The 111,432-nt window shown below is 63.7% G+C and carries 114 protein-coding genes, 3 tRNA genes and 3 rRNA genes (2 of these 120 only partly in view); 64 read left to right on the plus strand and 56 right to left on the minus strand.

What is annotated here, in order from left to right:
- Window positions 1-680, plus strand: partial view of a chromosome segregation protein SMC gene (gene smc, locus SynWH8101_RS11910; protein WP_130129938.1) — the 3' portion only. Its footprint begins 2,932 nt before the window's first position; only the last 680 of its 3,612 coding nucleotides appear in the window; its start codon lies off the left edge, out of view; the stop codon is at window positions 678-680.
- Window positions 681-742: 62 nt separating this feature from the next.
- The gene (locus SynWH8101_RS11915) at window positions 743-1,795 is read left to right on the plus strand and encodes a PRC-barrel domain-containing protein (protein WP_130129939.1); all 1,053 of its coding nucleotides are present in this window, start codon (window positions 743-745) and stop codon (window positions 1,793-1,795) included.
- 3 nt (window positions 1,796-1,798) lie between these two features.
- Here SynWH8101_RS11915 and msrB read toward each other — a convergent pair whose 3' ends face one another.
- The 3 genes from msrB to SynWH8101_RS11930 form a co-directional block, all read right to left on the minus strand.
- Complete coding sequence (msrB, locus tag SynWH8101_RS11920) at window positions 1,799-2,203, minus strand: peptide-methionine (R)-S-oxide reductase MsrB (protein WP_130129940.1); 405 nt, start codon at window positions 2,201-2,203, stop codon at window positions 1,799-1,801.
- Between the two features lie 28 nt (window positions 2,204-2,231).
- Complete coding sequence (locus SynWH8101_RS11925; RefSeq protein WP_174719558.1) at window positions 2,232-3,491, minus strand: glycosyl transferase; 1,260 nt, start codon at window positions 3,489-3,491, stop codon at window positions 2,232-2,234.
- A 65-nt stretch (window positions 3,492-3,556) separates the two neighbouring features.
- Window positions 3,557-3,638 (minus strand) — tRNA-Leu (locus SynWH8101_RS11930).
- Between the two features lie 110 nt (window positions 3,639-3,748).
- Between SynWH8101_RS11930 and accC the strand changes: the two genes are divergently transcribed.
- Complete coding sequence (accC, locus tag SynWH8101_RS11935) at window positions 3,749-5,092, plus strand: acetyl-CoA carboxylase biotin carboxylase subunit (protein ID WP_130129942.1); 1,344 nt, start codon at window positions 3,749-3,751, stop codon at window positions 5,090-5,092.
- Between the two features lie 12 nt (window positions 5,093-5,104).
- On the opposite strand, the gene SynWH8101_RS11940 is transcribed toward accC, so the two are convergent.
- Window positions 5,105-5,452 carry a YggT family protein gene (locus tag SynWH8101_RS11940; protein WP_165380989.1) on the minus strand — a complete coding sequence of 116 codons (348 nt, stop codon included), beginning with the start codon at window positions 5,450-5,452 and terminating at the stop codon, window positions 5,105-5,107.
- A 60-nt stretch (window positions 5,453-5,512) separates the two neighbouring features.
- Here SynWH8101_RS11940 and psbX point away from each other — a divergent pair, with 60 nt between their 5' ends.
- The 4 genes from psbX (at window position 5,513) to SynWH8101_RS11960 (ending at window position 7,725) form a co-directional block, all read left to right on the plus strand.
- Window positions 5,513-5,635 carry a photosystem II reaction center X protein gene (psbX, locus tag SynWH8101_RS11945; protein ID WP_130129943.1) on the plus strand — a complete coding sequence of 41 codons (123 nt, stop codon included), beginning with the start codon at window positions 5,513-5,515 and terminating at the stop codon, window positions 5,633-5,635.
- A gap of 81 nt (window positions 5,636-5,716) precedes the next feature.
- Window positions 5,717-6,655, plus strand: a complete 939-nt coding sequence (locus SynWH8101_RS11950; protein WP_130129944.1) for a Ycf66 family protein — start codon at window positions 5,717-5,719, stop codon at window positions 6,653-6,655.
- Window positions 6,656-6,694: 39 nt separating this feature from the next.
- Complete coding sequence (locus SynWH8101_RS11955) at window positions 6,695-7,240, plus strand: TolB family protein (RefSeq protein ID WP_370587032.1); 546 nt, start codon at window positions 6,695-6,697, stop codon at window positions 7,238-7,240.
- Window positions 7,237-7,725 carry a hypothetical protein gene (locus SynWH8101_RS11960; protein ID WP_130129945.1) on the plus strand — a complete coding sequence of 163 codons (489 nt, stop codon included), beginning with the start codon at window positions 7,237-7,239 and terminating at the stop codon, window positions 7,723-7,725. Before SynWH8101_RS11955 ends, SynWH8101_RS11960 begins: the two co-directional genes overlap by 4 nt.
- Before the next feature lie 30 nt (window positions 7,726-7,755).
- Here the strand turns inward: SynWH8101_RS11960 and SynWH8101_RS11965 are convergent, their stop codons facing one another.
- Genes SynWH8101_RS11965 through SynWH8101_RS11975 form a run of 3 tightly spaced genes read right to left on the minus strand, consistent with a single transcriptional unit; the run spans window position 7,756 to window position 10,321 of the window.
- Window positions 7,756-7,953 (minus strand): chlorophyll a/b-binding protein, encoded by a 198-nt coding sequence (locus SynWH8101_RS11965; protein ID WP_130129946.1) that lies wholly within the window; start codon window positions 7,951-7,953, stop codon window positions 7,756-7,758.
- A 9-nt stretch (window positions 7,954-7,962) separates the two neighbouring features.
- Window positions 7,963-9,954, minus strand: coding sequence for an ABC transporter ATP-binding protein/permease (locus SynWH8101_RS11970; protein WP_130129947.1), 1,992 nt, complete (start codon window positions 9,952-9,954; stop codon window positions 7,963-7,965).
- A gap of 25 nt (window positions 9,955-9,979) precedes the next feature.
- Complete coding sequence (locus SynWH8101_RS11975) at window positions 9,980-10,321, minus strand: histidine triad nucleotide-binding protein (RefSeq protein ID WP_130129948.1); 342 nt, start codon at window positions 10,319-10,321, stop codon at window positions 9,980-9,982.
- An 85-nt stretch (window positions 10,322-10,406) separates the two neighbouring features.
- Here SynWH8101_RS11975 and SynWH8101_RS11980 point away from each other — a divergent pair, with 85 nt between their 5' ends.
- Window positions 10,407-11,942: a YifB family Mg chelatase-like AAA ATPase gene (locus tag SynWH8101_RS11980; protein WP_130129949.1), complete on the plus strand. Its 1,536-nt coding sequence runs from the start codon at window positions 10,407-10,409 to the stop codon at window positions 11,940-11,942.
- A 4-nt stretch (window positions 11,943-11,946) separates the two neighbouring features.
- On the opposite strand, the gene SynWH8101_RS14220 is transcribed toward SynWH8101_RS11980, so the two are convergent.
- From SynWH8101_RS14220 to def, 5 genes are all read right to left on the minus strand, one after another.
- Window positions 11,947-12,084 (minus strand): hypothetical protein, encoded by a 138-nt coding sequence (locus tag SynWH8101_RS14220; protein WP_162858315.1) that lies wholly within the window; start codon window positions 12,082-12,084, stop codon window positions 11,947-11,949.
- A gap of 128 nt (window positions 12,085-12,212) precedes the next feature.
- Window positions 12,213-12,383, minus strand: coding sequence for a 30S ribosomal protein S21 (gene rpsU, locus SynWH8101_RS11985; RefSeq protein ID WP_006043142.1), 171 nt, complete (start codon window positions 12,381-12,383; stop codon window positions 12,213-12,215).
- Between the two features lie 49 nt (window positions 12,384-12,432).
- Window positions 12,433-13,050, minus strand: coding sequence for a DUF3747 domain-containing protein (locus SynWH8101_RS11990; protein WP_130129950.1), 618 nt, complete (start codon window positions 13,048-13,050; stop codon window positions 12,433-12,435).
- Window positions 13,051-13,111: 61 nt separating this feature from the next.
- Complete coding sequence (locus tag SynWH8101_RS11995) at window positions 13,112-13,309, minus strand: hypothetical protein (protein WP_130129951.1); 198 nt, start codon at window positions 13,307-13,309, stop codon at window positions 13,112-13,114.
- A gap of 3 nt (window positions 13,310-13,312) precedes the next feature.
- The gene (def, locus tag SynWH8101_RS12000; RefSeq protein WP_130129952.1) at window positions 13,313-13,918 is read right to left on the minus strand and encodes a peptide deformylase; all 606 of its coding nucleotides are present in this window, start codon (window positions 13,916-13,918) and stop codon (window positions 13,313-13,315) included.
- A 92-nt stretch (window positions 13,919-14,010) separates the two neighbouring features.
- Between def and SynWH8101_RS12005 the strand changes: the two genes are divergently transcribed.
- A complete protein-coding gene (locus SynWH8101_RS12005) occupies window positions 14,011-15,987 on the plus strand; it encodes a prolyl oligopeptidase family serine peptidase (protein WP_130129953.1) in 1,977 nt (658 codons plus the stop codon).
- On the opposite strand, the gene SynWH8101_RS12010 is transcribed toward SynWH8101_RS12005, so the two are convergent.
- Window positions 15,911-16,576 (minus strand): class II aldolase/adducin family protein, encoded by a 666-nt coding sequence (locus tag SynWH8101_RS12010; RefSeq protein WP_130129954.1) that lies wholly within the window; start codon window positions 16,574-16,576, stop codon window positions 15,911-15,913. The two genes, SynWH8101_RS12005 and SynWH8101_RS12010, sit on opposite strands and share 77 nt — an antisense overlap.
- 11 nt (window positions 16,577-16,587) lie before the next feature.
- Window positions 16,588-17,694 carry an S-methyl-5-thioribose-1-phosphate isomerase gene (gene mtnA, locus SynWH8101_RS12015; protein ID WP_130129955.1) on the minus strand — a complete coding sequence of 369 codons (1,107 nt, stop codon included), beginning with the start codon at window positions 17,692-17,694 and terminating at the stop codon, window positions 16,588-16,590.
- Window positions 17,695-17,759: 65 nt separating this feature from the next.
- Here mtnA and SynWH8101_RS12020 point away from each other — a divergent pair, with 65 nt between their 5' ends.
- Window positions 17,760-18,779: a metallophosphoesterase gene (locus SynWH8101_RS12020; RefSeq protein WP_130129956.1), complete on the plus strand. Its 1,020-nt coding sequence runs from the start codon at window positions 17,760-17,762 to the stop codon at window positions 18,777-18,779.
- Here the strand turns inward: SynWH8101_RS12020 and SynWH8101_RS12025 are convergent.
- Window positions 18,755-19,306 (minus strand): DUF1543 domain-containing protein, encoded by a 552-nt coding sequence (locus SynWH8101_RS12025; protein ID WP_130129957.1) that lies wholly within the window; start codon window positions 19,304-19,306, stop codon window positions 18,755-18,757. The genes SynWH8101_RS12020 and SynWH8101_RS12025 overlap by 25 nt on opposite strands.
- Window positions 19,307-19,330: 24 nt before the next feature.
- Here SynWH8101_RS12025 and SynWH8101_RS12030 point away from each other — a divergent pair, with 24 nt between their 5' ends.
- The 3 genes from SynWH8101_RS12030 to SynWH8101_RS12035 are packed head-to-tail and all read left to right on the plus strand — an operon-like array spanning window position 19,331 to window position 21,608.
- Complete coding sequence (locus SynWH8101_RS12030; RefSeq protein ID WP_130129958.1) at window positions 19,331-20,761, plus strand: FAD-dependent oxidoreductase; 1,431 nt, start codon at window positions 19,331-19,333, stop codon at window positions 20,759-20,761.
- Entirely contained in the window at window positions 20,758-20,889 is a 132-nt protein-coding gene (locus SynWH8101_RS14310; RefSeq protein WP_217350135.1) for a class I SAM-dependent methyltransferase, read from the plus strand. Before SynWH8101_RS12030 ends, SynWH8101_RS14310 begins: the two co-directional genes overlap by 4 nt.
- A gap of 5 nt (window positions 20,890-20,894) precedes the next feature.
- Entirely contained in the window at window positions 20,895-21,608 is a 714-nt protein-coding gene (locus tag SynWH8101_RS12035; RefSeq protein ID WP_130129959.1) for a trans-aconitate 2-methyltransferase, read from the plus strand.
- Between the two features lie 3 nt (window positions 21,609-21,611).
- On the opposite strand, the gene SynWH8101_RS12040 is transcribed toward SynWH8101_RS12035, so the two are convergent.
- The 5 genes from SynWH8101_RS12040 to SynWH8101_RS12060 all read right to left on the minus strand — a co-directional run bounded on the left by SynWH8101_RS12040 (window position 21,612) and on the right by SynWH8101_RS12060 (window position 26,756).
- A complete protein-coding gene (locus SynWH8101_RS12040) occupies window positions 21,612-22,913 on the minus strand; it encodes a SufS family cysteine desulfurase (RefSeq protein WP_130129960.1) in 1,302 nt (433 codons plus the stop codon).
- Window positions 22,910-24,088, minus strand: coding sequence for a SufD family Fe-S cluster assembly protein (locus SynWH8101_RS12045; protein WP_130129961.1), 1,179 nt, complete (start codon window positions 24,086-24,088; stop codon window positions 22,910-22,912). Before SynWH8101_RS12045 ends, SynWH8101_RS12040 begins: the two co-directional genes overlap by 4 nt.
- A 2-nt stretch (window positions 24,089-24,090) precedes the next feature.
- Window positions 24,091-24,879 (minus strand): Fe-S cluster assembly ATPase SufC, encoded by a 789-nt coding sequence (sufC, locus tag SynWH8101_RS12050; RefSeq protein WP_130129962.1) that lies wholly within the window; start codon window positions 24,877-24,879, stop codon window positions 24,091-24,093.
- Window positions 24,880-24,948: 69 nt separating this feature from the next.
- Complete coding sequence (gene sufB / locus SynWH8101_RS12055) at window positions 24,949-26,391, minus strand: Fe-S cluster assembly protein SufB (RefSeq protein WP_130129963.1); 1,443 nt, start codon at window positions 26,389-26,391, stop codon at window positions 24,949-24,951.
- A 5-nt stretch (window positions 26,392-26,396) separates the two neighbouring features.
- Window positions 26,397-26,756, minus strand: a complete 360-nt coding sequence (locus SynWH8101_RS12060; RefSeq protein WP_007101519.1) for a ferredoxin-thioredoxin reductase catalytic domain-containing protein — start codon at window positions 26,754-26,756, stop codon at window positions 26,397-26,399.
- A gap of 234 nt (window positions 26,757-26,990) precedes the next feature.
- Here SynWH8101_RS12060 and SynWH8101_RS12065 point away from each other — a divergent pair, with 234 nt between their 5' ends.
- The 8 genes from SynWH8101_RS12065 (at window position 26,991) to SynWH8101_RS12100 (ending at window position 33,578) form a co-directional block, all read left to right on the plus strand.
- Entirely contained in the window at window positions 26,991-28,064 is a 1,074-nt protein-coding gene (locus SynWH8101_RS12065; protein ID WP_130129964.1) for a class I fructose-bisphosphate aldolase, read from the plus strand.
- A 67-nt stretch (window positions 28,065-28,131) separates the two neighbouring features.
- On the plus strand, window positions 28,132-28,773 hold the full coding sequence (gene sufR, locus SynWH8101_RS12070; RefSeq protein ID WP_130129965.1) for an iron-sulfur cluster biosynthesis transcriptional regulator SufR: 642 nt from the start codon (window positions 28,132-28,134) through the stop codon (window positions 28,771-28,773).
- On the plus strand, window positions 28,766-29,140 hold the full coding sequence (locus tag SynWH8101_RS12075; RefSeq protein ID WP_130129966.1) for a hypothetical protein: 375 nt from the start codon (window positions 28,766-28,768) through the stop codon (window positions 29,138-29,140). Before sufR ends, SynWH8101_RS12075 begins: the two co-directional genes overlap by 8 nt.
- A gap of 29 nt (window positions 29,141-29,169) precedes the next feature.
- Window positions 29,170-29,790, plus strand: coding sequence for a phycobiliprotein lyase (locus SynWH8101_RS12080; RefSeq protein WP_130129967.1), 621 nt, complete (start codon window positions 29,170-29,172; stop codon window positions 29,788-29,790).
- Window positions 29,791-29,904: 114 nt separating this feature from the next.
- A complete protein-coding gene (locus SynWH8101_RS12085; protein ID WP_130129968.1) occupies window positions 29,905-30,666 on the plus strand; it encodes a phycobilisome rod-core linker polypeptide in 762 nt (253 codons plus the stop codon).
- Window positions 30,667-30,827: 161 nt separating this feature from the next.
- Window positions 30,828-31,898, plus strand: a complete 1,071-nt coding sequence (locus tag SynWH8101_RS12090) for a DUF4912 domain-containing protein (RefSeq protein ID WP_130129969.1) — start codon at window positions 30,828-30,830, stop codon at window positions 31,896-31,898.
- Window positions 31,899-31,908: 10 nt separating this feature from the next.
- On the plus strand, window positions 31,909-32,094 hold the full coding sequence (locus SynWH8101_RS12095; RefSeq protein ID WP_007101512.1) for a hypothetical protein: 186 nt from the start codon (window positions 31,909-31,911) through the stop codon (window positions 32,092-32,094).
- Between the two features lie 89 nt (window positions 32,095-32,183).
- Window positions 32,184-33,578, plus strand: coding sequence for a phosphatidylserine/phosphatidylglycerophosphate/cardiolipin synthase family protein (locus SynWH8101_RS12100; RefSeq protein ID WP_254427964.1), 1,395 nt, complete (start codon window positions 32,184-32,186; stop codon window positions 33,576-33,578).
- Between the two features lie 37 nt (window positions 33,579-33,615).
- Here SynWH8101_RS12100 and SynWH8101_RS12105 read toward each other — a convergent pair whose 3' ends face one another.
- Together SynWH8101_RS12105 and SynWH8101_RS12110 are read right to left on the minus strand one after the other, a co-directional pair.
- Window positions 33,616-34,290 (minus strand): LytTR family DNA-binding domain-containing protein, encoded by a 675-nt coding sequence (locus SynWH8101_RS12105; protein ID WP_254427965.1) that lies wholly within the window; start codon window positions 34,288-34,290, stop codon window positions 33,616-33,618.
- Between the two features lie 34 nt (window positions 34,291-34,324).
- A complete protein-coding gene (locus SynWH8101_RS12110; protein ID WP_130129971.1) occupies window positions 34,325-35,404 on the minus strand; it encodes a sensor histidine kinase in 1,080 nt (359 codons plus the stop codon).
- Between the two features lie 114 nt (window positions 35,405-35,518).
- On the opposite strand from SynWH8101_RS12110, the gene SynWH8101_RS12115 reads away from it, so the two are divergent.
- The 5 genes from SynWH8101_RS12115 (at window position 35,519) to SynWH8101_RS12140 (ending at window position 42,130) form a co-directional block, all read left to right on the plus strand.
- Window positions 35,519-36,679 carry an ELWxxDGT repeat protein gene (locus SynWH8101_RS12115; protein ID WP_130129972.1) on the plus strand — a complete coding sequence of 387 codons (1,161 nt, stop codon included), beginning with the start codon at window positions 35,519-35,521 and terminating at the stop codon, window positions 36,677-36,679.
- A 246-nt stretch (window positions 36,680-36,925) separates the two neighbouring features.
- Complete coding sequence (locus SynWH8101_RS12125) at window positions 36,926-37,381, plus strand: Ig-like domain-containing protein (protein WP_130129973.1); 456 nt, start codon at window positions 36,926-36,928, stop codon at window positions 37,379-37,381.
- A complete protein-coding gene (locus tag SynWH8101_RS12130; RefSeq protein WP_130129974.1) occupies window positions 37,378-39,831 on the plus strand; it encodes a leucine-rich repeat protein in 2,454 nt (817 codons plus the stop codon). The genes SynWH8101_RS12125 and SynWH8101_RS12130 overlap by 4 nt, the downstream gene beginning before the upstream one ends.
- A gap of 50 nt (window positions 39,832-39,881) precedes the next feature.
- Window positions 39,882-41,702 carry a sulfotransferase gene (locus SynWH8101_RS12135; protein ID WP_130129975.1) on the plus strand — a complete coding sequence of 607 codons (1,821 nt, stop codon included), beginning with the start codon at window positions 39,882-39,884 and terminating at the stop codon, window positions 41,700-41,702.
- Window positions 41,703-41,722: 20 nt separating this feature from the next.
- A complete protein-coding gene (locus tag SynWH8101_RS12140) occupies window positions 41,723-42,130 on the plus strand; it encodes a hypothetical protein (protein WP_254427966.1) in 408 nt (135 codons plus the stop codon).
- Here the strand turns inward: SynWH8101_RS12140 and SynWH8101_RS12145 are convergent.
- Window positions 42,111-42,350: a hypothetical protein gene (locus tag SynWH8101_RS12145; RefSeq protein ID WP_007101498.1), complete on the minus strand. Its 240-nt coding sequence runs from the start codon at window positions 42,348-42,350 to the stop codon at window positions 42,111-42,113. The genes SynWH8101_RS12140 and SynWH8101_RS12145 overlap by 20 nt on opposite strands.
- A 112-nt stretch (window positions 42,351-42,462) precedes the next feature.
- Here SynWH8101_RS12145 and SynWH8101_RS12150 point away from each other — a divergent pair, with 112 nt between their 5' ends.
- Window positions 42,463-44,121, plus strand: a complete 1,659-nt coding sequence (locus SynWH8101_RS12150; protein WP_130129977.1) for an alpha-D-glucose phosphate-specific phosphoglucomutase — start codon at window positions 42,463-42,465, stop codon at window positions 44,119-44,121.
- A 19-nt stretch (window positions 44,122-44,140) separates the two neighbouring features.
- Here the strand turns inward: SynWH8101_RS12150 and SynWH8101_RS12155 are convergent, their stop codons facing one another.
- From SynWH8101_RS12155 to SynWH8101_RS12165, 3 genes are read right to left on the minus strand one after another with little or no spacing between them, the layout of a single operon-like run.
- Window positions 44,141-44,407: a hypothetical protein gene (locus SynWH8101_RS12155; protein WP_130129978.1), complete on the minus strand. Its 267-nt coding sequence runs from the start codon at window positions 44,405-44,407 to the stop codon at window positions 44,141-44,143.
- The gene (locus tag SynWH8101_RS12160; protein ID WP_130129979.1) at window positions 44,404-47,808 is read right to left on the minus strand and encodes an efflux RND transporter permease subunit; all 3,405 of its coding nucleotides are present in this window, start codon (window positions 47,806-47,808) and stop codon (window positions 44,404-44,406) included. Before SynWH8101_RS12160 ends, SynWH8101_RS12155 begins: the two co-directional genes overlap by 4 nt.
- A gap of 9 nt (window positions 47,809-47,817) precedes the next feature.
- Window positions 47,818-48,894, minus strand: a complete 1,077-nt coding sequence (locus SynWH8101_RS12165; protein ID WP_130130523.1) for an efflux RND transporter periplasmic adaptor subunit — start codon at window positions 48,892-48,894, stop codon at window positions 47,818-47,820.
- A 116-nt stretch (window positions 48,895-49,010) separates the two neighbouring features.
- Between SynWH8101_RS12165 and SynWH8101_RS12170 the strand changes: the two genes are divergently transcribed.
- Window positions 49,011-51,227: an AAA family ATPase gene (locus tag SynWH8101_RS12170; protein ID WP_130129980.1), complete on the plus strand. Its 2,217-nt coding sequence runs from the start codon at window positions 49,011-49,013 to the stop codon at window positions 51,225-51,227.
- Between the two features lie 69 nt (window positions 51,228-51,296).
- On the opposite strand, the gene SynWH8101_RS12175 is transcribed toward SynWH8101_RS12170, so the two are convergent.
- The 3 genes from SynWH8101_RS12175 to SynWH8101_RS12185 form a co-directional block, all read right to left on the minus strand.
- Window positions 51,297-51,926, minus strand: a complete 630-nt coding sequence (locus tag SynWH8101_RS12175; protein WP_130129981.1) for an alpha/beta hydrolase — start codon at window positions 51,924-51,926, stop codon at window positions 51,297-51,299.
- Between the two features lie 167 nt (window positions 51,927-52,093).
- Window positions 52,094-52,606 carry a thymidylate synthase gene (locus SynWH8101_RS12180; protein WP_130129982.1) on the minus strand — a complete coding sequence of 171 codons (513 nt, stop codon included), beginning with the start codon at window positions 52,604-52,606 and terminating at the stop codon, window positions 52,094-52,096.
- Window positions 52,607-52,630: 24 nt separating this feature from the next.
- On the minus strand, window positions 52,631-53,275 hold the full coding sequence (locus tag SynWH8101_RS12185; protein WP_254427967.1) for a 4'-phosphopantetheinyl transferase superfamily protein: 645 nt from the start codon (window positions 53,273-53,275) through the stop codon (window positions 52,631-52,633).
- 47 nt (window positions 53,276-53,322) lie between these two features.
- On the opposite strand from SynWH8101_RS12185, the gene bcp reads away from it, so the two are divergent.
- Window positions 53,323-53,790, plus strand: a complete 468-nt coding sequence (gene bcp / locus SynWH8101_RS12190; RefSeq protein ID WP_130129983.1) for a thioredoxin-dependent thiol peroxidase — start codon at window positions 53,323-53,325, stop codon at window positions 53,788-53,790.
- Here bcp and SynWH8101_RS12195 read toward each other — a convergent pair.
- Window positions 53,777-54,508: a type III pantothenate kinase gene (locus tag SynWH8101_RS12195; protein WP_130129984.1), complete on the minus strand. Its 732-nt coding sequence runs from the start codon at window positions 54,506-54,508 to the stop codon at window positions 53,777-53,779. The genes bcp and SynWH8101_RS12195 overlap by 14 nt on opposite strands.
- The gene (locus SynWH8101_RS12200) at window positions 54,508-55,230 is read right to left on the minus strand and encodes a phosphoadenylyl-sulfate reductase (RefSeq protein ID WP_254427968.1); all 723 of its coding nucleotides are present in this window, start codon (window positions 55,228-55,230) and stop codon (window positions 54,508-54,510) included. Before SynWH8101_RS12200 ends, SynWH8101_RS12195 begins: the two co-directional genes overlap by 1 nt.
- A gap of 118 nt (window positions 55,231-55,348) precedes the next feature.
- Here SynWH8101_RS12200 and SynWH8101_RS12205 point away from each other — a divergent pair, with 118 nt between their 5' ends.
- From SynWH8101_RS12205 to SynWH8101_RS12230, 6 genes are read left to right on the plus strand one after another with little or no spacing between them, the layout of a single operon-like run.
- Window positions 55,349-56,488, plus strand: a complete 1,140-nt coding sequence (locus tag SynWH8101_RS12205; protein WP_130129985.1) for an NAD(P)/FAD-dependent oxidoreductase — start codon at window positions 55,349-55,351, stop codon at window positions 56,486-56,488.
- Window positions 56,485-58,206, plus strand: coding sequence for a GTPase HflX (gene hflX, locus SynWH8101_RS12210; RefSeq protein ID WP_130129986.1), 1,722 nt, complete (start codon window positions 56,485-56,487; stop codon window positions 58,204-58,206). Before SynWH8101_RS12205 ends, hflX begins: the two co-directional genes overlap by 4 nt.
- The gene (locus SynWH8101_RS12215) at window positions 58,194-59,996 is read left to right on the plus strand and encodes an SLC13 family permease (RefSeq protein ID WP_130129987.1); all 1,803 of its coding nucleotides are present in this window, start codon (window positions 58,194-58,196) and stop codon (window positions 59,994-59,996) included. Before hflX ends, SynWH8101_RS12215 begins: the two co-directional genes overlap by 13 nt.
- Before the next feature lie 2 nt (window positions 59,997-59,998).
- The gene (locus tag SynWH8101_RS12220; RefSeq protein WP_130129988.1) at window positions 59,999-61,402 is read left to right on the plus strand and encodes a TrkH family potassium uptake protein; all 1,404 of its coding nucleotides are present in this window, start codon (window positions 59,999-60,001) and stop codon (window positions 61,400-61,402) included.
- Window positions 61,395-62,102 (plus strand): TrkA family potassium uptake protein, encoded by a 708-nt coding sequence (locus SynWH8101_RS12225; protein WP_007101482.1) that lies wholly within the window; start codon window positions 61,395-61,397, stop codon window positions 62,100-62,102. The genes SynWH8101_RS12220 and SynWH8101_RS12225 overlap by 8 nt, the downstream gene beginning before the upstream one ends.
- 4 nt (window positions 62,103-62,106) lie before the next feature.
- On the plus strand, window positions 62,107-63,261 hold the full coding sequence (locus SynWH8101_RS12230; protein ID WP_130129989.1) for an anhydro-N-acetylmuramic acid kinase: 1,155 nt from the start codon (window positions 62,107-62,109) through the stop codon (window positions 63,259-63,261).
- A gap of 30 nt (window positions 63,262-63,291) precedes the next feature.
- Here SynWH8101_RS12230 and SynWH8101_RS12235 read toward each other — a convergent pair whose 3' ends face one another.
- Entirely contained in the window at window positions 63,292-63,600 is a 309-nt protein-coding gene (locus tag SynWH8101_RS12235) for a hypothetical protein (protein WP_130129990.1), read from the minus strand.
- Between the two features lie 206 nt (window positions 63,601-63,806).
- Between SynWH8101_RS12235 and SynWH8101_RS12240 the strand changes: the two genes are divergently transcribed.
- Both SynWH8101_RS12240 and SynWH8101_RS12245 read left to right on the plus strand, forming a co-directional pair.
- Complete coding sequence (locus tag SynWH8101_RS12240; protein ID WP_254427969.1) at window positions 63,807-64,103, plus strand: hypothetical protein; 297 nt, start codon at window positions 63,807-63,809, stop codon at window positions 64,101-64,103.
- A gap of 52 nt (window positions 64,104-64,155) precedes the next feature.
- Window positions 64,156-64,383 carry a hypothetical protein gene (locus tag SynWH8101_RS12245; protein WP_130129992.1) on the plus strand — a complete coding sequence of 76 codons (228 nt, stop codon included), beginning with the start codon at window positions 64,156-64,158 and terminating at the stop codon, window positions 64,381-64,383.
- Here the strand turns inward: SynWH8101_RS12245 and SynWH8101_RS14465 are convergent.
- Window positions 64,361-64,564, minus strand: a complete 204-nt coding sequence (locus tag SynWH8101_RS14465; protein ID WP_130129993.1) for a hypothetical protein — start codon at window positions 64,562-64,564, stop codon at window positions 64,361-64,363. The genes SynWH8101_RS12245 and SynWH8101_RS14465 overlap by 23 nt on opposite strands.
- A 79-nt stretch (window positions 64,565-64,643) precedes the next feature.
- Between SynWH8101_RS14465 and SynWH8101_RS12255 the strand changes: the two genes are divergently transcribed.
- The 3 genes from SynWH8101_RS12255 (at window position 64,644) to SynWH8101_RS12265 (ending at window position 67,743) form a co-directional block, all read left to right on the plus strand.
- Entirely contained in the window at window positions 64,644-66,368 is a 1,725-nt protein-coding gene (locus SynWH8101_RS12255) for an ABC-F family ATP-binding cassette domain-containing protein (RefSeq protein ID WP_130129994.1), read from the plus strand.
- A gap of 116 nt (window positions 66,369-66,484) precedes the next feature.
- On the plus strand, window positions 66,485-66,670 hold the full coding sequence (locus SynWH8101_RS12260) for a hypothetical protein (protein WP_007101475.1): 186 nt from the start codon (window positions 66,485-66,487) through the stop codon (window positions 66,668-66,670).
- Window positions 66,671-66,738: 68 nt separating this feature from the next.
- Window positions 66,739-67,743, plus strand: a complete 1,005-nt coding sequence (locus tag SynWH8101_RS12265) for an IS5 family transposase (protein ID WP_130129433.1) — start codon at window positions 66,739-66,741, stop codon at window positions 67,741-67,743.
- A 168-nt stretch (window positions 67,744-67,911) separates the two neighbouring features.
- Here the strand turns inward: SynWH8101_RS12265 and SynWH8101_RS12270 are convergent, their stop codons facing one another.
- Window positions 67,912-69,048, minus strand: a complete 1,137-nt coding sequence (locus tag SynWH8101_RS12270; RefSeq protein WP_254427970.1) for a trypsin-like peptidase domain-containing protein — start codon at window positions 69,046-69,048, stop codon at window positions 67,912-67,914.
- Between the two features lie 144 nt (window positions 69,049-69,192).
- Here SynWH8101_RS12270 and SynWH8101_RS12275 point away from each other — a divergent pair, with 144 nt between their 5' ends.
- From SynWH8101_RS12275 to SynWH8101_RS12305, 8 genes are all read left to right on the plus strand, one after another.
- Entirely contained in the window at window positions 69,193-69,438 is a 246-nt protein-coding gene (locus SynWH8101_RS12275; RefSeq protein ID WP_130129995.1) for a DUF2973 domain-containing protein, read from the plus strand.
- Between the two features lie 61 nt (window positions 69,439-69,499).
- The gene (locus SynWH8101_RS12280) at window positions 69,500-69,883 is read left to right on the plus strand and encodes a hypothetical protein (RefSeq protein WP_130130527.1); all 384 of its coding nucleotides are present in this window, start codon (window positions 69,500-69,502) and stop codon (window positions 69,881-69,883) included.
- A 229-nt stretch (window positions 69,884-70,112) separates the two neighbouring features.
- Window positions 70,113-72,695, plus strand: a complete 2,583-nt coding sequence (hrpB, locus tag SynWH8101_RS12285) for an ATP-dependent helicase HrpB (RefSeq protein ID WP_130129996.1) — start codon at window positions 70,113-70,115, stop codon at window positions 72,693-72,695.
- A 105-nt stretch (window positions 72,696-72,800) separates the two neighbouring features.
- Window positions 72,801-72,947, plus strand: coding sequence for a chlorophyll a/b-binding protein (locus SynWH8101_RS12290; protein WP_007101469.1), 147 nt, complete (start codon window positions 72,801-72,803; stop codon window positions 72,945-72,947).
- A gap of 101 nt (window positions 72,948-73,048) precedes the next feature.
- Window positions 73,049-73,225: a hypothetical protein gene (locus SynWH8101_RS14225; RefSeq protein ID WP_165380990.1), complete on the plus strand. Its 177-nt coding sequence runs from the start codon at window positions 73,049-73,051 to the stop codon at window positions 73,223-73,225.
- Window positions 73,215-74,372, plus strand: coding sequence for an exodeoxyribonuclease VII large subunit (xseA, locus tag SynWH8101_RS12295; RefSeq protein WP_130129997.1), 1,158 nt, complete (start codon window positions 73,215-73,217; stop codon window positions 74,370-74,372). The genes SynWH8101_RS14225 and xseA overlap by 11 nt, the downstream gene beginning before the upstream one ends.
- Before the next feature lie 5 nt (window positions 74,373-74,377).
- Entirely contained in the window at window positions 74,378-74,683 is a 306-nt protein-coding gene (xseB, locus tag SynWH8101_RS12300; RefSeq protein ID WP_130129998.1) for an exodeoxyribonuclease VII small subunit, read from the plus strand.
- On the plus strand, window positions 74,680-75,048 hold the full coding sequence (locus SynWH8101_RS12305) for a DUF2834 domain-containing protein (RefSeq protein WP_130129999.1): 369 nt from the start codon (window positions 74,680-74,682) through the stop codon (window positions 75,046-75,048). Before xseB ends, SynWH8101_RS12305 begins: the two co-directional genes overlap by 4 nt.
- Before the next feature lie 32 nt (window positions 75,049-75,080).
- Here SynWH8101_RS12305 and SynWH8101_RS12310 read toward each other — a convergent pair whose 3' ends face one another.
- From SynWH8101_RS12310 to SynWH8101_RS12360, 11 genes are all read right to left on the minus strand, one after another.
- Entirely contained in the window at window positions 75,081-75,413 is a 333-nt protein-coding gene (locus SynWH8101_RS12310) for a hypothetical protein (RefSeq protein ID WP_130130000.1), read from the minus strand.
- 33 nt (window positions 75,414-75,446) lie between these two features.
- Window positions 75,447-76,352 (minus strand): YihY/virulence factor BrkB family protein, encoded by a 906-nt coding sequence (locus SynWH8101_RS12315; protein ID WP_130130001.1) that lies wholly within the window; start codon window positions 76,350-76,352, stop codon window positions 75,447-75,449.
- A gap of 137 nt (window positions 76,353-76,489) precedes the next feature.
- A 5S ribosomal RNA gene (gene rrf / locus SynWH8101_RS12320) occupies window positions 76,490-76,606 on the minus strand.
- Between the two features lie 110 nt (window positions 76,607-76,716).
- Window positions 76,717-79,582, minus strand: a 23S ribosomal RNA gene (locus SynWH8101_RS12325).
- 443 nt (window positions 79,583-80,025) lie between these two features.
- Window positions 80,026-80,098: transfer RNA gene (locus tag SynWH8101_RS12330), tRNA-Ala, on the minus strand.
- A gap of 9 nt (window positions 80,099-80,107) precedes the next feature.
- Window positions 80,108-80,181, minus strand: a tRNA-Ile gene (locus SynWH8101_RS12335).
- 185 nt (window positions 80,182-80,366) lie between these two features.
- A 16S ribosomal RNA gene (locus SynWH8101_RS12340) occupies window positions 80,367-81,851 on the minus strand.
- The 16S, 23S and 5S rRNA genes sit together here with 2 tRNA genes alongside, the layout of an rRNA operon.
- A gap of 633 nt (window positions 81,852-82,484) precedes the next feature.
- Complete coding sequence (locus tag SynWH8101_RS12345) at window positions 82,485-83,288, minus strand: inositol monophosphatase family protein (RefSeq protein ID WP_130130002.1); 804 nt, start codon at window positions 83,286-83,288, stop codon at window positions 82,485-82,487.
- Between the two features lie 6 nt (window positions 83,289-83,294).
- The gene (locus SynWH8101_RS12350) at window positions 83,295-85,022 is read right to left on the minus strand and encodes a TolC family protein (protein WP_130130003.1); all 1,728 of its coding nucleotides are present in this window, start codon (window positions 85,020-85,022) and stop codon (window positions 83,295-83,297) included.
- 24 nt (window positions 85,023-85,046) lie between these two features.
- Entirely contained in the window at window positions 85,047-86,444 is a 1,398-nt protein-coding gene (locus SynWH8101_RS12355) for a TIGR03279 family radical SAM protein (protein WP_130130004.1), read from the minus strand.
- A gap of 19 nt (window positions 86,445-86,463) precedes the next feature.
- Window positions 86,464-87,324 (minus strand): undecaprenyl-diphosphate phosphatase, encoded by an 861-nt coding sequence (locus tag SynWH8101_RS12360; protein WP_130130005.1) that lies wholly within the window; start codon window positions 87,322-87,324, stop codon window positions 86,464-86,466.
- Between the two features lie 111 nt (window positions 87,325-87,435).
- On the opposite strand from SynWH8101_RS12360, the gene SynWH8101_RS12365 reads away from it, so the two are divergent.
- From SynWH8101_RS12365 to nadB, 3 genes are all read left to right on the plus strand, one after another.
- Entirely contained in the window at window positions 87,436-88,194 is a 759-nt protein-coding gene (locus SynWH8101_RS12365; protein ID WP_130130006.1) for a DUF3120 domain-containing protein, read from the plus strand.
- 112 nt (window positions 88,195-88,306) lie between these two features.
- On the plus strand, window positions 88,307-88,684 hold the full coding sequence (gene psbU / locus SynWH8101_RS12370; protein ID WP_130130007.1) for a photosystem II complex extrinsic protein PsbU: 378 nt from the start codon (window positions 88,307-88,309) through the stop codon (window positions 88,682-88,684).
- An 81-nt stretch (window positions 88,685-88,765) separates the two neighbouring features.
- A complete protein-coding gene (nadB, locus tag SynWH8101_RS12375) occupies window positions 88,766-90,448 on the plus strand; it encodes an L-aspartate oxidase (protein ID WP_130130008.1) in 1,683 nt (560 codons plus the stop codon).
- 15 nt (window positions 90,449-90,463) lie between these two features.
- Here nadB and SynWH8101_RS12380 read toward each other — a convergent pair whose 3' ends face one another.
- Window positions 90,464-91,405: a vitamin K epoxide reductase family protein gene (locus SynWH8101_RS12380; protein ID WP_130130009.1), complete on the minus strand. Its 942-nt coding sequence runs from the start codon at window positions 91,403-91,405 to the stop codon at window positions 90,464-90,466.
- Window positions 91,406-91,427: 22 nt separating this feature from the next.
- Entirely contained in the window at window positions 91,428-93,293 is a 1,866-nt protein-coding gene (locus tag SynWH8101_RS12385) for a mechanosensitive ion channel family protein (RefSeq protein ID WP_130130010.1), read from the minus strand.
- Window positions 93,294-93,388: 95 nt separating this feature from the next.
- On the opposite strand from SynWH8101_RS12385, the gene rimO reads away from it, so the two are divergent.
- The 3 genes from rimO (at window position 93,389) to SynWH8101_RS12405 (ending at window position 97,844) form a co-directional block, all read left to right on the plus strand.
- Window positions 93,389-94,765, plus strand: coding sequence for a 30S ribosomal protein S12 methylthiotransferase RimO (gene rimO, locus SynWH8101_RS12390; RefSeq protein ID WP_130130011.1), 1,377 nt, complete (start codon window positions 93,389-93,391; stop codon window positions 94,763-94,765).
- A complete protein-coding gene (locus SynWH8101_RS12395) occupies window positions 94,762-96,000 on the plus strand; it encodes an MFS transporter (protein ID WP_130130012.1) in 1,239 nt (412 codons plus the stop codon). Before rimO ends, SynWH8101_RS12395 begins: the two co-directional genes overlap by 4 nt.
- Window positions 96,001-96,269: 269 nt before the next feature.
- A complete protein-coding gene (locus SynWH8101_RS12405) occupies window positions 96,270-97,844 on the plus strand; it encodes a B12-binding domain-containing radical SAM protein (RefSeq protein ID WP_130130013.1) in 1,575 nt (524 codons plus the stop codon).
- A 1-nt stretch (window position 97,845) separates the two neighbouring features.
- Here SynWH8101_RS12405 and SynWH8101_RS12410 read toward each other — a convergent pair whose 3' ends face one another.
- On the minus strand, window positions 97,846-98,265 hold the full coding sequence (locus tag SynWH8101_RS12410) for a DUF4346 domain-containing protein (protein ID WP_165380991.1): 420 nt from the start codon (window positions 98,263-98,265) through the stop codon (window positions 97,846-97,848).
- Between the two features lie 9 nt (window positions 98,266-98,274).
- A complete protein-coding gene (locus SynWH8101_RS12415; RefSeq protein ID WP_130130014.1) occupies window positions 98,275-99,471 on the minus strand; it encodes a GNAT family N-acetyltransferase in 1,197 nt (398 codons plus the stop codon).
- A 96-nt stretch (window positions 99,472-99,567) separates the two neighbouring features.
- Between SynWH8101_RS12415 and SynWH8101_RS12420 the strand changes: the two genes are divergently transcribed.
- Complete coding sequence (locus tag SynWH8101_RS12420) at window positions 99,568-100,008, plus strand: hypothetical protein (RefSeq protein WP_254427971.1); 441 nt, start codon at window positions 99,568-99,570, stop codon at window positions 100,006-100,008.
- Here SynWH8101_RS12420 and SynWH8101_RS12425 read toward each other — a convergent pair.
- A complete protein-coding gene (locus SynWH8101_RS12425) occupies window positions 99,978-100,670 on the minus strand; it encodes a dihydrofolate reductase family protein (protein WP_254427972.1) in 693 nt (230 codons plus the stop codon). The two genes, SynWH8101_RS12420 and SynWH8101_RS12425, sit on opposite strands and share 31 nt — an antisense overlap.
- Before the next feature lie 11 nt (window positions 100,671-100,681).
- Window positions 100,682-101,608 (minus strand): 6-carboxytetrahydropterin synthase, encoded by a 927-nt coding sequence (locus tag SynWH8101_RS12430; protein ID WP_174719522.1) that lies wholly within the window; start codon window positions 101,606-101,608, stop codon window positions 100,682-100,684.
- 72 nt (window positions 101,609-101,680) lie between these two features.
- Between SynWH8101_RS12430 and SynWH8101_RS12435 the strand changes: the two genes are divergently transcribed.
- Entirely contained in the window at window positions 101,681-102,286 is a 606-nt protein-coding gene (locus tag SynWH8101_RS12435) for a shikimate kinase (protein ID WP_130130016.1), read from the plus strand.
- Here SynWH8101_RS12435 and SynWH8101_RS12440 read toward each other — a convergent pair.
- Window positions 102,237-102,503: a chlororespiratory reduction protein 7 gene (locus tag SynWH8101_RS12440; protein WP_130130017.1), complete on the minus strand. Its 267-nt coding sequence runs from the start codon at window positions 102,501-102,503 to the stop codon at window positions 102,237-102,239. The genes SynWH8101_RS12435 and SynWH8101_RS12440 overlap by 50 nt on opposite strands.
- On the opposite strand from SynWH8101_RS12440, the gene SynWH8101_RS12445 reads away from it, so the two are divergent.
- Window positions 102,502-103,272 carry a DUF6816 family protein gene (locus tag SynWH8101_RS12445; RefSeq protein ID WP_130130018.1) on the plus strand — a complete coding sequence of 257 codons (771 nt, stop codon included), beginning with the start codon at window positions 102,502-102,504 and terminating at the stop codon, window positions 103,270-103,272. The two genes, SynWH8101_RS12440 and SynWH8101_RS12445, sit on opposite strands and share 2 nt — an antisense overlap.
- Here the strand turns inward: SynWH8101_RS12445 and SynWH8101_RS12450 are convergent.
- Window positions 103,184-103,909: a glutathione S-transferase family protein gene (locus SynWH8101_RS12450; protein ID WP_130130531.1), complete on the minus strand. Its 726-nt coding sequence runs from the start codon at window positions 103,907-103,909 to the stop codon at window positions 103,184-103,186. The two genes, SynWH8101_RS12445 and SynWH8101_RS12450, sit on opposite strands and share 89 nt — an antisense overlap.
- A 58-nt stretch (window positions 103,910-103,967) precedes the next feature.
- On the opposite strand from SynWH8101_RS12450, the gene SynWH8101_RS12455 reads away from it, so the two are divergent.
- The 5 genes from SynWH8101_RS12455 to SynWH8101_RS12475 are packed head-to-tail and all read left to right on the plus strand — an operon-like array spanning window position 103,968 to window position 108,340.
- Complete coding sequence (locus SynWH8101_RS12455; protein WP_130130019.1) at window positions 103,968-104,174, plus strand: DUF751 family protein; 207 nt, start codon at window positions 103,968-103,970, stop codon at window positions 104,172-104,174.
- Between the two features lie 6 nt (window positions 104,175-104,180).
- Window positions 104,181-104,606, plus strand: a complete 426-nt coding sequence (gene rbfA, locus SynWH8101_RS12460; protein WP_130130020.1) for a 30S ribosome-binding factor RbfA — start codon at window positions 104,181-104,183, stop codon at window positions 104,604-104,606.
- On the plus strand, window positions 104,603-106,261 hold the full coding sequence (locus SynWH8101_RS12465; protein ID WP_130130021.1) for a glycoside hydrolase family 3 N-terminal domain-containing protein: 1,659 nt from the start codon (window positions 104,603-104,605) through the stop codon (window positions 106,259-106,261). Before rbfA ends, SynWH8101_RS12465 begins: the two co-directional genes overlap by 4 nt.
- A 43-nt stretch (window positions 106,262-106,304) precedes the next feature.
- The gene (locus tag SynWH8101_RS12470) at window positions 106,305-107,534 is read left to right on the plus strand and encodes a glycosyltransferase (protein WP_130130022.1); all 1,230 of its coding nucleotides are present in this window, start codon (window positions 106,305-106,307) and stop codon (window positions 107,532-107,534) included.
- Entirely contained in the window at window positions 107,531-108,340 is an 810-nt protein-coding gene (locus tag SynWH8101_RS12475) for a uroporphyrinogen-III synthase (RefSeq protein ID WP_130130023.1), read from the plus strand. Before SynWH8101_RS12470 ends, SynWH8101_RS12475 begins: the two co-directional genes overlap by 4 nt.
- Here SynWH8101_RS12475 and SynWH8101_RS12480 read toward each other — a convergent pair.
- The 3 genes from SynWH8101_RS12480 to zds are packed head-to-tail and all read right to left on the minus strand — an operon-like array spanning window position 108,316 to window position 110,784.
- Entirely contained in the window at window positions 108,316-108,918 is a 603-nt protein-coding gene (locus SynWH8101_RS12480) for a hypothetical protein (protein WP_130130024.1), read from the minus strand. The genes SynWH8101_RS12475 and SynWH8101_RS12480 overlap by 25 nt on opposite strands.
- Window positions 108,869-109,318 carry an SRPBCC family protein gene (locus tag SynWH8101_RS12485; RefSeq protein ID WP_130130025.1) on the minus strand — a complete coding sequence of 150 codons (450 nt, stop codon included), beginning with the start codon at window positions 109,316-109,318 and terminating at the stop codon, window positions 108,869-108,871. Before SynWH8101_RS12485 ends, SynWH8101_RS12480 begins: the two co-directional genes overlap by 50 nt.
- 5 nt (window positions 109,319-109,323) lie before the next feature.
- Window positions 109,324-110,784 (minus strand): 9,9'-di-cis-zeta-carotene desaturase, encoded by a 1,461-nt coding sequence (gene zds / locus SynWH8101_RS12490; RefSeq protein ID WP_130130026.1) that lies wholly within the window; start codon window positions 110,782-110,784, stop codon window positions 109,324-109,326.
- Between the two features lie 91 nt (window positions 110,785-110,875).
- On the opposite strand from zds, the gene SynWH8101_RS12495 reads away from it, so the two are divergent.
- Together SynWH8101_RS12495 and SynWH8101_RS12500 are read left to right on the plus strand one after the other, a co-directional pair.
- Complete coding sequence (locus SynWH8101_RS12495; protein ID WP_130130027.1) at window positions 110,876-111,289, plus strand: iron-sulfur cluster assembly accessory protein; 414 nt, start codon at window positions 110,876-110,878, stop codon at window positions 111,287-111,289.
- Between the two features lie 45 nt (window positions 111,290-111,334).
- Window positions 111,335-111,432: the start of a M48 family metallopeptidase gene (locus tag SynWH8101_RS12500; RefSeq protein ID WP_130130028.1), read on the plus strand. Its footprint extends 322 nt past the window's final position; 98 of the gene's 420 nt are visible here — the first part of the coding sequence; it begins with the start codon at window positions 111,335-111,337; its stop codon lies beyond the right edge, outside the window.

Consider the following 111,432-nt stretch of genomic DNA (forward strand, 5'->3'; position numbering starts at 1 on the left):
GGCCCGAGATCCCCGATGCGCTGCGCGCAGCCGGACTGGAGGCGCTTCAGGCCAGCCTGCAGCAGCTCCAACAGCGCATGGAAGCGCTCGAGCCGGTCAACATGCTTGCGCTGGAGGAGCTCGCCGAGCTGGAGCAACGCCTCGGCGATCTGGGGGAACGGTTGGATGTGCTCAGCCAGGAGCGGGAAGAACTGCTGTTGCGGATCGAAACCGTCACCACCTTGCGACAGGAGGCCTTCATGGAAGCGTTCACCGCCGTGGACGGTCATTTCCGTGAGATTTTCGCCAGCCTCTCTGATGGCGATGGCCACCTGCAGCTCGACAACCACGAAGATCCGCTCGAGGGAGGCCTGACCCTTGTGGCCCACCCGAAGGGCAAGGCGGTGCGGCGCCTGGCGGCGATGTCGGGGGGAGAAAAATCCCTCACCGCCCTCAGCTTCCTGTTCGCACTGCAACGATTTCGGCCGTCACCCTTTTATGCCCTTGATGAGGTCGACAGTTTTCTCGATGGTGTGAACGTGGAACGGCTCGCCACCCTGATCGCTCGCCAGGCGGAACAGGCGCAGTTTCTGGTGGTCAGCCACCGCCGACCGATGATCGGCGCCTCCCAGCGCACGATTGGTGTGACCCAGGCCCGCGGTGCCCACACCCAGGTGGTGGGTTTGCCGGACGCGGCCTGAACACCTGCAAGCGGCGCCTTGCGTCAAAATGGTTGGATTGCAAGCCACGGCTGGGCCAGGATTTGAGCGCGTCCCCATCCCCAAACGACCCCCTGGCCACGGTGCCGAGCGACAGGCTGTGGCTCCGCTCGGAGCTGATGGGCACCCAGGTGATCACCCGCGACACGGGCCGTCGCCTCGGCGTGGTGGGCGAAGTGATCGTCGACATTGACGGGCGGGAAGTGGTGGCGCTCGGCCTGCGCGACAACCCCTTAACCCGCTTCCTACCGGGGCTTCCCCGTTGGATGCTGCTCGATCGGATCCGCCAGGTGGGCGACGTGATCCTGGTGGATTCCGTCGATTCGTTGAGTGAATCCTTCAACCCGGAGCGCTACAGCCGCGTGATCAACTGCCAGGTGATCACGGAGTCCGGTCAGCAACTGGGCCGCGTGCTCGGATTTTCCTTCGATATCGAAACCGGCGAACTCACCACCCTGGTGATGGGCGCCCTGGGGGTCCCCCTGCTGGGAGAAGGCGTGCTCAGCACCTGGGAGATTCCCGTTGATGAAATCGTCAGCAGCGGCGCTGATCGAATCATCGTGTATGAGGGCGCCGAGGAGAAGCTCAAACAACTCAACAGCGGCTTCCTGGAAAAGCTTGGCGTCGGCGGACCCAGCTGGGAAGAGCAGGAGCGAGAGCGCTATCGGGTCAACGTGGTGCCGGTGGAAAATCAACTCACCTCCGGGCAGCCAAGCGAACAGGAACAACGCCGGCTTCAGGCCTCCACGGCCGAACCTCTGGCCATGGAAGAGGAACTGGACTATGTGGAGCTGGAGGAGCGCCGCGTTGAACGGGCTCCTCGCCAGCGCTATCTCGACGACCTTCCGGAGCCGTTCCCCGAGCAGCCCGCTGCCCGTTTTGATGACCGCCCCGATCCCTACGACGATCGCCGCTGGGATCGGGATGAACGGCTGCGATCGCTGGAGCGGGAGCCCGAACGGCGATCTGAGCTGGAGCCGGATCGCTTCTCAGCGCGCCCCCGACCTGCGGCACGGCGGCCGGTGGAACCAGTGGGCGATCCCCTCGATGTGGAACCGCTGGATGACACCAGGGAGACTCTCGACGATCCCTGGTGACGATCAGGCGCGATCCCTGAACTGCAACGAGGCACTGTTGACGCAATAGCGCTGCCCGGTGGGAGCAGGGCCATCACTGAAGACATGGCCGAGATGGGCGTCACAGCGGGCGCAGTTGATTTCGGTGCGCACCATGCCGTGACTGCGGTCTTCGCGGGTGGTGATCGCCCCGGCACTCACCCCATCCCAGAAGCTGGGCCAGCCGGTGCCGGAATCAAATTTGGTCTCGGAACTGAACAACGGCGCGTCACAGCAGATGCAGTGATAGAAGCCATCGCCTTTGTGATTCCAGTAGGCGCCGGTGAAGGCCCGCTCCGTTCCTCCCAGGCGCGCCACCTGAAACTGCTCTGGCGTCAGCTGGGACTGCCACTCTTCCGGTTGACGTTCCACACGATCTTCCGCTGGCATCGAGTCTGGATCGGCTGTGGCCCGGACCCTAGTCGGAAAGGGCGCGCGGCAGCAGCTGTCGGATTTCACCGGCCAGAGCGGCGACCGCTCCGGGTTGGCCGCGCAAACTCCGCAGGTCATCGCGCATCCCCTGAAGGCGGTCGGGAGCCGACAACCAGGCCTCGGCTTCGGTGGCGATCGCCTCAGGTGTGATCGCCCCCACGCGCTCGGGCACCACCATCCGCCCGGCTGAGATGTTGGGCCAGGCCAGAAAACCGTGATGGCGCAGCCGCCAGGCGCTCAGCAACACGCCGATGCACCAGCGCAAGCCAGGCAGTCGGGCGATCAACCCCAGCCAGCCATCCCAGGCCTGCATCACCCCGAGGTGCTGGGTCGGCACCAACACAATCATCGGGACCCCCAGAGCCCCGAGCTCCGCCGTGTTGGCGCCCACCGTCGTGAGCGCCAGGGCGCACTGACTCAGGGCCCCGTGGGCCGGTGGATCTTCCTGCAGTTCGATCACGGTGCCAGCCCGCGTGATCAGGCGTCGACCGCAGCCGTCAACTGCAGGAGCTGCCAGGGCGTCCACCGCAGCTTGATACCCCGCCGCGATCGGATTGGCACGGCCGGCATAGCGCACCAATTCATCGGCGCTGGTGGTGGGCGCCACGGGCAGGAGAAACCGGCACTCGGGGCGCCGCGCCGCCAAACGATCGGCCGTCTCCAGAAGGAAAGGCACCCCGACACAGAGCTTGGCCCGCTTCGAGCCCGGCAGCAACGCCACCCATTCCCCCTCGGGCAGCGGAGATGCCTGCCGCGCATGACTGGAGAGATCGGCCATCAGATCGCCGATAACACTGCAGCGGGGCTGAAATCGGCTGGGGAGCTGATCACGCACAGCGGCCCCCATGGCCGCGACCCGATCATTCCAGCGCGGCCAGCGAGCCACCCACTCGGCGTAGGTGATGTGGCGATAACGGAGCCGGGCCGACAGCAGCACGCTCCAGAACTGATCACCGCCAAGAAACACCACCACCCCGCGACCGGGCCAGGCGCCATAGCGGCCTGGTCGCAGCAACAGAGGCCAGAACTGATCTGCGGCGGTGATGCGATCAAACACGCCCCAGCGGCTGGCCACCTGCGCTTCGGTGCCGGTGGCATTAGGGCAGGGCACCAACACCAGGCGCAGGCTGATCGGCGACCACGGGGCCCGCGGCCTCAGCAACAACGAGCGGTGCAGTGCATCGGCCAGGGGACGCACCCAGGTGGCCAGTTCACCAGGGCCATTGGACACAAGCACGATGCTCAGAGCTGTATCCCCAGGTCTCGACTGAGGGAGCGACTGCAACGGCCTGAATGGGTTGTGAAGAGAAATGCGGATGGCGAGACTTGAACTCGCAAGGCCGAAGCCACACGCCCCTCAAACGTGCGTGTCTACCAATTCCACCACATCCGCGTGGCTGACGTGATCTCGCGGATCGCGTCGAGGAAGGATCATACCGGCTCGAGGTTCAGGGCCCTGGCCACCAGCGCTGATACGATCCGCGCTGGCCTGGATGCTGCGGGATGCCCATCGGCAAAGTGCTGATCGCCAACCGCGGCGAGATTGCCCTCCGGATTCTGAGGAGCTGCAGAGAGCTGGGAATCGCCACTGTGGCCGTGTACAGCACAGTGGACCGGAACGCCTTGCATGTGCAACTCGCCGACGAAGCCGTGTGCGTGGGTGAGCCGGCCAGCAGCAAGAGTTATCTGAACATCCCGAACATCCTCGCGGCAGCCACGTCACGCGGTGTGGATGCGATCCACCCCGGCTACGGCTTCCTCGCCGAAAATGATCGCTTCGCGGAAATCTGTCGCGATCACGGCATCACCTTCGTGGGCCCTTCCCCCCATGCGATTCGTTCCATGGGTGACAAGGCCACAGCCAAAAGCACCATGCAACGGGTTGGCGTGCCGACCGTGCCAGGCAGCGAGGGGCTGCTGGCGACGCCGGAGGAGGCCGCCGAGCTCGCGGCGGAGATGGGGTATCCGGTGATGATCAAGGCCACCGCCGGAGGTGGCGGCAGGGGCATGCGCCTGGTGCCGGGTCCCGACCAGTTGCAGAGCCTGTTCAAGGCCGCACAGGGGGAGGCGGAAGCGGCCTTCGGCAACCCGGGCCTTTATATGGAGAAATTCATCGATCGGCCCCGTCACGTCGAGGTGCAGGTGCTGGCCGATCGCCACGGCAACGTCGTGCACCTTGGTGAACGGGACTGCTCGATTCAACGCCGTCACCAGAAGCTGCTGGAGGAAGCCCCCAGCCCAGCCCTCGATCCGGAACTACGTCGTCGCATGGGCGAAGCCGCCGTCGCGGCCGCACGCAGCATCCAATACGAGGGAGCCGGAACGGTGGAGTTTCTGCTTGATCGCAGCGGCGGCTTCTACTTCATGGAGATGAACACGCGCATCCAGGTGGAGCATCCCGTCACTGAAATGGTCACTGGCATCGACCTGATCGCCGAGCAGCTGCGCATCGCTGGCGGTGAAGCAATCAGCATCCGCCAGGACGACATCGTCCTGCGGGGTCACGCGATCGAATGCCGGATCAATGCCGAAGACGCCAGCCATAACTTCCGACCTGCACCAGGACGGATCACCGGTTGGCTTCCGCCCGGTGGCCCTGGCATCCGTGTCGACAGCCACGTGTACACCGGCTACGACATCCCTCCCTTCTACGACTCCCTGATCGGCAAGCTGATCATCTGGGCTCCAGATCGGGACAGCGCCTTGAAGCGCATGCGTCGCGCCCTGAATGAATGTGCGATCACAGGAATTCCCACCACCGTGGACTTCCACCTGCGCCTGCTCGATCGGCCTGAATTCCAACGAGGCGATGTGCACACGAAATTTGTGGAGCAGGAGATGCTCTGATTTGCGACGAGCTCAGGCCACAGCCATCGATCGCAGCATCCATTGCGAGATCAGCCCCTGCTGACCCACCAGCAGTTCACGCACGAGGCTGAGCAGCCCCACCCAGATCACCGGCGTCACATCCACGCCCCCGATGGGCGCCACCAGGCGACGCGTCGGCACCAACAGCGGCTCGGTGGGCCAGGCCACCACGGCCCAGAGGCCGGAATGCCAGTCCACCTGGGGATACCAAGTGAGCACGATGCGCACAATGAAGCAAAGAGTCCAGGCCGCGAGCAGCAATCCGAGCGCCAGGTGCAAGAGGGGCAACGGGGCAAGCGACACAGGCGTCACAAAGCTCAAAGCATGGGGAGCGTTCATCGTAGAAAGTCGCTCACGATCTCTAGGATCGCCGTTGCAAGGCCTCCACGTCGCCCCGCCATGACCCCCTCCCTCGCCAACTTTCTGAGCAGCCTCGTGTGGGGCACCGTGATCGTGGTCATTCCTGCCAGCATCGGCCTCTTCCTGCTGAGCCAGACCGACCAGGTCGACCGCAAGCTCTGATCCCCCCTGACGCGGTTCGTAGACTGAGACGAATCCGACTGCTTGACAGTCTGAAGACAGCCGTCGCCAGGGGGCACATCTGTGGTTAATGCCAGTCTGAACTGGGCCAGCATCGTTGGAATCGTGCTGGCCGTCGGCGGGGCGATGCTCTATTTCATGCGCAGCTTCAAGCCTGCGCTGGCGAGGGACTACGACGTGTTCTTCGCCGCCATCGGACTGCTCTGCGGTGGAATCCTCTTCTTCCAGGGCTGGCGCCTGGACCCAATCCTGCAGTTCGGTCAGTTCCTTCTGGCGGGGACCACCGTGTTCTTCGCCTACGAAAGTGTGCGCCTGCGCGGCGTGTCGACGGAGCAGGCCCGACGTTCTGCCTACTTCGACGATGAGCCGGCGCCACCGCGCCGGCCGGCCGGAGGCCTCGGGGGCGAATGGAATTCTCCGTACGACCGCTTCGATGAGGCGCCGCCCCTGCGCCGCCGCTTCCGCGGGGTGGAAGACGAACAGGAGGATGAAGAAGCGCCCGAACGTGACTTCTACCGCCCTCGTCGTGCCTCCAGGGCGGCCATTCCTGAGCAGGCGGCCAGTCGCCGTCGTGGCAGAGATGAGGCGGACTCCAACTGGGGGGAGGATTCGGAGCGGGAACGGCGCATGGCCCGCTTCGGGCGAAACGATTCCGACTCAGCAGCGGAGCGATCCAGCTTCGGCGAGCGGCGCAATCTCCGCCAAGATCAACGTCGGGGCAGTCGTCCCACCTCATCCAGCAGCACCAGCGCACGCGGACGGCGCGAACCGGAAGACGCCAGCTTCTCGCCAACCACCAGCCGCCGCACGGTGAGCGATCGACCGACACCATCGACGGAGCGACCGACACCCGAACGCCCAACGCCTGAACGAGCGTCAGCCGGCCGGCCCAGCAGCGAGCGCAAGCCCAGCCGCGCCTCGTCCGCAGCGGCTGCTCCCACCGAACGACCCACGCCCCGCAGCTCCCGGCCCCGCGACAACAACTCCCGTTTTGACGACTGAAGCTCCCGCGCAGCCCATGTCACAGACCCCGTGCGGCGGCTGAACAGGCGCTGGCAGCGATGGGGCGAATTCGCGCTGTTCGCCGCACTTCTGGGCCTCACGGCATGCACCTCTCGGGTCCAGCGGGTTCCTGGCGGTGAAATCGAACGCCCCCAACAGGAGCCGGCTTTGAGTGGCGATGGCCGACTGCTGGCCACTGTGACGGAGCGACGGGGGAGACCCACCGTGCAGCTGCGTGATCTGCGCAGCGGCGCCATCCTGCCGTTGCGACATCTCAGCCGCCACCAACCCCACAGCTCCCCCACCCTGAGCTGGAATGGGCGCTATCTGGCCGTGATCACCCAGCGCGGCCAGCGCCGGCTCGCCTTGATCGAAGACCGCCTCACGGGCCGAGCCCATCCGATCCGCCTCCCGGGCGACCGCGAGCCGGTGAGACTCAGCCTGTCGCCGGATGCCCGAACCCTGGCCCTACAGGTGGCCGTTCAGGGGCGGTGGCGACTGGAGCTGATCGATCTGGGCGCCATTCTCGAACCGGACCGATCGGCGGGAGAGCGTTTCAGCGGACCCCTCCAGCCGACGCCATGAAGACAACCACAAATCTTGGCGCCAGCCTGTTACTGATCCTGACCCTGAGTGGCTGTGGCGGGGACACCATCCGGCCCTTGCACAGCCTCAACAGCCGCTTGGTCGACAGCGCCGAAACCCGGCGGGATCCAAGCCTGGGCCAGGGATGGTTGGCGAGCCTGAGCAGTCGCGGCGGGCGGGAACGCCTCGAGCTGATCGACCTGCGCAACGGTCAACCGGTGCCGGTGCCAGGCCTGAATCGGGCCGATGCCCAACCGATCAGCCTCAGCGTCAGCGGTGATGGAGAACGTCTCGCACTCGTGCGTCAGCGCGGCGACAGCACCGAGCTGATGCTGTATCGCCGCTCTGTCGGCATCCTGCAGCGACTCGAACTGAACCCTGCCGGGGTTCCCCGCGCCGTGAGCCTGGATGGGCGAGGACGCCAGCTGGCGGTGCAGGTGAGCCGCAACGGCCGCTGGGAGGTGGATCTGATCCAACTGCCCTGAGCCCAGGCAGGCGGGCTCTGACCGCCTCAGTCAGGGCACCAGGCCAGCCCAGTGCAAAAAGGTGTCGTGGCTGATTGCCTCCACGATCACAACCGCCAGGAAGCCAATCATGGCGAACCGTCCATTGATCCGTTCCGCATAGGCACTCCAACCAAAGGCGGGCACATCGGTTGTGGTGGCACTGGTGCCGGTGTCTGCGGTTGTGGCTGAATCGCTGCTCAAGGTCATCCCACCGGATCAGGAACGGGTCACGTCATAGCTGGCCGTGGGGATCATGCGCCAGTCACCATTGCCGATCAGCTCCAGCACCGTGTCGTGGAAGCTGACCAGGGTGGGACGGTGGCCGACGCTAATAAAGGCAAGATCACGATCCAGCAAGAGCTCATAGAGGTGCTGCTCGGTTTTGACATCCAGGGCACTGGTGGCTTCATCGAGCACCACAAATCGCGGCGCATTAAGCAGCAGCCGGCCGAAGGCCAGGCGCTGCTGTTCTCCAAGGGAAAGAATGCGTGGCCAGTCTTGCTTCACATCAAGATCGGGGTACCGACTCACCAGCTGGGGCAGACACACTTGCTCGAGCACGGCCCGAAGCTGGTCATCGCTGAAGCGACCCTCATCGGTGGGATAACAGAGCTGCTCGCGAAGAGAGCCCAACAGCATGTAGGGCTTCTGAGGAATGAACAACAGATCACCCGTGGGTGGCCGCTCCACACTGCCCTGCTCGGGCGACCAGAGACCACTCACCATGCGCAAGAGGGAGGTTTTGCCGCAACCGGAGGGTCCCACCACCAGCAGCTTGTCGGACTCACCCACACTGAGGGTGAGATCACGAATGATCGGCTGCGACCCACCCGGAGGCACGAGATCGGCATGATCCACCACGATCGAATCGCGCTCACTGATCCGAGCCAGCCCACTGGTGGGCGCCAGCAGACTGACCTGCTCAACCTTGGACTGGAACCCTTCGAGGCGACTGATCCCAGCAGTGAACTGCGCCAGCTCCTCGATCTGGTTGACAACAAAGAACAGGGATGACTCCACCATCCCAAAGGCGAAATTCGCCTGAATGAAACTGCCATAATCAATCTCACCAGCGAAATAAGGCGCGGCCAAAACCAGATAGGGGAAAAAGTTGCTGGCATAACCGATCGATCGACGCATCACATCGATTACCACCCGCCAGATGATCAACAGATTGAAGTTCCGCACCACTGAGCCCAGACGGCGCTGGGACTCTTCCTGCTCCGGCTTTTCACCGGCGTAAAACGCAATCGATTCGGCGTTATCGCGAACATGCACGAGGCCATAGCGGAAGTCGGCTTCGTAACGGAGCTGATCAAAGTTGATTTTCACAAGTTTGCGACCTGCCACAACCAGAACGGTGGTCGCGAAAGCGGCATAGGCAAACAGGGAGAAGGTAAGGGTTGTGCTGATACTCCAAAGAATCAGGATGTTCAGAGAAAATGTGAGCAGCGCATCAAAGATTCCGAGCGTGAACTGCAGACTCTGAGCCGTGAACGCCCTCGTGTCGTCAGTGATCCGCTGATCAGGATTATCAATATCGGTGGCCTGCTCATCATTGGGATTGAGCACGTAATAGGCCCGATTGCTCATGTAATCGGCAATCAGACTGCGAGAGAGCCAGTCACGCCAAATGATGCCCAGCTTGAGAGTGAAAAAGATCTGAGACACCCTGATTGGCAGGGCCACCACAAAACAGCTGGCGTAAATGATCAGAATCCGATAGAAGCCATCCTGCTGCTTGGCCACCAACGCATTGGTGAGATCTCGAGCGATGAAACTGATGCCCGCATTGATGCCGTTCACCGCGAGCAGCATCAGCACAATCACGGCCAAGAGCAGCCAGTGCAACCAGCGACGGTTGCGCAGCTGCTGGCGCATGGCCAGAAAACTGGCCGCACCGATCAGGAACAGGGCGCCGAACACCCAGCCCCACCAACCACCCCAGATGGTGCTCAGCGTTCCCAACACCCCACCGAAATACTTTTCGGTGATCACCGGTTGCAGCTGATTCAGCAGCTGCATCAAGCCGGTGAGCAGCAGCAGCACAATGCCGCCGACACAGAACAGCAACGAGACCAGCAACCAGATGAACTGGACACCGGAAGCCTGGTCGAGCGGCAGGAAGAAAGGCTGTGCCAGGTGGCGCAGCTTGGCCAACTGGCGGCGCAGCCCCTCAAAGGGGGCCAAACGGGGGGACGTCGTCATGACGACATTCTCACGGAGCCTGACCTCAGCCGGGAGGCCAGGCCAGGGGACGACCACCGATCACGTGCACATGCAGATGAAACACGGTCTGGCCAGCCTCGGCGCCGCTGTTGATCACCGTGCGCCAGTCCTCCAGGCCCTCCTGTTTGGCCACCTTGGCCGCCACGAGCAACAGGTGACCGAGCAGGGCGGCATCGCTCTCGGTCGCCTCGCGCAGGCTCTCGATCGGTTGACGCGGAATCACCAGCACATGCACCGGTGCCTGGGGAGCGATATCGCGGAAGGCGAGGCACCGGTCGTCGCCATACACCTCATCGCAGGGAATCTCGCCCCGCAGGATCCGGGCAAAAATCGTGTCCTCAGCCATGGTGTTGGGGTGACATGGTGTTGCGACAGATCAGGGCAGGGGGTGTGACAGGCGGGGCATCCAATCCCTGCACCGCTATCCCTCAATGCTGGCACGTTGCCTGAGCGCATCCATCGTCGGCCTCGACGCCCGTCCAGTGACCGTGGAGGTGGATCTGGCGCCGGGTCTACCGGGCCTGCAGCTGGTGGGGTTGCCTGATACGGCGATTCAGGAATCCCGTGAACGGGTGCGCGCTGCACTGCGCAACAGCGGCTTCCGGGGCCCTCTGGTGCGCGTCGTGGTGAATCTGGCTCCGGCGGATCTGCGCAAGGAGGGACCGGCCTTCGATCTGCCGATCGCCCTGGCTCTGCTCGTGTCCAGCGGCCAACTCGATGCCCCCCTGCTGCAAGACCTCTGGTGCGCCGGCGAGTTAGGCCTCGATGGCAACCTCAGGCCCTGCCGGGGCATCCTGGCGGTAGCCAGCCTGGCCGCCGACCGGGGAGCCAGAGCCCTGGTGGTGCCAGCAGCGAACGCGGCAGAAGCGGCCCTGGTGCCCGGCCTGAGATTGCTGTGTGCCGAGTCTTTGGCAGACACCGTGGCCATGCTTCGGGGCGAGCAGCCCTGGAACGATCGACCGCAACCGCTGCAGGGACCCGTTGGACAGCCAGCTCCAGCGGCCGCACCCGCTCCGGTGGTCGGCCAGGCTGTGGCTCAGCACGCCCTGGCCCTCGCGGCCGCCGGGGGCCATCACCTCCTCATGGTGGGGCCGCCGGGGTGCGGCAAGACGCTGTTAGCTCGCCACCTGCCTCAGCTTCTCCCCCCTTTGACGGAGCAGGAATCGCTTGAGATCACTCGCCTGCACTCCATTGCAGGGGTGCTTCCCGAACCGATCACACTGTTGGAGCGCCGACCGTTTCGCGCTCCCCACCACAGCTGCTCCGTGGCCGCGCTGCTCGGGGGCGGCAGCAATCCGAAACCAGGGGAATTGAGCCTCGCCCATGGTGGCGTGCTGTTTCTTGATGAACTGGCCGAATTCCCCCGAGCCCTGCTCGATCAGCTGCGCCAACCGATCGAAGAGGGTGTGCTGTGGCTGAGCCGCGCCCGACTGAAATGCGCGTTTCCGTGCCGGCTGACCCTGGTGGCGGCCACCAACCCCTGTCCGTGCGGCTGGGATGGCGATGCCTCCCACCCCTGCCGCTGCCGCCCCACAGAGCGGCAGCGCTACTGGAACCGCCTATCTGGGCCACTACTCGACCGGCTCGATCTGCAACTGAGGCTGCATCGCCTCCCCGCCCGAGATCTACGGCGGAGCCTGGACATGTCGGAATCAGACAACTCAGAGGTGCTGCAGCCGGAGAGAATCCAACGGGCCCGGCAACGCATGCAGCAACGCAATCCTGCGGGCTGCCTCAACAGCAGCCTGAGTGGCTCAGCACTCGGGCGCATCGGCCAACTCTCCACGCAGGCCGTGGAGTGCTGGGAGCAGATCGTGAGCCAACGCCAACTTTCAGCCCGCAGCGGCTTGCGCCTGCTGCGGGTGGCCCGAACCCTCGCCGACCTCGAAGACAAAGACGCTGTGGGCAAGGGCCACATTGCGGAAGCCCTCTGCTTCCGCAGTTTTGATCAGCTGATCAAGGCCTGAAGCTCTAGCGCTTGGGAGCGTCGCGATAGGGCTGGGCGCCGATCGGGGGAGGCTGATGCTGCTTCTCCTCCCGGGGATTCCCCAGAGCATGGGACAAGCTGTCGCCGAACCAATGGCGTAAGCCTTTGAGTGTGAAATCCATGACCGCCTCCCAGACTGCGTACCTTCAGTCTGGGATTTTTGTCAGTGAACGCCAACAGGTGATCATGCGCATTTCCGACCTTCGCAAGCCTTGGATCCAGGCTTGATCAGCAACGGCTCACCGGCCGATCAGCGACGGCGGCGGCGCTGCTGTGCCTTGCGCTTGTACTTCTCAATCGGGGTCTCGTGATGACGCAGACGCTTGAGGTCGGCAAAGATTCCGGCCTTGGACACCTGACGCTTGAAGCGACGCAGAGCTGATTCGATGCCTTCGTTTTCTCCGACCGTGACCTGAGTCATGCAGTAAGCAAGGTTGTCCAGCCGATCAATGTAGCAACCGGCCGGAGCGTCAAGGGTTGGCGGGTGTCGGGGGTTCGGCAGCCGCAGGGGCTGGCTCCGCGTCGGCACCTGGCCAGGACTCCCTGTAGACATACAGATGGCCGAGGGTTTTCTTGCCGTACTGACGACGACGCAACGACCAGCCCGGCTCCATCACCAGTTGCAGGAAGTCGCTTCCGGGGCCACCAGCGCGGGCGATCAATAAGGTCGGCTGGGAGGGATCCCGGGTGGGCACCGCCAACAGCTCCACATCAGAACCCGTCTTCACCACCGACAACCGATACCGGGTTCCCAAGTCATCAGCACCGATCCGCAGGGAGTAGCCGTTGCCATCGATGTAGCGGTTGCAGATTCCCGTGAAGTCGAAGGTGGCCAGCAGCGGATCCACCACGGCAGGCGAGGAACCGGAAACGGCGTAACAGGGTCGTTTGCTGCTGCGCTGCTCATAAATGTTCAGCTGCGCCGATTCCCCCTTGCCGATCGGGGCGGCCACCAGGATGAACCGGGTCTCCTCGACGGGAGCGGCCGTGAACAACGATCCCTGCGCCCGCACCGATGGGCTGGCGACCGTCGCCAGGGAGCCAGCGGTCAGAGCGGAAGCGAGGGCTATCGAAAAAAAACGGACCATCCGGTAGGGGGAAGGAACTGGAGCGGATCGTAAAAGTCAGCGCAAGAAAGAGCGATGGCGCTCAGGCCGGTTTGTTGAGACGAATCGCTACCAGGAGAGAGCCCACGGTGGCTGGAGCACTGAGGCCCAGAATCCATCCGGTGGTGACCTGACCAAGCTCGGGGTTGCCGTAGGCCAGCTCGAACACCGATCCGGTGGCGGCGATGCCCAGCACACAGGCCAGGGCGAGAAAAACGCCGGCAAGAGGTTTCATCGGCATGACTCAGGCCAGGGGGCGAACATCAACAGCCTTGAACCCGTGCTCGTTCAGCTCCCGGTTGCGATTGCCTTCATCGGTGACGCGATCCACGAACAGCACCCCTTGGAGATGGTCCATCTCGTGCTGAATGCAGCGGGCCATCAAGCCATCGGCCTTCATGGTGCGCGGGCGGCCCATTTCATCCCGATAGCTGAGCTGGATGGCGCTGGGACGCACCACATCCAGGTACACACCGGGGATACTCAGGCAACCCTCTTCATAGGTATCGACGGAGGCACTGGCGCTGGTGATTTCAGGGTTGATCAGCACCAGCGGAGGCGCAGCGGCATTTTCGATATCCAGATCGATCACCAGCAGCTGTTTGTGCACACCCACCTGCGGCGCGGCGAGGCCGATGCCCCGGGCGGTGTACATGCTGCGCAGCATGTCGCGGGCCAGGTCCCGTACCGCCGCATCCACCTTGCTGATGCGCTTGGCAGGTTGACGGAGCACCCGATCGCCAAGGGTGTGGATCTCAAGCGGAGCCACGTCCAGAGGCTCCTTGGTCACCGCGACGGCAGTGCTACTGCGTTCGGCTGTCCGGGCCAGCTGGGCGAAGCTTCGAGCCAAGATTCCGTTCTCCGCGGGTCGTGAGCGTGGCTTGATCTTAGGCAGCTCAGCCGGTCAGCCTCAGGGCTACAGCCGCCACCGCAGCGCCCGCCATGCCCACACCCCTGGCCGCCCGGATCGCCCTGGGCCGATCACCGGTTCTGCGAGAACCCCGCCTGATCGGCGACTGGGTGCTCTGGCTCGAGCAACGCCCCCAGGACAAGGGGCGCACCACCGCCCTGATCCGCCGCTGGGGGGCCGATCCCCAGGCCATGCAGGAACTGACGCCAGCGCCGATCAACCTGCGCAGCCGCGTGCACGATTACGGCGGCGGCGTTCTGGCCGCATCCAGCGATGGCGATCAGTTGCTGCTGGTGTGGATCGATGATCAAGACGGCTGTCTGTGGAGCCAGAGCTGGTGCGGCCTGTCCGCAGCGGAGGCCATGACCCTGACCGCCCTGGGGCCAGCCCGCCGTCTCAGTCGGCCCGGCTCGGTGTTGGCCGATGGTCTGATCGATACCGGCCGCCGGCGCTGGCTGGGGATCTGCGAACGAGACGGTCGGGACTGGCTGGTGAGCGTCGCTCTCGATGCCGAGGAGCAGGAACCGGAGGTGGTGCACCAAGCGCAGGATTTCGCGGGCTACGCCAGCTTGAGCCCCGGCGGCGATCGCCTCGCCTGGGTGGAATGGCAGCAACCGGCCATGCCCTGGGACGCCAGCCAGCTCTGGGCCTCGGAGCTCGATGGCGAGGGCCGGATCATCGAACCGGTGCTGATGGCGGGAAGCCGTAGCAACGCTGGTGGCCAGCCTGTGTCGGTGTTTCAACCGCTTTGGCTCCCGGATGGACGGCTGGTGGTGAGCGAAGACAGCAGCGGTTGGTGGAATCTGATCCACACAGAACCGACGCCGGATCTGCACGCACCGCTATGGCAGCGCCCCTGGCCGATGCAGGCGGAAACCGCCATGCCCCAGTGGGTGTACGGCATGCGCACCACGGCCTGGGATGGGGAGCAGCTGCTGGCCACGGTCTGCAGCGAGGGGACGTGGGCCCTGAAACGACTGGGCGATAACGGTGAGGTGGGCTCCATTGCGCAACCGTTCGACGACCTGGCCGGCCTGCAGGCGCATGAGGGGCGGGCCGTGGCGATTGCCAGCAACAGCCGCACGGGGCAAGGATTGCTGGAACTTGATCTGGCCAGCGGCCAGTGGCGTCACCTGCCGGCGATGGAGGCGGTGCTGCCCGCCGAGACGATCAGCGTGGCCAAGCCGCTGTGGTTCAACGGCGCCGGTGGTGATCGCACCCATGCCTGGTACTACCCACCCAGCACGAGTACCGATGGCGCGGCTCCCCTGCTCGTGAAGAGCCACAGCGGCCCCACCGCCATGGCCCGCCGCGGCCTCAGCCTGGGCATCCAGTTCTGGACGTCTCGCGGCTGGGGGGTGGTGGATGTGAACTACGGCGGCTCCACTGGATTTGGACGCGCCTACCGGGAGCGGCTGAAGGGAGGCTGGGGCGTGGTGGATGTGGAAGACTGCGCCGCCGCCGCTCGAGCCCTGATCGCCTCCGGTGCGGCCCATCCCGATCAGATCGCGATCGAAGGCGGCAGTGCCGGTGGTTTCACCACCCTGGCCTGTCTCTGCTTCACCGAGGTGTTCGGCGTGGGGGCCTGCCGTTATGCCGTGAGCGACCTCGGTGCCATGGCCAGCGACACGCATCGCTTCGAAGCGCGCTATCTCGATGGTCTGGTGGGTGCCTGGCCACAGGAGCGGAGCCGTTATGACGCCCGCTCACCCCTGCAACACGCCGAACAGATCCGCTGCCCGGTGATCTTCTTCCAGGGCCTGAAGGATCGGGTGGTGCCACCGGAGCAGACGGAGCGCATGGCAGCGGCTCTGCGAGCCAATGGGGTGCCGGTGGAGGTGCGCACCTTCGCGGCGGAGGGGCATGGCTTCCGCGACAGCCAGGTGCAGATCGACGTGCTGGACGCAACGGAACGGTTCTTCCGCACCCATCTCAAGCTTCCGGATCCGTCTGGCCATAGTGCAAACCGCGAAACTGAGCCTGCACCGCCGCCATCTGGGCAGCCGTGAGCTGGAGAGGTTCGCCCAGCTGCAACGCCTGGAGATACATCCGCGCCAGGGTCTCCACCTCGATGGCGACCCGCAGCGCCTGATCGAGATCCGATCCCAGGCTCACCAGGCCATGACGGGCCAGCAGACAGGCCTGACGATCGCGCAGGGCCTCCACCGCATGGCTGGACAGCTCCGCCGTGCCGAAGGTGGCATAGGGGGCACAGCGGACGTCATCACCCCCCGCCACAGCCACCATGTAATGAAAAGGAGGAATCGGCCGGTCATGACAGGCCAGGGCGGTGGCGTGCACGGGATGGCAATGGAGCACGGCCATCGCCTCCGAACGGGAGGCCAGCACATCCGCATGCAGCCGCCACTCCGAGGACGGGCGCCGTTGCGGCTGGCCGGGCTGCAGCGGCTGGCCCGACAGATCCAGGGCCACCAGATCGCCGGGCTCCATCTGCTCATAGGGCAGGGAACTGGGGGTGATCAGCATCCCGCCGGGAAGGCGCGCTGAAAGATTGCCGGAGGTGCCCTGGTTGATGCCACTGGCCTGCATGCGGCGCGCCACGGTCACCAGCTGCTCGCGAAGCTCCTGTTCGCTCATGGAGGTCAGCATCAGGCGTAGAGATTGCGTAGACCGTCTTCACTGGCGGGAGCCACGCCCCGTTCGGTGATCAGCGCCGTCACCAGCCGGGCCGGGGTCACATCAAAGGCGGGGTTGAAGCCTTCGCTGCCATCGGGGCTGAGTTGCACGGTGGCCAGCTCACCGGCTGCCGGCTCGCCATCCACACGCCCCTGGATGTGGGTCACCTCCCGGGCACTGCGCGCTTCGATCGGGATCTCCGCCACACCATCGTCGATCGTCCAGTCGATCGTGGAGGCGGGCAGGGCCACATAGAAGGGCACGTCGTTGTCGTGGGCGGCGAGGGCCTTGAGATAGGTGCCGATCTTGTTGCACACATCACCGCGGCGGGTGGTGCGATCGGTGCCCACGATCACCGCATCCACCTGGCCGTGCTGCATCAGGTGGCCGCCGGCGTTATCCACAATCACAGTGTGGGGCACGCCCTCACGGCCCAGCTCATAGGCCGTGAGCGAAGCGCCCTGGTTGCGGGGGCGTGTTTCATCCACCCACACATGAATGTTGAGGCCGGCGCGGTGGGCCTTGTAGATCGGCGCCAGGGCCGTGCCCCAATCCACGGTGGCCAGCCAACCGGCGTTGCAGTGGGTCAACACATTGAAGGGCTGACCCTGGCGCTCAGCGGGCCGCGCCGCTGCCAGCTGCTGGACAATCGCCAGGCCGTGCTCGCCAATGGCCTCGCACATGGCCACGTCTTCATCGGCGATAGCCGCCGCTTCCGCCTTGGCCGCCTCGGCCCGCTCAGCTGGGGGGAGCGGCGCCACACGATCGCGCACCCGCTCCAGGGCCCAGCGCAGATTCACCGCCGTGGGCCGGGTGGCATTGAGCTGCTCAAACGCCGCCGCCAGTGCGGCATCGCTCGGGTCCACTTGCAGGGCCAGCATCAGCCCATAGGCGCCGGTCACGCCGATCAGAGGCGCGCCCCGCACCACCATCGTGCGAATCGCCTCAGCCGCCTCGTCGCAACTGCGCAGCGTGCGCGTGGTGAACTGATGCGGCAGCTGGATCTGATCGATCACCCCGATCGAGCAGCCATCAGGCTCCAACCAGATCGTGCGCCAAGGCTTGCCGTCGATCTTCATGGGATGCGTTGCCGGGGCCAATGCTCCATGCTGCCCGTCGACCGCACCAGTCGCCCGTCAGCCCCATGCCCCTGCGCCGCCGCCAGCTGCTCCAGCTCGCCGCCGCCGGCGCAGGCAGCGGTGCCTGGTGGCTGCTCGGGCAACAGCAGCAGCCGGCCACGGCGGCCCCCAGCAGCACCCCTGATCTGCGCCTCGGCCTGATCAGCGACCTCAACAGCAGCTACGGCTCCACCACCTACATCCCGCAGGTGAGCCAGGGCCTCCAGCAGCTGCTGGCACTGCAACCCGCCCTCGTGGTGTGCGCCGGCGACATGGTGGCCGGCCAGAAACGGGGCCTCAGCGCCGGCCAGCTGGATGGGATGTGGGAGAGCTTCGCTCGCACGGTGCTGGCACCTGTGCGCCAGGCCGGCCTGCCCTTCCTGCCGGCCGTCGGCAACCACGACGGCTCACCCGGTTTTGCAGCCGATCGGGCTGCCGTGCGCCGCTTCTGGACGCCGCGCCGCCAGGCCCTCGGCCTGCGCTTCGTGGATGCGGGCGATTTCCCCTTCCACTACAGCGCCCTGCAGAACGATGTGTTCTGGCTGGTGTGGGATGCCAGCTCCGGCCGTATCCCCTCCGGCCAGCTCAGCTGGGCCCGCCAGCAACTGGCCAGCCCTGAAGCGCGCCAGGCACGGCTGCGGCTGGTGGTGGGGCACCTGCCCCTCGTTGGCGTAAGCCAGGGGCGTGACCGTGCCGGCGAAACACTGGATCAGGCAGCCGCCGTGCAGAACCTGCTGGAGCAGGGCCGCGTGCAGGCCTACATCAGCGGCCACCAGCACGCCTGGTTCCCCGCCCGCCGCGGCCAGCTGGACCTGATCCATCTGGGGGCGATGGGCAGCGGCCCCAGACGGCTTCTCCAGGGAGGCATTCCGCCTCAGCAGACTTACACCACCCTCGACATCAACTGGCCAGAGAACTCCCTGGCGGAGACCACCTATGCGGTGGCCAGCGGCCAACCCGTGGCCTGGAGCCGCCTACCCGCCACCTTGATGGACCGCACCGGCGGCCTCAACCGCAACGCTCAGGCGCGATCAATCCGCCGGTAGCCGAACCAATCCGGCACCTGGGGCTGGCTCAACCCCTCGGGATGGGGATCGAGTTGCAGATGCCAGCGCTCACCACCGAGCAACTCCAGCTGCTCGATCGCCAGGCAGTCGTCCACGGCGCAGAGATCATCCTTGTGCTGCTGCAACGCGCCTGAGAGCCACTGCCGCTTCGCCGCCGCCTTGGCCGCCTGAGGCGAGCGCGCCACCACCAGCCCGAAGTGGTGCAACTCCGCCAGGGAATCAGGGCGGTAGGCGCCCAGGTTCACAAACCAGAGCCGCTCGGGCCGGGGCGCGGCCGGCTCGCGCACGAGGCGCACCGCCCAACCATCGATCGCCCGCACCGCCATGTAGCTGTCGAGGTGCAGGCCCTCACGCCTCCCGAACCACTGCCGCCGCAGCTCGGGGAGGGTGTCATCGATCGAGGCCCCCGCCACAAAGCGCACATCGTGCAGCTCGATGTGACTGGTGGCGGTGTGGCCCCCCAGCACTACCAGAAACAACTGCGTGTGGTCAGCCAAGAGCTCCATGGTCAACATTCCAGCAGCTGTGAGATGGCTGGCGCGATGGGCGGTGCATTGGATGTGGTGGTGGTGGGTGCCGGACTCTCCGGGTTGATCGCCGCTCGCCGCTTGATCGAACAAGGGCAGCGGGTGCGCGTGCTGGAGGCGCGGCCACGGGTGGGGGGCCGCATGGTGAGCCAGACCCTCAGCGACGGCAGCGTGGTGGATCTGGGAGGCCAGTGGGGAGGCCACACGCACCACCGCTTCGCGGCGCTACTGCAGGAACTCGGGCTGAATCGCTACCCGAGTTACTACGCGGGCGACGGCATCTTCTGTTGGCAAAGCAAGCGCATCAAGGCCCCACTGGCGGAGCGTTTTGAGGACAGCCTGGTGTTCTTTGAGCCTGGGGCCCTCGACCTGGATGCGAAGGAGCTGGAGGCAACCCGCGCACTGCAGCAAGCCTTCACCGCCCTCGTCGCCCAGATCAACCCACGCCAGCCCTGGCTCACCCCCGATGCCGAACGGCTGGATCGGCTCACCGTGAGCGCCTGGGCTGCCGAGCAGACCAACCTGCCCCTGGCCCATCTGCCCCTCGACTGGCTCTGCCGCGTGGGGGGGTCGGGCGGCTTTGAACCCTGGGAAGCCTCGATCCTGCACCTCGCTTGGACCCAGGCGGTGGCACCGCAGACCGAGACACCGGAAGCCTGGCTGGTGCAGGGAGGGGCAGGAGCGGTGAGCCTGCAGCTTGCTGCGGACCTTCGGGTCCGCAGCCCGGAGGCCCTCGTGCTGGAAGCCCCGGTGCTGGCCATTCAGCAAAACGAGGCCATGGCAACCGTGCTAGCCGAGGGGCTCGAACCGCTGCAGGCCCGTGCGGTGATCGTGGCGGTGCCACCACCGCAGCGGCAAGCGATCCGCTTTGAACCGCCCTTGCCCCCGGCACATCAAGCCCTGCTGCAACGCACGGCCATGGGCGGCATGACCAAGATCCTCACGCGCTACAGCAAGCCCTTCTGGCGCGAGCAGGGACTGAACGGTCTGGGGACCGGTGAACAGCCTTGGCTGGATCTCACCGCCGACAGTGGCCCCCCTGACGCACAACCGGCCGTGCTGGCCAGCTTTGTGGCGGGCGAGCGGGCCATCACCATGGCCGCACTGCCGGAGGCGGAACGGCGAGCGCTGATCCTCAAGGATCTGGTGAGTTATTGGGGCCCCGACGCCGCCAGCCCCCTCGATCTGGTGGAACACGCCTGGAATGGCGAAGCCTGGACCGGCGGTGCCTTCACCAGCTTTCCAGCACCAGGCAGCTGGACCAGCCATGCCCGCCTGGCTGCTGGCACCGAGGGTGGCCCGGCTCCCGCCAGCCATGGGCGGGTGTGCTGGGCGGGAACGGAGGTCTCCCCGCGCTGGCCTGGCTATTTCGAAGGCGCCATCGAGGCCGGGGAGCTGGCCGCATCAACCGTTGCCCGACACCTGAGTCCATGAAGGATCTGCTCTACATCCATGCAACGAGTCGCTGCGAACATGAGCGTCTGATAGATCAAGCAGAACTGCACGGGATCGACATCAGCCCCGACCAAATCGAGGCCGCGCGGCACACCTCATCAGGATGAGCAGCATGGATCTCTTCTCGCAGCAATGGGCCTCCTATCGGGCCGTGGTGGAACACGACCTGATGGGGCATCGAGCGGTAGCGGCCACCACCGCCGCCACCTTGGAACTTTGGTTCGCCGCGCGTCCAGAAGGGGCCCGAGCGCCACGGATGGTCGACCTGGGCTGCGGCGATCTAGCCCTGCTGGCACCCCTGCTGCATCGCTTGCCTTTGAGCTCCTACACGGGCCTGGATCTCACAGCGGAGGTGCTGCCCTTGGCACAACAGGCCCTGGGTGAGGTCTCCTACCCCTGCCGCTGGGTGGAAGGAGATCTGCTCGGTTGGGCGAACGATTCAGCAAGCGATGACGAGGAACCGGTCGACATCCTTCACTCCGCCTTCGCCATCCACCACCTCAGCGACCAGGAGAAAGAGACGCTGCTCCAGCGCTTGCGCACCCGGATCGCACCTGGAGGGCTGTTCCTCTGGGTGGATGTGTTCCGCGAACCCGGCGAAAGCCGCAATGCCTACGTACAGCGCTACCTGCACCGCATCGCCAGCAGCTGGCCCCAGCTCTCAGCCCAGCAACAAGAGCACGTCTGCCACCACCTCGCCACCTACGACAACCCTGCGGATCGCGGCACGATTGAAGCGAAAGCCATCGCTGCGGGATGGCAGTGGCGCTGGGCCTGGAACAGCACGCACCAGGCCGAAGCGATGGCCGTGCTGACGCCGGCCTGAACCTCAGCTGTGCTCCCGCAGAAAACGGATCGTGCTCTGCAGCTCCTCGGCGAAGCGATCGATCTCCGCAAACGTGGTGGTGAAGCTGAGACTGGCCCGGGCCGATGCTGTGACGCCGTAGAGGCGATGCAGGGGCTGGCAGCAGTGGTGGCCACTGCGAATGCAAATGCCACTGCAATCGAGCAGGGCGGCGATGTCGTTGGCATGCACCCCATCCACTAAGAAAGTGGCGAGAGCGCCACGACCGGGCTGCTGCTCCGGGGTCGGGCCGAGAATTCGCACCCCGTCGATCGCCTCGAGCCGGCGAAACAGATGGCGGGTGAGCTGGGCTTCCCAGGCCTGAATCGTCTCCAGCCCCAGGCTCTGCAGGTAGGTGATCGCCGCCCCCATGCCGATTGCCTCACCAATCGCCGGCGTACCGGCTTCAAATTTGTGAGGGAGCTCCGCCCAAGTGCTGTGGTCCAGAAACACATCCTGGATCATCTCGCCACCACCCAGGAAGGGAGGCATCGCCTCCAGCAGGGCTTCCGGGGCCCAGAGAAAGCCCATGCCGGTGGGGCCGCAGAGCTTATGGGACGACCCCACAAGAAAATCAACACCGAGAGCGCCCACATCCAGCGGCTGATGCGCCAGGCTCTGACAGGCGTCGAGGAGCACTTTCGCGCCCAGTTGCCGGGCCAGGGCCACCACCTCCGGAACGGGATTGCAGCAGCCGAGGGTGTTGCTGATGTGCACCAATGCAACCAGCCGGGTGCGCTCGTTGAGCTTGGCGCGCAGATCCTCCAGATCCAGGCTGCCGGATTCAGTGAGACCCACATGGCGCAGCACACAACCGGTGCGCTGCGCCAGCAACTGCCAGGGCACCAGGTTGCTGTGGTGCTCCATCACGGTGAGGAGCACTTCATCGTCCTCGCCGAGATTGGTGTCTCCCCAAGTGCGCGCCACAAGGTTGATCGCCTCACTGGCATTGCGCGTAAAGACGATCTCGCGGGAGCTGGCGGCGGCAATGAAACGCGCAGTCGTCGTTCGCGCCGCCTCAAACGATTCGGTCGCCCGGGCGCTGAGCTGATGGGCGCCGCGGTGGACATTGGCGTTATCAGCGCTGTAGTAGTGCTGCAAGGCCTCGAGCACCACCCGGGGTTTCTGGCTGGTGGCGGCGTGATCGAGATAGATCAGGGGCGTCCCATCAGGGGTGGCCTGGGCCAGGATCGGGAAATCGGGGCGCGTGCGCTCGGCCAGATCGATCGCCGGTGTCACCCGCTGCGCCGAGGCGTCAACGCCAGAACGATCGGCGCTGGCAATCATGACGTCACCTCCGCCAGCAGACCATCCATCACCTGCCAGACGGAGGCCGCGGCCGGCAGATGATCCACCACCTCCTGGCAGTAACCGCGCAAGAGCAGGGCGGCCGCATCTGCCGCCGCGATCCCTCGGCTCTGCAGATAGAAAAGCTCATCGTCTTGCAACTGCGACACAGTGGCGCCATGGGCGCATCGCACGTCGTCGGCAACGATCTCGAGCTCGGGCTTGGTGTCGATCCGGGCTCGATCCGACACCAGCAGATTGCGACTGAGCTGGGCCGCATCGGTGCGCTGAGCCTCGCGAGGCACCTGAATCGCCCCATTGAAGATGGCGTGGGAGCGACCACCGACCAAGCACTTGTGCAACTGATCGAGGCCGCCATCCGGCCCGTTGAAACGCACGGCCGAATGGGTGGCCAGCTGCTGATCCTCACTGGTGACCGCCAGCCCGCGCAGGGTGGTGCTCGCGGCTCCATCCACCTGCACCACACGGGGTTCCTGCCTGGCGAACGACCAGCCCTTGACCACGGAGGTGAAGGCATAGGAGCTGCGCGGCTCCTGCTCAACAGCGCAGTGGGCGAGCAGGGAGGGGCTGCCATCGGCACAGGCGATCAGGCCGTGCCGCAACGTCGCTTCCTGACCGAGATGCACTTCGAGCAAATGGCTGTGGGCCGTGGCTCCTGCCCCGGGGCAAACCTGCAACAGTTCCAGTTCGGCTTTCTCTTCCAGCAACAGCAACACCCGAGTCGCGGTGAGACCATCGCCTCCGGCCATCACCAGCTCCAGGGGCGGCACGGCTCCACGAATGCCCAGGGCGAGCACCTGGCCGGCCGAAGCGTGATTGAACTCCACCGGCCAGTCAGCAGCGCAGGCACAGCGATCGAGCGTGTGGCCAAGGGCCTGCTCCAGTTCAGCCGGTTGGAGAACCCGGACGCCCTCCGGCAGGGACACCCCCTCCAGGGGATCGCCCACGCCATCGAGCACCAGCCGCAACACCGCCGGGGCAGGAGCAGGCCACGCCGTTGGGGCGGGGGAGGCACTGAGGGGCAGGCGGGTCAACGCCTCCAATCGCTTCAGGTCGGTGAGTCGCCAGGCCTCCTCACGTCTAGTGGGGAGCCCCATGCGTGCGAGGGCCTCCCTGCCCCGCTGCTGCACCGGCGCGAGCACTGTGCGCGACATCGTCAGGCCACCCCCTGTGCGGCCAATTCCCGGTCGACCCAGTCGTAACCGGTCTGCTCCAACTCCAGGGCCAGCTCCCGACCACCGGTGCGGAGGATCCGACCAGCCGCCATCACATGGACGTAATCAGGGGTGATTTCATCCAGCAAACGCTGGTAGTGGGTGATCAACAGCGTGGCGTTATCCGGACCGGCCAGCTGATTGACACCAGCCGCCACGATGCGGAGCGCATCGATGTCCAGGCCGGAATCCGTTTCATCGAGAATGGCCACCACCGGCTCCAATAAAGCCATCTGAAGGATTTCATTGCGCTTCTTCTCACCGCCGGAGAAGCCTTCATTGACGCTGCGCTCCAGAAAGGCGGGATCCATCTGCACCACCTGGAGCTTTTCGCGCACATGGTCTTCAAACTCGAAGGTGTCGAGCTCGTCCAGCTCCCGGGATTGACGCCGGGCGTTGGTGGCCACCCGCAGAAATTCCAGGTTGCTCACACCGGGAATCTCCACTGGGTATTGGAAGCCGAGAAACACGCCCAATCGGGCGCGTTCTTCCGGCTCCAGCTCAAACAGATCGCGGCCGCGGTAGCGCACCGATCCAGCGGTGACCCGATAGGCGGGATGACCTGCCAACACCTTGGACAGGGTGCTCTTGCCGCTGCCATTGCGACCCATCACGGCATGGATCTCACCGGCACGCACCTGCAGGTTGACGCCCTTAAGGATCGGCTGATCCTCCACGCAGGCGTGAAGATCGGAGATCTCGAGAAGCAGCTCGGCGTCGGGGCGGATCACGTCGGGGAAGCGGAAGGATTGAGAAACTGATGGGGAAGCAACAGAGAACAGGTGGTTTCAGGCCGAGCCTCAACCCACCGAACCCTCGAGCTTGAGAGCGAGCAGTTTGTCGGCCTCAGCGGCGAATTCCATCGGCAGCTGATTGAACACATCGCGGCAGAAGCCACTCACCATCATCGACACGGCTTCTTCAAAGCCAATGCCGCGACTCTGCAGATAAAACAGCTGGTCTTCTGAAATTCTGCAGGTGCTGGCCTCGTGCTCAATCGCCGCCTGGGGCTGCTGCGAACGAATGTAGGGATAGGTGTTGGCTGCCGCCTGGTCGCCGATCAACATCGAATCGCACTGACTGTAATTGCGAGCCCCCTTAGCCGAAGGGGCCATCTGCACCAGACCGCGATAGCTGTTGCTGGAACGACCAGCACTGATGCCTTTGCTCACGATTGTGGAGCGCGTGCGTGGCCCCACATGCACCATCTTGGTGCCGGTATCCGCTTGCTGGCAGTTATTGGTGAGCGCCACGGAGTAAAACTCACCAACGGAGTCGGCACCCTGCAGCACACAACTGGGGTATTTCCAGGTAATGGCTGATCCGGTTTCCACCTGGGTCCAACTGATGCGACTGCGTGCACCTCGACATTGTCCACGCTTGGTCACGAAGTTGTAGATACCACCCACCCCGTTCTCATCCCCGGCATACCAGTTTTGAACAGTTGAATATTTGATGGAGGCGTCATCGAGGGCGACAAGCTCCACCACAGCCGCATGCAGTTGGTTGGTGTCGAACATCGGCGCGGTGCAACCCTCGAGGTAACTCACCGATGCACCTTCTTCAGCCACGATCAGGGTGCGCTCGAACTGACCGGTATCGCCGGAATTGATCCGAAAATAGGTGGAGAGTTCCATGGGGCACTCCACGCCCTTCGGGATGAACACAAAGGATCCGTCACTGAAGACAGCGGAATTGAGCGCCGCAAAATAGTTGTCGTTACTGGACACCACAGTGCCCAGATAACGCGCAATCAACTCCGGATGCTCCTTCACGGCTTCGGCAAAGGAACAGAACACAACACCGTGCTCCGCAAGTTTCTCTTTGTAAGTAGTGGCGATCGACACACTGTCGAACACGGCATCCACGGCCACATTACTGAGGCGCTTTTGCTCATTGAGAGGAATGCCGAGCTTCTCGAAGGTTTCAAGAAGCTTTGGATCCACTTCATCGAGGCTGGCCTTCTTCTCCTGAGGCTGCTTCGGAGCCGCGTAATAGACGATGTCTTGATAGTCGATCGCCGGATATCCCAGTGCCGCCCAGTCGGGCTCTTCCAGGGTCAGCCAGTGGCGATAGGCCTTGAGCCGGAAATCGAGCAAAAACTCCGGCTCGCCTTTCTTGGCCGAGATGAGGCGCACCACATCTTCACTAAGGCCCTTAGCGATCTTGTCAGTGGCAATATCAGTGACAAAACCGTATTTATACGGCTGACTGACGAGATCGCGAGTGGAGACACTGGTCATGGTGATTATCCCGCGGAAGCGTGGATCTCCTCGGTGCTGATGGTCTGGGCATCACCGCGGAAAGGATTGTCTTCGGTGAGGAAGAGCATGCAGTGGCACTCTTTGCGTTCCCGCATCGGCACACAGGGGCAGTTCCAGAAGGCCTGCGACACCTCCGCCTCCTTGTCTTCGTAGTGACGACAAGGGCAAAGGGCACCACCAAGTTCGTCCTTGTGCCGGGCAAGCCCCTTGAGCACCACAGCGGTCACACCGGGGTCGCTGCAGAAGTAGGTGCCAGTGCGCTGGGCGTAGGTTTCGGCGAATTTCCGGATCACCTCAAGGCTTTCGGCCGTGGGCTCCGGGTTTCCAGCGGACGGGTCGGTCATGAGGCTCGAACGGGAATGCGGATGGCAGGGGCAGAACCAAAACGGTGGAGACGACCTACCAGCCAACAAATACGAAACATTCGTGTTTCGTTTCTGGAGCCTAGGGCAAAGGTCCGTCCACCGACGGCTCGGGCCATTCTCACCTGCTGCCGCCAAGGGATCGGATGTCGTCTGCGCACTGACGGACACGAAGCCCGTTTCTAGGTTTCGGCGTGAACGTCCAAGACTGCCCCCATGGCTATCGCTAACCGGTCCGCTGCGGAGTGGCTCGGCCCCGAGGCCGAGCTGATCCTGCAGGCTCCCGCCAAGGTCGACCAGAAGCGCCTCCATCTTCCCGGACCCGAGGTCGTCGATCGCTTCGCCCTCTCCGATCGCAGCCCCCAGGTGCTGCGCAGCCTGCAGCAGCTCTATGGCAGTGGCCGCCTGGCCAACACCGGCTACCTCTCGATCCTGCCGGTGGATCAGGGCATCGAGCATTCCGCCGCCCACTCCTTCGCTCCGAATCCCGACTACTTCGACAGCGAAGCGATTGTGGAGCTGGCCGTGGAGGCAGGCTGCAACGCCGTCTGTTCCACGCTGGGGGTGCTGGGTTCGGTGGCGCGGCGCTGGGCCCATCGCATTCCCTTCATGGTGAAGCTGAACCACAACCAGCTGCTCACGGCTCCGAACGTTCACGAGCAGATCCTGTTCGCCTCCGTCGACCAGGCCTGGGACATGGGCGCCGTGGCCGTGGGTGCCACCATCTATTTCGGCAGCGACGACTGCAACCGGGAGCTGCAGCAGATCGCCGCCCTGTTCGAGCATGCCCACGACCGGGGCCTGGCCACGGTGCTCTGGTGTTACCTGCGCAATCCGATCTTCAAACAGCCTGAGGCGGACTACCACCTCTCGGCTGACCTCACCGGCCAGGCGGTGCATCTGGGCGTCACCATCGGCGCCGACATCATCAAACAGAAACTGCCCGCCAATAACGGCGGCTACCCGGCCGTCGCCAAGGCCCTGGGCCAGTCGTTCGGCATGACCGACGATCGGATCTACAGCGAGCTCTGCAGCGACAACCCGGTGGATCTCTGCCGCTACCAAGTGCTCAATTGTTATGCCGGCCGGATCGGGCTGATCAACAGTGGCGGCGCTTCCGGCAGCGATGACCTGCATGAAGCGATCCGCACCGCCGTGATCAACAAGCGCGCCGGCGGCAGCGGTCTGATCATGGGCCGCAAGGCCTTCCAGAAACCGCGTGGCGAAGGTGTCAGCCTGATCCAGGCGGTGCAGGACGTGTATCTGAGCCCCGAGGTCACCATCGCCTGATCGCGCCATGGCCGGACCCGTCAACCGCCGAACTGGCGTGGCATCGTGTGAGCACGACGTTTAACCCATGGGCGCACACGCTCAGGCTCCCACCCGTGAAACCACCCTCACCCTGCTGTTGCGGCAGGGTGAGATGAGTGCGGCCGATCTTGCCGAGCAGCTTGGGATTTCGGTGCAGGCGATGCGCCGCCACCTGCGCAGCCTGGAGGACGACGGCCTGGTGGAGTCGAAACCAATGCCGGTGGGCCCGGGTCGCCCCTCCAACCTCTGGTGCCTCACCAGCCGCGGCCGGCAGCATTTCCCCGACGGCAGCGAACACTTCGCCCTCGGTCTGCTCAATTCCATGGCGGCCACCCTCTCGCCGGAAGCCATGGCGTCACTGCTTAGCCAGCAGGCGCTCGAGAAGGCGAGTCGTTACCGGCAGCGGGTCGGTTCCGGTCCGCTGCAAGACCGCATTGCAGCCCTCGCAGACCTGCGGCGCCAGGAGGGCTACGTCACCGAGCTCAGCCACGATCCCGACAGCAAGGGCTGGTTGCTGAGCGAATTCCACTGCTCCGTGCAGCGCATCGCCGAGGAATATCCGGCGGTGTGTGACCAGGAGCTCCAGCTGATCCGCCACACCTTCCCCGACTGCCGTGTGGAACGGGTGCACTGGCGCCTGGAAAAGGGCCATTCCTGCGGTTTCCGCATCAGTCCGCACCATGGCTGATGCGCCCGCAGGGTCGAGCAGTCCTCTCGATAGCGACGCGATCGCCCGAATCGATGCCACCCAGCTTCCGATGCGGGAGCGCCATCACCTGCGGCTGATCGCCCATTGCCTCGCCAGTTTTCAAGACATGGCCGGCGCCACGCCACGGGGGCCGCTGCCCTCGGCGCAGCAACAGCAGACCTGGATCCAACGCCAACCGCCCCTGCTGGGTGATCCCGGCTTCGCGCAGCTGCTGCTCAAGCAGTTCGCCAGCGCCGCCCGTCAACTCGAGCAACTGGCGGAGCAGCGTCAGTGCACACCCCTCGAGCTGACCCTGGAGGATCTGATCGCCGAAGCGCAACGCCTCCACCGGCTGCAATCATCCTGAATGGCCGAGACGCCCGTCCGCGACGCTCCATGACCCTCGTCATCCCCGACGCCCTCAGCTTCTTTCAGCGGAGCAGTGGCCGCTGGCGCTCCCAGCGCAGCGTGCATCACCTGCTCCATCGCCGCGCCGAAGCGGGCGGATCGCTGATCGTGGTGGAAGACCTCAGCGCCGATGATCCCCGCCTTCGCACCATGGCGGCACAACAAGGGCAGGATCCCGACCGACTGGTGGGTGGCAGCCGGGTGCGCTGGAGCGCCTCGATGGCCTGGGATCAGGAGGGTGAGGCCCACGACGGCGAAAGCGTGATCGGCCTGATCCCCGACGGGGTTGATGGACGCTCCGGTGTGTTGCTCAGGGATCTGGGCTACGCGGAGAAAGCCCCGGCCACCTCCCGCTTCTGGATGGACGAGCTGGACGGCCTGCTGTTGAGCACCGACTACGAAACGATGAGCGTGTGGGAGCGCTTCAGCTTTGCCGGCCCGGATGTGCGCCTGCGTTCGAGCACGGTGGAGGGGCTCTCCAACAACGCCTCTTTCTGCCTGGAGCTGCGCGTCAGCGACAGCCACCCGGCCAAGACGCGCGCCGATGAAGCTGCTGGGAGAGAAGCAACGACCACGACGCCGGCAGCGCTCTCACCCCTGGGCTGGTGAGCCCAACCTGTCGCCGCGGCGACGACTATTACGGACTGTGAGTGCTGCGCGCTCCAGCCAGAGCCTCCCGAAGCCCTACTTCTACGATCGCCAACGACGGTTGCTGTAGCTCGCGTGGCCCTTCCCCTTCTGAAGTACGCGCCCACAACGCAGAACTCCCGCGTGGAGGCCTATCGCGTGGGTTCGGACGAGGATCCCAAGGCCGCGTCCATGGACAAGGCCATGGACCGGGAAGATCAGAATTTCGTGATCGAGGCCGCCTACCGCCAGATCTTCTTCCACGCCTTCAAAGTGGATCGGGATCGGACGCTGGAATCCCAGCTGCGCACCGGGCAGATCACCGTGCGTGACTTCATCCGCTCCCTCTGCCTGTCGGACACCTTCAACCGCAGCTTCTACAACCTCAACAGCAACTACAAGGTGGCTCGCCACCTGGTGGAGAAGCTTCTCGGCCGCACCACCCATGGCCAGTCGGAGGAGATCGCCTGGTCAGCCGTGCTAATGACCCGGGGCGTGCGCGGCATGGTCGACGACATCCTCAACAGTGAGGAATACATGGAGGCCTTCGGTTACGACACCGTGCCTTATCACCGCAACCGGGTGGTGGGCTCCCGTGAGGTGGGTGAAACCCCCTTCAACATCACCTCGCCCCGTTACGACGCCTACTACCGCGGCATCCTCGGCTTCCCCCAGATCGTTTACACCGGCACGGCCAAGTCGCTGCCCGCCCGTGCGGCCCAACGCCGCGGCGGTTACCCCGAGGACTACATGTCCTGGGTGCGCAGCCTCCCCGCCATGCGGACCAGCTCAGCCGCTGCCTCCTCGGCCGGCATCGACTACATGGCCAAGGTTCCTTACCGCAGTGTCGGCCGCTGATCAGCGCGAACAGTGCATCTGCGGGGGCCGAGGCCCCCGCTTTTTTTGATGTCAGCGCCCCAGGCCAGGTGGTCAGAAGATGCTGACCGCAAGGGAATGCGGTGATCGCAATCCTGATCTTTGCCGCAAACTGATCCCAAAGAAACCTGGAGATTCTCTCCGTGACGCAAGCTCTCTCCTCCCTCGCCCGACTAACGCTGCGTCAACTGCGCCAGATGGCGAGCGATCTCGGGGTGACCCTCTACAGCCGCAAGAGCAAGGAAGACCTGGTGTCGGCCATTGCCGAAAAGCAGGAGCGTCGCGGCGGTGACCTCAAAGCGATCGAAGCCGAACTGCACGCTCCCTCCAAGCCGGAGTCGAACACCCGGGTGGTGTTCCTGCCCCGGGATCCCCAGTGGGCCTATGTGTTCTGGGAGATTTCCGACACCGACCGCCGACGCGCCCAGAGCGACGGTGCCGCCCATTTGAGCCTACGCCTCGCCGATGTGACGGGCATTCAGGACGGCAGCGCCCATCCCCACACTCTGCAGGAAGTGCCGGTCGACAGCCACAGCACCGAGTGGTACCTGCCAGTTCCTCTCTGCGATCGCGATTACCGCGTCGAGCTTGGCTACCGCCAGGGCAGCAGCTGGATCTCCCTCGCCTTCTCCTCGGTGGCCCGGGTGCCCGCTCTGCACCCCAGCGATCAGATTCTTGATCAGTTCGTGCCCTTCAGCCTCGATGCCACCCCGGTGGCCGAGCCGTTGCCGGTGGCACCGATCGAGCCGAGCGACAGCGGCCTGCACGAGCGTCTCTACCAGAGCGCCACAACCCACTTCCGCAGCCGTCGCGTCGGTTCCGAGGTGCTGCACGAGCGCGACCGCAACGAAGCCGATCAGTACGGACTCAACGCATCCGGCGCCGGCCTGTGGGCCAGCGGCCGCAACGAATCCGGTCTGGGAGGCGTCGCCCCGCGTCAGCGTGCCTTCTGGCTCGTGGCCGATGCGGAACTAATTGTTTATGGCGCCACCGATCCCTCGGCCCGTCTGACCATCGGCGGTGAAGACGTGCCGCTGTCCAGCGACGGCACCTTCCGCATCCAGGTGCCCTTCCGTGATGGCGAGCAGGTGTATGCGATCGAAGCCACCGCGGCCGATGGTGAGCAGAAGCGCAACATCACCCTCAACTTTGAGCGCGTCACCCCGGAAGACAACAGCAACCCCGCCAGCGAAGCCAAAGCCGAGTGGTTCTGACGCGGTGGGCATGAACTCCACCACAGCCCTGCGCTGGTTCGTGGCCATCACCCCCCTGGCGGGGGCGATGGCTTTCCCCATCGTGGTGCCACTCACCATGGCCCGGGTCGGCATCGGCGCAGGTGTGGCCGTGGCGCTGGTGCTGAGCAGCCTCTGGTTCGTGGCGATGTTGCGCACCGCTGAGATGCCCCACTGAGCTTCACTCCAGCCAAGGAGCACCGGCAGTCAGGGGAATCCTTCCTGTAGCGCGCGCTGGCTTGCATGGGATGGCTGAATAGGAAGCTGATGGGAGGCCTCAGCGCGGTGGGCTTGGCCCTGCTCACAGCCAGCTGCAGTCAGCCGGGGCAGCTGCTGGGCCATGCACTGCCGGAACCACCGCTTCCGCCCGGGATCAACGTGGCCTTTAACCATCGCGATGGCGCCCGCTACCGCAGCCCGCTCACGGGCCAATGGCGCAACGGAGACAACCTGGAGCAGCTGGTAATCGAGGCGGTGGAGACCGCCCGCTCGGAGATCCTGATGGCGGTGCAGGAGCTGGCGCTGCCTGAGATTGCCAGCGCCCTGGTGCGAGCCCAAAAGCGGGGCGTGCGGGTGCAGGTGATTCTGGAAAACACCTACAGCACCCCCTGGAGCGACCTGCATCGAGCGGATCTGGCACCCCATGGCCGGCATCGACTGGCGCAGCTCGAAGCGCTGGCCGATCGCAACCACGACGGTGTGCTCAGCGCCGAAGAACGCCACAACGGCGATGCGGTGGCGATCCTGACGCGGGCCGGTGTGCCCCTGATCGATGACACCGAAGATGGCAGCAAGGGCAGCGGCCTGATGCACCACAAATTTGTGGTGATCGACCGGCGCCTGGTGGTGACCGGCAGCGCCAACTTCACCAGCTCGGGGATGCATGGCGATGCGGGTGCCGCCAGCACGCGCGGCAACGTGAACCATCTGCTGCAGATCGCAAGCCCGGAACTGGCGGCGGTGTTTGCGGCGGAGTTCGCTCGGATGTGGGGTGATGGCCCCGGCGGTCGTCAGGACAGCCGCTTCGGGCGCGGCAAAGACAGCGGCGGTGTAGAGACGGTGCCAGTGGGCGACACCCGGATTGAGGTGCTCTTCGCCCCCCACGCCAAAGCCAATCCCCACCACGGCCTGCGGCTGATCGGAGAGCAACTGGCGGCAGCGCAACGGAGCATTGCCATGGCCCTGTTTGTGTTTTCAGCTCAGGAGTTGGCGGATGTGCTGCAGGAGCGGGTGCGGGATGGGGTGGAGGTGCGCCTGTTGGCGGATCCAGGCTTCGCCAGCCGCTCCTTTTCGGAGGTGCTCGACCTACTCGGCGTGGCCTTACCGGATCGCTTCTGCAAGCTGGAGGCCGGCAACCAACCGTTCGAAACGCCACTGCAGGAAGTCGGCACTCCCCGACTGGCCCGCGGCGACAAACTGCACCACAAGCTCGCCGTGATCGATGGCACAACCGTGATCACAGGCAGCTTCAATTGGAGCCCCTCAGCGGCCCATCAGAACGATGAAACCCTGATGGTGATCCACTCACCCCAACTGGCCGCGCATTTCAGCCGAGAGATCGATCGCATGTGGCGGGGCGCCGAGCTGGGCATCACGGCTCGGATGCGCCGCAAGCTGGAACGGCAACAAGTGCGATGCGGCAGCAGCGAGCAGCGGCAGTGAGGGTGGTGACCCTGCGATGACCCGCCTCGGCAGCGGATCACTCGGCCAACAACTCTCTCAGTCGCCGGTAGGCGGTGGCACCAATGGCCAGGGTTTGCTCGAAGCTATGAAAGTGGAGCAGATGCAGCGAGCGCGACACCCGCTCAAAGGATTTCAAACGGCGGAATTGAATGATCGTGGAGCGATCCAAGCGTTGGAATCTGTCGGCTGGCAACAGGGCTTCCCATTCGCGGATGGGTCGCCTCAACACGATGGGATCGCGATCCTGAAGCTGGAGATGGGTCTGCACACGCATGCCCGCCACCCAGAGCACCTCATCAAAAGGCACAAAGTCCTTCCCTTCCGAGAATGTAGACTCCAGCCAGAATCCGCTATCGACAGGGGTATTTGGCGTGAGTGCTGGCGGCGCCTGCAAACGCTCGAGGCAACGCGCCAAGCGTTCTGGGCGGATCGGCTTCAAAAGGTAATCACGCACGCCGGCATCAAAAGCGGAAACGGCAAAATCGCTGTAAGCGGTGGTGATCACCACGGCGCAGCTGGCCGGCAGTAATGGAAGTAAGGCTGAACCGTGGTCGGAACCCAGCTGCAGATCGAGGAACACCAGATCAGGCCGGTGAGAGTGAACGGCCTGGATAGCCCGGTCCAACGAACGCGCCCTGGCCTGCACCTTCACCTTCACCTTCACCGTCTGCGAAGGCATAGCGCGAAGCATCGCCTCAAGATGCTCCAGAGCAGAGGGTTCATCATCAACCAAAAGAGCGTGGAGTGGTTGCACCGCCTTGAATGGGAAGTGAAAGCGTCACCGTGACGAGGCCATTCTCGCTGGAAGCCGTGAGTTGTGCGGCATCGCCGTAGTGCAGCTGCAGCTGACGACGGATGAACTCCAATCCATACCCACCACAACCAGAGCCCTGCCAGGAGCCACTGTTCCTCACTTGCAACAACATCTGATCACCCTGCCGACGACACGCCACAGACACCTGCAAGGCCTGATCATCGACAGAACTGCCATATTTGAACGCGTTCTCCACCAAGGGTTGGAGCAAATATCGCGGTAGCTGGATGGACAGCAGCTCAGCATCCACGTCCTGCCGATACGACAGAGCATCACCAAAACGCAGATCTTGCACAGTGAGATAACTCTCCATGGCATGCAACTGACGATGCAAAGGCTCAAGGGCGTCGCCTCGCTCGGTGGCATAACGGAGATAATCAGCCAGCCCCGTTGCTGCATCTAACACCCGATTGGGATCGTGCCGACAAGCAACGATGGCATTCAAACCATTCATCAGAAAATGCGGCTGAAACGCCTCATTTAGCGACCGCAACTGCATTCTCAAAGCACTCCGCTCCTGCTCAAAACGAAGGAGCTCGCTACGCCTTAAATCTCGAATCGCAAGCAGAAACGAATAGACATTCGCCCACATCAGCAGACGCATTGCCATCGAAAGGAGATAAAAGAAAAACCCATGCCAGAAATATGGTCGCACCGTCGAATCAGCAGCCCATAAAACGCACTGAAGAGCGAGAGAAAAAATAATTGCAAACACGGCGCACAAGCCCAGCACGACGATGAAGCGTCGCCACGCCTTCAAACCGGGTCGCGCCTCAACCCTGCCGTGCACCCAACTACAAAACAAAATGCCACAGATCAACCGGGCTGCAACAAACCAGGCTGGGGGAACAATGCCAGGGCGGACTGATTGCAAAAAGGCAGTGAATGCCACCAAAGTGACAAGCCAAAACGCCAGATTGAACCCAAGGAACCAGTAGCGCTGCAACCGTTGAGCCAAGCCTTTCAGAGCAGTCGATGAGGGGGCAAGCATGGAACAAGATCACCCGGGCGAACCATGGGCACTCAAGCACAACCAGCTGCCTAATTAAAAAAGCAAGAGTCCAGCGGATCGACCATTTGACGATCAGGACGGATTCGGAACAACATGGAGCCGACTTGGAACACAAGAACCCCAAAAAGAATTAAAAATCAGGATAATAGATTAATTGCATTAACCCAAGCCTCTCAAGTGAGCAACGTCATTCAATTAGTCGACAATGATGATAATTCAATCGTTAATACTGGCGAGCACACTGCCGTCAATGGCAGCCTATTTTTCAGCGGAGCAAACAGCGAAAATCCGAACGATACAGAACTCTGGAAATCAGATGGCACACCGGAGGGCACTGTCCGAGTTAAGGATATTAATCCAGGGAGTAATGCATCGAATCCGTCTCATTTAACAGCCATTGGCTCAACTGTTTACTTTGCTGCGAATGATGGCAATGGCAACAAGCTCTGGAAGTCAGATGGCACAGATAGCGGCACTGTTGTCGCTGAAGACGATAACTCGAGAACTTTCGCGGATCCAAAGGGATTTGCAGTAATTGATTCAACTCTCTACTTCACAACTTATGACGAAGATAATCTAGGCGAACTTTGGAAAACCGACGGCAGCAGCAGCGGTACAGCACTGATTAAAGCAGGAATAGCAGGTTCACCAAATAGTCCTAGGCCCACGAACGAGCTTAAAGCGGTTGGATCAGAGCTCTATTTTGCGAACTATACCGACGAGTTGGGATTAGAACTTTGGAAGCATGATAGCGAATCTGGAAATACGGGAATTGTCAAAGACATTGCACCAGGTGAATCATATGGAATAAAGAATGGATCTTATCCTGGTCGGTTTACGGCCAACGGTTCAACGCTTTATTTTGTCGCCGAAAATAGCACCTATGCCGGTGAACTCTGGAAATCAGATGGCACCGAAGCCGGAACAATACTTGTCAAAGATATCAGACCAGGCTCAGCACACTCGAACATGTCGAACCTAACATCAATTGGCTCGGATATTTACTTTACGGCTGATGATGGACTGAAGGGCACCGAACTCTGGAAATCAGATGGCACCGAAGCTGGAACAATACTTGTTAAAGACATCAGGCCGGGATCCCTTTCTTCAAGCCCTAACAGCCTGGCCGCTTTTGGGTCAACTCTTTACTTTAGAGCCAATGATGGTTCAAACGGCTTCGAACTCTGGACATCCGATGGCACACCGAAAGACACGAACCTCCTCAAATATATCAGGCTGGGATCTTCAAGCTAAACTCCATCTTCGTTCACTATAGCCGAATCAACATTATTTTTCAGAGCTAGCACTGATTCCGCTCGCAGTGCACTTTGGAAAACTGATGGGACCGAAGAAGGAACAACCATTGTCGAGGACAGCAACACAAGCTCCGACTTCACCGATGTCAGCAATCTAGAGGCAGTTGGGACTAGGCTTTTCTTTAACTCTTGGAATGCAGACGTTAATCGCGATCAACTATACATTTTAGAGAATCCCGCAGCCGTGACCAAGGGCTTCTCAGGCTTCGATGATGAAGACTCCACCATTACTGGAACGCTTAAAGCCACCGATCTAGAGGGTCTGACCGATGGCACCGTTTTCTCGATTGCCTCTGCCGACACTCCAGTCAACGGCACCACGTCCATCGATCCCGCAACCGGCGCTTGGACCTACACGCCAAATGACAACTTCAATGGCAAAGATTCTTTCACAGTCACCATCACTGATAACCTCGGCGGAATAACAATCCAAGTCATATCATTAAAAATTTATCCCATTGACGATGCTCCCGTCGTCTCTGGCTCTTTCACTGGCTCCGTCACAGAAGAATCCGGCACCAATACCGCCACTGGAAGTCTCTCCATCGCCGATGTCGATGGTGGTGATTCGCCTTCCTTCGCGGATGTTCCCGCTACCCCTGGCAACAACGGCTATGGATCCTTCGCTCTAAATAAATGACAATACTTACTTCCACTGACGCAACTTCTCTGAAAAAATCGCAAGGATCAAGCGTAGTCATCCCCAATAATTATACTTCAATTGATACAAGGGCGTTTCTAAACAAGAATTTAAAAAGTGTCACCATCCCCGACAGCATCACATCTATTGGCTACGAAGCTTTTAGAAATAGTGGTTTAAAAAGCGTCACAATCGGCAATGGCGTTACATCTATTGACAAACGTGCGTTTTACGGTAACCAGCTAACGAGTGTCACTATCCCCAATGGCGTCAAATTTCCTGGCGGCAATCCATTTGATAATAGGGTCAGCATAATTTACCAGGTAGTTAATAGCGGCAACGGCACTGCTGGTGCCATCACAGGTGATCCTGACGGCAATGGCACTGTCACTGCCTACCAGTGGTACAAAAACAACAACGCCATCACAGGAGGGACCAACTCCACCTATACCGTTCCAGATGATGGTGCTGGCACTTACAAGGTCGCCATCACCTACACCGATGGACAGGGGTTCATAGCAACCGTTGATTCCGCAAACCAGGTCGTCACTGCGCTCAGCAACGGCAACGGCACTGCTGGTGCCATCACTTCTTCTAATGCAGGCGTCTTTCAAGAAGGCGTCACCCTCACTGCTGGTGCCATCACAGGTGATCCTGACGGCAATGGCACTGTCACTGCCTACCAGTGGTACAAAAACAACAACGCCATCACAGGAGGGACCAACTCCACCTATACCGTTCCAGATGATGGTGCTGGCACTTACAAGGTCGCCATCACCTACACCGATGGACAGGGGTTCATAGCAACCGTTGATTCCGCAAACCAGGTCGTCACTGCGCTCAGCAACGGCAACGGCACTGCTGGTGCCATCAATGGCGCTGAGGATGTCGACTTTGTCTCAAACAGCTCACCATCAGTAGCATTGACTACCGAAAGCACGACGAACGCTGAGGTTGAGCAACCCATTGTGGTGTCGCTCCCAGACGGAGTGGCCAAGCTCGCAGTAAGAGTCGCGACGGAAGCCATTGTGATGCCAGAAGAGTTTGCAGAAAAAGTTGTGGATCTGGGCGTGCAAACTCCCGTCTATTCGATTGATTTCGAGATCCCCCTTCCTTCCGTATTTCGATACAATCCCCTAACCAAATCCTTCCAACGCACCAAACGCACCAAAGCCAATCTCCCCCTCGCGCCCCTGCTAGGCGACCTTTCGCTGTCTGATGGTTTAGGGCGACGCATCAAGAGCCGCCGACCTGTGTATTTCGGCATCGACGGTGCCGGCGTGATCTCCGACCTCTCCTACGACCCGCTTCGCAATGCAGGCGCCCGCTTTTATGATACCGATGACGATAATAGCGCCGACTTTCTTTCTCTCGGCCTCGTTGATGGCGGCTTCGGAGACAAAGACGGCATCGTCAATGGGGTGATCGTGGATCCCTCCATGCCAGGCATCGTGGACCTCACGCCATCCATCACCGAACAGACCAATCGTTTTCTCAAAGTTGGCGATCCGAGCAATACCGCACCAGCCGCGCTGGCACTTCAAGCGTCACTCACAACTCGCAGCAGACAGGCCACCACCGTTGGTTATGTCATCCTCAATGAAGGCGAAGACCCGTCCATCGTAGGAGACATCAACACGTTCAAAGAGCGTGCCAGAACTCTCTTCAGCAGCCTCAAATCCAACGATGTCGTTCTTAACGACTCCATGCGCTTCGAAAGAGAGTTTCTGCTCCGCAATGGCCAGAGCGTACGCTTCTTTGCCATCACTGACCACAGCCTTAGCGAGCTCACCAGTTTGGAGGATGCACGCTTCTCCTTTCTTGAGGCTGAAGTTGATGCCATCACTGGAACAGCCTCCATCGGTGGCGGAGGTGGATACAACAACAGCATCGCCTTTTCCCTATCGCTCCTGGAAGGTGATCAGAGCCTCAGCGCTCTGATCGCCCAGGAGCAAACTGTGGCTCCCCTGCTCGATTTCACCGCATTCAGCGAAACCGACACAATCACCGGAGCCATCGTTCAAGCCCGCGAAGCAGAAGAAGACACCATCACCGGCTTTTACCGGGTGCTCGACATCGATGGCAGTGTGCTTTCTGCTGATGGGACACTGCTCACACCGGGAGATGCCGGGTACGCCGCCGCGGCCCTGCGCGACGCCAATCAGGTCGCGACATTTAGCAACCTCTCCGTTGCCGATGGTCAATCGACATCGACAGACTTCAGCTTGCAAGACAGCGGCACGTTCGCGCCCTTTGCCCAAGTGAACGGCCACACCTTCTTTGCCTTCTCTGAAGCCAATGCCGATGGCCTCTCCCACTTCCGCTCGCTCGGCACCAATCTCTTTGGCCTGGAAGACCAACTCGGCGGTGGTGATCTTGATTTCGATGATCACATCATCGGCTTCAACATCTCCGGGTTGACCCGCAGCGATCAAGCCGCCGTGGCCTGAGCGATCCACGCGCGGCTTCGGGATACTGCATCAACGCCCCTCCCGTTGCCTTGAACGTTCTCCAGCGCGCCAGCCAGCACGCCCAGCGTGGCGAATGGGCCCAGGCGGAGGCGCTCTGCCGTGAGGTGCTCGCCAGCGGTGCCGACACCGCCGCGGCCCTGGCCCTGCTCGGCGCCATCCAACACGCCAGCGGGCGCCACCAAGAGGCGATCACCAGCCTGCAACAAGCGCTGCAGCTGAACCCTGGCAACGCCCTCGCCCTGGGCAACCTTGGCGCCGCCCAGCAGGAGCTGGGCCGTACCGACGCGGCGATCCACTCCTTGCAGCAGGCCTTAAAGCTCCGGCCCGATTTCGCGATCGCCCTCACCAACCTCGGCTTCTGCCTGCAAAGCCGCGGCGATCACGAGGCGGCGATTCCCTGCTTCGCGCGCAGCCTCCGGCTCCGGCCCGGCAATCTCCGGGTGCTGCAAGGGCTGGGTTGGTCTCAGCTGCAGGCCGGCCATCCCGATGCCGCGATCGACACGCTGCAGCAGGTGCTCGCCCAGGCGCCAGAAGCAACCGACATCCGGCTGGTCCTCGCCAGCGCCCAGCGGGAAGCCCGGCACATCCAGGCCGCCGATCAGAACTTCTACCGCTGCGCCACAGAGCCCCATGCATCGGCCGCGGTGGTGGCAGCAAGCCTGGAGCATTTCACCGTGACGCGCCAATCCAACACCTTGGAGCAGCTGCTCAACAGCAGAGCTCAGGGCGTCAACGATCCAGTCGCGCAGGTGTATGCAGCAGCCCTGGCCCTGCAACGCCAGCAGTTCTCCGACGCCCGAGCCCTCAGCGAACGGCTCAACAGCGACGCGATCACCGCCCTGCCGCCCACCGCCCGGATCCGCCACTGGAACACTCGCGCCTGGCTGGACGATCACAGCGGCCACGTCGATGCCGCCATGGAGGCGTTCCTGGCGGCCCAGCAGGATCCGGCCTACGCGCCTCTCGATCCGGAAGCCCAACCCCGGCGCATCGCCGCCTACCGCCAGCTCGCCGAGCAACTCGCCCAGCGTCGCCTCGCCCCAGGCCAAGCCGCAGCCGCCGTGGATCCGGGCCGGGAGACTCAGCGCCGGCCACCGGTGTTTCTGATGGGCTTCCCCCGCTCCGGCACCACCCTGCTCGACACCATCCTGCGCTCCCATCCCGCCATCGATGTGGCGGAGGAGAAGCCGGGGATCGCCGCTCTGGAAATCCACCTGCAGGAGACACGGGGTTGGTCGATCGACCAATTCGCCCGCCTGGACCACCACGACGTGCAGGAACTGCAGCAGCTCTATTGGCAATGCATGGCCCCCTTCTGGGACACCTCACGGCCGGTGCTAATCGACAAACTGCCGCTGCACATCTGCGCCGTGCCCCTGATCCAGGCCGTGTTCCCCGACGCCACCTTTCTGCTGGCGATCCGCAACCCGCGCGACACGGTGCTCTCCTGCCTGCAACAGACCTTCGCCGCCAACGACGCCATGCTGCACCTGCGCTCCCTTCCCGAGGCGGCCCGCTTCTACGACCTGGTGATGGCGTCCTGGCTGCACGTGCAACGTCAACTCGATCCGGCGGTGCAGGTGATCCGCTACGAGGATCTGATCGCCGACCTAGCAGCGACGATCCAACCCGTTCTCGACCGCCTCAACCTGCCCTGGGACGAGCGGCTGCTCGCCTTTCAACGCACCGCCAGAGAACGGGACCTGATCAACACCCCATCCGCTGCCCAGGTGGTGCAACCGCTCTACAGCAGCGCCATCAATAAATGGCGTCGTTACCGCCATCACTTGGAACCCTGTGACCGCTTCCTCGCCGCCTGGCTCGATCACTGGGGTTATGGGTTTGAATGAGGCGGATTGCAAAACACCCGTTGCAGCTGCGCGCGCCATCCCTGCTGATCGGCCTGTTGCTGGTCGCCCCCCAGGCGCTGGCGGCGATGGAGCTGGTGAACGTGGAGTATGTGCCGTTTCCCAGCAAAGACGAACTACGCACCATTCAGCTGAAGGCCTTCGACTGCTCCAGAGAGAACACCGCTGAGCCCTGCGAACGCACCCGCGCCCTCGCCGATCCACTGATGGATCACCCCCGCCTTCCCGCCGCCTGCAAAGACGCGGTGTGGGAGCTGCTCCAGGTCGCCAAACCGGCAGCGAGCAACAGCTTTCAACGACGCGATGCGATCGACAAGCCGGCCCGCCGGCTCACCGTGGTTTGCGCTGATCCAGTGAAGCCGAAACCTTCAGCACCGAAGCCCGGCAGCCTCAATCCCAGTCAAACGTGAAGCGCTGACCGGGCATCAGCCGAGTCACTTCCGCCTGGATCTCCGCCATCAGCTGCGTGCTGATCAGGGGATGGTTCTTGATCTCGCGCACCAACTCCTGCACATCCTCGGGCGTGAGGCCATGGCTCGACACCATCGCGTCGAGGCGCTGCTTGACGCTCTGCAGCACCAGCAGCTGCTCGTCGCTCAAGGGAGCCGCGTTGGGATGGTCGATCTTCATGGCGTGGGGAGCGGGCCTGCCACCGGCAAGGTAGCTACGACAACTGGTTGCGCCCAACACGACCCCAGCGCCGGATCATGTTTAGGTTCCCGGTAACGATGCGGCGCGTTTGATGACCACCTCAGCCCCGGCGGAACCCACCCAGCGCCAGGTGCGGCTCGACGCGCCCTTCACGGATCAGAAACCGGGAACCTCGGGGCTGCGGAAAAGCAGCCAGCAGTTTGAACAACCCCACTATCTGGAAAGCTTCGTGGAAGCGGTGTTCCGCACCCTCCCCGGCGTGCAGGGGGGGACGCTGGTGGTGGGCGGCGATGGGCGTTACGGCAACCGCCGCGCCATCGACGTAATTCTGCGCATGGGCGCGGCCCATGGCCTCAGCCAGGTGATCCTCACCACCGGTGGCATCCTCTCCACCCCGGCCGCCTCCAATCTGATCCGCCAGCGGCAGGCGATCGGCGGCATCATCCTCTCCGCCAGCCACAACCCCGGTGGCCCCGACGGCGATTTCGGCGTGAAAGTGAATGGCGCCAATGGTGGCCCCACCCCGGCCGCCTTCACCGATGCGGTGTTCGCCTGCACCACAACCCTGGAGCAGTATTCGATCGTGGATGCTGCGCCGATTCCCCTCGAAGCTCCCGGACGCCACGCCATCGGCGCCATGACGGTAGAGGTGATCGACGGCGTTGATGACTTCGTGGCGCTGATGCAGCAGCTGTTTGATTTCGATCGCATCCGTGATCTGATCCGCAGCGATTTCCCCCTGGCCTTCGACGCGATGCACGCCGTCACCGGCCCCTACGCCACGCGCCTGTTCGAGGAGCTGCTCGGTGCTCCCGCCGGCAGCGTGCGCAACGGCGTTCCGCTGGAAGATTTCGGAGGTGGTCACCCCGATCCCAATCTCACCTACGCCCACGAGCTCGCCGATCTACTACTCAACGGTGAGGCTTACCGCTTCGGTGCCGCCTGCGATGGCGATGGCGATCGCAACATGATCCTGGGTCAGCACTGTTTCGTGAACCCCAGCGACAGCCTTGCTGTGCTCACCGCCAATGCCACGGTCGCCCCGGCCTATGCCGCCGGCCTAGCCGGTGTGGCCCGCTCCATGCCCACCAGCGCCGCCGTGGATGTGGTGGCCAAGGAGCTGGGCATCGATTGCTACGAGACACCCACCGGTTGGAAATTCTTCGGCAACCTGCTCGATGCGGGCCGGATCACCCTCTGCGGCGAGGAGAGCTTCGGCACCGGCAGCAACCACGTGCGCGAGAAAGATGGCCTCTGGGCTGTGCTCTTCTGGCTGCAGATCCTGGCGGAGCGCCGCTGCAGCGTGGCCGAAATCATGGCGGCGCACTGGGCCCGCTTCGGCCGGCACTACTACTCCCGCCACGACTATGAAGCCGTGGCTAGCGACGCCGCCCATGGCCTTTATGACCGGCTCGAGGCCATGTTGCCGGGTCTCCGTGGCCAGGACTTCGCCGGTCGCCGCATTCAGGCGGCTGACAACTTCAGCTACACCGACCCGGTGGATAGATCCGTGACCACGGGCCAGGGCCTGCGCATCCTGCTCGATGACGGCAGTCGCGTGGTGGTGCGCCTCTCCGGCACCGGCACCAAGGGCGCAACGATCCGGGTGTATCTGGAGAGCTACGTGCCCAGCAGCGGCGATCTGCACCAGGATCCCCAGGTGGCCCTAGCCGACATGATCGAAGCGATCAATCAGCTCGCCGAGATCCGGGCCCGCACCGGCATGGACCGTCCCACGGTGATCACCTGAACAGCTTGATCAAGCAGGGTCAGCGGCGGTGGGGGCGGCGCCTGGAGCGGTGATACTCCGCTTCCGGGCTCCCTTCCTGGAGCTGCCGCATGCTTTCAATCGCAGCACCGAACAGAGCAGCTGAGGCCACCACCACCCCATAGAGGTACCGCACCCGGCCGGGGGAGAGATCGGCGGGGGTGTTGCGCAGGAATGCATCGAGAAACAACGCCAACACAACACCGATTGCCGCTCCGATCAGAGCGGCCCAGAGCACCTTGAAGCCTTGAAATGCAGCCGGTTTCATGACGGTTGCTCCTCAGCTGCAGCGCTGTCGGTGGGGAGCAACGTCTTCACCACCACGTAGAAGACCGGCACCACAAACAACGAGAGCACCGTGGCCACCAACAGGCCGCCAAACACCACCGCCCCCAGAGACGTTTGACTGCGGGCGCCTGCCCCACTGGCAAACACCAAGGGAAGAAAGCCAAACAGCGAGGAGATCGCCGTCATCAGGATCGGGCGCAAGCGGGAGCTCGCAGCAAACCTTGCCGCTTCCAGCGCCGAGGCACCGGCGAGCATGCGTTGGTTGGCCAGATCCACGATCAGGATGCCGTTGCCTGCCGCCAGGCCGATCAACATCACCAGCCCCACCTGGGCATACACATTGAGCACTTCGCCGCGCAAGGCCAGAAAAATCAGGGCACCGAGCATGGCCGTCGGCACGGTCATCAGGATGATCAACGGATCGGAATAGCTCTCGTACTGGGCCGCGAGCACGAGATACACCGCCAACACACCGAGGGCGAAGATCACCACCGCCAGAGCCCCGGCCTTGACCTCCTCCCGGGAAATGCCGGTCCAATCGAAGCTCAAGCCCTGGGGATCCAGCCGGGCGAAGATGGCCTTCATGGCATTGATCGCCTGACCAGAACTCTTGCCCGGCGCCGGAGTGCCCTCGATCTTGATCGAGCGATAGAGATTGAAGCGGGGCACCACCGTGGGACCCACCGTTTCCTTCACCGTGAAGAATTCGGAGAGGGGAATCTGATCACCCTGCTGATCTTTCACATACAGAGCCGTGAGCTTGTCGGGCGTGGCCCGGCTTTCCGCGCCGGCCTGCACGTACACGCGTCGCACCTTGCCCTCCTGGAAGGTGTCGTTCACATACAGACCACCAAAATTGACGCTGAAGGTCTGCATGGCGGCGCCGAAATCAACGCCGAGAGCCGCCATCCGATCCCGGTCCACATCGATGGCGATCTGGGGTGACTCGGGCGCAAACAGGGTGTAAACCCGATCCAGATCCGGATCACTGTTGCCCGCCTGGATCAACTGGCCGGCTGTGCCAAAGAACTCGCCGAGGTTGTAGGCACCACCGCTCTGGTCGAGCAGCTGAAACTCAAAGCCGCCGCCGGTGCCGTAGCCGGGAATCGCCGGCGGTTCCACCACAAACACCCGGGCGCCATCAATGGCTGCAGCCAACTTGCGATTCAAGCGCTCAACAATCGCCGCCACGTTCTGATCCCGCTCGCGGCGATCCGACCAATTCTTGGTGCCGAAGAAAAACAGCCCTTTGTTGGGGCTGTTGCCATCGAGGCTGGCGCCGCTGAACACGGAGGCGGCGGTGATGTCCTTCTCCGTGCGCAACACAGCAGCAACCTGATCATTGATCGCCTCGGTCACCTGGGTGGACACACCCTCCGGCGCCTGCACCACACCGATGGCATAGCCCTGGTCTTCGATCGGCACGAAGCCACCGGGAATGATGCGGAAGGCCACAGCGGTGCAGAGGATGCCGGCAGCGAGCAGGCTCATCACCAGACGGCGCCGGCTCAGGGCCCAGCCCAGGGCAGCGGCATAGCGACGCTCCATCACCGCGTAGAGACGGTTGAAGTTGGCGAAAATCACCGGGGTGAACCAGCCGAGGCTGAGGCCGAGGGCAGGGAAGAACAGCACCGGGAACCAACGACTCACCCCCACCAGCGCCAGGCCGCTGATGGCACCACCGAGCGTGAAGGGAAGCGCACAGGGGCGGTCGATCAGGCGGGCGAGCACCAGACCCACCAGAGCACCCACCACGGTGGGCACCAACACCATGGCCGCACCGCCCCCCACCACCAGCAGTCCATACACAAAACCGATCAGCGTGCCGGCGATGGCGTAAGCCCGACGCCCGGGATCCTTCGACTCCCGCGCCAGCAGCAGGGCGGAGAGCATCGGCGAGAAGGTGAGGGCATTGAATGTGGAAATGGCGATCGAAAAGATCACCGTGGCTGCAAATTGCTTGTAAATCGTGCCGGTGGCGCCGGGGAAAAACAGCACGGGCAGAAACACGGCGAATTTCACGAGCGATGTGGCAATCACAGCGGAGAACAGTTCATCCATCGTCGCTTTGGCCGCCTCCAGGGCGGAGAGGCCTTCCGCGCGTTTCGACGAGGTGTCTTCAATCACGGTGATGGCGTCATCCACCACCAAGCCGGTGGCAAGCACCAGCCCGAACAGGGTGAGTTGATTCAGAGAGAAGCCGAAGGCCAGCACCAGGCCGAAGGTGCCGATCAGTGCCACCGGAATCGCGATTCCCGGCACCAGAGTGGCCTTCCAGTTCTGCAGGAACAGGAACAAAATAAGAACCACAAGAACCACGGCATCCCGAAGGGAATTCACCACCCCCTGAATCGAGGCGCTAATGAAATCGGTGTTGTCGTAGATCTTTTCCATCTTTAGGCCCACGGGCATGGTGGCTTCAAAGTCAGCCAACACCTGCTTCACCCCATCCGACACCTCAAGGGCGTTACTCCCCGAGAGCTGATACACAGCCAGCCCCACCGAGGGCACACCCTGAAGGTCGGTGGCGCTCACGGCATACGATTCACCGCCCAGTTGCACCGCGCCCACGTCGCGCAAACGCACCAGACCGCCGTCCTCGACGGTGCGCACAATCATGGCTTCGAATTCCTCCACGCTGCGCAGCCGGCCCTGCAGCTGCACGGTGAAGGTGAACTCCTGACCCTGCGGTGAGGGTTCACCACCCACCTGACCGGCAGGCACCAGACGATTCTGGCTGCTCACCTGATTCACCACCTCGGAGGAGGTGAGACCGAAAGCGGTGAGCTTGTCGGGGTCGAGCCAGAGGCGGAAGGCGAGCTTGCGATTGCCGAAATAGGTGAGATCACCCACCCCTTTGACCCGCTTGATCGCATCGGTGAGGTTGAGATCGAGCAGACCGCTGATCGTTTCCGCGCTGTAAAAAATCTTGTCTGGATCTTCGCTGACGAAGTTGTAAACCAGAAGGATCGAGTTGGAGGCCTTATTCACCGTGACCCCGGCTTTTCGCACCTCCTCCGGCAGCTGGGGCTCCGCCAGGGAAACCCGATTCTGCACATTCACCTGGTTAATATCGCCATCGGTGCCGCTGGCAAAGGCCACATCAATGGCGCTCACCCCATCGGATGAACTGTTGGACTTGATGTAGTCCATATTCTCCACACCATTGATCTGCTGCTCGAGCACGCTGGTGACGCCTTCTTCCACCGACACCGCATCGGCACCCGTGTAATTGGCCCGCACCTTGACGGTGGGGGGAGCAATATCGGGGAGGTTTTCAATCGGCAGGATCGGGATCGCAATCAGACCCACGATCACAATCAGGATGCTGCAGACCGTGGTGAGAACAGGCCTGGTGATGAAGTTGTTGGAAGCAGACATGCCAGGCCGTCAGTTCTTGACCTGAATCGGCATGCCATGCCGAAGGCTGAGCAAATTGGTGGTGATCACCTTGTCACCCAACGCCAGGCCCTTGACCACGGGATAACGGTTGTTCTGCAGTGACCCAAGGGTCACCGGCGTCTGCAGGGCAAAACGGGTGCCCGCAGGGATCTTGCCCATCTCGATGCCCTTGCGGATCCGGCTCAGATCCGCCTTGCCAGGCTGCGCTTCCAGCTGCTTGAAGCTGCCCACCCGATACACAAAACTCTGCCCCGACGATTGGGTGACCGCAGCAAAAGGCACCGACGGCAGCTGACGGGCATCAAGCTGAACCCGGGTGCGCAGCCGTTGGCCGTTGCGCAGCACGCCATCGGGGTTGGGAAACACGGCCTTCACCAGCAGAGCCTGGGTGCCAGCGGCAATGGTCGGATCCACCGACGTGACCGTGCTCTGGGCGAGCACCTTGTTCGATCCGGGCATGCTCAGCACCACCGGAAGGCCCAGCTGAATCCGGTCGGAATAGGTGGAGGGCACCTCCACCCGGGCCTCCAGCTGGTTGTTCTTGATCAATTGGGTAAAGGGATCACCGGAGCGGATCACATCCCCCACCTTCACCTGCACATCGGCCACGATGCCCCGCACCGGTGAGCGCAGGTTGCTGTAGGAGAGATCGGCTTCCTTGGCGATCACCGCTTCCCGGGAAGCCACGTACTGCGCTTTGAATTCATCGCGCTCTTTGGCGGAGGCGGCCCCCTGCGGCACGAGGAACTCGTAGCGCTCCCAGTTGAGTTTGTCCTTCTGCGCCTGCGCCTGGAGGTTGGCCAGTTCGGCGCGGATCTGGGTCTGATCGAGCACCACCAGCAACTGACCGGGGGCCACCGCATCACCCTGGGAGATTTTCAGCTCCAGAATCCGGCCAGAAGCCTGGGCCGCCAGCTGCACCAGCTCCTTCGCCTCGAGGGTGCTGACGGTGTCGATGTCGTCGGTGAAGCGAGCCTCGGTCACAGGAGCCACCTCCACCGCCACAGGCGCCCGTGACGGCGTCGCCTTGCCACAGGCCGCAAGGCTGACGCCCAGAGCCGCCATCGATGCCAGACGTCGCAGAAGAATCACGGGCGGCTGCAGATGGGACTGATTATGGAAGGCATGCGCGGTGCTGGTGCTCTTGCCCGGGCGAGAATCTGCTGATCAAGACCGGTGGGATGACGGCCGATCTGTTCTCGCATCACGGCGATCAGCTCAGGCAGCGGCAGGCGCCACTGGCCGATCGCCTCAGGCCGCGCAACCTCGATGACTTCGTCGGGCAGGGCGCCATCCTGGCCGAGGGTCGCTTGCTGCGCCGCGCCATTGCCGCCGATCGGGTCGGCAACCTGCTGCTCCATGGTCCGCCAGGAGTCGGCAAGACCACCCTGGCGCGGATCATCGCCAACCACACCCGCGCGCACTTCAGCAGCCTCAATGCCGTGCTCGCCGGGGTGAAGGAACTGCGGGCGGAGGTCGATGCGGCGCGACGGCGACTGGAGCGACACGGCCTGCGCACGATCCTGTTCATCGATGAGGTGCATCGCTTCAACAGCGCCCAGCAGGATGCCCTGCTGCCCTGGGTGGAGAACGGCACCCTCACCCTGATCGGCGCCACCACGGAAAACCCCTATTTCGAGGTCAACAAGGCGCTGGTGAGCCGGTCGCGCCTGTTCCGCCTTCAGGCACTCGAGGCCGAGGATCTTCACCGCTTGCTGCAGCGGGCCCTCAGCGACAGCGAACGGGGCTATGGCGACCGGGCCGTCAGCGTGACAGCCGAGGCCGCCGCCCATCTGGTGGATGTGGCGAACGGCGATGCCCGCAGCCTGCTCAATGCCCTGGAGCTGGCCGTGGAAAGCACGCCGGCGAACGCGGACGGCACGGTGAGGATCGATCTGGCCATCGCCGAGGAATCGATCCAGCAGCGAGCCGTGCTCTACGACAAGCAGGGCGACGCCCATTTCGACACGATCAGCGCCTTCATCAAGTCGCTGCGGGGCTCCGATCCTGATGCCGCCCTGTTCTGGCTGGCCCGCATGGTCGAAGCGGGAGAGAACCCTCGCTTCATTTTCCGGCGGATGCTGATCGCCGCCGGGGAAGACGTGGGGCTGGCCGATCCCCAGGCGATGGTGGTGGTGGAAGCCTGTGCCTCCGCCTTCGAACGCACTGGATTGCCAGAGGGCCTCTACCCCCTCGCCCAGGCGGCGCTTTACCTGGCCTGCACCGACAAGAGCAACAGCACGATCGGCATCTTCGAAGCGATCAGCAGTGTGCGCAGGGCCCAGCGACAGGACGTGCCCAGCCACCTGCGCGATGCCAACCGAGACGGCGACGCCTTCGGCGATGGCCAGGGCTATCGCTACCCCCATGCCTTCCGGGAGCACTGGGTGGCCCAGCAGTATCTGCCCACAGCCCTGCAGGGGGAAGCGTTCTGGACGCCCGGGCGCCAGGGCTGGGAAGGGGCGCGGCGGGATCGGCTGCTCGAACGTCGCGCCGCCCAGCTGGCCGCAGCCGCCGAAGCCGTGGATGACCACCCCCTGCTGGTGAGCAGCGGACCGGAGCAGCCCCAGCTGGAACGCTGGCTGCAACGGCAACTGGCCCAGGACGGCGAACGGTTGCAGGAGCTGCGACGACGGCTCTGGGCCGACCTGCGTTGGCAACGCACCGATCGGGTGCTGCTGGTGGGTGGTCGCTCCCTGCTCTGGGCCCTCGATCCCCTCGCTGCGGCCTGTGATGGCAGCGTGGCAATGCTCTGCGGCTCCAGCCAGGATCGTGATCGGCTCGAGGCCCAAATCACCCTGCTCGATCCCCTGCACCAACCGATGCTGCTGAACGGTGTGGAGGGTCTGCTGCAGCTCGATCCAGAGCACCGCTTTGAGGTGATCGGCGGTCGGCTGAACCAGGAGGACCTCGCCCTGGCGGACTTAGACCACCACTGGGCCAGCGTCAGTGACCGGGCCAGCGACACGGGCCGCCTGCGGCTGTTGATCAGCACACCGGAGCTCGGCCCCGCCGCCGCCCTACTGGCAGTGGGGCAACTCAAACCCGAGCAACTCGCCAGCAGCGAACGCCGGCAACTCGACGCGCTTCTGGCCCTGGAGTCGACCTGGCTCAACGATGCACGGGCCACGACCGCGCTGCAGGCCGCCTTGCAACGAGCCGGTTGGTCGCTCAGCCAGGAGCGGTGGCAGGAATCGCTGCGCCTGCCCCTGGATCAGCCCTTGATCGAGCGCTGGTTGGGGGAAGGTCGTCCCTATCGGCTCCGCCTGGACGCAAGCGGACCCGAGGCTGCCGCCTGTGCTCCCCTGCTGCGGCGGTGGCTCGAGGCGCATCGCGGTCGCGCCCTGCCCCAGCGACTCGGCCACCTCCGCCTGTCGGGCGAGCGCTCAAGAGCCTAAGAAAGGCAAAAAAAAAGCCCCGGCAGAGCCGGGGCTTGAGGGAAAGAAGTCGCAAGGACTTCAGCTGGCTCACCAGAGGCCGCGGACGGGAGCAGCGGCGCGGGGAGCGGGAGCAGCAGGCAGGATCTGGTTGGCCTGGATGCAAGCGGGCAGGAACACGTACCAGGACAGCAGAGAGGTGGCCTGAGCACCGTTGAGGCCGCTCTTGCAAACGTTCTGGGAACCGTCGGACTTGCCGTTGTCAGCCAGAGCGAAGTCGACGGGCAGGTTGGCCATGATGCCCTCGGAGGAGAGCTTGCCGTCGATGGAGTCGGCGATGATCGCGGAGCGCAAGGCCACCACGGAGGTCTTCGTCTTCATCCAGTAGGGGAAGTAGCTGGTGGTCTGCTCCTTAAGGAACTTCTCACCATCCTTGGAGTAGAGGAAGCGGGAAACGCCGATCAGATCAACGTCGTAGGTCTTGGTCATGCCTTCGCGGATCTCATCAGCGGTCCAACCGGAGCCGCCGATGCCGGACTGCAGAGCACGGTCGGTGATGTCACCGTTCTTGAAGAAGGTTTTGAAGGCCTTGGACTTGGTGGTCCAGACAGCGCCACCGGTTTCCCAACGCACAGGGCGCGAGGTACCGGCTTCAGCGGCGACAGCCAGGGTGGAGAGGGAGGCGCCAGCAACGAGGCCGGCAGCGAGACGGGTGAACACGGACGGCGGAAAAAGACGTCAACCGAATTATTACTGACGGGAATAAAACTGCCAACTGATTTGGGCAGTTCAGCACCAAAGACGCACCACACAGACCGGAATTGGGCGACGCAGATCGGGTCTATCAACACTCGCGCGTCTCATCAATCCCGCAGCAAGATTGTGAATCAAGAGGACTGTGTCGGCCCGAAGGCCTGCCAACCCGCAGGGCATCCAGACGGAGCCAATGTGCCGGGACGTGGCAGAGAACCACGGCACTGCAAGCGCTCCAGGCGATCACCCTTGAGGCGCACTTCGGCCATGAATCCCTCACCGCCGCGACGGGGCGTCAACCAGAGCCGGCTGAAGCCAGCCCCACTCTCGACCCGGGCCTGAAGCTCCTGGCCCGCATCCAAGCCCAGATCCGCCAGAGAGCCCGCGAAATGCCCCCAGTAATGGCGGGTCATCTGACCACTCACAAACTGGGCTAGCAGCACCTCCGAATCCCGGCGTCGATGCAAGGTGCTCTCGCGCTCCTCGAGCACCAGGCTCACTGGCCTGGTGTCATCCTCCAAACCCGTGATCGAAGCCAACCGTGCCGTCGCCGGTGTGGAAGGGCGCATCATGCCCGCCAGCCCTAGCGCCACCAGACACACGGCCGCTAACGCAGAGGGCAGTTGACGCAGCGACAGGGAGGCCAAGGCCGACCGAGACAACGACCGCCATCATGCTAGGCAGAGGATCCCAGCCTGTCTCGCCTCAGGCCGCGCCGATCGGGTCATCGCCAAGGTCCAGTCGCCCACCTGCCAGCGCCGAACCGCCAGGGTCCACCCCCCCGTGCGATGCACCGCCAGATCAGCCTCGGGCTGGCACGACCACTGGCTCAGGTCGCGGGCGATGCTGCCGTGTTGCCACTTGATCGCCGCCTCCTTCACCACCCACAAGTCGAGCACCGCCTCGCGAAGCGCCTCACCCTCCAACCCCTGAAGCGCCCGGCGCTCCGGCTCCAGAAAAAAGCGCTCCGCCAAAGCCCTGGCGGGCACGGCGCGATCCCGCCGCTCCAGATCCACGCCGAGCCGATCAGGGGCCCAACCCACCAGCAGCGCGTCACAACAGTGACTGAGACTGACGGCGCCCCAACCGCGTGCCAACTCGGGAGGCAATCCCGGGGGAGCCTGCAGGGGCAGATCGCGTGGATGGACGCTGAACAGATTGCCCAGGAGCCAACGCATCCAGGCACGCGACAGCCGATAGCGATCCCGACGCCGTGGCGGCAATGCCGCAGCCCAGGCCGTTTCCTGTGCCGACAGACACTCCTGCGACTGGGCCCCCTGCTGCGGCGATTCGTGCCATCCCTGCAGCTGTGGCACGAGCCACAAGGCAGGTACGCTGCGCCGCGGCCCGTGATCACTGCAGCATGACCCTTCAAATCGGAGATCCCGCACCCGATTTCACGCTCCCAGATCAGAACGGTGCCTCAGTGCAGCTGTCATCTCTGCGGGGCAAGCGCGTGGTGATTTACTTCTATCCCAAGGACGCCACACCGGGCTGCACGAAAGAGGCCTGCAATTTTCGCGATCGCTGGGCGGAGTTTGAGAAGCACGACATCGTGGTGTTGGGGATCAGCAAAGACGACGCTGCGTCGCACCAGCGCTTCATCGCCAAACAGACGTTGCCGTTCACGCTCTTGACCGATGCGGAGCCCTGCCCGGTCGCGAGCTCCTATGAGAGTTACGGACTGAAGAAATTCATGGGCCGGGAATTCATGGGCATGATGCGGCACACGTTTGTGATTGATGCCCAGGGCCATCTGGAGCTGATCTACCGCAAGGTGAAAGCCGAGGTGATGGCCGATCAGATCCTGGCGGACCTCAAGCTGGCCTGAGCGGCGGCAGCGTGATGGCGAGCGGGCCCTGCCCCGCCGGCAGGGTGACCAACCCTTCCAGCACCAGCTCCGGCACATGCCGCACCTCAGCACCACGCCGCCGCAGATGGGGCAACAGCTGCGGTGCATCACCACCGCAGAGCCAGAGGGGCCAGGGACAACAGTGTTGCGCCTCCACCAGCAAACCCACAGCAGCCTGCAGGGCACCACGGCGCATCGCTGCGGCGGTCTCTTTAGGAAAGAGTGGGTCATCGCGATCATGCACGCGCTCCGGCGGCAGACTCGGCAGGTCCCTGGTTCCCTGAGCCATCGCCCGCCCCTGAAGCGCCAGCCCCGGAGCCAGCTGCCCTCCGGCAAACACCCCCGCAGCGGTGACCCTGGTGAGACTGAGCACGGTGCCCGCATCCGCCACCAGCACCCCGGGCTCATCCGATGCCCGGATCAACTGCCAGGCCCGCCAGGCCGCCAGGGCCCGATCGACACCGACCCAGGGCGGCAGCTCCTGCAAAGGCACCTCCGCCACAGTGATCTGCCGAGCAGGATCAAGGCCCGCCTCACTGGGCACGGGTCCGACGGCCGCCCAGCGATCGGGAGGCTGACGGCGCAGGCGCTGCAGCTCCGGAGCGCCATGGTCGAACTGCCAACCGCTGCTCCGCCACGCCGCCCAGTGCCAGCGACTGTTGCCGATCAGCAGGACGCTGAAGCGGTCAGCGCCCACTAAATGCCGTCCCCCATCACCCCCGGGAGATGGATGCCGCATTCCTGCTTCATGCCGCCAAAGCGGGTCTGGCGCCCGGATTGCTCCGCACCATCGGGTGCACTGGAGTGCCAGTCACCCACCGTGGAATAGCCCTGCTCGAACAGGGGATGCTGGGGCAACTCATGCTCCTGCATGTAGTAGTACACATCGCGCGGAGTCCACTCCAGCAGTGGTCGCAGGGAGAGCCGGCCCCGAATCGGATCCAGCAGCGACATGGTGCCGCGATGGTCGGTCTGGCCGCGGCGCACCCCACTCGACCAGCAGCGCACCTCAAGGGTCTCCATCGCCTGCTCCAGGGGTTCCACCTTGCGCAGCCGCAGGTAAAGATCCAGATCTTCCATCCTCCCCGTGGCCCAGAGCTGTCCATGCAGCGCCTCCATGCGTGCTGGAGACAGCGGGCTCTGCGCCACATACAGGCGCAAGCCAAAACGATCGGTCAGAGCATCGGCATAGCGATAGGTCTCGGGCGGGAGATAGCCCGTATCCACCCAGATCACCGGGACGTCCCGTCCCATCGGCAGGGTGCTGATCATGTGCAACAGCACCGACGACTGGATCCCGAAACTGGTGGTGACGGCAAAGCCAGCGCCAAAACGCTCGGCCGCCCAAAGCAGACGGTCACGTGGCGTGAGCGGTTCCAGCAGGGCACGGTCCTGCAGCAGCTCCTGCTCGCCTGTCATCACCAACGCCATTGCTGAGACACCATCCGTTGCGATCAGCCCGTGGTTCTTCACCCCATCCTCCAATGCCGACCGTCCGCAGGGGCTGCCTATGGTTCGAGCAGATCAGCGGAGTGTCATGAAAACCGATGCTGTGGTGATCGTTGGCGGCGGCTTCGGCGGCCTCAGCACGGCCCTGGCCCTGAGCCAGCACCAGCCCCGCCCTCCGATTGTGCTGATCGAGCCGAACGATCGCTTCCTGTTTCTGCCCCTGCTCTACGAGCTGCTCAGCGACGAACTACGACCCTGGGAAGTGGCCCCCAGCTACGACACCCTGCTGCGAAGCCGCGGCATCGCCTGGATCCAGAGCAAGGGCAGCCGCATCGATACCAGCACACGCACGGTTGAGACCTGTGATGGCGACCGCCTCAGCTACGGACAGCTGGTGCTAGCCAGCGGATCGGAACCTGACGACTTCGGCATTCCCGGCGTCCAAGACCATGCCCTGCGGTTTCACACCCTCCAGGATGTGACCCTGCTGCGGGAGCGGATTCAGGCCCTGAACCGTCAGCAGCACCGCAACGTGGCGATCGTGGGCGCCGGCGCCGCCGGAGTCGAGCTGGCCTGCAAGCTCGCCGACCTGCTGCGGGGATCGGCAACGGTGCATTTGATCGAACGCGGCGAGGAGATCCTCCCCAACGCGAAAGCGTTCAACCGAGAGCAAGCCAGCCGCGCCCTCCAGAGGCGAGGAGTCGAGCTCCACCTTCGCCGCTCCGTTCGTTCCGTCGACGCCAGCGTGGTGCACCTCGACCAGGGCAGCCTCGGCCACGATGGCTTGATCTGGACGGCCGGCACCCGTGCCCGCCTGCCGTCGCTGACGCCAACACTCCCCTGCCGCCAGGGCCGACTGCTGGTCAATGACATGCTCTGCAGCGTCGCCAGTCCATCGCTGCTGGCGATCGGCGATGTGGCCGTGCGTCAGACGATGGAGTCTGCCGCCGACACCTGGCCGCACACCGCCCAGGCAGCACTGCAGCAGGGCCAGGCCGCAGCCCGAACCGTGATAGCGCTGCGCGCCGGATCCGAACCGATGCCGTTTCAGTTCAAGGATCTGGGCGAAATGCTCAGTCTGGGCGTGGGCGAAGCCACGATCACCGGCATGGGCCTCACCCTGGCCGGCCCCCTGGCCTTCCAGCTGCGCCGGCTCATCTATCTGGCCCGGCTGCCAGATCTGTCGCTTGGCCTGCGCTCCGCCAGCGCCTGGGCACTGGGCGGTTGAAGCAGGCCCATCTGGCGGGTCGCACCCGCGGTTTGCGACCCTCTCAATTGCGGCAGGCCGAGCGTCTGAGCCACCGCCGCCACCCCAGCGACAACGGCGCCGACCCGCTCACCCTGGAGCGCCTGGCGGATCTCTGCCTGGATCTGAAGCAACCCCTCCACCTGCTGATCGATGCCCGCGGTCTCTGCCGATTGCTCTGGGTCGGCCCCCTGACGGAATCGGGCCAGCTCCTCAGCCACCTGCCGGGCGGCGAACGGCGGCGCACGGGGGACCGGCGGCGCTGGCGCCTGGTGAGCTGCCTCGCGGCAAGTGGACGCGGCCTTCTGAGCCCGGAACCGCGGGAGGCGGTGGTGGCCTTGGATCTGGAGCCGGAGCTCTGGCTGCGCTACCTCGCCAAACCCGAACCAGGCGGTCGCCGGCCGGCCCGGGGCTGGCAGCCAGCGCGCCACAGCAGCCTGGGCTGGGCGGCCCTGGAAGGGGATGACCTCGACGCATTCTGCCGGCTGTCACCAGCGGGATCCGACACGGCCTCCAGCAGCACCGGTCCACCGCCCGATCGCCGCAGCGCCGGCGGCCCAGAACGGGTGCTGCTGCTGACGCTCACGGACCGCGATGAGCAACGCAACGAGCGGGATCTGGCGGAACTGGAGGGCCTGGTGCGCAGCGCCGGAGCCGAGCCGGTGAAAAACTGCCCGCAAGCCCTGAGCAGCGCCCACCCACAGACACTCTGGGGCACGGGCAAGTTGCAGGAGGCGGCCCTGGAGGTGCGTCGACACCAGGCGTCGCTCGTGATCACCGACCGGGAGCTGACGCCAGTGCAGGTGCGGAATCTGGAACGGTGGCTCGATTGCCCGGTGATGGATCGCACCGAGTTGATTCTCGACATCTTTGCCCAGCGGGCCGCCAGCGCCGCAGGACGCCTGCAGGTGGAACTGGCCCAACTTCGCTACCGGTTGCCACGCCTGATCGGCCGCGGCCGCAGCCTGTCACGACAGGGCGGAGGCATCGGCACCCGTGGCCCCGGCGAAACCCAGCTGGAAAAGGACCGACGGGCGATCAGCCGGCGCATCGAAGCGCTCCGCCGCGGCCTCACCCAGCTGCGACAGCATCGGGCCCGGCTGCGGGATCGCCGTGGGGATCTCCACCGCCTCGCACTGGTGGGCTACACCAATGCTGGAAAGTCATCCCTGCTCAATGCCCTCTGCGGCCAACGGGGGCGGACCACGGTGCTGGCGGAGAACAAGCTGTTCGCCACACTCGACCCCACCACCCGCCGCCTGGCCTTCCCCCGCGAAGCCGCCGCGGCCGACGTGCTCCTGATCACCGACACGGTGGGCTTCATCCGGGAACTACCGGAAGCCCTGATGGAAGCCTTCAAGGCCACGCTCGAGGAAACACTGGATGCCGACCTGCTTCTGCTGGTGGTGGACCTGGGCGATCCCGACTGGAGCGGTCAGTTGCAGGCTGTACACAGCCTGCTGGATGCCCTGGGTTGTGATCAGCCCCGCCAGGTGGTGGCGAACCAGATCGACCGCTGCGACGCCGACGCGATCGACACCATTCGCCGCTTCGAGCCTGAGGTGCTCTACGTGTCCGCCACCAGCGGTCTGGGGCTTCAGGGGCTGAAACAGCGTTTGGACGAACGGTTCTGGGGATCGGGCACCAGGACCGATACGTTGGCCCCAGCCACCGATTCCACCGTGCCATGGACGAGCTGAGTGCAGCTCTGCTCCAGCCCCAGGCCCTGATCACACTGGCGGTGCTGGTCCTGGCGGTGGTGCTGTTCGTCACCGGTGCCCTCGCACCAGAACTGACCGGGCTGCTCAGCGTCGCCCTGCTGGTGAGCATGGGTGTGCTCACGCCGGAACAGGGCCTGGCCGGATTCGGGAGCCCGGCCCTGATCACCCTGCTGGGCCTGTTCGCCGTCTCCGCTGCCCTGTTCCGCAGTGGAGCTCTTGATCGGCTGCGCGAACTGATCGCCTCGGAACGGATCCGCAGCGACCGTCGCATGGTGGCGATGCTGGCGTTGGTGGTGGGACCGATCTCTGGGATCGTGCCCAACACCCCGGTGGTGGCCAGCCTGCTGCCCGTGCTGGAAACCTGGTGTCACCGGCGACGGATCGCCCCCTCCCGGGTGCTGCTCCCCCTCTCCTTCGCCACCCTGCTCGGGGGCACCCTCACCCTGCTGGGCAGCTCCGTGAACCTGCTGGCCAGCGACATCAGCCGCCAATTGGGCTATGGCTCTCTGGAGCTCTTCAGCATCACCGCCATCGGCCTGCCGGTGTGGCTGGCGGGCTCGGCTTACATGCTCTTGGCACCGGCCGTGCTGCTGCCGAGCCGCCACGACGACTCAGCCGAACTGGTGGCGGCGCCGGGCCAGAGCGGCTACTCCACGGAAGTGACGATCCCAGCCAGCTCCAGCCTGGTGGGCGAAACCCTGCGCCACAGCCGCCTGCAGCGCCGTTTTGATGTGGATGTGCTCGAACTGCAGCGGGGCGCCGAGCGCCTGCTGCCACCGCTGGCAGACCGCCGCCTCGAAGCGGGTGACAGGCTGCTGTTGCGGGTGACCCGCGACGACCTGCTGCGGCTTCAGCAGGATCACACCATCCAACTGGCCGACGCCACCCTCTTTTCCGACGACGGCGAGGGCGGACAACGCACGGTGGAAGTGCTGCTGCCGGCGGGCTCGACCCTGGCGGGTGCGAGTTTGCGGGAACTGCGATTCCGCCAGCGGCACAACGCCACCGTGCTCGCCCTGCGCCGCGGCCAGCAGACGGTGCAGGAGCGGCTGGGGCAAGCGATCTTGCGCGAAGGCGATGTGCTGCTGCTGCAGGCGCCCCTCGACGCGATCCGGGGCCTCCAGGCCAGCAACGACCTACTGGTGCTCGACCTACTGGAGAACGACCTGCCCACCGTGCGTCGCAAACCGCTGGCAATCACGATCACCCTGCTGATGTTGCTGGTGCCCAGCCTCACCCCGATTCCCCTGGTGGCCGCCGTGCTGTTCGCGGTGGTGGCGCTGGTGGTGGCGGGTTGCCTACGACCCGGAGAAGTGCAGCGCTCGATCCGCCTCGATGTGATTCTGCTGCTGGGCTCCCTCTCGAGCTTCAGTGTGGCGCTGCAGTCCACAGGCCTGGCCGATGGCCTCGCCGCCGCCATGGAGCAGCTGTTGCGCACCTGGCCCGCCTACGGCGCCCTGGCCACGATCTTCCTGGCCACCACGCTGATCACCAGTGTGATGAGCAATGCCGCTTCGGTGGCTCTGCTGATTCCGGTGGCCACCCAGCTGGCGCCCTCCCTGGGCTTGCCACCCCAGGCCATGCTGCTGCTGGTGCTGTTCGGGGCGAGCCAATCCTTTCTCACCCCGATGGGTTACCAAACCAACCTGATGGTGTTCGGCCCGGGGCGCTATCACTTTCTCGACATTCCCCGCTACGGCGCCGGCCTCACCGTGCTGATGACTCTTCTTGTACCAGCCCTGGTGCTCGGGCGCTACGGAGCGGGCTGACCATGCCGATCCCCGCTGCCCTCAGCCGTACCCAGGCCTGGTATCGCCGGCTCACCGTGCCCCAGTTCACCGTGGTGACGGGCCTGCTCGTGATCGCTGCCGGCACTGTGATTCTGGCCACACCGCTCTGCTCCAGCCCCCGGGTCGGCCTCTGGGAGGCCCTGTTCACCGCGACCTCGGCGGTCACCGTGACAGGACTCTCGGTGATTGATGTGGGCCGGGATCTGACCGGTATCGGCCAGGGGGTGCTGGCGGTGATGATCCTGGTGGGTGGCCTCGGCCTGATGGCGATCACCACCTTCCTCCAGGGGTTCGTGGTGCGCGGAACCGCCCTGCGCCGACGGCTCGACCGGGGCCAGACCCTGGATGAGTTCGGGGTGGGGGGCGTGGGCCGCACCTTTCGAGGCATCGCCCTCACCGCAGCCGTGATGATCCTGGTGGGCGCCACCGTGCTCTACAGCTTCGGCTTCACCGATCTGCCGCGAGGCCCCGAACGGCTCTGGGCCGCCCTGTTCCACAGCATTTCGGCTTACAACAACGCCGGCTTCGCCCTCTGGAGCGACAGCCTGGAGGCCTACCGCACCAACGGTGTGGTGAATGCGGTGGTGCTGGTGCTGATCGTGCTGGGAGGCATTGGCTGGCGGGTCACCAACGACGTGTGGAGCCATCGCCAACGCCTGAAGCGACGCAATCTGAGCCTGCACACCCGGCTGGTGCTGCGCGCCTCCGGGATCCTGATCGCCGTCGGCACCCTCGGCCTGATGGTGACGGAATCGCTTACCCGCGGCCAGTTCCTCAGCAGCGTCGCCTGGCCGGAACGGTTGATGGTGGCCCTGTTCGAATCCATCAGTGCGCGCACCGCTGGATTCACCACCGTGCACCTCTCCCTGCAGAGCATCTCCGACTCGGGGCTGCTGCTGCTCATGACCCTGATGTTCATCGGCGCCAGCCCCGGCGGCACCGGTGGCGGCATCAAAACCACCACCGTGGTGGCCCTAGTGGCCGCGACACGCTCCACCCTGCGTGGTCGCGATGACGTGGTGATCCGCAGCCGTCAGATCTCCGACAAAGTGGTGCTGAGGGCCGTGAGCATCACGGTGGCCTCCCTGCTGTTTGTGCTGGCGATGGCCATGGTGCTGGCCCTGAGCAGCAATCTCAGCGGCGAAGAACCGTTCACGTTTCTCGAACTGCTGTTCACCTGCATCTCGGCGTTTGCCACCGTGGGGCTCGACCTCGGCGTCACCGAACATCTGGGCCGCTTCGGCCAGCTAGTGCTGGTGTTCGGCATGTTCGTGGGCCGGCTCGGCATTCTGTTGTTGCTGAGCGCCATCTGGGAAACCCTGAACCGAGATCTGCTCAGTCGTCAGAATCGGATTGGATTCCCGCGGGAGGATCTCTATGTCTAGGGAGTGGTGGAACTGGGCACCCTCCAGCGGCGATGAGCTCCAGAGCTTCGGCGTCGTTGGTGTGGGTCGATTCGGCAGTGCTGTCTGCCGGGAACTGCTGCAGAACGGCGCTGATGTGTTGGCGGTCGACCGGTCCGCCCGGGCGATCGAGGAGCTGCGTCAACAGGAGCCGTCGGTGGAGGCACGCGTGGTCGACTGCACCGACGAGGAATCACTGCGGGAAGCGGGCATCCTCGACATGGACACCGTGGTGGTGGCCATCAGCGAACCGATCGAGGCCAGCATCACCGCCACCCTGATTGCCAAAGATGGCAAAGGCAGCCGGGTCCGACGCGTGATCGCGCGTGCCACCAGCGATCTGCACGAAAAAATGCTCACCCGGGTTGGGGCCGACAAGGTGGTGTTCCCCTCCCGCATGCAAGGGGAACGACTGGGGCTGGAACTGGTGCGCCCCAATCTGATGGAGCGGCTGGAGCTGGATGAACGGCACTGCATTGAGGAAATCAAGGTGCCCAGTCATTTCGTGGGCCGCTCCCTGCGTGACCTGAATCTGCGCAAGAACCATCGCGTCAACGTGCTGGCGGCGGGCCCAGTCAAGGAACTCACCGTGAACCCGCCCGCCTCGCACGTGCTGCAAGACGGTCATGTGCTCGTGGTGATGGGGCTGATCGACGACCTGCAGAATCTGCCGAAATCCTGACGCCATGTTCGTCATCGGCCTGATGAGCGGCACCAGCGCCGACGGCGTGGACGGTGTGCTGGTGCGCCTTCAGGGCAGGCCGGACCGCCCGGATTGGCACCTGATCGAGCGAGCCTCGGTGCCCTATCCCCCGGAGCTGCGCCAACGGATTCTGGCGGTGGGCCAGGGCATTCCCCATGCAGCAGGCGAGCTGCTGGAGCTGGCCGAAGCGATCACCGCCTGTCAGGCCGAGGCGGCCCTTGCCTGCGACCCGCAGCGACGGGCCTCCCTGATCGGATGCCATGGCCAGACGGTCTGGCATCGCCCCCCTTCCGCCACGGCCGAGGGAGGTCAGACGCCGGGGGCGAGCTGGCAGATGCTGCTGGCCCCGGCCCTGGCCCAACGCCTCGAGCGGCCCGTGGTGCATGACTTCCGCGCCGCCGATCTGGCCTGTGGCGGCCAGGGAGCGCCGCTGGTGCCGATGGCCGATGCCGCCCTGCTCGGTCGGATCGATGGCTGGCGCGCCCTGCTCAACCTGGGGGGTATTGCCAATCTCACCCTGATCCCACCGCGCTGGGGTCCCGATCGCGATGCGGAGGTGCTGGGCTGGGACTGCGGTCCAGCCAACAGCCTGATCGACCTGGCGGTGGAACACTTCAGTGGCGGCAGCGAACACTTCGATGCCGATGGGCGCCACGCCGCTGCTGGCCGGGTGGAGGAGCCAGCGATCCAACGCTGGCTTCAGGAGGCCTATTTCCTGCAACCAGCCCCGAAATCAACCGGACGGGAAGTGTTCGGACGGGCCGATCTCCAGCGCCGGTTGGAAGAGCTGACGCACCTCCAACCGGATGACTGCATCGCCACCCTCACCGCGTTCACGGCGGCGGCGGTGGCGGCGGATCTGGAGCGGGGGGCCAGCCAGGGCCGTCCCCGCCCCCTGGAGCTGGTGGTGGCGGGCGGTGGCGGCAGGAACCCCGTGCTGATGAAGGAACTGAGGCAGCGCTGTCGCGGGATCCGGGTCGACCGGAGCGACAGCCTGTCGCTGCCGGTGGAGAGCCGGGAAGCCGTGGTGTTTGCGCTGCTGGCCTGGTGGCACTGGCAACGCCATCCAGGCAACGCCCCGGCCGTGACCGGCGCCAGCCGCCGGGTTGTGCTGGGGCAACGGGCTGAGCCGGCCTGACGCGACGCCCTGATGCTCAATCAGGGCGATTTAATCAGGACGGTGCAAGCGCACACGGCGGGGAGCTCCCCGCAAACGTCGCGGCTGCTGGGATTCCAGCGCCGAGCGGATGGTGTCCATGCGGGAAGGGCTGGAGGCGGCTTTGTCGCTTCCGGAGCTGGGCTCGCCGGCCTCATAACGCTGCACACCCTGCTGAATCAGCACCTTGGCCATGTTGCTGACGGTGCGGGATTCGCGCTCAGCGAGCAAGGAGAGCCGCTGGCAGAGATCTTCGGGCAGCACAACCTGAATCCGAGGCGACTTCGGCTTCCCGCTGGAGGAGGTTTGGCGGGTAGGCACGACCCAGAAACAGGCAGAGCTACTCAGGAGTGTACAGAGGTGTGCAAGGGTAGTATCCAGCACTATGCTGTACGCAGTGACCATCACTCGCCGTCATCAGGAGCGCCTTCCAGGCTCCTGGCCAGCGGTCGAGTCGCCCTCCAGCGAGGAGATCCATGACCAGATCTGCGAACCCAGGCACCAACACAGGGACCAGCCGACTGACCATGCCCCCCCGCACCCGCAGTGCTGCGCGATCCAACAGCTCATCCCGATCCAACAGCCGTGCCCGTCGCAAGCAGGAGAACAGTGATGTGCTGGTCTCAGCCGTGATCAGCACCTATCTGCTCACCCATCTCCACCACGTGTTGCAACGGGCCGAATACGGGGCCATTCAGGAAGGACGCCAGTCGCAGGCCGCCAATTACGCCCAGCTCCGCAAGGTGCTCTGCATGGATGCCCGCAGCATGGAAGACGCCTCCGCCACAGGCCTCAGGGAGAACGATCTCGACCAAGCCGCCTGAAGCCAAATCGCAGCGGCGTGCATAGCGTGAAAGCATCCGCTGAGGCACTGCGATGGGCAATGCAGCCGAGCTCTACCGCCGGATCGAGGCCGACCACAACCTGACCAACACCCTGTTCCGTCAGGCCCTGCAGGATCCGACCGGCGCGATCCGGGCGATCTGCGAACTCGGTGATCGTCTCTCCCTTCCCGTGACCGCCGAGGAGGTGCGCACCCATCTCGCCAGTCTCGATGACGAGCGCACTAAGCAATGGGTGGTCAAGGCCCGGGGGGGGCTCTGAGCGGAGACGCCGCTGGAGCGCCGGCGGGATCCCGGGGGCGGCTTTCCGGCGCATCGGGTGAGTTCATCGCAGGCCGTCGGCTGCCCTGCCCACCGCCTGCCCAGCTGAAAAACAGCCAATAGCTCACAATCGCCAAGCCGGCTGCGACCACCAGCGCCGTCACCTGCTCCAGTCTTGCCATCGCCGGTGGACCCGATCGCAGTGTCCAGTCTGCCCTTCACCCCACACGGGATGATGGAACAGCGCCTGCCTCGATCACCGTGCTGAGACTTGAGCGCGTCAGCAAGATCTACCCAACCGGAGAGGTGCTGCGCGATGTGACCTGGGAGGTGAAACCCGGCGACCGCATCGGTCTGGTGGGCGTGAACGGCGCCGGCAAATCCACCCAGATGCGCCTGATTGCGGGGCTTGAAGAGCCCAGCGCCGGCCAGATCATCCGCCAGGGGGACCCCCGGATCGCCTACCTGCAACAGGAATTCGACGTGGATCCGCGCCGCAGCGTCCGCCAGGAGCTGTTTCAGGCCTTCGGCGAAGCGGCAGAGGTGCTGAATCAGCAACGACAGGTCGAAGACGCCATGGCCTCGGATCGAGCTGCCGAGGACCCCGATCACCTCGATGCCCTGATCCACGAGCTGAGCGCACTCCAGACCCGCTTTGAAGCGCTGCATGGCTACGAGCTGGATGCCCGCATCGACAAACTGCTGCCCAGCATCGGCTTCTCTACGGAGGATGTGGAGCGCCCCGTCGCCGATTACTCCGGTGGCTGGCAGATGCGGATTGCCCTGGGCAAGATCCTTCTGCAGGAGCCGGATCTGCTCCTCCTCGACGAGCCCACCAACCACCTCGATGTGGAAACGATCCAGTGGCTGGAGGGTTACCTGACAGAGCAGACCGCAGCGCTGGTGGTGATCAGCCACGACCGCACCTTCCTGGATCGGGTCTGCACTCAGATCGTGAGCACGGAACGGGGCATCTCCCGCGCCTATCTCGGCAACTACACCGCCCATCTGGAGCAGAAAGCCCTGGAACAGGCCGCCACCCAGGCCGCGTTTGAACGCCAACAGAAGGAGATTGCCAGCCAGCAGGCCTACATCGACCGCTTCCGCGCCAGCGCCACCCGCAGCACCCAGGCCAAAAGCCGCGAGAAGCAACTGGACAAGGTGGAGCGGGTGGAAGCCCCGATCGAATCGGTGGCCGGCCCGAGCTTTCGCTTCCCACCGGCGCCGCGCTCCGGTGCCCAGGTGGCAGTGATCGAGAACCTCACCCTCAGCTACGGCGATCAGATCCTCTTTCTGGGGGCGGAGCTGGAGGTGGAGCGGGGCGACCGGATTGCCTTCGTGGGCCCGAATGGCGCCGGCAAATCGACCCTGCTGCGTCTGGTGATGGGGCTGGAACGCCCGGATGAAGGCACCGCCCGCCTCGGAGACCACAACATCATCGCCAGTTACTTCGAACAGAACCAGGCCGAAGCGCTCGACCTGGGCAAGACGGTGATCGACACCATGTTTGAAGCCGTACCGGACTGGACCCAGACCCAGGTGCGTTCCCTGCTCGGGAGCTTCTGCTTCAGCAATGACAGCGTCTTCAAGGAGGTGGGCCAACTCAGCGGCGGTGAAAAAGCGCGTCTGGCCCTGGCCTTGATGTTGCTGAGCCCCTGCAATCTGCTGGTGCTGGATGAGCCCACCAATCACCTCGACATTCCCGCCAAACAGATGCTGGAGGATGCGCTCTGCCATTACGACGGCGCAGCACTGCTCGTGTCCCACGATCGGTATTTCATCTCAAAGGTTGCGAACCGGATCGTGGAACTGCGCGATGGCGAGCTGATTCTCTATCGGGGCGACTACACCTACTACCTGGAGAAGAAAGAAGAGGAAAAGCAAGCGGCGGAAGCGGCGCTTACCGCGGCCCAGCAGGAGGCGAAGCGCCGGGCCAACCGCGAGAAGCAAAAACAGCGCCAAGAGCGGCGACGGAATTCCGCCTAACAGCCACTCCTGCTGGGCGCAAGACGAAACTTCACAGATGGTTAGGCAGGAAGACTCATTTCTCTTTACCGAGCCAAACGGTGTGCATAGGCTGACATCACTGATTCCAGCCCGCCATGACATCCACGCCCCAGATCCATGCCGGCATGACTGCAACCAGCGCCGCCCATGGCTCAGAAGCCCAGCATGAACAGACCTGGGATGCGGTGGAAACCTATTTCGAGTGCATCACCACCTGTTCTTTGGATGATGGTGAATGCATCACCCGCTGCGTCGAACAGTTACGGGACGCAGACAGCTAAGGAGACTCTGGAAAACCAGGGCCATTCGCGGGACAATGTCCCTGTGATCGCAGGCCAGGACTGGGTTGATGGGCGGCAAACAGCTCGGCTTCTTGGATTACGAGCTCACCACGGCCAAGAAGCAGACCAAACGGGAGAAGTTTCTCTCTGAGATGGAGGTGGTGGTGCCATGGCAGGCGCTGATCGACTTGATCGAGCCCCACTACCCAAAGACGAGCAAGAAAGGCGGTAGGCCTCCCTATCCGTTGGCCACCATGCTGCGGATCCACCTGTTGCAGCAGTGGTATTCACTCAGCGATCCGGCCATGGAAGAGGCCCTGATCGAGGTGCCCACCATGCGCCGCTTTGCCGGCATCGAGTTGATCAGCGACCGGATCCCTGATGAGACGACGATCCTGACCTTCCGCCACCTGCTGGAGAAGCACGATCTGGGCCAGCAGATCTTTGAGACGGTCAAAGCCCATCTCAGCACAAGGGGCATGACGATGCGCCAAGGCACGATCGTCGATGCCACCTTGATTGCGGCACCCAGTTCCACCAAGAACAAAGAAGGGAAGCGCGATCCCGAGATGCACCAGACCAAGAAGGGAAACCAGTGGTATCACCGCTGCGCGGAAGGCTGCGCCTACGGGATGAAAGTCCATATCGGCGTCGACAAGGACTCCGGCCTGATCCATTCAGTCGTCGCCACAGCCGCCAACGTGCACGACCTCACCCCAGCGGCTGAGCTGTTGCATGGCGATGAGGAGGTCGTCTACGGCGACGCCGGCTACCAGGGCATCACTAAACGACCTGAAATGGCGGGCCATTCAGCAGTGTTTCGGGTGGCGATGCGACCAGGCAAACGCCGAGCGCTACCTGACACTCCAGAAGGAAGGCTTGAGGATCTGATCGAGGCTGCAAAGGCACACGTCCGCGCCAAGGTTGAGCACCCATTCAGGGTGATCAAACAACAGTTCGGCTTTCAAAAGACCCGACTGCGTGGCCTGGCCAAGAATCGATGCAAGATTAATGTGATGGCCGCACTGACCAATCTGTTTCTCGCTCGTGGCCATCTACTGGCTGCAGCATGAACACAGAACTGGTGTGGCTGTTGGGATGAACAGGGTGCCAAAAGAGAAGGCAAAGAGCCCGTAATCAGCTATCCAGGGGCTGATTCAAGTCTCAATGCAACACAAAGGCCACGTCAGACAACTTTTGGCGGCCCCGCGCCGCTCAAACCGGCGTTGCCCAGAGCTTCCCTAACGCGTTGCTGGCAACGCACTCATGTCCACGGGGGTGATGGACAGGCTGACCGGCTGACCGGCACGCAACACCTTGAGGCTGAGGGGACGGCCCACGCCATGCCGGTCGATCGCACTGACGACAGCCGCGGGGCTGGGCACCTCCGCGCCCCCGATCGCCACGATCACATCATCAACCTGAACGCCGGCCCGGGCCGCTGGTCCTCCAGGCACCAACGAACGCACCACGGCACCTGACGGAGCCGGGGCGCCAGGCCGGGGCGAGGGCACCGAGGACAGGCCGATCCCCACCATCGGATGACTGGCCCTCCCCTGCTCAGCCAGTTGACGCGCGATCGCCCGGGCCCGGTTGATCGGAATGGCGAAACCCAGGCCCGCCCCGGGGCCGGAGCGCACCAGGGTGTTGATCCCCACCACCTCGCCATTGGCATTGAGCAGGGGCCCGCCGGAGTTTCCGGGGTTGATCGCGGCATCGGTCTGGATCAGATCCAGGCGCTTGCCGGAGATGCCGAGCTGGGACACATTGCGATTGAGATTGCTGACGATGCCCAGGGTCACCGTGTTCTCCAGGCCGAAGGGGTTGCCGACCGCGATCGCCCAGTCCCCCACCTGCAGGCGGTCGGAATCCCCAAGTGGAGCTGTGGGCCATGGACCGCTCTCGGCCAACCGCACCACCGCCAGATCGGTGAGGGTGTCCTGGCCGAGCACCCGTCCGGCGACCCGACGCCCATCCGGAAGACCCACCATCACTTGATCGGCCTTCTCGACCACGTGGGCATTGGTCAGAACCAGGCCGGAGGCATCGAAGATGACCCCGCTGCCCTGTCCCCGCTCCACCCGGGAGCGCGGAGCGGTGGGGACCTGCGGCAATCCAAAGAAGCGCTGCAGAAAGGGATCGAGCCGAAGCCCACCAGGCAGGCCGCCCACGGCGCCCGAGGTCACGGTGCGCTGTGTGTCGAGCGTCACCACAGCAGGACCACTGCGCTGCACAGCGGCTGAGACAAACGACTGAGCCGACAGGGCCCGTGCCGAGGCGGCGGCCGCCTGCGCTGGGGGCGGCGCTGTCAGCCCCAGCGGTAGCGATGCCACCACTGCAGTGGCCCAGACCAAAGGAGCGGTGACGGATCGGGACATGCCCTGCAACAGCGACGGACGAGGTTGTTTGAACGTAGGCAGAGAACCCCGCTCAACACAGTCGCAATCTCCGACCAAGCCGTGACCGAATGCGTCCACTGTGAGGCACAAAGACGGCGATGATGGTGTCAGCCGACGTGAGTCATGCTGAACAGCCTGTTTCCCCTCATCTACGGCGCCGTCTTCATCGGCCTGCTCTGGCAGGCGTTTCGGGTGATGGGCCAGGGCTTTGGAGCTGCCCGACAGCCCACCAACCGACCCTCCAGCGATCGGACCGGTCAGATCACGGTGCACCCGGAGCTCCTCGACCAGGAGGGGCGACTGACCGAGGAAGAACTGCTGACCGTGCGTTTCAGCCCTGATCAGGAATCGACCGAGAACCCCGACTGAATAAGGTTGGGAATGGTCGCCTGTGAACGGCGCCGGTAGGACTCTTCAGGGGGATGCCCAGTTGGATCAACGGACACGGATCGTTGCAGCGGTGATCAAGTCGGTGAAACTGCCCCCCCGCTTCCGGCTGCGCTTGCTCAAGGAAGATCCGGTCCGGTTGGAACTGAGTCTCACCCCGGCCTACGGCAAGCAGCCGATCCAGGTGGGGCTGGTGGAATCCCTCGACCTCGTGGCACGGCGTGATCGCGAAGGTCGCATTCCAAGGGATCTTCAGGGCACCTGGGATTGGACGGTGCGACACGGCGACGTGAGCACGGGTGGCTGGAATCCCTATTTGAAAGAGGCGCTCCAGACCATGTTTGAGACGGGACTGCCGGCGATCGTCTACGAAGAATTGACCAGCGAGGAATACCACCCGGTGGATGGTGCCCGGCACGTGCGCTGAGATGTGAAGGCGTGCACTGAGTTGTGAAGGCGTACAAAGCACGACAGCGGAATGACTCAGGCAGGGCTAGACCGAAAAGAGTTCGGCCTTTAAGGTTTTCTTCATGGCCACCCTTCGTCACTCCCTTGGCCCCCTGGTCCGGCTGCTCGCCGCCATGGGTGCCTTAAGCAGCATCCTCCTGTTGGGCTTGCCGAATCTGTTCAGCTGAGTCGTCTGGATCTGAGTCGTCTTGCCAGCACCATCAACGGCACCCCTGCCGATTGAGCCCCTGCTGCCCGAACTCCAGCAGGCGTTGTCAGAGGGTGCCACCGTTCTGCTCCAAGCCCCTCCCGGTGCGGGCAAAACCACCAGGGTTCCCCTGGCCTTGCTGGGTGCCATTCCAGGCATCACGGGCCTGGAGGGAAACATCGTGATGCTCGAGCCGCGCCGACTGGCCACCAGGGCTGCTGCCGCGAGCCTGGCCGATCACTTAGGGGAACCTGTCGGCGAACGCATCGGCTACGCCGTGCGCCACGAACAGAAGCGCTCCAGCCGCACCAGGGTGGAGGTGGTCACCGCTGGGCTGTTTCTTCGTCGCCTTCAGGCCGATCCGGAGCTGGAGGGCATCGACTGCGTGATTTTTGATGAGTTCCATGAGCGCGGTCGTGACAGCGACCTGGCCCTGGCCCTGGTGCGCGATGCCCGCAACCTGGTGCGACCGGATCTGCGCCTGGTGTTGATGTCGGCCACCCTGGATCTGGGGGCGCTCGCAGGCCGCCTACCCAACGCCACACTGCTCACCAGCGAAGGTCGCGCCTACCCCGTTGACACCCATCACCTGCCGCCCCGGCCGCAGGAACCGCTCAACCGCACGGTGCTTCGGGCTCTGGAGACCCACGCCCTGCCCCTGCTCGACAGCCAGCCCCCAGTCGGTCTGGGCGCCCCAACCGTGCTCGTGTTTCTGCCTGGGCTGCGGGAGATCGACCAATGCCGCAGGCTGATCGACACCAGCGCCAGCCTGAAGCACTGGGACGTCAGCAGCCTCCATGGCCAACAGTCACTCGAGCGCCAGGCCGCAGCCTTGCGCCCCTGCCCATCACGGTGGGCCGGACGGATCGTGCTGGCCACGTCGATCGCCGAAAGCTCCCTGACCCTCAACGGCGTGCGGCTGGTGATCGACAGCGGCCTCAGCCGCCGCAGCCGCTACGACCCCGGCACCGGCATGGAAGGCCTGGAAACGGTGCCCGCCAGCCTGGCCAGCGCCGACCAGCGACGCGGGCGGGCCGGACGACAGGCTCCGGGCCGGTGCGTACGGCTCTGGTCACCGGCTGAGCAGCAGCGCCGACCGGCACAGGATCCACCGGAGCTGCTGCGCACCGATCCCCAGCCCCTTGTGCTGGACCTGGCGCTGTGGGGGGCCGGCCTTGGGGACGGCCTGAACTGGTTGGATCCACCACCACCACCCGCCCTGCACGAGGGACGCCAACAGCTGATCGACCTGGGCGTCCTGGAGCCCAACGGCCTCTGCAGCCCCCTCGGCCGTCAGCTTGCCCGGCTGGGCACCCATCCGCGCCTGGGCCTGGCGCTGCTGCAGGCCCGTCACTGGAACTGCAGCCCCCTGGGAGCCGACCTGGCAGCCCTCCTCAGCGAACGCGATCCCCTCAACCCCCAGGAGCACGGCAGCGATCTCGGCGCCCGCCTGCACTGGCTCGCTGTCCGCAACGGGGAGCGCCAGACCGCGGTCCGCAAGCTCAGCAGCCAACTGCTGCGCCAGCTGGATGCCCTGCCCCCCCTCCTGAGCAACGGGCCGCTGGAGCGTTGGGGCGACAGCCCTGACACCTCCAACCGGGAGGAGCTGGCCGCCTTGCTGCTGGCTACAGCCTTCCCCGGATGGATCGCCCTGCCGCGCCCAGGTCAGCCAGGCCGCTACCTGCTGCGGCAGGGCCGAGGCGCCCAGTTGCCGGCCCACGATCGCCTGCATCAGGCGCAGGCGCTGGCGGTGGCGCGCCTCGATCTGGATGGGGCCAATGCCCGGATCCGCCTCGCCTTGCCACTACCGATGGACTGGCTGGACCAGCTGGCGAAACGCGAAGGGAGCTGGCAGGAGTCGGTGACTTGGGATCCGGAGCACCAACGGGTTCGCAGCGAACGCTGTTGGCGGCTCGGGGCCCTCACGATCGGGACACCCCAACCCTGTCAAGCCGATGATCACCAGGCCGTCGCCCTGTTGCTGGAGCGCCTCCAGAGCGACGGCCTGGAGGTTCTGCCCTGGGGGCCACGCAGTGAACAGCTGCAGAAACGCCTGGACCTGATGCAGCAACACCACGGCTCCCCCTGGCCCCAGCGCTCGTGGAAGCATCTGGCAACCCATCCGGCGGCCTGGCTGACCGCCTGCCTGCAGGGCCATCACAGCTGGCAAAGCGTTCAGGAATCGGAGTTGATCCACGCCCTCTGGGGCGACCTGCCCTGGGAGCTGCGCCAGAGCCTCGATCAACACCTTCCGGAGGCGATCACCATCCCCTCCGGTCGGCTGGCCCGTCTGCAGTACCGAGAGGGCGAGGTCTGCCTGGCCGTGAAATTGCAGGAGATGTTCGGCTGTCGCCAGAGTCCGAGAGTGCTGGGCGATCGGGTTCCGGTCACGCTGGAGCTCCTGTCACCTGCGGGTCGCCCCCTGCAACGCACCCAGGATCTCGAAGGGTTTTGGCGCGGCAGTTACCGTGATGTGCGACGGGAGATGCGTGGCCGCTACCCGAAACATCCCTGGCCGGAAGACCCGCTCACGGCGGTCGCCAGCGCCCGGCCCCAACGCCACCAACACAGCCATCCGAGCTGAGGGCGGAGATCCGAACCATGAACCGGCCACAATGTCTCGCTCGCAACAGTCAAGGCATCTCAATTGTTTGTTACGTTGAGTTGGTCCTGGAGCCACTCCAATCCCATGTCCGACAACGCTCAACCCCGCTTCGGCTTCGTCAACTTTGCTGAAACCTGGAACGGCCGCCTGGCCATGCTCGGCTTCGTGATCGGCCTGGGCACCGAACTGCTCACCGGCCAGGGCATCCTCAGCCAGATCGGCCTCGGCTGAAGCCTGCCAACGCTGGGCGCCTGCCCAATCCCCGCCCGACGGCGGGGCTTTTTTATGGCCGAGCCCCCCTGCGCGAGAGTGACGCGATCGAGTCGCCCCCCTTGCCACCTCTCTTTGCCAACAATCGCCGCGATGGGGCCCGCCTGCTCAGCAGCGCCCTCGTGGCCCTGGCGATCTGCGCCACCCAGATCCAGTCCACTCCCGGACTGATCCTGACCCTTCTTTTTAGCGTCCTCTGCCTGAGCTGGGGCCTGGCTTACCGACATCTTGAGCGCTGACGCACCACCCACCTATTCGGTTCAGGAGCTGAACAGCTCCATCGGATCCCTGCTGGAACGGGGTTTTGCGCCACGGTTTCTCGTGGACGCGACGGTATCGCGGCCCCAGGTGAAGAAAGGGCATCTCTGGATGACCCTCACCGATGGTGACGCCAGCATCAGCGCCGTGGCCTGGGCCTCCAAACTGCGTCAACTCGCCTATGTGCCCGGTGATGGCGAAGGCGTGCGCGTGGTGGGCAAGCTCAATTTCTGGGCGACACGCGCCAGCCTGGCGGTGCAGGTGCTCGACATCCGTCCCAGCCTGAGCACCGTGCAGCGCCGCTTTGAAGCGGTGCGGACGCAGCTGGAAGAGGAGGGCGTGATCAATCCGGCCCGACGTCGCCCCCTGCCGGCCTATCCAAGCCGGATTGCCCTCCTCACCAGCGTCCCCAGCTCAGCCCTGGCCGACATGCTGCGCACGGCGAGGGAACGCTGGCCGCTCACCGAGTTGTTGGTGCTGGCGATTCCAGTGCAAGGGGAGGTAGCAGGGCGGATCAGCGAGGTGCTCACGCGGCTTTACCCCGCCAGTTCTCGTCTTGGGATCAAGGCGATTGTGCTCGCCCGTGGCGGGGGAAGCCGAGAGGATCTGATGGTGTTTGATGACGACGCCCTATGTCGCCTGCTGGCCCAGAGTCCGGTGCCCCTCGTCACCGGCATCGGCCACGAAGACGACCTCACGGTGGCGGATCTGGTGGCGGATCATCGGGCCGCCACGCCAACGGCCGCCATCGTTCGGCTGTTGCCCTGCCGCAGCCAGGCCCTCGAAGACGTAACACTGCGCCAACGCCGCTGGCGCGATCAACGCCACTGGGTGCTGCAGCGGGAACGGCAACAGCTGGAACACCGCCAACAGCAGTGGAGCCAGCACCATCCCAGGATCCTTCTGCAACGAAGGCGCGACCGCCTCGAACAGCGCCTGCAATTGCTCGCCGCCCTGGCCCCGAGTCGCTGGCTGGCACGAGGTTTTGCGATGCTGGAACGCCCGTCTGGAGAGGTCCTGCGCAGCGTGCATGAGGTTGAACAGGGCGAATCCCTGATCGTCCGCCTCAACGACGGGCGCGTCGACGTGCAGGCGACCGCCATTTATGCACGCGATCGCTCCGACTGAAGCCGATGCCACGCCGCTCTGCCAAAGAAGCCACCTCAGGCCCCTCGCCGGACCCAAGAGAGCAGGAGAACGCCCAGTGGCGGAAGGATGTGGCCTCGCTCTCCTACGAGGAGGCCCTGCAAGCGGCGGATCTTCTGCTGAGCCATCTTCAGAACGACGACATCCCCCTGGCGGAACTGGAGCGGGCCCATCGCCGCGGACAGATCTATCTCGAGCACTGTCATGCCCTGCTCAGCCAACTCGAGCAATCCGTGCTGGAGCTGGATAGTGACACCATGGCGGCGAATGACCCAGCAGACACCACGGCATGACATCAACACAACGGCAAAGCTCCATCCGTCGCTGGATCTATCTCCTGCTCGCGCTGGCTGGAGCCATCCTGCCGTGGCAGGCCAATCTTGACTTCATGCAAAGCAATCCGGGTGGATTCGACCTTCTGGCCTTCATTCAGGATGCCACGATCAATCCTGCGGCCCGCTCCCTCAGTCGAGATCTGCTGATTGCGGCCAGTGCCTTCACCATCTGGATCCTTGCCGAAGCCAAACGGCTCCAGGTAAAGGGCTGGTGGATCTGTCTGCTTGCCTGTGTCTCCATCTCCTTCGCCTGCGGAGGACCGCTGTTTCTCTATTTACGGGAACGACGCCTGAGCGAACTGGAGCCTGAGGCCCAGGCATGATCGCCGGAAGGTGAGCCCGTTCCAGCACAGCTTCATCCCTCCACATCTTCAGCCTGCACATCCACCGTCATCTCACTCGCCGGGGCCGAATCGGGCTCCACAGACGCCGGTGTTGGGAGTTCAGCGCCACAGACACGACATCGCTCCCCAGGGGAGAAGCTCATCACCCCGCAGGAAGGGCATGCGACCATACGCCGCTGGAGCAAGGTCCAACCGAGCCAGCCCAGACCACCGAGGATGAGGGGCAACGCCAGCAGAAACAGCACCACACCACCGGCCACATCCAGAAGGGCACGCCCGGCCGGGCTGGGGAGCAGCAACAGCACAAGAACGAGAATCCAGACCAGAGGAGTAGGGCGAAGCACAAATCGTCGCAGCGCAATCCTCAGTGTGGCCGATCAGAAGCGTTTCAAGCGCTGTTTCGCCAGAACCACGCTCCAGCATTGACCGAAATAAATCACCACGCCCACCGTCCAAACCCAGAGTGTGAGCACAAGCACGCTGCCAATCACTCCATAGGCCTGATAACGAGATCCAAGCGAAAGGATACTTCGGCTCACAGCGAGATTGAGCACCGTGAGCAACACACCGATCAAAAAAGCGCCTGGGATCAAGGGGCGCAAAGGAACGCGGCGACTGGGCAAGAAAAACTGCAGCAGCAATGCCATGCCAGCAAAGCCCAGACAGGGCACTAAAAACTGACCAAACGAGAGCACAGGAATGCGCCGGAGTGCCTGATCCAGCCAGGGCAACCCTTCAAGCGAGCGATGCAATGCCGTGGCTGGAATCATGCGCAGATTGGCGCTGATCTGATCGAGAACGATCAGAAGACCAATCAGAATCACCAAAAAGAAAGCCTCTAAACGCACCCTCAGGAACTGAATCACCTGCTGATGCCAATTGGCATTCGGGGCAGCATCTGGGTAGTAATCAAGCCATATTCTGTCGGCACCACGCTGAAGCGTAAGGTACACATTTCCTGCCGTCACCAATAAAACACCTGCGCCTAAAAGGCCAGCACCAACCCCTTGCCGGATCAGCTGCTCAAGAGTGGTTTGGACAATACCAACCGCCATGGGCGGCAAAATTCCAGCGGTGTAATCAACAATTTGCTGATCCAGCCCTTCTTGTCGCCCCAAAAACCAGGAGGTGACCGCAAGGACAATCAGCAGGAGAGGAAAGATGGATTGCAGCGTGTAATACGCAAACGCGGCACTGAGATCGACGCAGTCGCATTCCGCCCAGCGCACATAGGCTTGCCACAGCGAACGCACAACGCGCTTCCAGACAAGCCACCGACGCATCAACCTTGAACCTTCACCACGCCTCAACGGTAGCGTTCGGGGGTGCAGACAACAAAAAAGCCACCCCGAGAGGGTGGCTTTTCAGCGCAACGGGATGGAATACTCCGATCCGATTGCGATGGGTTGAGAATTGTTTTACCTGGCATCGAGCTATTTTCTCAGGGGGCTACCCCCCAAATATCGTCGCCGCTGCTGCGTTTCACAACCGAGTTCGAGATGGATCGGAGTGGGACCACAGCGCCATGGACACCAGGATAGTTTCAATTCTCTAGGGGGTGAACCCTGAGAACTGCATAGGTTGTCGCAACAGAGGTTGCTACGTCTGGATGGAATAAAACATGTCTCTTGGGCAAGAACCAATGGTTTGGTCAAGCCCTCGGTCTATTAGTACTCCTCCGCTGCATCCATTACTGGACTTCCACGTAGAGCCTATCAACGGGTGTTCTTCCCGTGACCTTACTGGGTTACCCCATGGGAACACTCATCTTGAGGTGGGCTTCCCACTTAGATGCTTTCAGCGGTTATCCACTCCGCACATGGCTACCCAGCGTTTACCGTTGGCACGATAACTGGTACACCAGAGGTGCGTTCCTCCCGGTCCTCTCGTACTAGGGAGAAATCCTCTCAATGTTCCTACGCATACACCGGATATGGACCGAACTGTCTCACGACGTTCTGAACCCAGCTCGCGTACCGCTTTAATGGGCGAACAGCCCAACCCTTGGGACCGACTTCAGCCCCAGGTTGCGATGAGCCGACATCGAGGTGCCAAACCTCCCCGTCGATGTGAACTCTTGGGGGAGATCAGCCTGTTATCCCTAGAGTAACTTTTATCCGTTGAGCGACGGCCCTTCCACTCAGAACCGTCGGATCACTAAAGCCGACTTTCGTCCCTGTTCGACTTGTAGGTCTCACAGTCAAGCTTGCTTCTGCTTTTGCACTCGTCGGCTGATTTCCAACCAGCCTGAGCAAACCTTTGCGCGCCTCCGTTACCTTTTAGGAGGCGACCGCCCCAGTCAAACTGCCCACCTGATACTGTCCGCTCCCCGGATAACGGGTGAACGTTAGAACCCTAGCTCTGAAAGAGTGGTATCTCACCATTGACTCCCTAGCACCCACAAGCACTAGATCAACGTCTCCCACCTATCCTGCGCATTCAGAGCCCGGGCACAATACCAAGCTACAGTAAAGCTTCATAGGGTCTTTCTGTCCGGGTGTATGTAGTCCGCATCTTCACAGACAATTCTATTTCGCCGAGCCTCTCTCCGAGACAGCTCCCAGATCGTTACGCCTTTCGTGCGGGTCGGAACTTACCCGACAAGGAATTTCGCTACCTTAGGACCGTTATAGTTACGGCCGCCGTTCACCGGGGCTTCAGTCGCCAGCTTCGCTTACGCTGACCGGCTTCCTTAACCTTCCGGCACTGGGCAGGCGTCAGCCCCCATACATCGTCTTGCGACTTAGCGGAGACCTGTGTTTTTGGTAAACAGTCGCCTGGGACTCTTCACTGCGACCAGCTCGCGCTGGCACCCCTTCTCCCGAAGTTACGGGGCCATTTTGCCGAGTTCCTTAGAGAGAGTTACCTCGCGCACCTCGGTATTCTCTACCACCCCACCTGTGTCGGTTTCGGGTACTGGCAGTTATGCCTTAACGGGTATAGAGCTTTTCTTGGAAGCATGACGTCACCAACTTCGCTGCCGTAGCAGCTCGTACTCACGCCTCAGCTCGGATCGTTTTCGCCGATCCTCAACGCCTCGAACGCTTGAACCAGTAACCAACATCTGGCTTGGCTAGCCTTCTCCGTCCCTCTTCCCAAAACATAACCGGTACAGGAATGTTGACCTGTTATCCATCGACTACGCCTTTCGGCCTCGCCTTAGGTCCAGACTAACCCTCCGCGGACGAGCCTGCCGGAGGAACCCTTAGGGTTTCGGTGCATGGGATTCTCACCCATGTTTTCGCTACTCAAGCCGACATTCTCACTTCCATGCAGTCCACGCCCGCTCACGCTAACGCTTCACCCCACATGGAACGCTCCCCTACCATAAATCCGCAGCTTCGGTACAACGCTTAGCCCCGTTCATTTTCGGCGCAGGATCGCTCGACCAGTGAGCTATTACGCACTCCTTTGAGGATGGCTGCTTCTAGGCAAACCTCCTGGTTGTCTGGGCAATCCCACCTCCTTTATCACTTAGCGTTGATTTGGGGACCTTAGCTGGCGGTCTGGGCTGTTTCCCTCTCGACCATGGAGCTTATCCCCCACAGTCTGACTGCCTCGCTACACACAGGGTATTCAGAGTTCATCTCGATTTGGTACCGCTCTCGCAGCCCGCACCGAAATGGTGGCTTTACCCCCCTGCTGGAGCACGAGACGCTACGCCTCAACGTATTTCGGGGAGAACCAGCTAGCTCCGGGTTCGATTGGCATTTCACCCCTAACCACAGCTCATCCGCTGATTTTTCAACATCAGTCGGTTCGGACCTCCACTTGGTATCACCCAAGCTTCATCCTGGCCATGGTTAGATCACCCGGGTTCGGGTCTATAAACACTGACAAACGCCCTATTCAGACTCGCTTTCGCTATGGCTCCACCATTTCCGGTTTAACCCGCCAGTGCCTATAAGTCGCCGGCTCATTCTTCAACAGGCACACGGTCACCCGATCAGTCGGGCTCCCATTGCTTGTAAGCTCACGGTTTCATGTTCTATTTCACTCCCCTCCCGGGGTTCTTTTCACCTTTCCCTCGCGGTACTGTTTCGCTATCGGTCACACAGGAGTACTTAGCCTTACGAGGTGGTCCTCGCGGATTCACACGGAATTTCACGTGCTCCGTGCTACTCGGGATACAGCTAGGCCAACGCTCCTTTCGAATACGGGGCTTTCACCCTCTGTGGCGCGCCATTCAAACGCTTCTTCTAGGTTTGTTGGTCCACATTGCTGTCCCACAACCCCGATGGTCGAAACCATCGGTTTAGGCTCTTCCCCGTTCGCTCGCCGCTACTGAGGGAGTCGTTTTTACTTTCCTTTCCTCCAGCTACTAAGATGTTTCAGTTCGCTGGGTTGGCTCGCGCTACCCTATGGATTCAGGTAGCCGTTCTAGGGGTTGCCCCATTCGGAAATTCCCGGATCAAAGCGTGTTTCCAGCTCCCCGAGACTTATCGCAGGTAACCACGTCCTTCATCGCCTCTGTGTGCCAAGGTATCCACCGTGAGCCCTTTGTAGCTTGACCAAATTAATCTCCATCATGCTTGCTGTTGTTGAAAACAGATTCTCATTGATTCCTTTCAGAATCAACAATCAAACTCCCACTTGCTCGACACAAGCAGAAGAACACCATGGAGTCTCGGCTCTTGCTCTAGAATTCACATCCTCTCATTACCATCACCCTTTCGGGTAACAATACTGAAAGAATGCATCATCCATGAGATGCTTTATTCTTTCCAGACTCACCTATGCAGTTGTCAAGGTTCTGCTAGACTTCAAATCAAAACGAAAAAGCTATCTCGCGATAACCCTGACACCTGATTCGAGCCCAGCATCTTATCAACTAAAATTCAATCCATGATTGAATCTCAGAATGACAGGAAGCTGGGGTCTCCAGCGGACACATCTAAATCACACACCAAAATCATTCAACTCCAAAAATAGGAGCTGGGGATCACGTTCGGTCAGTGGAGGTTAGGAGACTCGAACTCCTGACATCCTGCTTGCAAAGCAGGCGCTCTACCAACTGAGCTAAACCCCCAACACCGAATGGGCCATCCTGGACTTGAACCAGGGACCTCACCCTTATCAGGGGTGCGCTCTAACCACCTGAGCTAATGGCCCAGGAGTCTCATCCCTTTTGGGGTGTGACCTAGACAAAGTTTAGGAACTAAGAATTGATTCCATCTCCATTTGTATTTCTACAAATCAGATGAATTCAAAGCTGAGGTACCGATCGACCTAAGGTGACAGGATTTTGACCTAAGAATAAAAGTACTCAGGCATCAAAATCATTGTGTGTCTCCCTGTTAGGAGGTGATCCAGCCGCACCTTCCGGTACGGCTACCTTGTTACGACTTCACCCCAGTCATCAGCCCCACCTTCGACGTCCTCCTCCACAAGGGTTGGAGTAACGGCTTCGGGCGTGGCCAACTTCCATGGTGTGACGGGCGGTGTGTACAAGGCCCGGGAACGTATTCACCGCAGTATGCTGACCTGCGATTACTAGCGATTCCTCCTTCACGTAGGCGAGTTGCAGCCTACGATCTGAACTGAGCCACGGTTTATGGGATTTGCTAGCTCTCGCGAGTTTGCTGCCCTTTGTCCGTAGCATTGTAGTACGTGTGTAGCCCAGGATGTAAGGGGCATGATGACTTGACGTCATCCACACCTTCCTCCGGTTTATCACCGGCGGTCTCTCTAGAGTGCCCAACTGAATGCTGGCAACTAAAGACGTGGGTTGCGCTCGTTGCGGGACTTAACCCAACATCTCACGACACGAGCTGACGACAGCCATGCACCACCTGTCACTGCGTTCCCGAAGGCACTCTCCCGTTTCCAGGAGATTCGCAGGATGTCAAACCCTGGTAAGGTTCTTCGCGTTGCATCGAATTAAACCACATACTCCACCGCTTGTGCGGGCCCCCGTCAATTCCTTTGAGTTTCACACTTGCGTGCGTACTCCCCAGGCGGAACACTTAACGCGTTGGCTACGACACCGAGGGGGTCGATTCCCCCGACACCTAGTGTTCATCGTTTACGGCCAGGACTACAGGGGTATCTAATCCCTTTCGCTCCCCTGGCTTTCGTCCATGAGCGTCAGTTATGGCCCAGCAGAGCGCCTTCGCCACTGGTGTTCTTCCCGATATCTACGCATTTCACCGCTACACCGGGAATTCCCTCTGCCCCTACCACACTCTAGCCCAACAGTTTCCACTGCCACGATGGAGTTAAGCTCCACTTTTTAACAGCAGACTTGAAGGGCCGCCTGCGGACGCTTTACGCCCAATAATTCCGGATAACGCTTGCCACTCCCGTATTACCGCGGCTGCTGGCACGGAATTAGCCGTGGCTTATTCCTCAAGTACCGTCAGATCTTCTTCCTTGAGAAAAGAGGTTTACAGCCCAGAGGCCTTCATCCCTCACGCGGCGTTGCTCCGTCAGGCTTTCGCCCATTGCGGAAAATTCCCCACTGCTGCCTCCCGTAGGAGTCTGGGCCGTGTCTCAGTCCCAGTGTGGCTGATCATCCTCTCAGACCAGCTACTGATCGATGCCTTGGTAGGCCTTTACCCCACCAACTAGCTAATCAGACGCGAGCTCATCCTCAGGCGAAATTCGTTTCACCTCGCGGCATATGGGGTATTAGCAGCCGTTTCCAGCTGTTGTCCCCCTCCTGAGGGCAGATTCTCACGCGTTACTCACCCGTCCGCCACTAACCCGAAGGTTCGTTCGACTTGCATGTGTTAAGCACGCCGCCAGCGTTCATCCTGAGCCAGGATCAAACTCTCCGTTGTAGATCATTTCCTCTTGCATCTTGCTCTCTCAAGCAACACACTCAAAATGATTTGCGTCACCCACAATCATGCACTGGCGTACACAATCGCAGTTGAGGCCTCCTTCCTCTGACAGAAGGGTTCAAAGAGTGCACTTAGAATCTCTCCCTCGTGACTTTCCAGGATCTCAGATCCGGTTTGTCGCTCCATCAATTCGCACACCGGCAACACAGAAGCTCGTGAAAACTTCCCTGTTGCAGCGAATGACTTCAACGCAACATAAAATGTTTGACGGGACCTCACACCTTCATCGCTTCTCATCTCATCCACTCCAATGAACCTCTCAGCTCCTTGGCCGGATCAGACGCAATGAAAGCGTCAGTTCCTAAACTTTTTGATTGTCCAGGTTCTGCCGTCGCGCTCCCTCTTCAGGAGCGGTGGGCGGTGCGGTCTCTCGCGACCGCTTGTGAAACTTACAACACCGTCGGATCGCTCCTCTTGGTCTCGTAAGCACCGATTGACGCAAGCAGCTCTCGCTTCTCTCGCCTCTCGGCTGCGCTTCAGGCCTCAGCCCCCCGCGCAGTCCAAAAACATAACCCATCAACCCCTGAACACGCAACTTCAGAACCCAGGGGGCAAGCAACTGGCTCGGCTTCAGCGGCCCAAAAGCGCCTCACCCCAAGGCATCAGGCGATCGAGCTGTTGAGAGGACGCGGCCGCCAGAACAGGGAAATCCGCTTCCGCCAGGTCCATCCCCGGCCGCAGATCGCCCGGATTCGCCGCCAACCAGCGCAGGGGGCACTCCAACTCCGTCAACACCAACCAAGCCGCCGCCAAATCCCAGATCTTCGGCGTGGCTTCGAGCGCGGCTACGGTTTGGCCCATCGCCACACTGAGCAAATTGAGGCTGGCAACGCCCAGCAAACGGATCTTCCCGGGAAAGGGATGGTCGGGGCGGTGCTGCAACACACGGATCGCCCGACTGCAGAGCGACACGCAAGCGCTGTCAGCCGCCAAGCGGGTCTGGGGCGTGAGGCGTTTGCCATTGCGCCAGGCACCCTTGCCGCGAATCGCCACGATGCGCTGACGAAGGGAGGGCACCTCCAAAAATGCCTCCATCGGCTGCCCGTCCACACAACGAGCGACAGAAATGGCCCAATAGGGAATGCCGGCAGCGAAGTTGGTGGTGCCATCCAGCGGATCCACCACCCAATAGGCCGGACTCTCAGGAACCGATTTCACCCCCTCCTCACTGAGCACCCCTTCCCCTGGGGCCATAGACGCCAATCCCGCCACGATCGTGGCGTCGCTCCAGCGATCACAGGCCGTGATCAGGGTGCCGTCTGGCTTGACATCCGAGACGATGTGGCCGAAATCCTGTCGTTGGCGTTCAGCGACCCGATCCAGGAGCTGATGGACGCCATTCAGCTGCTGGGCAGTGAGCGGAGAGGCCACCACGCCGATTTATCCCTGTGCTGCGACCTGGGAGGCGATGCAGGCGGGGCGATTCGGTGATGGCTCAATCGGCACCAGATAGGTGTCGTCTTCAGGGGGCCTCTCGGCAGGCAACTTCGCGGCCTGACAGGCCTCGACCTGATCCAGACCAGTGCGCCGACGCAACTGAGCGATGCTGTTGTTGTAGAGAAGAATGGAATCGGCGTAGCGCACCTGGGCCTGGGTGAGGTCCCGCTGGGTATCCACCACTTCCCTTTGGGTGGTCACACCAGCCTGAAAACGCAGTCGAGCCAGTCGCAATGACTCTCGTGCTGAAAGCACCTCGCGAGACGTCGTGAAGATGTTTTGGTTGGCTTTGCGCAGGTCGTAATAGCTGTCTTCGACCTCATTACGGATGCGGTCGCGCTCTGCCGCGAAGTTGAATTCGTTCTCCTGCGCTCTCTGCTTGTTGCGGCGGTACTCAGCCCGGGCACGACCCCCATCAAAAATATTCCAGGTGGCAGAAAGCCCGACAGCATTATCAAGATTCCAACCATAGTAATCGGTTTCCACCGGTGGGATGGCGTTGGTTTCACCGGAATAACGGCCGGTCTGGAATGTGTTGTAGATCGACAGAATCGGCTGCACAGCTGCAAGGGCAGCGTTGGCGTTGCTGTTGCTGATCGAGATGTCGAGGATGATGCGATCGAGTTCCTCGCGGAAGGCGTAGGCGGCTACCACGCTCTCCTGAAGGGAGGGCTGCCAGATGCCGATCACTTCAGCCGGCATGGCAGCGGTGGGGCTGACGTCCTGGGGCAGATCGAGCAGGGCAGCGAGGGAGCGACGGGCCTGGCTCTGGCGACTTAAGCCATTGGTGAGCACCTGCTGGTCGCGAGCGAGCTGGGTCTCGGCCTCGAGCACCTCCAGCTTGGTGGCCACCCCGGCCTGAAAGCGGGCGCGGGCATCTTTGAGGCTCACCAAGGAGGCGCGCACCGACTGCTGACCAATACGCACCTCCTCATCAGAACGCTGCAGCTCGAAATAGGCCGTCGCAGCCTGAAGTCGCAGTTCCCGCAGCGTGATCAAATAAGTGTCACGGGCCTTTTCAAAATTGTCGCGAGCGGCAGCGATCTGGGGAACCCGAGCCGGATCGATCAGGTTCCACTGCACCTGAGCAGCAAAATTCGCCGTCCACTGGCTGCTGTTGGTGAGCTGACCATCTTCTTCCTGAAGGCCTGTGGTGGGGTTGATGAAGCGATTGGATCCGAAATCCTGACGCTCACCAGCGAAATACTGGGGAAGGCCATTCGCTGAAAGGTTGACCGTGGGGTACCAGGAGGAAATGGCGGCACGCAACTGGGACTTCGCCTGGTCCACCTGGCTCTTGACCGCCTTGAGGCTGGGGTTGTTGACCTCCATCAGCCGCTCGGCTTGCTGCAAGGTGAGCGGACGGAGCTCACGGATGCGCACCTGGGCGGGCTTGTCGGGCAGGGCGAGATTGGGGGGGGCCTGCAGGGGCGCCAGGTCGTCTGGAAGGGTGGTGGCCGCAGGCGCCAGTACGGAAGGATCAGCCTGCGGACGGGTGCCCTTGAGCTCAATCGCCGTGGGCAGGGTGGACTGATCGATCAGAGCGCCGGCCTGGGCGGCTTCGGAGCCGACTGGAGCTTCAGCCGATTCAGCCTGAGCGCGCACCTGCAGGGGAACGCCAGCAGCGAGAACGCCTGAGAGGAGAAGACAGCTGGCAGCAGACCGGCGCACGGCAACAAATAATCTCGACGGAGCTTAGTGGCTTTTGGCGGTGTCTCCGAGAGCGGCGGCAACGATGTCAGCTGCTCCATGCACGATTCGAATCGAAACGGGCAAGGCCGCCTCGAGGGCCTCCAGCGTCATGTCATCCAGAAACACCGGCTCTCCCTGGCGCAACATCACCGACGGCAGCAACAGCTGATCGCCGAGATCGCAGCCAGCCAGACCTCTGATCAGATCCTCCCCTGTGAGCAGGCCTGTTACCACCTGATCCTGCCCCCAGTAGGGGCTGGGCAAGCCGTAAAGGCGGAGCGACACCCCATCCACCGCATTGAGGCGCGCCGCCACCGGAGCCAGCGCCTGTTCCACCAGTCGCCCCACCACCCAACTGCTGCGCAGCGGCCGCACAGCGCGCTCCGGCAGTTCGAGGCTGGCCTGATCGAGCGCTTCCAGGAAGGCGCGAATGCTGCCGACGCCGTTTTCCTGCTGGGGGAGATCTTCATAGGCGTCCCTCGGCGGCAAGGGCAGTCCAGCAATCAGATACCACTCATCCGACAGCCAGGCGAAACGACTGCCGAGACGCTCCTGGAAACGGTTCTGCCAGCGCTCCACCTGGGCGATCACAACGCGGGCCTGCGCTGGATCCACCGGCACCAGGCCATCACCAGCCGGCCGAAACCGGGTGAGCCCCACGGGCACCACGGCCGCCGAAAGCACGGCGGGCCAGTCGCCTGCGGCAAACTGCGCCAGATCCTCCAAGGTGCGATCCAGAGCTTCGCCATCGTTCAGCCCCGGACAGACCACCACCTGGGCATGGATCTGCAGATCTCGCTCCGCGAACCAACGCAGTTGGTCCATGAGCAAGGCTGCGCGGGGGTTCTCGAGCAGTCGGCTGCGCAACTGCGGATCGGTGGCATGCACCGACACAAACAGCGGGGAGAGGCGCTGGCTCTCAATGCGCTGCCAGTCGGCATCCGTGAGATTGGTGAGGGTGAGGTAAGAGCCGTAGAGAAAGCTGAGGCGATAGTCGTCGTCTTTGAGGTAGAGGCTGCTGCGATGCCCTGGCGGCTGCTGATCGATGAAGCAGAAGGGGCAGTGGTTGTTGCATTGGCGCAGGCCATCGAACAAGGCTTCGGTGAACTGCAGGCCCAAGCCGTCATCGGCCTCCTTCTCGAGATCGACGGCGTGGTGCTCCCCCGCCGCATCGCGCACTTCCAGGTGCAGGTCTTCCTCCACGATCAGATACCGGTAATCGATCAGATCGCGAGGCCGAATGCCGTTGATGCTGAGGAGCTGATCCCCGGGCTCAAAGCCCAACTGCTCCCCGATCGAGCCGGGCTCCACCGCGGCCACGACCGCCGGGGCGGGCTGTCTCGATGCCGAGTCGGGACGCAGAGCCGACGAGGCGACCCCTGCGGTGGGCTCATTCCACACGCCGTTGCAGCAGATGGTCTCAGTTTGATGCGGAGCCGGACCACCAGACCAGCAGCAGCACTCCGAAGAGCAACCGGTAGATCACAAAGATCCAGGTGCTGTGCCGCTGGAGGTATTTGATCAACCAGTCGATCGCCAACCAAGACACAATCGCCGCCGCAACGATGCCGACCAGCAGAGGCAACACCCCGCCGCCGCTGGGCTCAGAGAAGGCGCCCTTCAGCTCCACCAGACCGGCGATGGTGATGGCAGGAATCCCGAGCAGAAAGGAGAACCGGGCAGCGTCCTGGCGCTGCCAGCCATCGAGGAGAGAAGCCGTCAGCGTGCTGCCGGAACGGGACACACCAGGAATGAGGGCCAGCACCTGAGCCAGACCCACCACAAGACCATCCCGCCCCTCCACCTGGGTGAGCTGCTTCAACCGAGGGCCGATCTTCTCGGCCAGAGCGAGCAGCAGCGCCATCACGATCGACACCACAGCAATGGCGGGAACACTGCGCAGCGGCGATGTTTCATAGCCAGGCCAGAACAACTTGATCGCCAGACCGGCGATCAGGATCGGCACCGTGCCGATGGCCATGGCGAGGCCAAGACGGGCTTCCGGCTCCCGCCACTGCCCCCGACCGATCGCATGGCTAATGCCCTGCAGCACCTCCTGCAGATCGCGACGGAAATAGGCAATCACCGCGACGATGCTGCCCAACTGGATCACGGCGGTCACCGACACGCCGGGATCCCCCCAACCGGCGAGTACCGGCACGATCTTGAGATGGGCGGTGCTGCTGATCGGCAAAAATTCCGTCAACCCCTGCACCACACCGAGCACAAGGTTGCGCCAACAGGCCTCCAGGAGTCCAGGCGCGGTGGCAACGTCGGTCATTGGAGGCTGAAAAGCTCTGGAACGCTATGTCCCAATGCCTCTGGGCACCAGCGTTGGCACGGAGACATCTTCTAAGGTTTCACTTCTTTCTTCACATCTGGAGGCGGTCGGTTGTCGAGCGGCCTGATCAGAACGGCTGCTGTCAGCCCCGATGCGCTCAACGATCAGAACCTGGTTCTGACGCTTCCAAGGCTCAAAGCCCCCAGTCAGGCCGGGCGCTGGGCCGCCGCGCTTGTGGTGTTACCGGTCTTTCTGCAGGCTCCCTGGGTACGCCTGCACCCCTTCAGCGCCGGTGCCTTCACCGTGGTTCTGCTGGCGGTGGCGATCAGCCTGGGGGTTCAGCAAGAGCCCTCCCGCTCCCGTGCCGGCGGGCTCCTGCTCGGCTTCAGCGGTAGCTGGCTGGCGGGCACAGTGTTCTGGGGCTGGTTGCGCGTGCATCCGGCCTGGCATCTACCGGTGGAAGCGATGGCCCTGCCCCTGGCGCTCGCGGGGCTCAACAGTCGCTGGCGCCTCGGCTGCGCCTTCTATCTCTCCTCCCTGCTAGGCACGGCACTCACCGACCTGGCGATGGCCCTCACGGGAGTGATGCGGCTTTGGCCCCAGGTGCTGAACGCGCCGCTCGATCAGGCTCAGCCGCTGTTGCATGAAGCGGCAATCAGCCTGCAGCAGCCAGGCTCCATCGCCATTCTGGCGGCCTTCGCCGCACTGATCCTCGGCCTGGCCCAGGCGTTGCGCCAGCGCGGTGTCAGCGATAGCAGCGGCGATCCGAGCTGGACCGTGGCCGCCGCCGTGTTGGTCACCACGCTGGTGATCGACGGGTTGTTTCTCCTGTCGGCCACCCTTCAACCGAGCCTGAGCGGCCTGATCTGAAACGAACTGCAAAAGCTCCTGCCTCGCGGCGGAGATTGGCTGGGACGCACTTGTAAGGTTTCCTCACCGGCACTGCCGGCAGTCTCGTTCCGATCCCTGACGGAGTATTCCGATGAAGCGGCTGGTCTCCTGGCTGACTGGTGTGATGCTGATGGCCGGCCTGGTGCTGGGCCTGCTCTCTCCCGCCGCTGTGTATGCGGATGACCTGCGCAACGTTGCCGACGACAAAATCGCCGAACGGGGTGACAAGGTTGATCTGAACAATTCCTCGGTGCGCCGTTTCCAGCAGTTCCCTGGGATGTACCCAACCCTGGCTGGCAAGATCGTGCTCGGTGGGCCTTACGACAGCGTCGATGACGTGCTCAATCTCGATCTCACCGAGCGCCAGAAGGAGCTGTTTGAGAAGTACCGCGACAATTTTGTGGTGACCGCACCGTCGATTGCCCTCAATGAAGGTTTTGACCGCATCAACGACGGTCAATACCGCTAATTCCCTCTCTGAGCTCGCGGTCCATCAGGATGCGTCTCATTCCGAACCGCCGGAGCACCCGGCGGTTTTTTGGTTGATGTCATGACCCCGCAGCAGCCATGGAATGAGCCGATTCCCCCGGGCCCCTGGGATGTGATTGTCGTCGGTGCCGGCGCCGCCGGGCTGATGACCTGTCTGGAGCTGCCCGCGGGCCTGCGCATTTTGCTGCTCAACCGCAACACCGGGCGCCGTTCCTCCAGTCGCTGGGCCCAGGGGGGCATCGCCGCCGTGACACGCCCCAACGACACGGCCGCCAGCCATGCCAGCGACACCGTGCGCGCTGGTGCCGGCCTCTGTGATCAGGACGCGGTCAACCTGCTGGTAGAGACCGCACCCGATTGCGTCGCACGCCTGCAACAGCTGGGCATGGCCTTCGATCGCAACAGCAATGGCAGCCTCGCCACCACCCTGGAGGCGGCCCACAGCCACCATCGTGTGCTGCATGTGCAAGACCGCACCGGCAGGGCCCTGGTGGACGTGCTTCGAGAGCGCGTTGAACAGCGGGACGGGCTGCTGCACCGCCGCGGAGTGAGGGTGACACGCCTCTGGGTGGACCGGGGCCGCTGTTGCGGTGTGCAGGTGCTCGATGGCCCGACCCTGCGCTGGATCGGAGCCCGGGCCGTGGTGCTGGCCACCGGCGGCGGTGGCCACCTCTATGCCAACACCACCAATCCCACCCAGGCCTGTGGCGAGGGGGTGGCGCTGGCCTGGCGGGCCGGTGCGGCGGTGGAGGATCTGGAATTCGTGCAATTCCATCCCACGGCCCTGCGGCTGAGCGGCGCCCCCTGCTTTCTGATCTCCGAAGCCGTGCGGGGTGAGGGGGCCGTGCTGGTGGATGCCAGGGGCGGCAACCCGGTGGCCCAGCTCGCGGGTGGCAACCTTGCGCCACGCGATCAGGTGAGTCGCGCCCTGGTGCGGGCCATGCAGGAGCAGGGCAGCGACCACATGGGGCTGGATCTGACCCCGATTCCGCAGGAGCGGGCGCGCCAACGCTTCCCCACGATCCTGGAGCGCTGCCAGAGCTTCGGCCTCCACCCCCTGAAGGAGCCGATCCCGGTGGCGCCTGCCGCCCACTACTGGATGGGGGGCGTGGCCACGGATCTGCAGGCCGCCACCAACCTGCCGGGTCTGTTCGCCGTGGGAGAAGTGGCCTGCACCGGCCTCCACGGCGCCAATCGCCTGGCCAGCAACTCCCTGATGGAATGCCTCGTGTTCGCCCGGCAGCTGCGGCAGATCGCACTGCCGGAAAGGTCGCCGGCCGTGGCCCTCTCCAGCCAAGTCACCCCAAGCTCCGACGCAAGGGCGCTGGAGCACCGCAGCGAACTGAGCGTCGACACCATGATCGCCAGCATCGAGATCTGGCGACAACGCTGCTGGCAGGTGGCCGGCGTTGATCGGGATGCCCGCGCCATGGATCAGGCCCTAAGGCTGGCCCGTTCCGAGCTGACGCGCCTCGAGGCTCAAGCACCGGTGCAGTTGGTGGAGACCCAGGCGGTGGACGCGCAGCATCATCTGGAGGAACGCAGTCGGCGCGAATTGAATCTGCTGCTCGATCTGCAGCACCGACTCCGGGCCAGCGCCCTGCTGTTGGAAGCCTGCCTGTTCCGCCGGGAGAGTCGCGGCGGGCACTACCGCAACGATGCCCCCTGGCCGATGCCCCAATGGCAATGCCACTCCAGGCAGCAATGGGGCCAGGCGATCAGCACCCGCCCCATCAACCGCTGAAGCCGCCGCAAGCGATCAGAAGTCAGAAGGCCCCTTGTAATCGGAGAGCCGGGCCAGGGATTTCAGAGGCTTCACACCCGAATCCAGCTTGCCGTTGATCTCCCAGGTGGGAAATCCCTCGATGCCCTTCTGCTGGCAGAGCTTGGTTTGGCTGTTCTGGCCATCCGGCGCACATTCCACAACCTTGAGTTGTTCGGTGGCTTCCTTACCGAAGAGCTCCTTCTGTTCGTGGCAATGGGGGCACCAATAGGCGGAATACATCACCGCACCGGAGGCGGTGAGGTGCTCGGCAAGAGCGAGGGTGGAGGCATTGCTAGCGGTGGTGACCGCAGGCGGTGCGCCCGGACCGGTGACCGGGGCACCCGGACGGTCGGGATCCACCACCGAAGCCCAGATCAGACCGCCCAACAGAACGGCCAGCGCCAGCAAGACGCCCCGGAACAGCAGCGGCGCCGGATCCTCCCAGCCCCCTCCCGCCACGGCCAGCACGAGCAGGGTCAGCGAGATCAGGGCCGAGAGCACGCAGAAGAAACAGAAGGCCTGGATCTTGAAGACCATCAGCCCCACGAGCACGAGGCTGAACACGGCCATACCCGTCGCCACCGTGAAAAGGCCCCACCAGGTGCGGCGAGACAGATCGGTTTTGTTCTCCGCCAGCCCCGGGAGCAGGGGAAGAATCGCCATCACCAGCACGGCCAGATAGGCCAGCAGTCCCACAAAGGAAAGGGGGATACTGAAGCCATCTCCTCGGGCGATCGTTCCCCAGGCGCTGTTGAGCACCTTGTCGCAGCCCTCGGCGCCGCCAGGGCAGCTAAGGGACCCGAGCAGCCCCCACCGCTTCAAGGTGATCGAACCCGTATCGATCACCCCCACCGTGGCCAGAACGGCCATGGCGATGCGCACCCATTTCGATCCGGAGTCCTGCCGGCGGCGACTGGTGAGGCGGGTGGTGGCCATGAACACAGCGCGAATGCCGTGATTATCGCTGCGACGGCCGCTCTTTCTGCAGCTGCAAACTCTGAATCGGACGCCCCACGGCAATGCCCTCGCGGTCGAACGCCTCCTTCAAACGCAACCGAAACTCCCGGCCGACCAACCACTGAGCATGGGGCTGGGTGCGGATCCAGATGCGGATCAGGGAACCCTGATGGTTGATCGCATCCACCCCAAGGATGTCCGGGGTCCCAATCAGACAATCGGCCCAGTCGGGGTCGGCGGCCAGGCCATCAGCCACCTGGCGCGCCAGCTGCAACACCTGGCGCAGATCCTGATCGAGCTGCACCTCGATCTCGAAATTCACCCGCGACCAATCCTTGGTGAGGTTCTCCACCACGCGGATCTGACCATTCGGCAAGGTGATGACCTGGCCGTCCCAGCCACGCAGCTGGGTGATGAACAGGTTGAGGCTCTCCACAAAGCCGGAGTGGGGCGGGATGGTGATGACATCGCCGATCGCGTAGCGATCGTGATACAGATTCATCGCTCCGTTCAGAAGGTCCTCCAGCAGGTTGCGGGCCAGGAGGCCAAGGCCCACCGCCAGCACCCCAGCACCGGTGAACACCCGCTGATCCACCCCGAGCAGGAGCAGGCTCATCACCAAGCCCACCACCACCATCAGCAGGGTGAGGGCACCGCGCAGAACGCGGGAATAGGTCACTCCACGAAGGGCGTAGCGACGGTTGCTCTCCTCCTGGGCCGACATCCGTCGCACCCAGCTCTGCACGTTGTAATTGAGCACCAACAACGCTCCGAAGCGAGCCACCAAGAGCAACAACCAGGTGATCAGCAGGGCGATGGCCTGATAAAACACGACCTCCGAACCGAAGCGGGTGACCGGAAACAGGAACGCCACCAGCACCAAGGCCGCCAGCCCGCACACGAGGCGCAGAAAATTGGCGATCATCAATCCCTGATCCAGCAGGTTGAGCCCTTGGGTGACAAGGGCCTGACGGCTGACGACCGCCGCAGGCAGATGAAAACGCTTACTCAGCCAACGGGGTGAGGCCGCAGCTTCCGTTTGCGCTGGTTGCGCCGCCGCGATGGCGTACTGGCGGGTCCCTTCCCTGAGGGCGTTCTCCCGGTGCCTGAGGCGGCGCTGGAGCTGGCGCATCAAATGGCGCAGCAGCGAGAGCACGACAATCACCCCCGCCGCCACGAGCAGGATGAGCAGAGCGATCTGCAGGCGGGCGAAGGGATAGCGACGGTCGTACTCGGCACCCCAGAGCTGTTCGCTGAGCGAGGCGCGGATCTGCATCCGCCAGCGTTCGGCCAAAACGGCGATGGTGAGAGCGCTCTGCAGCGCATCCGGCCGGGTGACGGTCACCAGCACCTGTCGTGGCAGCAGGGCGTCAGCGGCATCAGGCAGGTAAAGCACGGTGGCTTTGTTGCGGATGCCGATCGCCACAGGTGGCGTGAACGGATGCAGCGGCTTGGCTGTGCTGAACAACCAGAACAGCCGCCCCTGCCCCGCCGACGCCGGCAGGGGAGCAAGGGGCTGCTCGCGCCAGCGTCGCACCATCGCCTGGCGCAGTTCTGCCAGGGTCACCTGCACAGCCTCGGCACGACGTTCCGCCTGGAGCGCGGCAGCAGTGCTGCCCATCCCCGAGCTGGGCTGATACGCCAGCACCATCTCGCCATGCTGTGCCGAGGCCAATCGGGACAGCACCACATCGCTGCACCAGAACCGGCCACAGCGACTGGCGCTGATGGTGTCCCACCAGGGGCGCAGTTGCTCGCTGCCAGCCTCAACGGGGGCAGGATCCAGCGCCGGCATCTGTGCCGGTGATGGCACCCCGGGGACGAGCAGCAGGGCCAGCGCCAGGATCAGGGTCAGCAGCCAGGGCACGGGGAACCACCGGATTGCCGCGGCCGAGACCGCGTCTCTGTGGCCAGTCTGCCCATCGCAGACACCCCGTAAGGTGAAGTATTGCCGCGCAACCCATGGTTCAGCAGCGCAGGAGGCCCACCGTGGCCTTTGCCCATCTGGGCTGCGAGAAGAACCGGGTAGACACCGAGCACATGCTCGGGCTGCTCGAGCAGGCCGGCTACGGCGTCAGCAGCGATGAGCAGGACGCCTCCGTGGTGGTGGTGAACACCTGCAGCTTCATCCAGAACGCCCGCGAGGAATCGGTGCGCACCCTGGTGGGCCTCGCCGAGCAGGGCAAGGAACTGATCATTGCCGGCTGCCTGGCCCAGCATTTCCAGGAGGAACTGCTGGAGTCACTGCCGGAAGCCAAGGCGATCGTGGGCACCGGCGATTACCAGCACATCGTGGACGTGCTGGAACGGGTCGAGGCCGGCGAGCGCGTCAATCAGGTCAGCCCGGTGCCCACCTTTGTGGCCAATGAACATCTGCCCCGTCATCGCACCAGCGGCGAAGCGGTGGCTTACCTCAAGGTGGCGGAGGGTTGCGACTACCGCTGCGCCTTCTGCATCATTCCCCACCTGCGCGGCAATCAACGCTCCAGACCGATCGAATCGATCGTGGCGGAAGCTCACCAGCTGGCGGCCCAGGGGGTGAAGGAGCTGATCCTGATCAGCCAGATCACCACCAACTACGGCCTCGATCTCTATGGCAAGCCGCGCCTGGCCGACCTCCTGCACGCCCTGGGCGAGGTGGAGATCCCCTGGATTCGCGTCCATTACGCCTATCCCACCGGCCTCACGCCTGAGGTGCTGGCCGCCTACCGCGACGTGAGCAATGTGCTGCCCTATCTCGACCTTCCCCTGCAACACAGCCACCCCGATGTGCTGCGAGCGATGAATCGTCCCTGGCAGGCGGATGTAAACGAACGGCTTCTCGATCAGATCCGCGACCAACTCCCCGATGCCGTGCTGCGGACCACGCTGATCGTGGGATTTCCCGGTGAAACGGAGGCCCACTTTGAACACCTCGCCACGTTCCTCGAACGTCAGCGCTTTGACCATGTGGGCGTGTTCACCTTCTCCCCAGAGGACGGCACTGCGGCGGCGACACTGCCGGACCGGGTCGAGGCCGAGGTGGCGGTCGCCCGGAAGGATCGCCTGATGATGCTGCAGCAACCGATCTCCGCCGCCAGAAACAACGCCTGGGTGGGACGGACCGTGGACGTGCTGATTGAGCAGCACAACCCATCCAGCGGCGCGATGATCGGTCGCTGCGCCCGCTTTGCCCCCGAGGTGGACGGTGAGGTGCTGGTGCAACCCGGCGCCAACAACCTCCAGGCAGGCCCTGGAACGATGGTGCCGGTGCAAATCACCGGCGGCGATGTCTACGACCTCAGCGGCCATCTGGTGGGCGCCGCCGCGATGGTGGCGGCAGCACGCACCAACCTGTGAGCGGTTCGAGGCGCTGGCATCCACAGCAACGCAACATCTTTCTGCTCGCTTCGGGACTGAGCACCGCGGGGTCGTTCGCCGGACTCACCGCCAAGGGGTGGATCCTCATGGATGGCACGGCCAACCCCATGCTGCTGGCCCTCCACTTCGCCGCCCTCTCCCTGCCCACCCTGCTGGTGAGCGGTCCGGCCGGTGTGCGCACCGACCGGATTGGCTGCGAAACCGTGCTGATTCAGGCCCAGTGGGCCCTGCTCGGAGCCGGGCTGCTGGGGGCCCTCTCCATTCCCCTGCTCGATGGCGCCGCCCAGGTGGCGGTGCTGCTTGCCAGCACCCTGCTGGTGGGGATCGCCAGCGCCTACGAACTCACCGCCCGAAACAAATACTGCGCCCTGCTGGTGGATGAGCCCTCCCAGTTGGCGCCCTACCTGACCAGCTTTTCCGTGATTTTCAACGTAGGCAAGCTGGTAGGCCCCCCTCTGGGGGGTTGGCTGGTGGCCCTGACGGGACCCGCCACAGCCCTCAGCCTCGATGCCCTCACCTATCTCTTGCCGATTGCCAGTGTGATCTGGCTGCTACAACCGAATCGCGACCAGGAAAAGCGCAGCGTCGACCGCGCCGGATCCTCCCTGCTGCATGCCTGGCGTGATTGCGGCATCACCCTGCGCCATGTGCTGCGCTTCACAGCCCTGATCTGTCTGGTGGGCTTCTTCCACCCCGGCCTTGCCCCCTTGATCGCCACCGACACCATCGGGCCAGACCCCCGTGACCTGGGACTTTTCACGAGCGTGTTGGCCGCCGGCAGCATCCTGGGGGGGGTGGTGTTGCAACGCAACAGTCATCGTTTCTGCCATCGCCCTTGCCTCACCCTTGGCTGCTTCGCCCTGATCACGGCCGTCGCCCAACTGGGCATGGCCCAGGAAGCGTCGCAACGCATGGCTTTGCTGATGGCCTTCCTGATCGGTGGCGGCACGGCTGGACTGCTCAGCAGCGCCAACCTGATCACCCAGGTGGGCTCCCCTCAGGTGATGCGAGGGCGCATGGCTGGATTGAGTCAGATCGCCTTCCTTGGCGGCGGGGGCCTCAGCGGCATCATCGCCGCCGGCCTGACCCAAACTCTCGGCCTCAAAAGCACCTTTGCCATCACCGGAGCCGTCGGCTTGGTGTTAGCCGGCATGGAAATCGCCCGGCGCGGTCGGGTCGTGCTGGAGGAAACCGATGCGTTCAGATCAGCTTGATGCCCCGCAGAACACCGCTGATGGTGGCTGCGGCAACCAGACCGGCACCAACCAGACCCAAATAGATGACGACGCCCACGGCTGTGCTTGCAAGTCCCATCTATTAGACCAGACACATAGCCACCGTTGCGGACAAACCCCCTAAGGTTGTGGCCAATCACCGTCGCAAGGGCGACGGAACACGCGCCAGGGATCGGCGGTCACGTTTCGCTCAGCCCACGTTTCTCCACATCAGCTCCGTCTCGCCCGCCACTGCCACGACGCTTCCCATGCGCACGCTGTTCGTTTACCCCCAGTTCCCGAAGACCTTCTGGAGCTACGAGAAAATTCTCGAACTGGTGAACAGGAAGGTCCTTCTGCCGCCTCTGGGCCTGGTGACCGTGGCAGCCCTGCTGCCCCAGGAATGGGAGATGAAGCTGGTCGACCGCAACGTACGCGAGGTCACCGAAGCGGAATGGTCGTGGGCCGAGCTGGTGGTGATCTCCGGGATGATCGTCCAGAAAGACGACATGCAGCGCCAGATCGCCGAAGCGAAGCGACGCGGACTGCCGGTGGCCGTGGGCGGCCCCTACGCCAGCTCCACCCCCGATGCCCCCGAGATTGCCGACGCTGATTTCAAAGTGCTGGATGAGGGTGAGATCACCCTGCCGATGTTTGTGGAGGCGATTCAGCGGGGTGATCGCAGTGGCCGCTTCAGCGCCCAAGGCGACAAACCGGATGTGACCTCCACCCCCATTCCCCGCTTCGACCTGCTCGAGCTGGACGCCTATGACTCCATGAGCGTGCAGTTCTCACGCGGTTGCCCGTTCAACTGCGAGTTCTGCGACATCATCGTGCTCTACGGCCGTAAGCCACGCACCAAAACCCCCGAACAGCTGATCGCTGAACTGCAGAGTCTTTACGACCTGGGGTGGCGCCGCTCGATCTTCCTGGTCGACGACAACTTCATTGGCAACAAGCGCAACGCCAAGTTGCTCTTGCCCCAGATCAAAGCCTGGCAGGAGGAGCGCGGCTATCCCTTCAGTTTCGCGACCGAAGCCTCGGTGGATCTCGCCGATGATGAGGAGATGATGCGGATGATGCATGAAGCACGCTTTGAAAGCGTGTTCCTTGGCATCGAAACCCCGGATGAATCGAGTCTGGAAACGGCGCGCAAGGTGCAGAACACTCGCAATCCGCTGGATGCAGCGGTGGACCGCATCACCGCCAACGGGATCCGGGTGATGGCAGGGTTCATCATCGGTTTCGACGGTGAAAAGTCAGGTGCAGGGCGTCGCATCGTGGACTTTGTGACTCGCACCGGCATTCCGGCGGCGATGATGGGCATGTTGCAGGCCTTGCCCAACACCGCCCTCTGGCATCGCCTGGAGAAAGAGGGGCGCCTGATTCAAGACAAGGCCGCCGCCAAGGGGGTCAACCAGACCAACCTGCTCAATTTCAAACCCACGCGGCCGATCCGCGACATCGCCAACGAATATGTGGAGGCGTTCTGCGCGCTCTATGAGCCGAACGCCTACATGGATCGAGTCTATTCCTATTACCTCAAGATGGGCGCGCCGCGTTGGAAAGGCACCGCCAAACTTCCCACCTGGACTGATCTGCGCGCCCTCTCGATTGTGATCTGGCGACAGGGCATCCAACGCAGCACCCGTTGGCGCTTCTGGCGCTACATGTTTGGCATGGCCCGCCAAAATCCAGCCCTGCTGGAGCAGTTTCTCGTGGTGCTCGCCCACAACGAACACTTCCTCGAGTATCGCTCGATCGTGCAGCGAGAAATTCGCGAGCAATTGGAGTCTCTGCCTCCGGAAGAACCGAGCAGCTCCAGGGAACTGCAGACGGCCTGACTCAATCCTGGGTGTAGGGCAGGCCCTGCAGCATGGCCTGCTCCGCTTTCTGAAGCTCACGCCCGAGATACAGGGCATGATCGAGTTTGGAGATCGGCAACGGCCCCTCCCCCTCGGTGAGCTGAATCCCCAGCGCTTTGGCGGTTTTGGCCCGATAGATCCGAGCGGCCTCGCGCGGGCCGCCACCACGGCAGGCCAACACTTCCCCGGTTTCGGGATCGGTGGCGCGACCCTTCGCGTCGACATCGTTGCGGTAATGCTCCACAACGAGCTCAGCGGCGGCAGCGTCGACACGGATCAGGAAATATCCGGCGGGATCCAGGGCTATGAAGCGTTGGGAGAGCTGGTCATCCAGGGCCTGAAGCGCCTGGGCCGCCGTTGCCGCTGAGGTCACCAACGAAGGGGAACTGCTGTCTGCCATGCCGTCACCCTACAAATCAGCAGCCGACAGCCCCAACGCCGGCGTCTCGGCGCGGAACGGCAGCTCCGCATTGATGGCCTCGATCTCTTCCAGCAGCAATCCGTTCGCCCGCGGCAGCCAGGCACGGATCAGAGCATCCATTCGATCGTCATACCAGCGGTGCAGGCTCGCCAGAGGCCTGGCCACAAAGCCCCGACGCCGTTTGTGACTGCCGCCGGCACCGGGATCAAACCGTTGCAGCCCCCGTTCCAGAGCCCAGGCGATCGGCGCGTAGTAACAGACCTCGAAGTGCAGACAATCGATCTCTTCCCGCGTGCCCCAGTAACGCCCCCATAACTGCTGCTGATCCTGAATGCAAAGCGACATCGCCACAGGATCGTGAGGATCACCGCGATGGGCACTGAAGAGCACCACATGCGCGCTCAGCTCCGGGTCGACGAGTGCATCGAAGAAGGAAGACTCGAGATATTTGCTGCCCCACGGACCCCAGCGGGCACAGTGCTGGGCATAGAAGCCATGCATGGCCTCAAGCAGTGCAGGGGTCAGCGCCGCACCGGTGAGGGGCGTCACACTGATCCCCGCCTTTCGCACCGCCTGGCGCTCCCGTTTGATATTGCGTCGCTGGTTGGCATTGAAGCCAGCCAGATAGTCGGCGAACTGCTCCTGCCCTTGGGCAGACCAGAGACTCTGCTGATTGAGCCAGCAGGCACAGCCGGCCGCCTCAGCCAAGGGTTGCCATGCCGGATCCACGTAAAGGAAGTTGCAGCTGAGGATGCCGTTGCGAGCAGCGAAGTCATCGATCAGGCGCAGCATCAGAGCCGTCAGAGCTCCGGCGTCTTCGCCTGGCGCCACATGGAAGCGATACCCCTGCACCGGACTGACCGGACTCATGCCCACGAGTTTGGGGTAGTAGCGCAGGCCCAGGTCGGCGGCGAGGCGGGCAAAGGCTTGGTCAAACACGAACTCGCCGTAGCTGTGCCCCTTGAGATAGAGGGGTGCCACGGCCACCAGGGTGTCGTCGTCGCGGCGCAAAGCGAGATGAAGCGGCTGCCAGCCCTGGTCCGCCGCGATGCTTCCGGAGGCCTCCAGGGCCGTGAGCCAGCGCCAGCGGTAGAAGGGGATGGCGTCCTCTCCGACCAGCCGCTCCCAGTCGGCTTCGGGAATCTCCTGCAAAGACCGGTGCCATCGGGCCGACAGAGAGGCCATCGCCGCCTGGAGCAAAGGGGCGGCGTGACCCTAACCACAACCCTGGAGCAAAGCGACAGCGCAGCGAGCAGAATCAAGACCCTGCCGCCGTCTGCCGTGATCGCTCGATCCTCCCCCTGGCGCTGGGTCCTGGCGACCGGCTTGAGCCTGGCTGGCGCTCAGCTCGCCTTGGCTCCGGCCAGGGCAGGGCTGCTCGCACCGATCCTGCAGATGATGCGACCGCGGATCGAATCACGCCTGGCCGAGGAATGCCGGAAACTGGTGAGCCAACAGGCGGGGGAGAGTCTGGAACCGGAGCTGAACCGGTTGGTTGAACAGCCCTGCCGTTCGTTGGCCCGACCGGTGAGTGCCTGCTTGATTCGGGAAACCAGCCGCACGGGACGGGAGCTGGGCGTGATCAGTGAACTGGTGGCCGGGAGAGTGGGCGACGATGCGGAAGTGGTGATCAAACGCTGCATCGCCTCGATGCTCGGGTTGTCGGAATCAAGCCTGCAGGAGTTGCCGCTTCAGACCCTGGTGGAACGCTGGCGTCGATAACGCAGCATCAGCTCATCGCCCTCCAGTGGCTCGACCGCCTCCAACCCCCAGGCAGCGGATGAGCCGAGGTCGGCGGGCAGCCCAAGGGTGTCCGCCGGCAGCCAACAGTGCTGTCCCCCCAGCAGCCGAGGGGTGAGGGTCAACTGCAGCCCATCCACCGCATCGTCCTGCAGCAATCCGGCACAGAGCCGCGCCCCGCCCAGCAACAGCAAACGGGACAAGCCCCGCTGAGCCAGGGTCTGCAGCGTGCCCGACCAGCATTCAGCCAACGGCAACCGCCCATCGAAACCGCTGGGGATCGCCCCGTCCTTGGCGGGCGACAGCAACCAGCGCCGGATCGGCTGGCCAAAAAAAGGCCAGTGTTGGGGAAAGGCATCGGCTCGCGACACCACCAGGGCGGCGGGCTGGGCGGGCCGGCCCTGCTGCAACCGCTGCTCGCGCAGCTGCGGATTGCGGATCAGGCAGGTGGAGTGATGCGCTCGGAGGGTTCCGCCACCGATCAGGGCCCCATCCGCCCAGGCCAGGGCCTCCTCGAGAACCCGACGATCACCGGCTCCACCCAGTTGGGCGGCACCGCCCGCCGGCGGCGCCAGCCGTCCATCCAGACTGATGGCCAGCACCAGGCGCACCTGGGGCAAGGGGCCAGCAGAGGGTCCGGCCAAGGGCGAGGCGTTCAGGAGGCCATCGCCGCCTCAAGGCCAACGGGAGCCATATTGAGCTGCGGCGCCTCAGCGAACACTTCAGCCGCATTGTTCGGGCTTTCCTGCAGCCGCACCTTGTGCAGATGGGCGCCGATCGCCTGCACCGGCGACGCGAGCCGGTCGGCGATGTGCAAAGCGATGTTCTCCGCTGTGGGGACACAGGTGGAGAAATGGGGCACATCCTTGTTGAGGAACGTGTGGTCGAAGGGCTCGACCACCAGGTCGTCGAGCAGGCTCTGAAGCGCTGCCAGATCACAGACCATGCCTGTGCGGGGATCGATGCTCCCCCTCACGGTCACCTCCACCAGATAGTTGTGACCATGCCCATGGGGGCGAGCGCATTTGCCGTAGATCCGCTCGTTCTCCTCCTGGCTGAGCTCGGGTCGCGCCAGTCGGTGAGCGGCAGCGAAGTGGGTGCGAAGGGTGAGGTAAGCGTCCATGCCGTGTCCGAGGTAGTCGGCCCAGAGGCCTGGTGATTCGTGAAGCCGCAGGGCGACCAGAGGGAGGTGGGCGGAGAGCCGATGCCAGATCACGCGCACCAGGGCCTCGGTGGTAGGCAGACAGCCCTCTGGTCTGGTGACATCAAACTCCGGCCAGGCTTCATTGAGGAAGCGGAAGTCGAGCGCGTCGGTGACCTCCGAGCGGATCGCATGCTTTACCTCAGAGAGGTTGAGCACCATGCCATCGGCGTCAAGAGGTCCGGCCATGGACACGATCAACTCGTAGTTGTGGCCGTGTCCGGGTGCGAGGGTGCAGGGCCCGAAGCGGGCGGCATTGTCATCCGCATCAAGCTCCGGCAACCAGTACCGATGGCTGGCGCTGAAGCAGGCGCGACGGGTGATCACACAACCACGCCCCTGGCCGTGGGGAGCGGAAGCCATCGCAGAACTGTCAGCCATGGCATCCCTCGACCCGCCGGCATCCTAGGGAGTTCGCAGCTTGCGCCGTCCGAACGGCCGCCGCCCCTCGCCATGACTGACCCTTCCCAGCCCCTGCCCCATCCCCTCAAAGCGCGCCTCGGAGGGCGCAATCTCTATCTGGTGGGAATGATGGGCAGCGGCAAAAGCAGCAGTGGTCGCCCCCTGGCCGCGAGCCTGGGCTATGGCTTCGTGGATGCCGACGCGGTCATCGAGCAGGTGGCAGGACGCTCGATTCCCCAGCTGTTTGAGGAGGAGGGGGAGGAGGGGTTCCGCGATTTGGAATCCCAAGTGCTGCAGGCGATCGGCCAGCGCCACTCGCTGGTGGTGGCCACCGGCGGCGGCATTGTGACGCGACCCGAAAACTGGGGCGTGCTGCATCAGGGGCTGGTGGTCTGGCTGGATCCCGACCGTGACCAGCTGTTGCAACGGCTGCGTCGGGATCCGGGCGAACGCCCCCTGCTGCGCAGCGCTGACCCAGCAGCAACGCTCGACACTCTGTTCATCGCACGACGGCCCCTCTATGCCGAAGCGGATGTGCAGCTGAACATCACCAATGACGCACCGGAGGAGGTGGCCCAGCGCGTCCTCGACGCCATTCCCGCCGTGCTCAATCCCGTTCAGGGGGCTCCAGGCGCACCGCAAACCACTGCAGAGTGAGCCCTGGGGAGATCTCCAGATCACAAGCGGTATCGAGCAGTCTCCGGGCTGCAGCCGTGAGGGAACCGCAGGCCACGAGGTCGTCGGGCAGGGTCTCCAGGGCGGCCAGCTGGCCTTCCAGCCATGTCACGGTGTCGGTAGCGGAGAGAAACCGCTCCGACTGGCCAGGCTCCAGAACCACATAGTGATCGCAGGCACGAATCAGGGGATCAGACATGGTGCGACGACTGCTGCGTCCGATCATCGTGGCTCTGCTGCTGCTGCTGTGCCTCGCCATCCCGGTGCGGGCCGATGGCAGCGCGACCCTGCTGGAGCAACGCCTGCAGGCCTGGCCCGACTGGCAGCTGCCGGCGCCGTTGCCGCGCCCCGATCGCCGTGGGGATCTGTTGTATCCGGCCTGGTTTGCCGGCGAGTGGCAGGTCACGAGCCTCGATCTGACGGCGGAAGGGGAGACCGGCGAACCGCTCCGCCATCAGGCCCGTTTTCTCATTGATGCGAAGCAGCGTGTCGTGGCCGATCGCGCCTTCAATGCCCTCGCGATCGGCAGAGCGGTGCTGGGTTCGGCCTTGTTGACGGTGGAGCAGCCAGCTGACGATCACAATCGACAACTGGCCCGGCTGCAGAACGACCAGCTGTTGGAGACCACTGTGATCGGCAGGAGGCAGAGCGATCCGCAGCAGGAGCCGTTCACAACCGACGAACTGGTGCTTCAGATCATCCACGGCCCGGGAGCGCCCAGGATCAGCCGGGTGGAAACCCTCAGCCGCTACCACCCCTGCACACCCAGCCCAGCGGCGGTGGAGCACATCTGCGCCGATCAATGGCAGGCTCGCTTCAGCGGGCCCGAGCAGGGACTGGACGCTGCTCCTCTGGCACGCGCGCACTACAAGCTCACGCTCACACGGCTGCCGGATCAACCTGAAACAGACGGGTCTCCAAACGATCCCGCCAGGCGAACAGGGGCTGCAACTGGGGGTGATCACTGAGTCCAGGCACGCCCCGACCCGCCAGGCCATCACCGGATGACGCGGGAAAACGCAGCAGCGAAAGCTGGGCAGCCACCGCCAGATCGGCCATGGAGAGCTGATCTCCCACCAACCAGGGCGTGGTCTCGACAGCCGCAGCCAGCCGCTGCAGGCTGGTGAACATGGCGGCACGCTCCCCCTGATCGAGCACCTCGCCAAGCCCCTGCAGCCAACCACCAGGCAATCCGGCCAGCGTGCGCCGCAGTGGTTCTGGCAGATCATCAGGCAGCAGTGCCACCCGCAGCTCGGGATCACTCGCCGCCGCCTGCACCAAGGCAAGACGGGCGGCATGGGCCAGGGTGGTGTCGGCCCAGTCCTCGATCAGATGCACCTGAGCCGCGTCGCGCGCGTCCTGAGGGATCAGAGAGGGTTCGGGTTCGACCGACTCCAGGTGGCGGGCGATCGCCGAGGAATCAGCGATCACGGTGTCGCCATCCACCAGAACGGGCAGCTGACGCTGGCCCGAGAGGCGAAAGACAGCCAGCTGACCCACGCCCGGGGTGACCTCCACCACGCGATAGCTCAGGGCCTTGGCCTGCAGCACCATGCGCACCTTCAGGCAGAAGGCGGAATGGCGGAACTGATGGAGCTCCAGCATCACCGGACAGCCGAGGGACCGGCAGAGTAGCGGTGATTCTCCAACCCTCGCCGAGGCCATGCGCGAGTTTTTCGTCAATGTGACGCGGTATCCCCGCTACCTGATCGCCTTCAGCCTGGGGGTGATCAATTCCGTTGCCGAGCCCCTGGCCAGGCGGCGCAGCAATCCCGTGACCGCCGTTGCCCTGATGGGTGCTCTGGTGAGCGGCCTGATCAGCGTTGGGCTGGTGCTCCGTGCCATGGTGATTCCATCACCCCTGACCTGACGCACGATGGCACCGGGACGGCGCGTGGAACGGGTCGCGGCACTGATTCGCCGCGAAACCAGCGAACTGCTGATCCATGGCATCCGCGACGAACGGGTGCACCAGGGGATGGTGAGCATCACCGAAGTGGAGGTGAGCGGCGATCTGCAGCATTGCAAGATCTTCGTGAGCATCTACGGCGAAGACGCCGACAAGCGGAACGTTCTGGAGGGCCTGAAAGCCGCTAGCGGCTACCTGCGCGGTGAGCTGGGCCGCCGGCTGCAGATGCGCCGAGCCCCCGAGGTGGTGTTCCAATTGGATCGCGGCATCGAAAAGGGCACCTCGGTGCTCAACCTGCTCAACCGCCTCGAGGAGGAACGCCAAGAACGGGACGAGCTGCCGCAGTCTGATCAGCCAGAGCCCAGCGTGCAGGAGTCTGGCGAACAGTTGTGAGCGAGCCCCTCAACGACGCGGAGCTGCGCCGGCGCATCGCCAGCCTGATCGTGGTGCGAGCGAGCGGCCATGCCGGCGACCGGCAACGCCGTTACCCCCGTTGGGAGCTGCCGAATCAGACATTGCGCCGGCTGCTCGCCGACGGGGTTGGCGGCGTGATTCTCCTGGGGGGTACGGCCACCGAACTGCACCAGCGCTGCCGCACCCTGCAGCGCTGGGCTGATCACCCCCTGCTGCTGTGCGCCGATGTGGAAGAAGGTGTCGGCCAACGGTTTGAAGGGGCGACCTGGCTGGTGCCACCCATGGCGCTCGCCCGCCTGCATCAGCGCGATCCGGCCCGAGCCGTGGCGCTGGCGGAACGCTATGGACGCTGCACGGGACGGCAAGCTCGGCGCTGTGGCCTGAACTGGGTGCTGGGGCCCGTGGCGGATGTGAACAACAATCCCGCCAATCCAGTGATCAATGTGCGGGCCTGGGGAGACACACCCGCCACGGTGATCGCCCTCACCTGCGCCTTTCAGCGCGGCCTCCAGAGCACGGGCGTGCTGGGCTGCGCCAAGCATTTTCCAGGTCATGGCGACACCGCCGTCGACTCCCATCTGCAGCTGCCGCTGCTCCCTCACAACCGGGCGCGACTGGATGCGGTGGAACTGGCCCCGTTTCGCAGCTTGATTGCCGCAGGGGTCGACAGCGTCATGACCGCCCATCTCCAGATCCCCGCGCTGGACGCGGAACGGCCGGCCACACTCTCCAGCGCCACACTCACGAGCTTGTTGCGAGACGAGCTCGAGTTCAGGGGCCTGGTGGTGACCGATGCCCTGGTGATGGACGCGATCAGCCAACGCTGGGGGGCCGGGGAAGCGGCCCGGCTCGCCTTCGCGGCAGGCGCGGATCTGATCCTGATGCCAGGCGATGCCGATGCCGCCATTGCCGCCATTGCCGCCGGCCTGCGCGCTGGATCCCTGCCATGGCAGCGACTGGATCAGGCGTTGGATCGGAGGCGGCAGGCCCTCGCCCGCACCCAGACCTTCACCGCTGACGACGCCGAGGATCCCGAAGACCTGAGCGACCTGGAGCTGAGCGAAGAACGGGAGCTGGCGACCACCCTGGTAGCGCTGAGCCTTGAGCAACGCGGCCCAATAGCGGCCCAGCCCTTGGCCGCTCCGGGCTCGGGGGGGATCAATCTGATCCGAGTCGATGGGGTGCTGTCCTCCAGCGTGCTTCGCGCCAACGCTCCAGCCCTGACCCTGCCGGAGCAGGCCGGCTTCCGCAGCCTGCTCTGCCACCCCCTGGGACTATCGCCCTGGCGGTCCGAGCAAGCCAGCGACGCCCACCTGGCCCTGGAACGCCTGGGCGAGGGGCCGGTGCTGGTGCAGCTGTTTCTGAGGGGGAACCCATTCCGCGGCGAGCGTGATCGGAGCGAACCCTGGGGCGCCGCTCTCCAGCAGCTGCAACGAGAGGGACGACTGGCCGGACTGGTGGTGTATGGCTGTCCTTACACCTGGGAGAGGCTCAGCGGCCAGCTCGACCCAGCGATCCCCGCCCTCTACAGCCCTGGGCAGATGGACGACGCCCAGGCCCTGGCCCTGGCACAGCTGCTGTCGTCAGATCGGACGGGCACCGGCACCGATCGCAACGACGGCTTCACCGACTGAGCGATCGACGGCCGTAACCTCCCAGCAGATCCGGCCCGATCCGATGCTCAGTCTCTCGATGATCGTGCGCAACGAGGCGCAGCGGCTGGAGGCATGCCTCGGCTCGGTCCGAGGCCTGGCCGACGAGATGGTGGTGGTGGACACCGGCTCGAGTGATGACACCATCGCCGTGGCCGAAGCGGCCGGCGCCCGGGTGGAACACATCACCTGGCCGGGAGACTTTGCTCCGGCCCGGAACGCAGCGCTCAGCCATGTGAGCGGCGACTGGGTGCTGGTGCTCGATGCCGATGAACAACTGCGACCGGAGGCCATCGCCCCCCTACGCGCCCTGATGGCCCAGCCGGATGTGCTGGTGATCAACCTGCTTCGCTACGAGCGTGGCGCGGCCATGGCTCCCTATTCCCGGGTCAGTCGCCTGTTCCGACGCCATCCCCGCATTCGCTGGAGCCGGCCCTACCACTCGATGATTGACGACAGCGTGCAGGCGCTGCTCCAGGACGAACCCCAGTGGCGCATCGTCGACTGCAGCGAGCCGGCCCTGATCCACGACGGTTACCGGCCGGAGCTGCTTCAGGGCAGCGACAAGGCCAGCCGGCTGCGTCAGGCGATGGAGCAATGGCTGGAGCAGCAACCGGGCGATCCCTATGCCTGCGCCAAGCTGGGAGCTCTGGAAATCGCCGAAGGCCATCAGGAGAAGGGTCTCAGCCTGCTGCGCCAGGGCCTGGCCTCGCTCGAGGCTGATCCGGATGCCAACACCCCAGACGCCAACAGCGTGAGCGAGCGGTATGAGCTGCTGCTGCACCTGGCGATCGCCCTGAGTGCCAGCGATCCTGCGGCCGCCATCGACGCCTACCGCCAGGCCCTCGACCTCCCCCTCAACACCCGTCTCAGCCTGGGGGCGCGCCTCAATCTGGCCGCCCTGCTGATGCAACAGGAGCGGCTGGACGAAGCGATCCAGCTCACGCTCACCGCCACCCAACGCGCTCCGGAAGTGGCTCTGGGCTGGTACAACCTGGGCCTGATGCAACGGCGCCGCGGCGACATCGCTGCAGCGCTGCAGGCCTATGAACGCGCCCTGCACTTGAACCCGGAGCACGCCGCAACGCATCAGAACCTGGCCGTCGCCCGATTGCTGGGCGGCGATATCGACGGCGCTCGCAGCGGTTTCAGCGAGGCGATCGCGCTGCTGCACCAACAGGGTCGCCCTGAAGAGGCCCAGGCGCTGCGTCGTCAGGTGGAGGGCATGGTGAAACTCGACGAGGTGCGCGCATGAACGCCGCCGGGCAGCAGCCGCTGATCGGCAGCACCGTGGTGGTGACCAGGGCGCAGGAGCAGCAAGGCGCGGTGCGGCAACAACTGGAAGCCCTGGGGGCCCAGGTGCTCGATCTCCCGGCGCTGGTGATCGGTCCTCCGGATGAATGGGGGCCCCTCGATGACGCCCTTGCGGAACTGGATCAGTTCCACTGGCTGGTGGTGTCAAGCGCCAATGGCGTGCAAGCGGTGGAAGCACGCCTACAAAGGCTGGGCCGCAGCCTGCGGCAACGGCCCTCCAGCTTGAAAATCGCCGCGGTCGGTCGCAAGACTGCTGCCAGCCTCGATCAGCTGGGTGCACCGGCGGATTTCGTGCCACCCACCTATGTGGCCGACAGCCTGATCGATCACTTCCCCGTGTCGGGCTGGGGCCTGCGCCTGTTGCTGCCCCGGGTGCAGAGCGGCGGCCGCACCGTGCTGGCGGAAGCCTTCGCTGAAGCGGGGGCCCGCGTGGTGGAGGTGGCCGCCTACGAATCGCGTTGCCCTGAGAGCATTCCTGCCGAAACGGAGCAAGCCCTGCGCGACGGTCGCGTCGAGGCGATCAGCTTCAGCAGCGGCAAAACCGTGACCCACACCGCAGCCCTGCTGGAGCAGAGTTTCGGCTCCCAGTGGCAGCAGCGGCTGGAGGGCGTGCGCCTGATCTCCATCGGCCCCCAGACCAGTCAACGCTGCCGGGAGCTGCTCGGACGGGTCGATGGGGAAGCCGATCCCCACGACATGGATGGGTTGGTGCAGTGCTGCGTTCAGGTCATGCAGACGGGCGGCTGAGCCTGACCGCCCACCGAGTAAGTGAGACAGCCGCGGCGCAGGTCAATCGCCTGCACCGTCCAGCCTGCGGGCAGGAGCGGTTCCGCCTCCGCCAGGCAACGGCCACGGCTGCCAAGGCAGACCGCACCGGAACCGGTTTGCGTGCTCACCAGGGCCTGCAGCTGCCCGCCCACCGCCAGCACACCGCGCAAACTCAGACTGGGCGCTGTCCCCCCCCCGGGTTCCGCCCCGGCCGATCCCGACCCAGCCGAGGCCATGGCAGGTGGCGTCGCGGCGGTCTTGGGCGCACGTGGCAGCGCTGCGAACGGATCCTGACGCCCCCGGGGCACCGCCCCCTCCACCTGGGCTGGTGTGGGGAGAGGAATCAGCCCGGAACGAACCGCCGAAGCAGGGGGCCGACTGGCGCTGTCGACAGGTTGCTGGGCGGCGGCTCGCTGAGGCGACGGCTTGGTGGTGCTGTCAACGGTCGTCGTTGAAGGGCCGCTGCTGCACGACACCAGACAGCCGGCAAGCAGCAGCAGGCACCGTTCAGGCCGAAACGGTGTAATCGCTCTCCACCAGATCACGGAAACGGTCAAGGTTGGCCTGAAGCTCTCGCGTCACGATTCCCCCAAGGATGCTGGGTTCCATCAACGGTGCCAAGACACCGGGCAATTCGTAGGTGACGCAGAGTTTCACAGCCGTGCGCTCCGGTGCCTCCGGATAGAAACGCACCGCCCCTTTGGTGGGCAGTCCCCCCACCGACTCCCAATGGAGCTGCTGGGCCTCGACCCGCGAGGTGATCCGCGCTTTCCAGTGGAAGCGAAACCCCTGCGCCGCCAGGGTCCAGTCCGTCAGATCAGGGTCTTCGAGGGTGTGCACGGATTCAATCCAGCGCATCCAGCGCGGCATCGCCTCCAGATCACTCCACACCGCCCAGACGCGATCCACAGGCGCCTTCACCTCAGTGGTCACGGTGTGTTCAAGCCAACGTCCCATGGGGTTCAGGCGACTGCGGGATTGGTGGCCAGCATGGCCTCCTTCCCCAGGATGGCCGCAGCGGCCAGGTGGCCGCTCATCGTGGCCCCTTCCATCGAATCGATGTAGTCCTGACGGGTGTAGCTGCCGGCGAGGAAGAAATTGGGCACGGGCGTGCGCTGCTCCGGTCGATAGGGCTCCATCCCCGGAGCTTCCCGATACAGCGACTGGGCCAGCTTCACCACGTTGCTCCAGGTGAGCGTGAGGTCGCTCGACGACGGGAAGAGGGCACGCACCTGGCGATCGGTGTGGGCCACGATCTCCTCCACCGACTTCGGAATCCAGGGATCGCCGGGGGTGAGGACGCACTGGAGCAAGGACCCCTGACCCTCCTTGCGGTAGTCCTCGGGGCTGGCCAGGGCCAGGTCGGCAAAACAGCTGAAATCCGCATCGGCGGTGTACAGCAGGTTGTTCAAACCCGCGGGCTGGGAGCAATCCTGGCGGCGGCGACTGTCATCAAGCTCGGTCACCCAGCCGTCGTAGCGCAGTTGCACCGTGGCCACGGGCACGGCCTCGAGCTGATCAATCGCCGCAAACTGGGGGAAGCGCTTCCAGTCGTCTGGAAGGAGGCGCTGAATGCCGGGAACATCACAGGCCGCGAGATAGGCATCCGCCTCCACCGTGATCTCGCCATCCGGCGTGCCGAGCTGCAAGCCAGTGATTTCAGGCGTTTCGCCGGCGCTGCACAGCACAGCCTTGACGCGGTGGCGCAGATGCAGCTGGGCACCACGGGCCTGGATGTACTCCAGGATCGGACCCGTGAGCCAGCGATGGGGCGACCCTTTGAGCAGATTGAGCTTGGAGGCTTCCGTCTTCGCAGCAAACATCATGAAGATGGTGAGCATGCAACGGGCCGAGATCGCCTCGCAGTCAATGAACCCCAGGGCGTAAGCGATCGGGTTCCACATCCTGCGGATGCTCTCCATGCTGCCGCCATGGCCGAGAAACCAGGCTTGGAAACTCACCACATCAAGGGCCCGGATCGTCCGCATCGCCCCCTCGTAATCCACCAGGCCACGCACGATCGGACTCGTGCCTAACGCCAGAGCGTTGCGCAGTTTGTCGATCCAGCTCAACTGGGGCGTGGTGAAAAACGCTTTGAGGCCATTGAAGGGGGCACCGACCGGGAAACGGAAATCGAGCTCGCGCAGATCACCACCCCGATTCACGAAGAGATGGGTGTGATCCTTCGGCAGCAGGTTCTCAATCGCCCCCACCTTGCGCATCAAGGCGAACAGGTTGGCGTAATTGAAAAAGAACACATGCAATCCCATCTCAATGTGATTGCCGTCGTCATCGACCCAACTGCCCACCTTGCCGCCCATGAAGGGACGGGCCTCGTAGAGCGAAACGTCGTGGCCGGCGTCGACCAGATCCACTGCGGCGGCCAGCCCGGCCAATCCAGCGCCCACGATCGCGACCCGCACGGGCAGCCCCTGCCAACAACGGCACGACTCTATGAATCGGCAGGTCGCAGCGGGGCTCCATACAGTGAGAGGAGGTCTGATCCCCATCCACGTGAGCAGCACCACCCCCACAACGGATTCCTCCGTCAGCAGCGCCGCCCCACACACCGGCAAAGACGGCAAGGGCATCCTGATCACCGCCACGGCCATGCAGCAGCTGGCGAAACTGTGCCGGGAGCAGGGTGAGGATCAGGTGCTCCGGGTCGGCGTGCGGTCCGGCGGCTGCAGCGGCATGAGCTACACGATGGACTTCGAGCCGGCCGACGCCATCGTTGAAGGGGATGAGGTGTACGACTACCGCGCCCCTGACGGGGCCGATTTCCGCGTGGTCTGCGACCCCAAGAGCCTGCTCTACATCTATGGAATGCAGCTCGACTTCAGTACGGCCCTGATCGGCGGCGGATTCAATTTCACCAATCCCAACGCCACCCAGACCTGTGGTTGCGGCAGCTCCTTCGCTGTCTGATCGTCCCCATGGGAATCTGAGGGATGCACGCACCTGCGATCGGTGATGGAGTCAACTCAGGAGAGCCTGTTTGAGCAGGCGATGGCCCGCTATCAGAACGGGGCCCCGGCGGCGGAGCTGCTGGATGACTTCATCACCATCAC

Source organism: Synechococcus sp. WH 8101 (assembly GCF_004209775.1).
Lineage (GTDB): Bacteria > Cyanobacteriota > Cyanobacteriia > PCC-6307 > Cyanobiaceae > Synechococcus_C.

Excerpts from the sequence above, each read along its gene's own strand:
- SynWH8101_RS12165 (WP_130130523.1), bottom strand. The coding sequence starts at position 48,894 with ATGGCGGCTCTGGGCGTCAGCCTTGCGGCCTGTGGCAAGGCGACGCCG.
- accC (WP_130129942.1), top strand. The coding sequence starts at position 3,749 with ATGCCCATCGGCAAAGTGCTGATCGCCAACCGCGGCGAGATTGCCCTC.
- rimO (WP_130130011.1), top strand. The coding sequence starts at position 93,389 with ATGGTTCAGCAGCGCAGGAGGCCCACCGTGGCCTTTGCCCATCTGGGC.
- SynWH8101_RS12035 (WP_130129959.1), top strand. The coding sequence starts at position 20,895 with ATGGATCTCTTCTCGCAGCAATGGGCCTCCTATCGGGCCGTGGTGGAA.
- SynWH8101_RS12105 (WP_254427965.1), bottom strand. The coding sequence starts at position 34,290 with ATGCTTCGCGCTATGCCTTCGCAGACGGTGAAGGTGAAGGTGAAGGTG.
- SynWH8101_RS12410 (WP_165380991.1), bottom strand. The coding sequence starts at position 98,265 with ATGGCAGACAGCAGTTCCCCTTCGTTGGTGACCTCAGCGGCAACGGCG.
- SynWH8101_RS12305 (WP_130129999.1), top strand. The coding sequence starts at position 74,680 with ATGACATCAACACAACGGCAAAGCTCCATCCGTCGCTGGATCTATCTC.
- SynWH8101_RS11995 (WP_130129951.1), bottom strand. The coding sequence starts at position 13,309 with ATGCCGATGAAACCTCTTGCCGGCGTTTTTCTCGCCCTGGCCTGTGTG.
- SynWH8101_RS12485 (WP_130130025.1), bottom strand. The coding sequence starts at position 109,318 with ATGGGACGTTGGCTTGAACACACCGTGACCACTGAGGTGAAGGCGCCT.
- SynWH8101_RS11990 (WP_130129950.1), bottom strand. The coding sequence starts at position 13,050 with ATGGTCCGTTTTTTTTCGATAGCCCTCGCTTCCGCTCTGACCGCTGGC.
- nadB (WP_130130008.1), top strand. The coding sequence starts at position 88,766 with ATGACCCCGCAGCAGCCATGGAATGAGCCGATTCCCCCGGGCCCCTGG.
- SynWH8101_RS12270 (WP_254427970.1), bottom strand. The coding sequence starts at position 69,048 with ATGTCCCGATCCGTCACCGCTCCTTTGGTCTGGGCCACTGCAGTGGTG.
- SynWH8101_RS11980 (WP_130129949.1), top strand. The coding sequence starts at position 10,407 with ATGCTGGCACGTTGCCTGAGCGCATCCATCGTCGGCCTCGACGCCCGT.
- SynWH8101_RS12110 (WP_130129971.1), bottom strand. The coding sequence starts at position 35,404 with ATGCTTGCCCCCTCATCGACTGCTCTGAAAGGCTTGGCTCAACGGTTG.
- SynWH8101_RS12200 (WP_254427968.1), bottom strand. The coding sequence starts at position 55,230 with ATGACAGGCGAGCAGGAGCTGCTGCAGGACCGTGCCCTGCTGGAACCG.
- psbX (WP_130129943.1), top strand. The coding sequence starts at position 5,513 with ATGACCCCCTCCCTCGCCAACTTTCTGAGCAGCCTCGTGTGGGGCACC.
- msrB (WP_130129940.1), bottom strand. The coding sequence starts at position 2,203 with ATGCCAGCGGAAGATCGTGTGGAACGTCAACCGGAAGAGTGGCAGTCC.
- SynWH8101_RS12010 (WP_130129954.1), bottom strand. The coding sequence starts at position 16,576 with ATGAGCGAACAGGAGCTTCGCGAGCAGCTGGTGACCGTGGCGCGCCGC.
- SynWH8101_RS12145 (WP_007101498.1), bottom strand. The coding sequence starts at position 42,350 with ATGAAGATCGACCATCCCAACGCGGCTCCCTTGAGCGACGAGCAGCTG.
- SynWH8101_RS12240 (WP_254427969.1), top strand. The coding sequence starts at position 63,807 with ATGCCCCCCCGCACCCGCAGTGCTGCGCGATCCAACAGCTCATCCCGA.
- SynWH8101_RS12475 (WP_130130023.1), top strand. The coding sequence starts at position 107,531 with ATGAACGCCGCCGGGCAGCAGCCGCTGATCGGCAGCACCGTGGTGGTG.
- SynWH8101_RS12040 (WP_130129960.1), bottom strand. The coding sequence starts at position 22,913 with ATGATTGCCAGCGCCGATCGTTCTGGCGTTGACGCCTCGGCGCAGCGG.
- SynWH8101_RS11940 (WP_165380989.1), bottom strand. The coding sequence starts at position 5,452 with ATGAACGCTCCCCATGCTTTGAGCTTTGTGACGCCTGTGTCGCTTGCC.
- SynWH8101_RS12445 (WP_130130018.1), top strand. The coding sequence starts at position 102,502 with ATGGTGCGACGACTGCTGCGTCCGATCATCGTGGCTCTGCTGCTGCTG.
- SynWH8101_RS12455 (WP_130130019.1), top strand. The coding sequence starts at position 103,968 with ATGCGCGAGTTTTTCGTCAATGTGACGCGGTATCCCCGCTACCTGATC.
- SynWH8101_RS12020 (WP_130129956.1), top strand. The coding sequence starts at position 17,760 with ATGCCCCTGCGCCGCCGCCAGCTGCTCCAGCTCGCCGCCGCCGGCGCA.
- SynWH8101_RS12215 (WP_130129987.1), top strand. The coding sequence starts at position 58,194 with ATGGACGAGCTGAGTGCAGCTCTGCTCCAGCCCCAGGCCCTGATCACA.
- SynWH8101_RS12045 (WP_130129961.1), bottom strand. The coding sequence starts at position 24,088 with ATGTCGCGCACAGTGCTCGCGCCGGTGCAGCAGCGGGGCAGGGAGGCC.
- SynWH8101_RS12025 (WP_130129957.1), bottom strand. The coding sequence starts at position 19,306 with ATGGAGCTCTTGGCTGACCACACGCAGTTGTTTCTGGTAGTGCTGGGG.
- SynWH8101_RS12115 (WP_130129972.1), top strand. The coding sequence starts at position 35,519 with ATGGAGCCGACTTGGAACACAAGAACCCCAAAAAGAATTAAAAATCAG.
- SynWH8101_RS12230 (WP_130129989.1), top strand. The coding sequence starts at position 62,107 with ATGTTCGTCATCGGCCTGATGAGCGGCACCAGCGCCGACGGCGTGGAC.
- SynWH8101_RS11975 (WP_130129948.1), bottom strand. The coding sequence starts at position 10,321 with ATGGCTGAGGACACGATTTTTGCCCGGATCCTGCGGGGCGAGATTCCC.
- psbU (WP_130130007.1), top strand. The coding sequence starts at position 88,307 with ATGAAGCGGCTGGTCTCCTGGCTGACTGGTGTGATGCTGATGGCCGGC.
- SynWH8101_RS11965 (WP_130129946.1), bottom strand. The coding sequence starts at position 7,953 with ATGACCTTGAGCAGCGATTCAGCCACAACCGCAGACACCGGCACCAGT.
- sufR (WP_130129965.1), top strand. The coding sequence starts at position 28,132 with ATGGGCGCACACGCTCAGGCTCCCACCCGTGAAACCACCCTCACCCTG.
- SynWH8101_RS12245 (WP_130129992.1), top strand. The coding sequence starts at position 64,156 with ATGGGCAATGCAGCCGAGCTCTACCGCCGGATCGAGGCCGACCACAAC.
- SynWH8101_RS12260 (WP_007101475.1), top strand. The coding sequence starts at position 66,485 with ATGACATCCACGCCCCAGATCCATGCCGGCATGACTGCAACCAGCGCC.
- SynWH8101_RS12080 (WP_130129967.1), top strand. The coding sequence starts at position 29,170 with ATGACCCTCGTCATCCCCGACGCCCTCAGCTTCTTTCAGCGGAGCAGT.
- mtnA (WP_130129955.1), bottom strand. The coding sequence starts at position 17,694 with ATGAAGATCGACGGCAAGCCTTGGCGCACGATCTGGTTGGAGCCTGAT.
- SynWH8101_RS12265 (WP_130129433.1), top strand. The coding sequence starts at position 66,739 with ATGGGCGGCAAACAGCTCGGCTTCTTGGATTACGAGCTCACCACGGCC.
- SynWH8101_RS11960 (WP_130129945.1), top strand. The coding sequence starts at position 7,237 with ATGAAGACAACCACAAATCTTGGCGCCAGCCTGTTACTGATCCTGACC.
- SynWH8101_RS12435 (WP_130130016.1), top strand. The coding sequence starts at position 101,681 with ATGACTGACCCTTCCCAGCCCCTGCCCCATCCCCTCAAAGCGCGCCTC.
- SynWH8101_RS12275 (WP_130129995.1), top strand. The coding sequence starts at position 69,193 with ATGCTGAACAGCCTGTTTCCCCTCATCTACGGCGCCGTCTTCATCGGC.
- SynWH8101_RS12450 (WP_130130531.1), bottom strand. The coding sequence starts at position 103,909 with ATGCTGGAGCTCCATCAGTTCCGCCATTCCGCCTTCTGCCTGAAGGTG.
- SynWH8101_RS14310 (WP_217350135.1), top strand. The coding sequence starts at position 20,758 with ATGAAGGATCTGCTCTACATCCATGCAACGAGTCGCTGCGAACATGAG.
- SynWH8101_RS11970 (WP_130129947.1), bottom strand. The coding sequence starts at position 9,954 with ATGACGACGTCCCCCCGTTTGGCCCCCTTTGAGGGGCTGCGCCGCCAG.
- SynWH8101_RS12130 (WP_130129974.1), top strand. The coding sequence starts at position 37,378 with ATGACAATACTTACTTCCACTGACGCAACTTCTCTGAAAAAATCGCAA.
- SynWH8101_RS12430 (WP_174719522.1), bottom strand. The coding sequence starts at position 101,608 with ATGGCTGACAGTTCTGCGATGGCTTCCGCTCCCCACGGCCAGGGGCGT.
- SynWH8101_RS12440 (WP_130130017.1), bottom strand. The coding sequence starts at position 102,503 with ATGTCTGATCCCCTGATTCGTGCCTGCGATCACTATGTGGTTCTGGAG.
- SynWH8101_RS14465 (WP_130129993.1), bottom strand. The coding sequence starts at position 64,564 with ATGGCAAGACTGGAGCAGGTGACGGCGCTGGTGGTCGCAGCCGGCTTG.
- SynWH8101_RS12150 (WP_130129977.1), top strand. The coding sequence starts at position 42,463 with ATGACCACCTCAGCCCCGGCGGAACCCACCCAGCGCCAGGTGCGGCTC.
- SynWH8101_RS12290 (WP_007101469.1), top strand. The coding sequence starts at position 72,801 with ATGTCCGACAACGCTCAACCCCGCTTCGGCTTCGTCAACTTTGCTGAA.
- sufB (WP_130129963.1), bottom strand. The coding sequence starts at position 26,391 with ATGACCAGTGTCTCCACTCGCGATCTCGTCAGTCAGCCGTATAAATAC.
- SynWH8101_RS12205 (WP_130129985.1), top strand. The coding sequence starts at position 55,349 with ATGAAAACCGATGCTGTGGTGATCGTTGGCGGCGGCTTCGGCGGCCTC.
- rpsU (WP_006043142.1), bottom strand. The coding sequence starts at position 12,383 with ATGACTCAGGTCACGGTCGGAGAAAACGAAGGCATCGAATCAGCTCTG.
- SynWH8101_RS12065 (WP_130129964.1), top strand. The coding sequence starts at position 26,991 with ATGGCTATCGCTAACCGGTCCGCTGCGGAGTGGCTCGGCCCCGAGGCC.
- SynWH8101_RS12405 (WP_130130013.1), top strand. The coding sequence starts at position 96,270 with ATGCGCACGCTGTTCGTTTACCCCCAGTTCCCGAAGACCTTCTGGAGC.
- SynWH8101_RS12155 (WP_130129978.1), bottom strand. The coding sequence starts at position 44,407 with ATGAAACCGGCTGCATTTCAAGGCTTCAAGGTGCTCTGGGCCGCTCTG.
- SynWH8101_RS12360 (WP_130130005.1), bottom strand. The coding sequence starts at position 87,324 with ATGACCGACGTTGCCACCGCGCCTGGACTCCTGGAGGCCTGTTGGCGC.
- SynWH8101_RS12170 (WP_130129980.1), top strand. The coding sequence starts at position 49,011 with ATGACGGCCGATCTGTTCTCGCATCACGGCGATCAGCTCAGGCAGCGG.
- SynWH8101_RS12415 (WP_130130014.1), bottom strand. The coding sequence starts at position 99,471 with ATGGCCTCTCTGTCGGCCCGATGGCACCGGTCTTTGCAGGAGATTCCC.
- SynWH8101_RS12030 (WP_130129958.1), top strand. The coding sequence starts at position 19,331 with ATGGCTGGCGCGATGGGCGGTGCATTGGATGTGGTGGTGGTGGGTGCC.
- SynWH8101_RS12220 (WP_130129988.1), top strand. The coding sequence starts at position 59,999 with ATGCCGATCCCCGCTGCCCTCAGCCGTACCCAGGCCTGGTATCGCCGG.
- rbfA (WP_130130020.1), top strand. The coding sequence starts at position 104,181 with ATGGCACCGGGACGGCGCGTGGAACGGGTCGCGGCACTGATTCGCCGC.
- SynWH8101_RS12470 (WP_130130022.1), top strand. The coding sequence starts at position 106,305 with ATGCTCAGTCTCTCGATGATCGTGCGCAACGAGGCGCAGCGGCTGGAG.
- SynWH8101_RS12380 (WP_130130009.1), bottom strand. The coding sequence starts at position 91,405 with ATGGCCACCACCCGCCTCACCAGTCGCCGCCGGCAGGACTCCGGATCG.
- SynWH8101_RS12100 (WP_254427964.1), top strand. The coding sequence starts at position 32,184 with ATGGGAGGCCTCAGCGCGGTGGGCTTGGCCCTGCTCACAGCCAGCTGC.
- xseB (WP_130129998.1), top strand. The coding sequence starts at position 74,378 with ATGCCACGCCGCTCTGCCAAAGAAGCCACCTCAGGCCCCTCGCCGGAC.
- SynWH8101_RS12225 (WP_007101482.1), top strand. The coding sequence starts at position 61,395 with ATGTCTAGGGAGTGGTGGAACTGGGCACCCTCCAGCGGCGATGAGCTC.
- SynWH8101_RS12315 (WP_130130001.1), bottom strand. The coding sequence starts at position 76,352 with ATGCGTCGGTGGCTTGTCTGGAAGCGCGTTGTGCGTTCGCTGTGGCAA.
- SynWH8101_RS12095 (WP_007101512.1), top strand. The coding sequence starts at position 31,909 with ATGAACTCCACCACAGCCCTGCGCTGGTTCGTGGCCATCACCCCCCTG.
- SynWH8101_RS12060 (WP_007101519.1), bottom strand. The coding sequence starts at position 26,756 with ATGACCGACCCGTCCGCTGGAAACCCGGAGCCCACGGCCGAAAGCCTT.
- SynWH8101_RS12075 (WP_130129966.1), top strand. The coding sequence starts at position 28,766 with ATGGCTGATGCGCCCGCAGGGTCGAGCAGTCCTCTCGATAGCGACGCG.
- SynWH8101_RS12005 (WP_130129953.1), top strand. The coding sequence starts at position 14,011 with ATGCCCACACCCCTGGCCGCCCGGATCGCCCTGGGCCGATCACCGGTT.
- SynWH8101_RS14220 (WP_162858315.1), bottom strand. The coding sequence starts at position 12,084 with ATGGATTTCACACTCAAAGGCTTACGCCATTGGTTCGGCGACAGCTTG.
- bcp (WP_130129983.1), top strand. The coding sequence starts at position 53,323 with ATGACCCTTCAAATCGGAGATCCCGCACCCGATTTCACGCTCCCAGAT.
- SynWH8101_RS12160 (WP_130129979.1), bottom strand. The coding sequence starts at position 47,808 with ATGTCTGCTTCCAACAACTTCATCACCAGGCCTGTTCTCACCACGGTC.